Origin of the sequence: Rhizobium album, assembly GCF_003122325.1 — a bacterium.
Taxonomy (GTDB): domain Bacteria; phylum Pseudomonadota; class Alphaproteobacteria; order Rhizobiales; family Rhizobiaceae; genus Metarhizobium; species Metarhizobium album.
In genome coordinates this window covers 57,672-147,847 of sequence record NZ_QFBC01000019.1, presented here as the reverse complement: position 1 = coordinate 147,847, position 90,176 = coordinate 57,672, and the positions used below count along the sequence as shown (strand labels likewise).

The 90,176-nt window shown below is 58.5% G+C and carries 96 protein-coding genes and 1 pseudogene (1 of these 97 only partly in view); 41 read left to right on the top strand and 56 right to left on the bottom strand.

Going from position 1 to position 90,176, the window contains the following annotated elements; all coding sequences use genetic code 11:
- Positions 1 to 801 (top strand): ArdC family protein (locus DEM27_RS28525; protein ID WP_245446189.1); only part of this gene is annotated, 801 nt, incomplete at its 5' end.
- 3 nt (positions 802 to 804) lie between these two features.
- On the opposite strand, the gene DEM27_RS28520 is transcribed toward DEM27_RS28525, so the two are convergent.
- Positions 805 to 993, bottom strand: a complete 189-nt coding sequence (locus DEM27_RS28520) for a hypothetical protein (protein ID WP_109461639.1) — start codon at positions 991 to 993, stop codon at positions 805 to 807.
- A gap of 459 nt (positions 994 to 1,452) precedes the next feature.
- Here DEM27_RS28520 and DEM27_RS28515 point away from each other — a divergent pair, with 459 nt between their 5' ends.
- The 3 genes from DEM27_RS28515 (at position 1,453) to DEM27_RS34215 (ending at position 2,690) form a co-directional block, all read left to right on the top strand.
- On the top strand, positions 1,453 to 1,761 hold the full coding sequence (locus tag DEM27_RS28515) for a DUF736 domain-containing protein (RefSeq protein WP_109461638.1): 309 nt from the start codon (positions 1,453 to 1,455) through the stop codon (positions 1,759 to 1,761).
- Positions 1,762 to 2,081: 320 nt separating this feature from the next.
- Positions 2,082 to 2,252, top strand: a complete 171-nt coding sequence (locus DEM27_RS34220) for a hypothetical protein (RefSeq protein WP_165823658.1) — start codon at positions 2,082 to 2,084, stop codon at positions 2,250 to 2,252.
- A 264-nt stretch (positions 2,253 to 2,516) separates the two neighbouring features.
- Complete coding sequence (locus DEM27_RS34215) at positions 2,517 to 2,690, top strand: hypothetical protein (RefSeq protein WP_165823656.1); 174 nt, start codon at positions 2,517 to 2,519, stop codon at positions 2,688 to 2,690.
- Positions 2,691 to 2,730: 40 nt separating this feature from the next.
- On the opposite strand, the gene DEM27_RS28505 is transcribed toward DEM27_RS34215, so the two are convergent.
- Both DEM27_RS28505 and DEM27_RS28500 read right to left on the bottom strand, forming a co-directional pair.
- On the bottom strand, positions 2,731 to 3,153 hold the full coding sequence (locus tag DEM27_RS28505) for a thermonuclease family protein (RefSeq protein ID WP_337250487.1): 423 nt from the start codon (positions 3,151 to 3,153) through the stop codon (positions 2,731 to 2,733).
- A 97-nt stretch (positions 3,154 to 3,250) separates the two neighbouring features.
- Positions 3,251 to 3,517, bottom strand: a complete 267-nt coding sequence (locus tag DEM27_RS28500) for a WGR domain-containing protein (protein ID WP_109461637.1) — start codon at positions 3,515 to 3,517, stop codon at positions 3,251 to 3,253.
- Positions 3,518 to 3,723: 206 nt separating this feature from the next.
- Between DEM27_RS28500 and DEM27_RS28495 the strand changes: the two genes are divergently transcribed.
- A complete protein-coding gene (locus DEM27_RS28495; protein WP_109461654.1) occupies positions 3,724 to 3,945 on the top strand; it encodes a hypothetical protein in 222 nt (73 codons plus the stop codon).
- Positions 3,946 to 4,114: 169 nt separating this feature from the next.
- On the opposite strand, the gene traG is transcribed toward DEM27_RS28495, so the two are convergent.
- From traG to traC, 3 genes are read right to left on the bottom strand one after another with little or no spacing between them, the layout of a single operon-like run.
- Positions 4,115 to 6,049 (bottom strand): Ti-type conjugative transfer system protein TraG, encoded by a 1,935-nt coding sequence (traG, locus tag DEM27_RS28490; protein WP_109461636.1) that lies wholly within the window; start codon positions 6,047 to 6,049, stop codon positions 4,115 to 4,117.
- A complete protein-coding gene (traD, locus tag DEM27_RS28485; RefSeq protein ID WP_109461635.1) occupies positions 6,036 to 6,251 on the bottom strand; it encodes a type IV conjugative transfer system coupling protein TraD in 216 nt (71 codons plus the stop codon). The genes traG and traD overlap by 14 nt, the downstream gene beginning before the upstream one ends.
- Positions 6,252 to 6,255: 4 nt before the next feature.
- Positions 6,256 to 6,552, bottom strand: a complete 297-nt coding sequence (gene traC / locus DEM27_RS28480; protein WP_109461634.1) for a conjugal transfer protein TraC — start codon at positions 6,550 to 6,552, stop codon at positions 6,256 to 6,258.
- Positions 6,553 to 6,807: 255 nt separating this feature from the next.
- Here traC and traA point away from each other — a divergent pair, with 255 nt between their 5' ends.
- From traA to DEM27_RS28460, 4 genes are read left to right on the top strand one after another with little or no spacing between them, the layout of a single operon-like run.
- Positions 6,808 to 10,389, top strand: coding sequence for a Ti-type conjugative transfer relaxase TraA (traA, locus tag DEM27_RS28475; protein ID WP_109461633.1), 3,582 nt, complete (start codon positions 6,808 to 6,810; stop codon positions 10,387 to 10,389).
- Positions 10,386 to 10,952: a conjugative transfer signal peptidase TraF gene (gene traF / locus DEM27_RS28470; protein WP_109461632.1), complete on the top strand. Its 567-nt coding sequence runs from the start codon at positions 10,386 to 10,388 to the stop codon at positions 10,950 to 10,952. Before traA ends, traF begins: the two co-directional genes overlap by 4 nt.
- Positions 10,942 to 12,102 carry a conjugal transfer protein TraB gene (locus DEM27_RS28465; protein ID WP_109461631.1) on the top strand — a complete coding sequence of 387 codons (1,161 nt, stop codon included), beginning with the start codon at positions 10,942 to 10,944 and terminating at the stop codon, positions 12,100 to 12,102. Before traF ends, DEM27_RS28465 begins: the two co-directional genes overlap by 11 nt.
- Before the next feature lie 14 nt (positions 12,103 to 12,116).
- Positions 12,117 to 12,725: a TraH family protein gene (locus DEM27_RS28460; protein ID WP_109461630.1), complete on the top strand. Its 609-nt coding sequence runs from the start codon at positions 12,117 to 12,119 to the stop codon at positions 12,723 to 12,725.
- Positions 12,726 to 12,777: 52 nt separating this feature from the next.
- Here the strand turns inward: DEM27_RS28460 and DEM27_RS28455 are convergent, their stop codons facing one another.
- From DEM27_RS28455 to DEM27_RS28445, 3 genes are all read right to left on the bottom strand, one after another.
- Positions 12,778 to 13,614 carry a hypothetical protein gene (locus tag DEM27_RS28455; protein ID WP_128755583.1) on the bottom strand — a complete coding sequence of 279 codons (837 nt, stop codon included), beginning with the start codon at positions 13,612 to 13,614 and terminating at the stop codon, positions 12,778 to 12,780.
- Between the two features lie 189 nt (positions 13,615 to 13,803).
- Positions 13,804 to 14,409 carry a DUF433 domain-containing protein gene (locus DEM27_RS28450; protein WP_109461628.1) on the bottom strand — a complete coding sequence of 202 codons (606 nt, stop codon included), beginning with the start codon at positions 14,407 to 14,409 and terminating at the stop codon, positions 13,804 to 13,806.
- A gap of 120 nt (positions 14,410 to 14,529) precedes the next feature.
- A complete protein-coding gene (locus DEM27_RS28445) occupies positions 14,530 to 14,748 on the bottom strand; it encodes a helix-turn-helix domain-containing protein (protein ID WP_109461627.1) in 219 nt (72 codons plus the stop codon).
- A gap of 139 nt (positions 14,749 to 14,887) precedes the next feature.
- On the opposite strand from DEM27_RS28445, the gene DEM27_RS28440 reads away from it, so the two are divergent.
- Positions 14,888 to 15,208, top strand: coding sequence for a transcriptional repressor TraM (locus DEM27_RS28440; RefSeq protein WP_165823654.1), 321 nt, complete (start codon positions 14,888 to 14,890; stop codon positions 15,206 to 15,208).
- A gap of 1 nt (position 15,209) precedes the next feature.
- On the opposite strand, the gene DEM27_RS28435 is transcribed toward DEM27_RS28440, so the two are convergent.
- The 13 genes from DEM27_RS28435 to traI form a co-directional block, all read right to left on the bottom strand.
- Complete coding sequence (locus DEM27_RS28435; protein WP_245446185.1) at positions 15,210 to 15,911, bottom strand: autoinducer binding domain-containing protein; 702 nt, start codon at positions 15,909 to 15,911, stop codon at positions 15,210 to 15,212.
- Between the two features lie 221 nt (positions 15,912 to 16,132).
- The gene (trbI, locus tag DEM27_RS28430) at positions 16,133 to 17,431 is read right to left on the bottom strand and encodes an IncP-type conjugal transfer protein TrbI (RefSeq protein ID WP_109461625.1); all 1,299 of its coding nucleotides are present in this window, start codon (positions 17,429 to 17,431) and stop codon (positions 16,133 to 16,135) included.
- A gap of 14 nt (positions 17,432 to 17,445) precedes the next feature.
- The gene (gene trbH, locus DEM27_RS28425) at positions 17,446 to 17,883 is read right to left on the bottom strand and encodes a conjugal transfer protein TrbH (protein ID WP_109461624.1); all 438 of its coding nucleotides are present in this window, start codon (positions 17,881 to 17,883) and stop codon (positions 17,446 to 17,448) included.
- A gap of 3 nt (positions 17,884 to 17,886) precedes the next feature.
- Positions 17,887 to 18,699 carry a P-type conjugative transfer protein TrbG gene (gene trbG / locus DEM27_RS28420; RefSeq protein ID WP_109461623.1) on the bottom strand — a complete coding sequence of 271 codons (813 nt, stop codon included), beginning with the start codon at positions 18,697 to 18,699 and terminating at the stop codon, positions 17,887 to 17,889.
- A 16-nt stretch (positions 18,700 to 18,715) separates the two neighbouring features.
- A complete protein-coding gene (locus tag DEM27_RS28415; RefSeq protein ID WP_109461622.1) occupies positions 18,716 to 19,378 on the bottom strand; it encodes a conjugal transfer protein TrbF in 663 nt (220 codons plus the stop codon).
- A gap of 21 nt (positions 19,379 to 19,399) precedes the next feature.
- Entirely contained in the window at positions 19,400 to 20,578 is a 1,179-nt protein-coding gene (gene trbL, locus DEM27_RS28410) for a P-type conjugative transfer protein TrbL (RefSeq protein WP_109461621.1), read from the bottom strand.
- On the bottom strand, positions 20,572 to 20,772 hold the full coding sequence (gene trbK / locus DEM27_RS28405; RefSeq protein ID WP_109461620.1) for an entry exclusion protein TrbK: 201 nt from the start codon (positions 20,770 to 20,772) through the stop codon (positions 20,572 to 20,574). The genes trbL and trbK overlap by 7 nt, the downstream gene beginning before the upstream one ends.
- Positions 20,769 to 21,572, bottom strand: coding sequence for a P-type conjugative transfer protein TrbJ (gene trbJ, locus DEM27_RS28400; protein WP_109461619.1), 804 nt, complete (start codon positions 21,570 to 21,572; stop codon positions 20,769 to 20,771). Before trbJ ends, trbK begins: the two co-directional genes overlap by 4 nt.
- Positions 21,544 to 24,000 carry a conjugal transfer protein TrbE gene (locus DEM27_RS28395; protein ID WP_109461618.1) on the bottom strand — a complete coding sequence of 819 codons (2,457 nt, stop codon included), beginning with the start codon at positions 23,998 to 24,000 and terminating at the stop codon, positions 21,544 to 21,546. The genes trbJ and DEM27_RS28395 overlap by 29 nt, the downstream gene beginning before the upstream one ends.
- 10 nt (positions 24,001 to 24,010) lie before the next feature.
- The gene (locus DEM27_RS28390; protein ID WP_064334281.1) at positions 24,011 to 24,295 is read right to left on the bottom strand and encodes a conjugal transfer protein TrbD; all 285 of its coding nucleotides are present in this window, start codon (positions 24,293 to 24,295) and stop codon (positions 24,011 to 24,013) included.
- Positions 24,292 to 24,669 (bottom strand): TrbC/VirB2 family protein, encoded by a 378-nt coding sequence (locus DEM27_RS28385; RefSeq protein ID WP_109461617.1) that lies wholly within the window; start codon positions 24,667 to 24,669, stop codon positions 24,292 to 24,294. Before DEM27_RS28385 ends, DEM27_RS28390 begins: the two co-directional genes overlap by 4 nt.
- The gene (trbB, locus tag DEM27_RS28380) at positions 24,659 to 25,630 is read right to left on the bottom strand and encodes a P-type conjugative transfer ATPase TrbB (protein WP_109461616.1); all 972 of its coding nucleotides are present in this window, start codon (positions 25,628 to 25,630) and stop codon (positions 24,659 to 24,661) included. Before trbB ends, DEM27_RS28385 begins: the two co-directional genes overlap by 11 nt.
- A 2-nt stretch (positions 25,631 to 25,632) precedes the next feature.
- Positions 25,633 to 26,259, bottom strand: coding sequence for an acyl-homoserine-lactone synthase (gene traI, locus DEM27_RS28375; RefSeq protein ID WP_109461615.1), 627 nt, complete (start codon positions 26,257 to 26,259; stop codon positions 25,633 to 25,635).
- 371 nt (positions 26,260 to 26,630) lie between these two features.
- Here traI and repA point away from each other — a divergent pair, with 371 nt between their 5' ends.
- From repA to DEM27_RS28355, 4 genes are all read left to right on the top strand, one after another.
- Positions 26,631 to 27,839, top strand: a complete 1,209-nt coding sequence (gene repA / locus DEM27_RS28370; protein WP_165823652.1) for a plasmid partitioning protein RepA — start codon at positions 26,631 to 26,633, stop codon at positions 27,837 to 27,839.
- Between the two features lie 94 nt (positions 27,840 to 27,933).
- Positions 27,934 to 28,941 (top strand): plasmid partitioning protein RepB, encoded by a 1,008-nt coding sequence (gene repB / locus DEM27_RS28365; protein WP_109461614.1) that lies wholly within the window; start codon positions 27,934 to 27,936, stop codon positions 28,939 to 28,941.
- 167 nt (positions 28,942 to 29,108) lie between these two features.
- Entirely contained in the window at positions 29,109 to 30,320 is a 1,212-nt protein-coding gene (gene repC / locus DEM27_RS28360) for a plasmid replication protein RepC (RefSeq protein ID WP_109461613.1), read from the top strand.
- A 153-nt stretch (positions 30,321 to 30,473) separates the two neighbouring features.
- Positions 30,474 to 31,208 (top strand): hypothetical protein, encoded by a 735-nt coding sequence (locus tag DEM27_RS28355; protein ID WP_128755582.1) that lies wholly within the window; start codon positions 30,474 to 30,476, stop codon positions 31,206 to 31,208.
- Between the two features lie 29 nt (positions 31,209 to 31,237).
- On the opposite strand, the gene DEM27_RS28350 is transcribed toward DEM27_RS28355, so the two are convergent.
- Genes DEM27_RS28350 through DEM27_RS28340 form a run of 3 tightly spaced genes read right to left on the bottom strand, consistent with a single transcriptional unit; the run spans position 31,238 to position 33,630 of the window.
- The gene (locus DEM27_RS28350; protein WP_109461611.1) at positions 31,238 to 32,158 is read right to left on the bottom strand and encodes a hypothetical protein; all 921 of its coding nucleotides are present in this window, start codon (positions 32,156 to 32,158) and stop codon (positions 31,238 to 31,240) included.
- A 30-nt stretch (positions 32,159 to 32,188) separates the two neighbouring features.
- Positions 32,189 to 33,343 (bottom strand): site-specific integrase, encoded by a 1,155-nt coding sequence (locus DEM27_RS28345; protein ID WP_109461610.1) that lies wholly within the window; start codon positions 33,341 to 33,343, stop codon positions 32,189 to 32,191.
- Positions 33,343 to 33,630 (bottom strand): DUF7673 family protein, encoded by a 288-nt coding sequence (locus DEM27_RS28340; RefSeq protein WP_109461609.1) that lies wholly within the window; start codon positions 33,628 to 33,630, stop codon positions 33,343 to 33,345. Before DEM27_RS28340 ends, DEM27_RS28345 begins: the two co-directional genes overlap by 1 nt.
- 169 nt (positions 33,631 to 33,799) lie before the next feature.
- On the opposite strand from DEM27_RS28340, the gene DEM27_RS28335 reads away from it, so the two are divergent.
- Positions 33,800 to 34,945, top strand: a complete 1,146-nt coding sequence (locus DEM27_RS28335) for an RHE_PE00001 family protein (protein WP_165823650.1) — start codon at positions 33,800 to 33,802, stop codon at positions 34,943 to 34,945.
- 75 nt (positions 34,946 to 35,020) lie between these two features.
- On the opposite strand, the gene DEM27_RS28330 is transcribed toward DEM27_RS28335, so the two are convergent.
- From DEM27_RS28330 to DEM27_RS28285, 11 genes are all read right to left on the bottom strand, one after another.
- Entirely contained in the window at positions 35,021 to 35,713 is a 693-nt protein-coding gene (locus DEM27_RS28330; RefSeq protein ID WP_109461607.1) for a hypothetical protein, read from the bottom strand.
- The gene (locus tag DEM27_RS28325; protein ID WP_109461606.1) at positions 35,710 to 39,024 is read right to left on the bottom strand and encodes an HsdM family class I SAM-dependent methyltransferase; all 3,315 of its coding nucleotides are present in this window, start codon (positions 39,022 to 39,024) and stop codon (positions 35,710 to 35,712) included. Before DEM27_RS28325 ends, DEM27_RS28330 begins: the two co-directional genes overlap by 4 nt.
- Positions 39,025 to 39,245: 221 nt before the next feature.
- Positions 39,246 to 40,184 (bottom strand): FAD-dependent thymidylate synthase, encoded by a 939-nt coding sequence (gene thyX / locus DEM27_RS28320; RefSeq protein ID WP_109461605.1) that lies wholly within the window; start codon positions 40,182 to 40,184, stop codon positions 39,246 to 39,248.
- A gap of 70 nt (positions 40,185 to 40,254) precedes the next feature.
- Positions 40,255 to 41,280, bottom strand: a complete 1,026-nt coding sequence (locus tag DEM27_RS28315; RefSeq protein WP_109461604.1) for a hypothetical protein — start codon at positions 41,278 to 41,280, stop codon at positions 40,255 to 40,257.
- Positions 41,273 to 43,372: an ORC-CDC6 family AAA ATPase gene (locus tag DEM27_RS28310; RefSeq protein WP_109461603.1), complete on the bottom strand. Its 2,100-nt coding sequence runs from the start codon at positions 43,370 to 43,372 to the stop codon at positions 41,273 to 41,275. The genes DEM27_RS28315 and DEM27_RS28310 overlap by 8 nt, the downstream gene beginning before the upstream one ends.
- Positions 43,373 to 44,671, bottom strand: coding sequence for a metallophosphoesterase family protein (locus DEM27_RS28305; RefSeq protein ID WP_109461602.1), 1,299 nt, complete (start codon positions 44,669 to 44,671; stop codon positions 43,373 to 43,375).
- Between the two features lie 625 nt (positions 44,672 to 45,296).
- Positions 45,297 to 45,488 carry a hypothetical protein gene (locus tag DEM27_RS33700; RefSeq protein WP_128755581.1) on the bottom strand — a complete coding sequence of 64 codons (192 nt, stop codon included), beginning with the start codon at positions 45,486 to 45,488 and terminating at the stop codon, positions 45,297 to 45,299.
- Positions 45,485 to 46,123 carry a hypothetical protein gene (locus tag DEM27_RS28300; protein WP_205908976.1) on the bottom strand — a complete coding sequence of 213 codons (639 nt, stop codon included), beginning with the start codon at positions 46,121 to 46,123 and terminating at the stop codon, positions 45,485 to 45,487. The genes DEM27_RS33700 and DEM27_RS28300 overlap by 4 nt, the downstream gene beginning before the upstream one ends.
- A gap of 366 nt (positions 46,124 to 46,489) precedes the next feature.
- On the bottom strand, positions 46,490 to 47,380 hold the full coding sequence (locus tag DEM27_RS28295) for an HNH endonuclease (protein WP_128755580.1): 891 nt from the start codon (positions 47,378 to 47,380) through the stop codon (positions 46,490 to 46,492).
- On the bottom strand, positions 47,377 to 49,038 hold the full coding sequence (locus tag DEM27_RS28290; RefSeq protein ID WP_165823648.1) for an AAA family ATPase: 1,662 nt from the start codon (positions 49,036 to 49,038) through the stop codon (positions 47,377 to 47,379). The genes DEM27_RS28295 and DEM27_RS28290 overlap by 4 nt, the downstream gene beginning before the upstream one ends.
- Before the next feature lie 463 nt (positions 49,039 to 49,501).
- Complete coding sequence (locus DEM27_RS28285; protein ID WP_165823659.1) at positions 49,502 to 49,933, bottom strand: winged helix-turn-helix transcriptional regulator; 432 nt, start codon at positions 49,931 to 49,933, stop codon at positions 49,502 to 49,504.
- A gap of 45 nt (positions 49,934 to 49,978) precedes the next feature.
- On the opposite strand from DEM27_RS28285, the gene DEM27_RS28280 reads away from it, so the two are divergent.
- Together DEM27_RS28280 and DEM27_RS28275 are read left to right on the top strand one after the other, a co-directional pair.
- A complete protein-coding gene (locus DEM27_RS28280) occupies positions 49,979 to 50,785 on the top strand; it encodes an SDR family NAD(P)-dependent oxidoreductase (RefSeq protein WP_109461598.1) in 807 nt (268 codons plus the stop codon).
- Between the two features lie 44 nt (positions 50,786 to 50,829).
- The gene (locus DEM27_RS28275) at positions 50,830 to 51,213 is read left to right on the top strand and encodes a VOC family protein (protein WP_109461597.1); all 384 of its coding nucleotides are present in this window, start codon (positions 50,830 to 50,832) and stop codon (positions 51,211 to 51,213) included.
- A 375-nt stretch (positions 51,214 to 51,588) separates the two neighbouring features.
- Here the strand turns inward: DEM27_RS28275 and DEM27_RS28265 are convergent, their stop codons facing one another.
- The gene (locus tag DEM27_RS28265; RefSeq protein ID WP_109461595.1) at positions 51,589 to 52,221 is read right to left on the bottom strand and encodes a TetR/AcrR family transcriptional regulator; all 633 of its coding nucleotides are present in this window, start codon (positions 52,219 to 52,221) and stop codon (positions 51,589 to 51,591) included.
- Between the two features lie 91 nt (positions 52,222 to 52,312).
- On the opposite strand from DEM27_RS28265, the gene DEM27_RS28260 reads away from it, so the two are divergent.
- The 4 genes from DEM27_RS28260 to DEM27_RS28245 all read left to right on the top strand — a co-directional run bounded on the left by DEM27_RS28260 (position 52,313) and on the right by DEM27_RS28245 (position 55,560).
- Positions 52,313 to 52,966 (top strand): O-methyltransferase, encoded by a 654-nt coding sequence (locus tag DEM27_RS28260; RefSeq protein WP_109461594.1) that lies wholly within the window; start codon positions 52,313 to 52,315, stop codon positions 52,964 to 52,966.
- A 57-nt stretch (positions 52,967 to 53,023) separates the two neighbouring features.
- A complete protein-coding gene (locus DEM27_RS28255) occupies positions 53,024 to 53,905 on the top strand; it encodes an NAD(P)H-binding protein (RefSeq protein ID WP_109461593.1) in 882 nt (293 codons plus the stop codon).
- A gap of 9 nt (positions 53,906 to 53,914) precedes the next feature.
- Positions 53,915 to 54,298 (top strand): darcynin family protein, encoded by a 384-nt coding sequence (locus DEM27_RS28250; RefSeq protein ID WP_245446183.1) that lies wholly within the window; start codon positions 53,915 to 53,917, stop codon positions 54,296 to 54,298.
- 89 nt (positions 54,299 to 54,387) lie between these two features.
- On the top strand, positions 54,388 to 55,560 hold the full coding sequence (locus tag DEM27_RS28245) for an arabinose transporter (RefSeq protein ID WP_109461591.1): 1,173 nt from the start codon (positions 54,388 to 54,390) through the stop codon (positions 55,558 to 55,560).
- A 245-nt stretch (positions 55,561 to 55,805) separates the two neighbouring features.
- On the opposite strand, the gene DEM27_RS28240 is transcribed toward DEM27_RS28245, so the two are convergent.
- Positions 55,806 to 56,747, bottom strand: a complete 942-nt coding sequence (locus DEM27_RS28240) for an AraC family transcriptional regulator (RefSeq protein ID WP_109461590.1) — start codon at positions 56,745 to 56,747, stop codon at positions 55,806 to 55,808.
- A gap of 91 nt (positions 56,748 to 56,838) precedes the next feature.
- Between DEM27_RS28240 and DEM27_RS28235 the strand changes: the two genes are divergently transcribed.
- Positions 56,839 to 57,816 (top strand): oxidoreductase, encoded by a 978-nt coding sequence (locus tag DEM27_RS28235; RefSeq protein WP_109461589.1) that lies wholly within the window; start codon positions 56,839 to 56,841, stop codon positions 57,814 to 57,816.
- A gap of 269 nt (positions 57,817 to 58,085) precedes the next feature.
- Here the strand turns inward: DEM27_RS28235 and DEM27_RS28230 are convergent, their stop codons facing one another.
- The 4 genes from DEM27_RS28230 to DEM27_RS28215 form a co-directional block, all read right to left on the bottom strand.
- A complete protein-coding gene (locus DEM27_RS28230; protein ID WP_109461588.1) occupies positions 58,086 to 58,532 on the bottom strand; it encodes a carboxymuconolactone decarboxylase family protein in 447 nt (148 codons plus the stop codon).
- Positions 58,533 to 58,624: 92 nt separating this feature from the next.
- Positions 58,625 to 59,062, bottom strand: coding sequence for a cupin domain-containing protein (locus tag DEM27_RS28225; RefSeq protein ID WP_109461587.1), 438 nt, complete (start codon positions 59,060 to 59,062; stop codon positions 58,625 to 58,627).
- Between the two features lie 15 nt (positions 59,063 to 59,077).
- Positions 59,078 to 59,830: an SDR family oxidoreductase gene (locus tag DEM27_RS28220; protein ID WP_109461586.1), complete on the bottom strand. Its 753-nt coding sequence runs from the start codon at positions 59,828 to 59,830 to the stop codon at positions 59,078 to 59,080.
- 11 nt (positions 59,831 to 59,841) lie between these two features.
- Entirely contained in the window at positions 59,842 to 60,354 is a 513-nt protein-coding gene (locus DEM27_RS28215) for an RrF2 family transcriptional regulator (RefSeq protein ID WP_109461585.1), read from the bottom strand.
- Positions 60,355 to 60,607: 253 nt separating this feature from the next.
- Between DEM27_RS28215 and DEM27_RS28210 the strand changes: the two genes are divergently transcribed.
- Both DEM27_RS28210 and DEM27_RS28205 read left to right on the top strand, forming a co-directional pair.
- Positions 60,608 to 61,189, top strand: coding sequence for a TetR/AcrR family transcriptional regulator (locus DEM27_RS28210; protein WP_109461584.1), 582 nt, complete (start codon positions 60,608 to 60,610; stop codon positions 61,187 to 61,189).
- 70 nt (positions 61,190 to 61,259) lie between these two features.
- A complete protein-coding gene (locus tag DEM27_RS28205) occupies positions 61,260 to 61,991 on the top strand; it encodes an SDR family NAD(P)-dependent oxidoreductase (RefSeq protein ID WP_109461583.1) in 732 nt (243 codons plus the stop codon).
- A gap of 168 nt (positions 61,992 to 62,159) precedes the next feature.
- Here DEM27_RS28205 and DEM27_RS34790 read toward each other — a convergent pair.
- Together DEM27_RS34790 and DEM27_RS28195 are read right to left on the bottom strand one after the other, a co-directional pair.
- Positions 62,160 to 62,389, bottom strand: a pseudogene (locus tag DEM27_RS34790) (LysR family transcriptional regulator); the annotation flags it as partial.
- Positions 62,390 to 62,480: 91 nt separating this feature from the next.
- The gene (locus DEM27_RS28195; protein ID WP_205908975.1) at positions 62,481 to 63,422 is read right to left on the bottom strand and encodes a GlxA family transcriptional regulator; all 942 of its coding nucleotides are present in this window, start codon (positions 63,420 to 63,422) and stop codon (positions 62,481 to 62,483) included.
- 125 nt (positions 63,423 to 63,547) lie between these two features.
- Between DEM27_RS28195 and DEM27_RS28190 the strand changes: the two genes are divergently transcribed.
- A complete protein-coding gene (locus DEM27_RS28190) occupies positions 63,548 to 64,342 on the top strand; it encodes an SDR family NAD(P)-dependent oxidoreductase (protein ID WP_109461581.1) in 795 nt (264 codons plus the stop codon).
- Positions 64,343 to 64,573: 231 nt separating this feature from the next.
- On the opposite strand, the gene DEM27_RS28185 is transcribed toward DEM27_RS28190, so the two are convergent.
- The gene (locus DEM27_RS28185; protein ID WP_109461580.1) at positions 64,574 to 65,554 is read right to left on the bottom strand and encodes a L,D-transpeptidase family protein; all 981 of its coding nucleotides are present in this window, start codon (positions 65,552 to 65,554) and stop codon (positions 64,574 to 64,576) included.
- 103 nt (positions 65,555 to 65,657) lie between these two features.
- Positions 65,658 to 66,569 (bottom strand): PhnA-like protein, encoded by a 912-nt coding sequence (locus DEM27_RS28180; RefSeq protein ID WP_109461579.1) that lies wholly within the window; start codon positions 66,567 to 66,569, stop codon positions 65,658 to 65,660.
- Positions 66,570 to 67,039: 470 nt separating this feature from the next.
- Here DEM27_RS28180 and DEM27_RS28175 point away from each other — a divergent pair, with 470 nt between their 5' ends.
- Genes DEM27_RS28175 through DEM27_RS28165 form a run of 3 tightly spaced genes read left to right on the top strand, consistent with a single transcriptional unit; the run spans position 67,040 to position 70,496 of the window.
- Positions 67,040 to 68,836, top strand: a complete 1,797-nt coding sequence (locus tag DEM27_RS28175; RefSeq protein ID WP_109461578.1) for a YbhB/YbcL family Raf kinase inhibitor-like protein — start codon at positions 67,040 to 67,042, stop codon at positions 68,834 to 68,836.
- Positions 68,837 to 68,879: 43 nt separating this feature from the next.
- Complete coding sequence (locus DEM27_RS28170; RefSeq protein ID WP_205908974.1) at positions 68,880 to 69,929, top strand: alpha/beta hydrolase; 1,050 nt, start codon at positions 68,880 to 68,882, stop codon at positions 69,927 to 69,929.
- A gap of 21 nt (positions 69,930 to 69,950) precedes the next feature.
- Entirely contained in the window at positions 69,951 to 70,496 is a 546-nt protein-coding gene (locus DEM27_RS28165; RefSeq protein WP_109461577.1) for a DUF4142 domain-containing protein, read from the top strand.
- A gap of 72 nt (positions 70,497 to 70,568) precedes the next feature.
- Here the strand turns inward: DEM27_RS28165 and DEM27_RS28160 are convergent, their stop codons facing one another.
- The 5 genes from DEM27_RS28160 to DEM27_RS28140 form a co-directional block, all read right to left on the bottom strand.
- Complete coding sequence (locus DEM27_RS28160) at positions 70,569 to 71,051, bottom strand: cupin (RefSeq protein WP_109461649.1); 483 nt, start codon at positions 71,049 to 71,051, stop codon at positions 70,569 to 70,571.
- 14 nt (positions 71,052 to 71,065) lie between these two features.
- A complete protein-coding gene (locus tag DEM27_RS28155; protein WP_109461576.1) occupies positions 71,066 to 71,296 on the bottom strand; it encodes a hypothetical protein in 231 nt (76 codons plus the stop codon).
- Positions 71,297 to 71,670: 374 nt separating this feature from the next.
- Entirely contained in the window at positions 71,671 to 71,928 is a 258-nt protein-coding gene (locus DEM27_RS28150) for a SemiSWEET family sugar transporter (protein WP_109461575.1), read from the bottom strand.
- 32 nt (positions 71,929 to 71,960) lie between these two features.
- Positions 71,961 to 72,938 (bottom strand): TIGR03885 family FMN-dependent LLM class oxidoreductase, encoded by a 978-nt coding sequence (locus tag DEM27_RS28145; protein ID WP_337250486.1) that lies wholly within the window; start codon positions 72,936 to 72,938, stop codon positions 71,961 to 71,963.
- Positions 72,939 to 72,953: 15 nt separating this feature from the next.
- A complete protein-coding gene (locus DEM27_RS28140) occupies positions 72,954 to 73,250 on the bottom strand; it encodes a hypothetical protein (RefSeq protein WP_109461574.1) in 297 nt (98 codons plus the stop codon).
- 140 nt (positions 73,251 to 73,390) lie between these two features.
- On the opposite strand from DEM27_RS28140, the gene DEM27_RS28135 reads away from it, so the two are divergent.
- From DEM27_RS28135 to DEM27_RS28075, 13 genes are all read left to right on the top strand, one after another.
- The gene (locus DEM27_RS28135; protein WP_109461573.1) at positions 73,391 to 75,427 is read left to right on the top strand and encodes an NAD(+) synthase; all 2,037 of its coding nucleotides are present in this window, start codon (positions 73,391 to 73,393) and stop codon (positions 75,425 to 75,427) included.
- A gap of 51 nt (positions 75,428 to 75,478) precedes the next feature.
- A complete protein-coding gene (locus DEM27_RS28130; protein WP_109461647.1) occupies positions 75,479 to 76,066 on the top strand; it encodes a cysteine hydrolase family protein in 588 nt (195 codons plus the stop codon).
- A gap of 86 nt (positions 76,067 to 76,152) precedes the next feature.
- The gene (locus DEM27_RS28125) at positions 76,153 to 76,770 is read left to right on the top strand and encodes a flavodoxin family protein (protein WP_109461572.1); all 618 of its coding nucleotides are present in this window, start codon (positions 76,153 to 76,155) and stop codon (positions 76,768 to 76,770) included.
- Between the two features lie 85 nt (positions 76,771 to 76,855).
- Complete coding sequence (locus DEM27_RS28120) at positions 76,856 to 77,365, top strand: NUDIX hydrolase (protein ID WP_109461571.1); 510 nt, start codon at positions 76,856 to 76,858, stop codon at positions 77,363 to 77,365.
- A gap of 126 nt (positions 77,366 to 77,491) precedes the next feature.
- Positions 77,492 to 77,974 carry a pyridoxamine 5'-phosphate oxidase family protein gene (locus DEM27_RS28115; RefSeq protein WP_109461570.1) on the top strand — a complete coding sequence of 161 codons (483 nt, stop codon included), beginning with the start codon at positions 77,492 to 77,494 and terminating at the stop codon, positions 77,972 to 77,974.
- A gap of 13 nt (positions 77,975 to 77,987) precedes the next feature.
- Entirely contained in the window at positions 77,988 to 78,647 is a 660-nt protein-coding gene (locus tag DEM27_RS28110) for a DedA family protein (protein ID WP_245446179.1), read from the top strand.
- Positions 78,644 to 79,114: an MgtC/SapB family protein gene (locus DEM27_RS28105; protein ID WP_109461569.1), complete on the top strand. Its 471-nt coding sequence runs from the start codon at positions 78,644 to 78,646 to the stop codon at positions 79,112 to 79,114. Before DEM27_RS28110 ends, DEM27_RS28105 begins: the two co-directional genes overlap by 4 nt.
- Positions 79,115 to 79,347: 233 nt before the next feature.
- Positions 79,348 to 79,707 (top strand): hypothetical protein, encoded by a 360-nt coding sequence (locus DEM27_RS33695; protein ID WP_128755579.1) that lies wholly within the window; start codon positions 79,348 to 79,350, stop codon positions 79,705 to 79,707.
- Positions 79,708 to 79,745: 38 nt separating this feature from the next.
- The gene (locus DEM27_RS28095) at positions 79,746 to 80,645 is read left to right on the top strand and encodes an SDR family oxidoreductase (protein WP_109461567.1); all 900 of its coding nucleotides are present in this window, start codon (positions 79,746 to 79,748) and stop codon (positions 80,643 to 80,645) included.
- On the top strand, positions 80,645 to 82,426 hold the full coding sequence (locus DEM27_RS28090; protein WP_109461566.1) for a glycoside hydrolase family 15 protein: 1,782 nt from the start codon (positions 80,645 to 80,647) through the stop codon (positions 82,424 to 82,426). Before DEM27_RS28095 ends, DEM27_RS28090 begins: the two co-directional genes overlap by 1 nt.
- Positions 82,423 to 83,259, top strand: coding sequence for an SMP-30/gluconolactonase/LRE family protein (locus tag DEM27_RS28085; protein ID WP_109461565.1), 837 nt, complete (start codon positions 82,423 to 82,425; stop codon positions 83,257 to 83,259). The genes DEM27_RS28090 and DEM27_RS28085 overlap by 4 nt, the downstream gene beginning before the upstream one ends.
- 21 nt (positions 83,260 to 83,280) lie before the next feature.
- Entirely contained in the window at positions 83,281 to 83,793 is a 513-nt protein-coding gene (locus DEM27_RS28080) for a hypothetical protein (RefSeq protein WP_109461564.1), read from the top strand.
- Between the two features lie 7 nt (positions 83,794 to 83,800).
- Positions 83,801 to 84,247 carry a DUF421 domain-containing protein gene (locus DEM27_RS28075; protein ID WP_109461563.1) on the top strand — a complete coding sequence of 149 codons (447 nt, stop codon included), beginning with the start codon at positions 83,801 to 83,803 and terminating at the stop codon, positions 84,245 to 84,247.
- Between the two features lie 78 nt (positions 84,248 to 84,325).
- Here DEM27_RS28075 and katE read toward each other — a convergent pair whose 3' ends face one another.
- The 5 genes from katE to DEM27_RS28050 form a co-directional block, all read right to left on the bottom strand.
- Positions 84,326 to 86,476 (bottom strand): catalase, encoded by a 2,151-nt coding sequence (gene katE, locus DEM27_RS28070; RefSeq protein ID WP_109461562.1) that lies wholly within the window; start codon positions 86,474 to 86,476, stop codon positions 84,326 to 84,328.
- 77 nt (positions 86,477 to 86,553) lie between these two features.
- Positions 86,554 to 87,057 (bottom strand): YciE/YciF ferroxidase family protein, encoded by a 504-nt coding sequence (locus tag DEM27_RS28065; protein WP_109461561.1) that lies wholly within the window; start codon positions 87,055 to 87,057, stop codon positions 86,554 to 86,556.
- Positions 87,058 to 87,136: 79 nt separating this feature from the next.
- A complete protein-coding gene (locus DEM27_RS28060; RefSeq protein WP_109461560.1) occupies positions 87,137 to 88,057 on the bottom strand; it encodes an SDR family NAD(P)-dependent oxidoreductase in 921 nt (306 codons plus the stop codon).
- A gap of 90 nt (positions 88,058 to 88,147) precedes the next feature.
- A complete protein-coding gene (locus DEM27_RS28055) occupies positions 88,148 to 89,644 on the bottom strand; it encodes an HWE histidine kinase domain-containing protein (protein ID WP_109461559.1) in 1,497 nt (498 codons plus the stop codon).
- A gap of 124 nt (positions 89,645 to 89,768) precedes the next feature.
- Positions 89,769 to 90,176: the 3' end of a sensor histidine kinase gene (locus DEM27_RS28050; RefSeq protein ID WP_109461558.1), read on the bottom strand. The gene runs 786 nt beyond the window's last position; only the last 408 of its 1,194 coding nucleotides appear in the window; the start codon falls outside the window, past its right edge; it ends in the stop codon at positions 89,769 to 89,771.

Here is a 90,176-nt window from a genome sequence, read left to right as displayed (position 1 = left end):
TCCAGGCTCTCGCTGCGGAGAGGAGTGTACGGGATCGCAAGCGGTTTGCTTGAGCCGTGTGCGGGGAAACTCGCAAGCACGGTTCTGAGGGGGCGGGGCAGCGGCGACGCTGCCCCGCTACCCGACCTCGAACTGGGCGGAGCCGTGCGAAAGGGCGAAACAGGCTCGACGGTGGTCTTCGCCAGCCGCTTCACCAAGTCCGTGGCCGACGGGAGCGGCAACGATGTCGATCGGGAAATCCCGTTCCTGAAGGCCTATTCAGTGTTCAACATCGAGCAGATCGATGGTTTGCCTGACACCTATTATGCCCCGCCGGCCAAGGTGCGGGATCCCGTCGAGCGCATCGAGAGCGCTGATCGGTTCTTCAGAGCGACGGGCGCAGTCATCCGGCACGGCGGCAACCAGGCCTACTACTCACCCGTCATGGACTATATCCAGATGCCGCCCTTCGAGGCCTTTCGCGATGCGGCCGGGTACGCGGCCGTTCTCAGCCATGAGGCGACGCACTGGACGGCGGCGGAACATCGCGTCGGCCGTGACCTGTCGCGATACGCGAAGGACAGGACGGAACGTGCACGCGAAGAGCTCATCGCTGAGCTCGGCAGTTGCTTCCTTTGCGCCGATCTCGGCATCGCGCCCGAACTCGAGCCACGGCCCGATCATGCGTCCTACCTGCAGTCCTGGTTATCGATCCTCGCCAACGACAAGCGGGCCATCTTCCAGGCGGCGGCGCATGCTCAGCGCGCGGTGAATTTTCTGCATTCCTTGCAGCCGGAAACGGAGATGAAGGCTGCGGCTTGACAGTCAGACGCGGTCGGCACCACCGGTGGCGGCCGCATGATCGGCATCATGCTGATCACCGTTCCGCTGATCCTTGAGACCTTGTGCAATGTCGGCATCCAGCCTTCCCCAGATCGACGGTTTTGCAGCGTCGGGTTTCGGTTTGCGGGATGGTTTGCGTTCGATGATGAACGGCTTGGTCTGCTGACGCATTGATCCTCCAGGCTGCGATTCCCGAGCGCAACGATATCGCACCGGGCATAGCAGGCAAGCCGGACCACGGCCGACCGTGACCCACTCCGAACTCGAAGCTGGCTCCGACGACGGGACAAGTGGAGCATGAGCCAGGTTGCCATTCTTCCCATGGGCAAATGCGGTGAGAGCCATTGCCATATCCCTTTACGACAAAGTTTCCGGCAACCCATCTGCGGGCTCGATGGGGCATGTCTGACCGGAGACCGGCTGCGCCTCGATCGTCTTCCCGCAACGACAATGTTCAGATTTCTTGCCCCGGACCCCTCAGGGCTCCTCCTCTCCCGCCAACAAATCTGCACCTTGCCGCCCTCCATTTCATTGCGGCCTTATCAGGTGCGGTCCGATCGTCACCGGTCTTGTCGACATCCATCGAGGTCGCGATGGGCGCGGCCCGAACACGAGAAAAGGAATACGACAATGGCCACCATCGGCACCTTCACTTCCGAAAAGAACGGCTTCACCGGGTCCATTCGCACGCTCGCCCTCAACGTCAAGGCACGCATCGCCCGGGTTGAGAACCCCTCCGACAAGGGCCCCCAGTTCCGTGTCTATGCCGGAAGCGTCGAACTCGGCGCCGCCTGGCAGAAGACCTCCGAGCAGGGCCGCGACTACCTCTCGGTCAAGCTCGACGATCCGAGCTTCCCTGCCCCGATCTACGCAACGCTCGCCGAGGTCGAAGGCGAGGAAGGCCTCCAGCTCATCTGGTCCCGCTCGAACCGCGATTGATCGGGATGACAAGGCTCCGCCACCGGCGGAGCCCGCCTTCCTGCTGAGAGATCAAAGCCGGATCTGGCATCGAGCCAGGTCCGGCTTGTTTGTTGGCATACGGTGAGCGGGAAGCTGCTCAGAATGCTCGATTGTGCCAAGCGCCAATGCCGGCCTCAAGGATGAGCGGTTCCCCCAATTTGCTCCACCTGCCCTCAAGAGCAGCTTCCGCAAATCGGCTCCCCCACTCCCCGGCTCTGCCGGTCGCTGGCGCGATCCCTGACCCCGCCATCACCTCTCGGACCCGCCGGTCATCTTTCACAAACGTCAAGGAGACGCAGATGACCTACGAACTCGAAATCCAGATTGAAGAATTGCGGGCCGAGCTGCGCAACGCTGTCGATGGCGCCGAGCGTCGCCAGATCCAAACCGAGCTCGACATCGCCCAGGCGGAGCTGATCGTCGCGGCTGCCGAGCTGGACGGCCTTGCTGAGGCAGAGCCACCGTTCTGAGGTGGCTTCCATCGCCTGTGGTTCTCAGACCGGAGCTGCTGCAATTCTCCGGTCGATCCCATTTCATCGACATTGGGAATGATGCGGATCGTGCGTCCTGCCGCAACCTGACGCCGGCAGAATTTTCCCCGCTTTTGGCTCCTCGCGCCTCAAAATTCAGCCGTCCTCAGGTCCTCCGCTCACGCTTCGGCCGTCCCGGTGCAGCCTTCCTTCCCGATCCGCATTCCATCCCCGCGACGAAACGCAATCGACAGGAGAAACCAAATGCAACAGCTCGCCAAGTTCCTCAAAGCCACCGGCCGCCGCCTTCGCAACCTCGCCAAGGTGATCTGTCACCTCTTCCGCAAGGGCAAGCTCGGCATGAAGATCGCGATCAAAATCCCGTTCCTCGTCGAAGTCGAGGTCAACTTCGAGACCGACTGGAACCGGCGGACCTAACCGCCACATCGGCCCGGTTCGCCGGGCCGACCTCCAAGCCTCAGCACCATGGCACTCGTCGGCCGCTCCAGGTCCGGGCGAGACCTTCCGAGACCAGAAAATCGCCCAAGCTTCGACCGTCACGGATCAGCACACGAAGCTTGCGACCATATCGGTCGGCATCGCGGCCAGGCCAAGCTTTGAGTTCAAACGGACCCTCGTTGATCAGCTCGAGCATTCTGGCCGTGGCGCGGTTGCCGAGGGCGAGTTCCGACGAGCACTTCGGTTCATTCACCTCCGGTGTGTCGATATCGGCGACACGGATCTTCTGGCCGCTAAGCCAGATCGTGTCCCCGTCAACGACGCATGCCTTACGCGAGCCAGTAGCACACATTTGGAATGGCAGGCTCACTTTGGATCCGGCTTCGCTCGCGTAGGCTTTTGTGCCGATCAAGGGGTGGGCAGCTGGAGCAATGACGAACATCGCCACTTGGATCATTCTGATGAAGCGCCACATCTGCCGACGAGCGACACCTTCTGATCTGCTGTTCATGCGTATTCCTTGCATTGGGCACCGTTTATCAGCTGTCGTTGCGCGAATGTCGAATGGCCGCTGCGTAACCGCGCCGCTTCTTCTGTCGGAGGAGATCGAGAAAGAGGACCACAGCCTCTCGCTCCGTTTCGAAATGGTGGCTCATTATCTGGCCGGTGGTTCCGATACGTCCCCAACACCGTGTCAGGCAAGCCTCTCCAAACAGATTGGGATGGATGGACATCGCATAAAAGCGGGCCATGTTTTTCGTGGGGTCCGATCTTTCGATGTAGAGATGGTAGGGCTGGGTGATCATGCCGGCATGATCGTCTCCCAGCTATTTTCCGTCCAACGAGAGTTTTGAATCGCTCCGGCGCAATCGATTCATTTCTGTGATGTCTCGGAGGGCAACAGCAAGCCTTTGTTCGCTTAGGTGGTGACCTCATGCACATGAGTGCCTCGTGCTTGTCATTGCGGAATGCCTATGGAAAGAAGCTGCCGAACTAATTGCAGGAGGGGAAGATGGAAGACGCTATTCAAATCGACAACCGCGGAGACTTTGGTCTCTGGGCGATTGAAGTGGCAAAGCAGATTGTCGCGGATCAGGGATTTGAACTTGCCCGGGCTGCTCGCGACGGTTCTGAAGACGACGTCCGCGTGGCAGGCAACGCTCTTGGCCAGGCCATCACCAACGCAATGATGGAGGTTTTCGACGGACTGACCGAAGGGGTTTCCGACCAATAGCCCGATGTCATAAGCGGTATGCTTCGGTCGGGGCCAGTCGGTTCCGGCTTCCGCTGACGCGGCGCTATGCTAAGCCTCCTGCGGCTGCCCGCTTCCCGATCGAAGCATGACGAGAATTCCCGAAATCACGCCCTGGCGGTCGTCGCTATGCTGATTTCTCCGATACGCTTCATTGTTGGTCGGCAGGCGCTTCGCGCCGCAAAAACCTGCTCTGCTCAACGCAGGCGGTCATATCTTTACGCCGAAACCAGATGGCGCGGCCGCATCGCAGCGGTGCGTTTCCGGCCGTGAAGACGATCTGCTCGTCCGCCCTCATGCGCAGCACTTCATGCGGCTGGATGAGTGGCCGGGCGGCGAGCTGCTTCGACCGTGTCCGCGATGACCCGCGCGATTGAAAGCTACGGCTAACCTGATCGATCTCGACCGTCGTCATGCCGCAGCGACGCGAGATGTAATCGGCGGTTTCCGGATCATTGATGGCTGCGAAACTGATCCAGCTCGCGCTTTCGAACCACTTGCTGGACGCGTCTCGCCCGCCATAGGTTTCGCGCAGCTGGCCGATCGACTGATAGATCATCGTCAGCGTGATACCGTACTTCCGACCCGCGTCTCGCGCGGTCTCCAAGATACGCATATAGCCAAGGCGGGCGACCTCATCGAGCAGGAAGAGCGCTCGCCCATCCATCGCGCCGTCACGATTGTAGATCGCGTTCAGAAACGAGCCGATCACGACGCGCGCCAATCCGCTATGGGTCTCCAACGTTTTGAGATCGATGTTGATGAACACATCCGTTTTGCCCGAGGCGATATCCTCAGTCCGGAATGTCGATCCCGAAACCAGCGCGGCGTAGTTCTGGTACGAAAGCCAGTGCGTCTCCTTGATCGCATTGGCATAAACACCGGAGAAGGTTTCCGGCGTCATGTTGACGAAGGCGGCGACGTTTTCCTTCACGAAGTCCGACTCCGAATTGTCGTAGATGTCCTGCAGGCGCTGTCGAAGCTTGGGCTCGGGTTCCGACAGATTGCTGCGCACTTGTCTCAGCGTTTGCTGTTCCTTCGGCGTATGACCGGAGAGGCAGACATCGGCGATGATTGCTGTCAGGAGTTGCAGGCCTGAGGCGCGGAAGAAGTCGTCCCGGACACCGCTTGCGCGACCGCTATCGCTCATGATCCATGATGCGACCGAGGCAATGTCTTCCTCCTTCGTGCCGCCGTACTGGCCGACCCAGTCGAGTGCGTTGAAGCCGGTCGCGGGTTTACGCGGATCGAGGATCCGCACACGCCGCCCCGCCTCTTCGCGATGTTTCGAGACCATGGGCGCGACCTCGTTCGAGGGATCGAGGACGATGAGCGAGCCACCCCACTTCAGCGCTGTCGGGATCGTCACTGAGGTTGTTTTGAAACCGCCCGATCCGGTAAAGACGATGCCGTGCGAGGAGCCGAACGAGCCGTCGAAGCAGAGAAGCGGAGACTTGCCGCCGGCGCACCAAGTCTCGCTGGTGTCGGCACGGAACGAAACGCCGGCAGCACTGCCTCGATCGACGCGATATCGCTCTCCGATCACGATGCCACCAGTCCCTGGGAACAGCTTTTCCGCTTCGGCAAGTTTCATCCAGTCGGCCTCACCGTGCAGGGCACGCTTGCCGATGATGCGTTTCGGCGCAGCCCGTGCGAAGGCGGCGTTGCCGACCATAGCCACGCGCATTGCAAAGCAACCGGACATCAGTGCTGCGGCCGCGCCGATCATGGTCGATGGATCCAGATAGGATAGCGCGGATCGACCCGCTGGCACCTGGGAGGATAGCGCTGCAAGGCGCAAGCCTTCTCGCACGCAAGCCGTCAGGATGATCGCGACGTTGCCGATTCCAGCACCAACGCCTGCGGCGCGAATGCTTGCCGATCCTGCGGTTGCGAACAGCAAAATCAGGCCGAGCGCAGCCGCCGCCATGTACGGTATTGCGACCCCTGCCCGTCCCAACGCCAGCCTTGCCGCCTCTGTCTTTCCGAACCCGGCAAGCCATGTCTCGATGCCGGTCATGACGAACACCGTCGCGCTCATCATGGCCACGGGCAGAATGACGAGAACGAGCTTATTCGCCTTCATTGCCGAATGCCTCCGACCCGATCGCTGTCAACCTTGCGCGCTCGCTATCGTCGGACTTCAGGCGCTGCTGTAGGTCGATCAGCGCGCCGAGCAGAAGCGCCCGCTTCTCGAAGCGAAGGCCAGCTTTGACGATCAGGCCGCCAAGCTCGATCTTGTCGCGCGTGTCCTTCTTCCGGGCATCGGACGTTGCGTTCCTGCTCATTCGTTCAAGCCTCAGCAGGGCTGCCCGAAGCCGCGCCAGACGCGTCTTCCTCGGACTGCCCGCTACCCGTGCTGCTTTCGCCTGCCCCTTTCCGTTCGCTCGTACCGGGCTTACCTCCGCGAAAGCGTTTCGCCAGTTCCTCGAATGCCGCCTGAAGCTCCGTCTCCTCGATTTCGATCTCGCCAAGGCCTGCCCGAAGCGCGACGCGGCCAATGCGCTCGGCTTCTCTCGTTTCCGCATGCTTGAGCTGTTCCTGGAGCTTGGCAATTTCTTCGCGGATTCTGGAGGATGGTTTCTTCATCTCTGGATTGTCCTCTGTTGCTGCATGTCGTGGTTCACGCAGTCAGAGTCGTTCAGATCGGCGTGCCGATCTACTAACAGAAATGCGAGTAGGCGGAGCCTACGCTTTTGAGCATCATCCCGACCGTTCGCAAGGACGGATCCGAAGGGCGCAATTATACGTCGCTGATGCGACGCTTTGCTTTTGGCCCCTGGCGGGGCCTTCCGCTCCTGACGAACACGTTGATTTCGTTCGATCGAAGGAGCTGTTTAGACGATGGCCGTGCCGCATTTCTCAGTCAGCATCGTCGCCCGCGGCTCCGGCCGCAGCGCCGTGCTGTCGGCGGCCTACCGGCATTGCGCCAGGATGGACTATGAGCGGGAAGCCCGCACGATCGACTACACCCGCAAGCAGGGCCTGCTGCATGAGGAGTTCGTCATTCCTGCCGACGCGCCGGAATGGCTGCAATCGATGATTGCCGATCGGTCCGTCTCCGGCGCATCGGAAGCTTTCTGGAACAAGGTCGAGGAGTTCGAGAAACGGTCCGATGCGCAGCTCGCCAAGGATGTCACCATCGCCCTGCCGATAGAGCTTTCAACCGAGCAGAACATCGAACTCGTCCAGGAATTCGTTGCCAGGCACATCACAGCCCAAGGCATGGTAGCCGACTGGGTCTTCCACGACGCGCCGGGCAATCCGCATGTCCATCTGATGACGACGTTGCGACCGCTGGCCGAGGACGGGTTTGGGCCGAAGAAAGTCGCTGTGACCGGACCAGATGGCCAACCGCTTCGCAACGATAGCGGCAAGATCGTCTACGAGCTTTGGGCCGGTGGCCTCGAAAACTTCAATGCGTTTCGTAACGGCTGGTTCGATTGCCAGAACCGGCACCTGGCGTTAGCGGGCCTCGATATCCGGGTCGATGGCCGGTCATTCGAGAAGCAGGGCATCGAGCTGACGCCGACCATCCATCTTGGCGTTGGCACGAAGGCGATCGAGAGGAAAACAGAGACTGCGGAGGGGAAGGCTGCGCTCGAACGGCTGGGGTTGCAGGAAGAGCGGCGAGCTGAAAATGCCCGCCGGATCCAGCGCAACCCGGAGATCGTGCTTGATCTGATCACGCGGGAAAAAAGCGTCTTCGACGAGCGCGATGTCGCCAAAATCCTCCATCGCTATATCGATGATGCCGGCCTTTTCCAAAGCTTGATGGCGCGCATCCTGCAGAGCCCGGAGACCCTCCGTTTGGATCGCGAGCGGGTGGACTTTGGGACAGGGACCCGGTCATCGGCAAAGTACACGACGCGCGAGCTGATCCGGCTTGAAGCCGAGATGGCCAATCGATCAATCTGGCTCTCGCACCGGTCTTCACACGGCGTCCGCAAGGCGGTCCTCGAGGCGACGTTTGCCCGGCACGATCGCCTGTCCGACGAGCAGAAGACGGCGATCGAACATGTCGCTGGCGACGCCGGGATCGCCGCTGTCATCGGCCGTGCTGGCGCTGGCAAGACCACGATGATGAAGGCCGCCCGGGAGGTCTGGGAAGCGGCCGGCTATCGGGTCGTCGGTGGTGCGTTGGCTGGCAAGGCCGCGGAGGGTCTGGAGAAGGAAGCCGGCATCGTCTCGCGCACGCTTTCATCCTGGGAGCTCCGCTGGGAGAAGGAGCGTGACCACCTCGACGACAAGACGATCTTCGTCATCGACGAGGCCGGCATGGTGTCCTCGCGCCAGCTTGCATTGTTCGTGGACGCTGTGGCGAAGGCCGGCGCCAAGCTTGTCCTGATCGGCGATCCCGATCAACTACAGCCGATCGAGGCCGGCGCCGCATTTCGAGCCATCACGGATCGGGTCGGCTATGCGGAGCTGGAGACGATCTACCGCCAGAAAGATCAGTGGATGCGGGATGCTTCACTTGATCTGGCCCGTGGAAACGTGGCGAGCGCGCTGAACGCCTATGAGCAGGCTGGTTTGGTACAGACCGGCTGGACGAGGCAGGACGCGATTGAAGGACTGATCGAGAGCTGGAACCGGGATTTCGATCCCGACAAGACCACGCTCATCCTCGCACACCGTCGTCGTGACGTGCGCGAACTGAACGAGTTGGCGCGTGCCAGGCTCGTCGAGCGCGGCATTGTCGGCGAAGGTTTTGCGTTCAATACCCAGGACGGCCTACGTCGTTTTGCCGCCGGCGACCAGATCGTCTTCCTGAAGAACGAGGGCAGCCTCGGCGTCAAGAATGGCATGCTGGCCAAGGTCGTGAATGCAGCACCCGGTCGCATCGTGGCCGAAATCGGCGACGGGGAAAGCCGCACACAGGTCTTCGTCGAACAGCGGTTCTACGCCAATGTCGATCACGGCTACGCGACCACGATCCACAAGTCCCAAGGCGCAACCGTCGACCGTGTCAAAGTCCTCGCATCCAGCACGCTCGACCGTCACCTGACCTATGTCGCGATGACGCGCCATCGCGAGGCAGCCGAGCTCCATGTCGGCATGGAAGAGTTCACCAGCCGCCGCGGTGGCATCCTGGTCGAGCACGGTGTCGCGCCCTACGAACACAAGCCTGGGAACCGCGACAGCTATTTCGTGACGCTCGAAGACAGTGACGGACAGTACCGCACGATTTGGGGTGTCGATCTCAAGCGTGCCATTGAGGAGGCGCGGCCTGAGATCGGTGATCGGATCGGTCTCAAGCACGATGGATCGGAGACGGTCACATTGCCGGATGACACCACGGCCGAGCGCAACACCTGGAAAGTCATTCATGTCGCGGAACTGGCGATAGAGCAGCTCAAGCAGCGGCTGGCCCGCGATGGATCGAAGGAAACGACCCTCGATTATGAGGGCGCATCGTCCTATCGCGCCGCGCTGCGATTTGCGGAGGCGCGTGGCCTGCATCTGATGAATGTTGCGCGCACGATTTCGAAGGACCGGCTCGTCTGGACTATCCGCCAGAAGCAGCGGCTCATCGATCTCGCTACAAAGCTCGCGGCCCTCGGCGCGAGGCTCGGCCTTGCCCGTGGCAACAGCAATATCTCCATCCCGAACACAGCCAAGGAGGAAAAGCCGATGGTATCAGGCATCACGACCTTCCCCAAAACAATCGACCAGGCGGTCGAAGACAGGATCGCCGCCGACCCTGCTTTGAAGAAGCAGTGGGAGGAAGTGTCCATGCGCTTCCACCATGTCTTTGCCAACCCGGAAGCGGCGTTCAAGGCGGTGAATGTCGACGCGATGCTGCACGATCAGGCGGCCGCGGCGAAGACAATTTCCAGGATCACTGCTGAGCCTGAAACCTTCGGCGCCCTCAAGGGCAAAACCGGTCTTCTCGCCAGCCGTGCCGACAAACTGGACAGAGATCGAGCGCTCAAGAATACAGAGCCGCTCGCCGACAGCATCAGCGATTATCTCCGCCAGCGGGGCTATGCCGAGCGGCGAAATCACGCCGAGGAGCTTGCTGTCCGCAGGCAGGTCGCGCTGGAGATCCCTGCCCTCTCGTCTAATGCGAAAAGCGTGCTCGAGCGGGTGCGTGACGCCATCGACCGAAACGACCTGCCCTCGGGTCTCGAATATGCGCTCGCCGACAAGATGGTGAAGGCTGAACTCGAAGGTTTCGCGAAGGCGGTTACCGAACGTTTCGGAGAGAGAACCTTCCTGCCCCTGGCTGCGAAGGATGCCAACGGCGAGGCTTTCCAGCGCGTCACGTCAGGCATGAATGCCGTCCAAAAGAACGAAGTGCAACAGGCGTGGAATACGATGCGGACGGTCCAGCAACTGAACGCCCATGAGCGCACTGTGACGGCACTCAAGCAGGCTGAGACACTGCGTCAGACGAAATCTGAGGGGCTTAGCCTCAAATGAAGATGCGCCATCGACATAAAGTGCTCCGGCGCATGAAGCGGCTCGTCTGGTTCTATCGGATCAGCAGCGTCAGCCTGGTTACACTTGGTCTCATCGTGCTGCTCGGAGGTCAGGGCTTCAGGGTCAATCTCACACCCAGCGAGCCGCTGGGCCTGTGGCGGATCGTCAAACCCGATCGTCCTATCGTGGTCGGCGATCTGGTCTTCATTTGCCCACCGAACACCGACGCGATGCGCGAGGCGCGTGCGCGTGGATATCTGCGTTTCGGCCTCTGCGCCGGCCACTTGGCGCCTCTGATCAAAACGGTCGTGGCGACATCCGGGCAGGCGATCGAGATAGCCGATGACGTGCGTGTCGATGGTCGGCCGCTGCCTCACTCTCATGTTGCACGGGTTGACGGTCAGGGTCGTGAGATGGTGCCATACGAAGGGGGTGTCGTTCCGCCCGGCGCGGTCTTCCTGCATTCCGAGTTTCCGGGTTCGTTCGATAGCCGGTACTTCGGTCCTTCGCCAATGGAGGGAATCCTCGGACTGGCGCGAGAGGTGTGGACCTATGCGCCGTGAACTCTTCCGATCGGGTGTCCTCATCGCGCTATCGACGAGCGCCGGAGGAATTGGTTGGAGCGGTGATGTGGCTCTCTTGCCCCTCGCAGCCACGTTCCCCATGCTCTGGTCGTTGGCGCGGACGCGCCTGCAAGCAACGGCGATCTCTGCTGCCTACTTCCTCGCGGCATCGCGTGGACTGCCGCAGGGCGTGGCGAACTTTTATTCTTCGGATATCTGGCCCGGTCTCGTACTCTGGCTGGTCGCTTCCTCAGCCTTCGTAGCCGTCCATTCGGTGCTCTGGACCGATCACAAGGGATGGCAGAAGCCGCTTCGCTACCTGGCCGCTTTCGTCGCAATGGCGGTCCCGCCTTTCGGCATTCTGGGATGGGCGCATCCGATCACCGCCGCAGGCGTTCTGTTTCCCGGCTGGGGATGGTGGGGTCTGGGCGCGATGGCAGCCGGCCTGATCGTCATGACGACGCGATATCGGCCGGCTGCAGCCATGACCATGACAGGCTTCTGGCTCTGGTCCGCCGCTGTGTGGACGCCGCCGACCCTACCTGCGTCGTGGATAGGTGTCGATCTTGAAATGGGCGCATCTCTCGGGCGTGAAACTGGCCTGTGGCGTCAAAGTGAACTGATCGCCATTGTTCGCCAGCACTCCCCGGGTACCACGACTGTGCTGCCGGAAAGTGCCCTCGGTTTCTGGACGCCAACGGTCGGCCGCGTCTGGCAGCGATCTCTTACCGGAACAGGCATTACTATCATTGCGGGAGCAGCAGTCGTCGACAGCCAAGGCTATGACAATGTGCTCGTAAAACTCACCACCGATGAGAGCCAAGTTCTGTATCGAGAGCGGATGCCGGTGCCCGGGTCTATGTGGCAACCGTGGAGCGCCTGGATCGGCGGTCAAGGCGGCGCACGGGCACATTTCTTCGCCAATCCCGTCGTCGATGTCGGCAACCAAAGTGTGGCGCCGCTGATCTGCTACGAGCAGCTTCTCGTCTGGCCGGTTCTACAATCGGCCTTCCATCGGCCCGATGCCATCGTCGCAGTCGGAAACGGCTGGTGGACCGCAGGTACCGCCATCATCGACATTCAACGGGCCAGCAGCGAGGCGTGGGCCCGTCTGTTCGGCCTGCCGCTCGTCATCTCGGTCAACACTTAAGGTTTGGAGCTCGCATGCTGGACGCTGCGCTTATCAAGGAATGTGCCGACCCGTCGTTGAAACCGGCGATCGTCGAACAGTTCGTCCAGGCAGTAGGGTCTGATGATCCACTCGCCATCATGGTCAAATCTGGCGGTCGACTGATCCTCGTTCCCAAACCGAGAACGCCCGAGGAAGCGATCGAGATCGTCCGCGAGAACATCGGTGGCTCTATCGTGCGCGTCGGCCTCACGCAGATCCCGGCGGGCATAGGGGTGAAGGACGCATCGGAGCTGAAGGTCGATCTCGTCGACCCCTGCGTCAATCTGCGGATGGGCACAGCGATGTTCGCCAAGATCCTCCGCATCGTTGCGAAGTGGTATGGAAATCCGACGAGCGAAGAGGTTTTCCCGCAGCTCTTCGACGATGCCGTCCATGCCTGGAGGACCGGAAAGTTCGAGGGCGAGAGCGTGTTCCAGGCGGAGGACCCAGGTGGCACGGTCGTGCAGCGGTCAGCGGTCGAGAGTGACGACGCTACGGAGGTTGCAGACGACGGAAGTGCTGAGACGCCGGATGAAGCTCCAATGAAACCCGATGACGCCGGTATCCGGATCGACCTGACGAGGATCGGCGGACAGAAATGATAATCATCTGCCTTATTGCGCAAGTTGCAGGATACTCGCCGTTCTGCTTGGACTATCGGGCCGGTATGACATGTCGAGCTTGGCGCACGACGGCTGACGGTACACGCACGTATGTTGCAGCACCAAGGTCAGCGTCGTAGTCGCCGAGATGGAACTGCAAACCGTTTAGAATCCTCTCGCACGCTTCAACGATCTTCTTGCGGTCTTTGATCGGGTTGCTGTGAAACAACTCGTTGCGCGTCTCCTTTATCACTCGCATCGTGTCGATGAACATGGTCTTGGTGAATGTGAAGCCAAGAACGGCGTCAGGGGCGAACATGTCGCGGATCAGAACCCAATCGGCCTCCATGATCCTCCAAAGTTCCCCAAGTGTAAGGCAATAGTAGAACTCATCGGACTTGTTGTTGCCGGTCACATCCTTGACGTGCTGGGGGTTGACCATGTTGTCGAACACTCGCCAAACAGCTTTCACGAAGGCAGGATTGACCGGTGTGCCTAGGATGTTCGGGAAGGCGGTGTATGCCTGTCCATTTTGCCGGGCATTGCGGATCAATACCCACCAATCCATCCGGCCAAAGCGCTCTTCCAGATAGTCAGCCAACACCGAGCGCAAGCCGTTCTCGACGGCGAACACGAATGGATAGATTGAGGAGAACTCCTTGACCTTGCGGGTGTAGATCCGGTGAATGACCATTCGCTGCTCATGCACGGGTATCTGCTGCAGGGCCTGGACCTTCACGCCTTCACGTATGCTGTCACGTAGCAGGGTCGGGTTCAAAGTACGCATGTCGACCTTGAAGTGGTCGACCTGTTGCGGAGTGGGTACGAAGGTGAGATACTCCCCGAGCAACTGGGACGTCGGCACATGCCGCTTGGTAACGCTAGACACTTGTCCCCCTTGCAATTCCCGAGTCGGATCTCTATAACATAGTCACTCGCTGAGTGGTGGCACAATGGTGCTGCGAGCCCGTGGCCTTACCACGGCACTTGGAGAGTCTAAACGGAATTATGGCTAGGCGTGGTCTAATAGACCGCGCCTTTAGTCTTTTGGGGCTTTTTAACTTCCCAAACACTCTACTCAGTCAGCTTTTGGCCGCGACAGACGCTTTGACGATTTCACGGTCACACCAAGGTCGGAAAGCTTGCGAGGTCGACCCCGTGCCGGGTGAGCGGCAGTCCAGATCTCCGCGAGTTCGACCATGCGCATAGTGAGCGAAGGATATCCCTGGACAATCTCCTCGGTAGTCGCGCCCTGCGCCTTCATGGCGGCGACGGCCCTGACTGGAACGCGGGTCTTGTTAAAGACCGGCTCGCCGCCGAGGACACCCTTCACGGATCCGATTACCCGTTCCGCTTCCCGAAGCGCCTCCGCTCGCGCAGCAAGCTGCTCGCGCGCTCGGGCAACATCGACGATTAGGTAATCGTCCGCTCGTACGGTATCGGCGTCCGGATTTTGGTCAATCGTGTCGAACAGCCGCTGGCGGCGCTCGGCCGACAGAATCGAGCCGACCCCATACCAGAGCTTGAGGCGCAGCAGGTCGTCGTCCGAGAGGGCACGTCCCTCGTCTTCCGAAAGACGACGTGCGATGATCCGTTTGTCGATTGCGTTGTGCACCGATTTCACGGCTATTTCGCTGACGGCAGCCGCCTCTGCAGGCGTATATGCACGCGCCATCTGAACCATAATCATTCTCCTTGTGGAGAATATATAGCAATTCCGCTGCACCTTGTGAAGTGTGACCTCGGTTCCCGGTAGGATTAGCGAAAATTCCAGTCATACTGACCGGTCGAGAACCTCGCCTACTCAGTCTGACTGGTCCGGCGTGATCAGCTCTACATGGCTGACGCCGAGGGCCTGTGCGATCTCATAAAGTGTGACGATGGAGGGGTTTCGCTTTCCTCTTTCGAGTCCGCTTAGATACTGTTGGCTGAAGCCGGAGCGCGCTTCTATATCCTCCTGTGTCAGGCCTTTTTCCCGACGGAGGCGGGCAAAGTTTCGACCGACCAGCTTGCGCATATCCATGCGCGGAAGATCGACGTTTACATACTTTAAGGTTATCAACTATAGTATGTAATTCAGATTTAAACCGATTTGCCTTTACGGATGTCTCGTCCCAAAGATGGTTTACAGTGATGGCATAGGGACGGTAATTGGACCGATAATGTTCAAAGCAAGTGCAGACGGCGCCGTGTCTGATACCAAACTCATATTGCGCCCACTCATCGGATTGATGAGTGATCAGCCGCCCGAAGAGATCGAGCGCCACGTCGTGCGCGAGATCGAAAAGCACCGTCGCCTGCGCGACAACGCGGTGATGCTCGAGGCAAAATTGGACGGTGCGTCTGAGCCAGAAGCGGCTCGAGAGGCCAGTCAGGACTACATCGCCGCTATGATCGCCGTCCACGCGCAGCAGACGGTCGTGTCAACGCTTCTCGACATTCTGGGCTATATTCCCGACATGCCGAAATCGAAGGGGCACTGACCTAGATCAGTCCGAATTCCTTCGCCATTGCGGTCGCCTGGGGCAAGCTCGTCGCGCCCAAGGCCGATTTGGCGTTGCGGAGGAAGAATGCGACGTTGGCGTATGTCGTGTTCTCGATGATGGCGATGGCCTTCATGGACTTGCCTTCCGCAGACCAGCGCAGGCACGTCAGTTCATCAGATTTCATGCGGATTGGAGTGTGATGGGTCGGCTTGGCGCCAAGGCCGTCGAGCCTCGAGTGTAATTGCGCAACCGCGGCAGCCGCAAGCACAGGGTTTAGCGCTTGCCCGATCGCGAAATCGGCCTCTTCCGAAGCAAGCGTAAGCATTGCCATCCGCCCAAATCCAGTCTTGATCGGAATTGTAATTCCGGAGCGTATTCCGAACTCACCGGCCTCGCCGTAGAAATTCCGACGCTCCTTGCTCATTCTGAGCGACGCTTCGTTGGACCACGCGAAGGCTTCCAACTGATCGCGCGCGTTTCGCACAACGGGATCAATGAGAGCGTAGGACTTCTCGAAATATCGCTGCTGCCATTCGACGTCATAGTTTGAGATCGCCGTTTGCGTTTCCGCTTGCAGATTAAGATAGGCATATGCCCCAAAACCTGCTTCCCGGCTTAGCTTCTCCAGTGTCGCCTTCACCGTGGCTTCGTCATGCGCCAGGGCGACCTGTTCGGTCAAACGCTCAAACCATTGGTTCAATTCATGGCCTCCTATGCGTGAGGGTATGAACGCAACAAGGTTGCAGTCATAATTGGCAGTACCCTTTGTCGAGGGCTCGGTCGCTCCGAAACGGAGGCGAAGCGCATGATCGCGCCCGCCTAAACTTGACTAGTAAGAGAAAGATTTTAGCTACGCAAGATTGTATTATGTCATCGCGATTCAATTACATGGACGCTGACCAGTTTGCGCCGAACTCTATTCTATTGCCGATACGAATTCGGGAAAATAATATCCTGATCAACCAGCACGTTGAATTTGTAGCCCGGCCTGATCCTGATGGTTGGCTGCACATTCAGATTTTTCGAGATCGTCTGTTCCGCCACACGGCCGAACGATTCGGCAAAATTCCGCCGCGCTGCATCTGAAGCCGTATCCTGCGTGGCCAGTGTCGAACTTTCCGGCATCGACATGTCGATCCCCGTGCCGATGATGGCAACGAGCGCGGCAGAGCCGAATGTGCGCCAGAGGTGACGATCGACCTTATCCTTGAAGCCGCCGTACCCCTCGGCATCCGTGCCGGACATGCCGCCGATCTGAAGGGTCGACCCGTTGGGGAAGATCAGGTCGGTCCAAACGACGAGTACGCGCTCCTGGCCGAATGATACCTTGGAGTCATAGCGACCAAATAGCTTCGCTCCCTGGGGGATGAGCAGCCGGTAGCCGGTGGCGCTGTCATAGACATTCTGGCTGACCTGAGCTGAAATCCTGCCCGGAAGATCGGAGTTCAAGCCCGTGATCATTGTGGCCGGGATCACTGATCCGCGCTTCAACTCGTAGGGCGAGAGCTGCGGGACCACTAGGTTCGGCAGGTAGCCAAGATCCTTGATGTCCTGATTGAAGAAGTCCTCCTTCGAGGTCTGCCCGTTTTGATCGACGTTCTGACCGAGCAGTCCGGACTTCATTGCCGCACTGTAGACATCGGATGCACTGTTTGTCGTGGCATCGAGCGGTTGACGGGCGTCAGTCCTGCTTTCGGAAGCGCTCTTCTGCACTTCGGAAACATCGACCTTGAGCGGAGAATCGAGGGCCGTTGCCCGTGCCTGGAGGCTTGCCATCCTCTGACGCTGCGCTTCGCGGAGGATCTGCTCGTCCTGTTCCCGCTTCAGCCGCGCCTTCCATTCGGCTTCCGGCTCGAGTTGCGATCGCCGTTCCGTCCGGACCTCATTCTGCCGCTCCACGACGGCTTCCCTCACCGGCTCGCGTTCGACGACGACGGGCGTCGGCTGGAACACTTCGCGTTGCTCCGGTTCGCCTATGATCCCGTCCGTCACGCCTCGTTTCAGTTGATCGCCAAACGTGGTCGCCGGTGACGCGGAGGTGGTGTCGAGTTCGTTTCCACGGTTGAATGAGAGACCGCGCCACGACAGGCCGACGATCACGACGCCGAAGAACAGAACAATGATGACGATGGCGACGATGATCGGCAGCCGATTGAGGCGTCGCATACTCTGTTGATCGTCAGTATTACCCGCCGTGCCGAGCTGGAGCGATTGAACCATGGTTTCCCCTCCCCTCAGTTTCGTTGCATGATCGAAAGCGAACTTGCCGGCGTGGCGCCGGCTGCCGTCGCCGTGTAGGCGCGCCCTAGCGCGATGGCCGGCGTGCTGACCCGCGCCAGGACCTGTCCGTCGAAGCTGTCGATCGACCATGCAACCTCCACAAGCTTCTGATCCTTGCCGACCTTGCCGTCGGCGATGACCGTGTATCCCCAGCCCCTCAGCGCGGCTTCGAGCGCGGCGGCGTATTCCGAGGTATCCTTGTCAATCTTGAGCGTCGTGGTGCCGGCAGGCCCGACCTGTTCGGCAAGGCGGCTTGCCATGTCACCAGCGATTGCGCTGGCGGTGGCGCCAGTAACTGCAATCGGTGTGGAACTGGTGGTCAGCGTTCCATCCGCAGTCTGGCAACCGGAAAGGATGGCGGTGATGATGATGGCGGCGATGGTCTTGTTCATCGGTCAACCTCCCCGCCGGATTGTGATCTTCTGCTGGCGCCAGCCAACCCCGGAGACAAGCACGGCTTTGTCGACGGCGTAGTCGACGATCATCATGTCGTTCTTCATGCGATAGTTGACGATGCGGTTCTGGCCGCCGCTGACGACGAACAGCACCGGCGCGTCCTGCCCGGAGATCGACCGTGGGAACTGGATGTAGGTCTTGGTTCCGTCGGAATAAACGCGCTTCGGTCGCCATGACGCGCCGCCACTGACCGAATAGGAGAAGTTCAGCTTGTCCGGAGCGGTTCCCGGAATGCCGCCGGTCTCGAGCCGGGCATTGATGTCGGCCAGCTTGGTCGACACATCCTCCGGGTACTCGAAGCCGATGCGGGCCATGTACTGACTTGGATGGGATTTGAGCTGGATATGGTAGGTTCGTCGCGACGTCGTGACGACCATCGATGTGACGAGGCCAGCCTCAGACGGCTTCACGATCAGGTGGATCGCCTGCCCTCCCGTTGCGCCTGATGTCGCCGGCTCGACCTTCCAGCGGACAGTGTCACCGACAAGCACATCGCGGACGATCTCGCCGCCCTGCAGCTCAATGTCGCAGACTTGAAGCGGCGAGCACACCACAGAGGGCTGGGTCTCACCGAACAGGAAGATGACTTTCCCGTCCGGCCCGGTCGTCACAAGACCCGGCGTTCCCCGCCACTTTCGCGAGATGTTAGTCCCCTTCACCTCGTTCGACGTCATGCTTTGTGCGACTGCGCAATCCGCGAGGACGAGTCCTGCCATGCAGCCGACGGCCGCGATCAATCCTGTTCTGTGCATGTGAATTCCCCTGCCCTTAAAGCTGTGCGGTCCAGTCGAAATCCTGGACATAAAGACCAATCGGGTTGAGGCGGATGATCGCCTCGTCCTGTGGCGCCGTCAGCGCGACGGTCGCGATGCCGCGAAACCGGCGCGTGCCGGTTTCCTTGCCCTTGCGGTCGCGTTCGTATTCGGTCCAGTCGATCTGATAGGTCTGGTTGGAGAGCGCCACGATGTTGTTGACCTCGATCGCGACAGTGGAGGTCTTGGCCTTTTCGAACGGCGAGTTGCCGCGAAACCAAGCATTGATCTTCTGGGTAGAGGGATCCGACGTCCTGAGCAGCGCATAGGTCCGGTCGATGTATTGCTTCTGCACCACCGCGTCGGGCGTGATCGACTTCAGGCTGGTGATGAAGTTGCCGAGTGTCGCGCGGACCACGCGAGCATCGGCATACTCGATCTGCTGAGGGAAGCCTGCCGTTACCGATGTGCCGAGCTTGTCGACCTCGACGATGTAGGGCACGAGCTTGACCTGTGTGCTGAGATACATGGCATAGCTAAAGCCGACCACGGCCATCGAAAGTCCGAGAATGCCAACGATCCGCCAGGCGCGTGCGGCCTGGACATAGGATCCATATCGTTCGGTCCATTCCTGCCGCGCGGCAAGGTAAGGACTGTCGGGCGGCCGGTTTGCTGCCATCGCGTTCTGCCTTTCTGTTGATTATTTGTCGTTGCGTTCGGGCGGCGTTCTGGGTCCGCTTTGTCCCGTGCGGCTCTGGTCGAGCTTGGCGTTGGCGAGCCCCATGATCGAACCGGCATAGGCTCCGGGCGAACCGATGGCCTTTTCTTTGGCGGCCGAGCCGGCGGCCTTTCCAGCCGACCCTATCCCGGCACCCATGCCGCGAAGTGCTGCGCCAGCAACAGAGGATCCGGCCGCTCGCGCGGATTGTGCTGCCGCGGCGCCAGCACCGACGGCACCCGCTGCGAGCGACGCTGCGCCAAGCGCGAATGAAGCGGCCTGCCCACCATGACGGATAGCTTCCATGCCGCCAGAGACAGACGCGCCTTGAACGACCCCCTGGATAATCGTGGGCACGTACATGGAGATGATAAACACGACCACCGATATGCCGGCGATCGCCAATGTGGTGATGAATTGATCAGATTCAGCCGTTGGCGCTTGCGCCAGGCCCAGAAGGACCTCGGATCCGATTTTCGCGATCATGACCAGCGCCATGAGCTTCATGCCGACGCCGAAGGCATAAACGAGATAGCGGACGGCGAAGTCCTTGGTGAAGGACGAGCCTCCCAAACCGAGCATGATCATGCCGGCCAGCAGCCCCACATACATCTCCACCATGACCGCGACGAAAATTGCCGCGACCAAGGAGAAGCATATGACGACGACGCCCATTGCCAGGACTGCGGCAATCGCAAGCGCATTGTCCTCGAACACCCCGAACTTTGCCTGCTCGGACATCTGCGATGCCACCCGGATACCGGCATCGAACACCTCGGCCGGAGAGGCGGATCCGCCGCCCGCGCCAATCTGGTAAAGACTGTTGACGACGTCCCTCGCGAGCGTTGGTCCCTGGGTAAGAACGAAAGCGAAAAAGCCGATGAACATGATCCGTCGGACGAGTTCTGCGAACCAGCTTTCAAGGGATGCGGCCTGTATAGCGAGCCAGACGGCGGCGATGCCAACCTCGATCCCGGCGAGGATCCAGAACAGTGACCTTGCCGCGTCCATGATGGTGGTCTCCCATCCCTTGGCGGCAGCAGAGACCTGGTTCTCGAGCTCTGTCAGAACCTGTCCCTGCTGTGCAAATGCTGGAGTGGCCAGGATCAGGCATGCTACTCCTCCGAATACGAAAGCCCGCTCAAGATTTCGCTTCACCATCTCGGCCGCATCTCCTGACCTTTTTCGATCGGGGGCAGCTCCTTGGCTGTGCCGAAGAATTTCTCGCGGGTGGCGCGTTGCTCTTCGCTCATTCCTGTTGCTGGGGCATTGGCTTGGACGAAATAAAACGTGGCGCCGGAAGCCGCCGCAGCGACCATGACCAGCACCATGGCGATCAGGACCGGACGGCTCACCAGCGTGGCTCCATCTTCTGACCGCTCGGGATCGTGGTAACGTCGGCATTAAAGAATTTCTCTCGCCGGGCCTGCGCGAGATCCTTGTCCGTCTGTTCGGTCTGCAGCCAGGTCCCCATCATCGTCATCTGCTGGGAAACCAAGCCGCGCAGCTTCTGCATCTGGGAAACCTGCTGGGCAGCTATCTGGTGTCCGACCTGAAGCGCCTTCATCTGGCCGTCGGCCGACTCCGACATCGATCGCAGCGAACTCATCGTGCCCTCCTCGGTATCGAACTGATCCGCTGTCAGGCTGGCTGCCTTCAGAGTGCTGCCGATCGTGTCCCGGTTCGTGTCCGACCAGGACTGGTAGGTGTTCGAGAAAGACTCGGCGTTCGGCAGGTTGGTTTTCAAGTCCGCATAGCTCTTGAACCGCTGCTGAAGGACGTCGTCGGCATTGCCCATCGAGAACGAAATGCTTTGCCCTTGGTCGACAATGCTGCGTAGACGGTTGAGATCGCTCTCGACCTGACCCCAGATGTGGTCAGGGAGCTGCGCCGTATTCTGCAGCATATTCTCGTAGATCTTCAGTTGGTTTTGAATCTGTTCCGCGAGCTGCGTGATCTGGGTCAGCTGATTGTCGACCTGCAGACCTGAGCTTTTGAGGAGGTCGATGAGCTGGGCATTGTTGGCAAGCTGCGTCCATTCGGTGGCAGCGCCCGTCGCAGATCCCGCATGGGCTGACGCAATCGGTGAGAGCGCGATTGCCGCGGTTATTGTTGCGACGATCCAGTTACTGGACGTTGAGGTGTGACGTGGCATCGTAAACTCCTCTCGATTCAAGCCAATGGGTAGGCCAGTCCTGGCCGTGTTCCGCCTTCAGCGCGCGGATCCGCTTCAGGTCTTCCTTTCCGGATGCGCCGACGAAGCTCAGCGCTACCGGTCCGAGCGACATGTCGAAAAGCCGCCGTCCGTCTGGTGTGGCGACGTAATATTCGCGCTTGGGGATGGCGCCCGAGACGATCTCGATCTGGCGCTCGTTGAACCCGATCCGCTCGTAAAACTCGCGCGTGCCCGGCTCGCGTGCAGCGCCATTCGGTAGGCAGATCTTTGTCGGGCAGGATTCTTTCAGCACGTCGATGATGCCCGAACGCTCGGCGTCGGAGATCGATTGGGTCGCGAGTACGACAGCGCAATTGGCCTTACGGAGCACCTTCAGCCATTCCCTGATCTTGTCGCGAAACACCGGGTGACCGAGCATCAGCCAGGCTTCGTCGAGGAGGATGAGGCTCGGGGACCCATCTAGCCGCTTCTCGATCCGGTGGAAGAGATAGGTGAGGACCGGCACAAGATTGCGCTCGCCCATGTTCATCAACTGCTCGATCTCGAAGCACTGGAACGCTCGAAGCGTCAGGCCGTCCTCTTCCGCGTCGAGAAGCTGACCCATGGGACCATCGACGGTATAATGATGGAGCGCGTCCTTGATTTCGCGCATCTGCACGCCGCTGACAAAGTCCGAGAGCGACTTTCCGGGCGCTGTCGCCATCAGCCCGATCTGGCGCGAGATCGCATTACGATGGTCGGGCGTGATGGTGACGCCCTGCAAGGCAACGAGCATTTCGATCCACTCAGTCGCCCAGGCCCGATCGCCATCTGTCGAAAGATCGAACAGCGGGCAGAATGCGAGCGCCCTCCCCTCCCCGTTCTGGTCATTGCCGATCTCGTAAAGATCGCCGGCGGCGGCAAGCGTCAGCGGGAGGAGTGAGTTGCCTTTATCGAAGGCGAAGATCTGCGCAAACTCGTACCGACGGAATTGTGCAGCGATCAGCGCGAGCAGCGTCGACTTGCCCGAGCCGGTCGGTCCGAAGATCAGGGTGTGGCCGACATCATCGACATGTAGGTTCAGGCGAAACGGCGTCGACCCCGACGCAACCTGCATCAACGGCGGCGAGTTCGGGGGATAGAATGGGCACGGCGCCACCGGATTGCCCGACCAGACCGAGTTCAGCGGAACGAGGTCCGCCAGATTGCTCGTATTGATCAGTGGCTCACGGATATTGGCGTACCAGTTTCCCGGCAGGCTGCCGAGAAACGCATCCGTCGCGTTCAAGGTCTCGACGCGTGCTCCAAACCCCTCTGCTTGGACCAGCCGACGGATGGCCTCCGCCTTCTCCTGCAGGGCGTCGCGGTCCTCATCGAACAGGACGACGACCGGGGTGTAATAGCCGTAGGCAACAAGTTGGGAGGACGCCTGGGCGATGGCGTCCTCGGTCTCGGCGACCATCGTCATGGCATCCTGATCGACCGATCGGCTTTGCGTCTGGAAGAGCTGATCGAAAAAGGGGCGGACCTTCTGCTGCCATTTCTTTCGTGTGCGTTCGAGCTTCTGGCGCGCCTCTTCCGCATCGAGGAAAATGAAGCGGGACGACCAACGATAAGTCAGTGGCATCAGGTCGAGATTGTTGAGGATGCCGGGCCAGCTCTCTGCCGGCAGCCCGTCGATAGCCACGACAGCGAGAAAGCGGCTCTCGACCTTTGGCGTCAGACCATGCTCCAGCTCCGCGGTCGCCAGCCAGTCGAGATACATCGGGACCTCGGGCAGCCGGACCGGATGGCTCTCCCCCGTAATGCAAAATCGCACGAACTGCAGGAGGTCGTCATAGCGCGCGACCCGCTCCCCTCCTCTTTCGCGGACCTCGCGGGTCTGCATGCGGGCAATCGACAGGGTGTTGGCAAGGTATTGTTCGATTTCCCGGATCGCATTGCGGAACACGAACAGGACAGTGTCTGCATAGGATTTCTTACGGCTCTCCTCGTCCGAATAGATGTACTTGCTGAGCGCCGTCTTCTTCGACTCGAGTGGCCGGTATGTCAGAATGATCGCATGCTTGCTCTCGAAATGCCCCTGCTCGCGCCCGAAATGGGCCCGGCGCTCCGCATCGATCGCGCGGGTGACAGGGTCCGGAAAATAGCACTGGTCCGGTGTGGGATACTCGACCGTTGGCACCCGGATCGCCTCGACTTGGATCATCCACCCCGTCCCCAGTCGTGACAGAATGGAATTGATCTGCCGGGACAGTTCGTTGCGCTCAAGATCGGTGGCGCTTTCGGAGTCTGGACCCGCGAAATACCAGCCGGCCATCAGGCTGCCGTCCTTCAGGAGCAGAACACCGTTGTCGACCAGGCCAGCATAGGGAACGAGATCAGCGAATGAGGGACCGGTCGCGCGGAAACGTTTGAGGGCGGCCATTTTGACTCCTCTAGTATCTTCGCCACGGTGCGGCCGTTGGCCGGTAGTGGGGCTTGTAGGAAATGTGACGGGCATAGACTTGCCGCATCAGCGGGTCGGACTTGGCCATCATGCGAAGCAGGCCAACGATGACGATCCAGACAGCCACACCGAAGAGCGCCGAATAGATCGTCAGCACGACGAAGATAAGGATCACGGCGGCAAGCCCGGTGATCAGCACCAGTTCGCGGTCGGCGCCCATCAGTAGGTTCGGACGCGACAGCGCCCGATGGATGCGATTGCGGTGGAGGCTCATGACGCCCCCCGCCCTTCCGCGTTCGTATCGATCCGTGTGAACTGCTCTGCCGGCACGCCGATCGATGCACCGGTTGCGCCAAAGAGGCCGACGATTGTCGTCGCACCCAGCAGAATGCCGGCGACAAGTACGACATACATTAGCCTGCGGGCGAAATCGTTGAGCTCGCCGCCGAAGATCAGCATACCGCCGGCGATTGCGACGGCTGCCAGCGCGATGTAGCCAGCGACAGGACCAGTGATGGATTCCTGGATCTGCTCGAGCGGCCCTTCCCATGGAAGACTGCCGCCGGAGCTGGCGAAAGCTGGCGATGCAGCGGCGATAATCGAGAAAGCCATCACGGCAAGGGCCAGTAGTGATCTCTTATGCTGCATCTCGGCTCTCCTCTGCATAGGGTTCCGTCTGGTACTGGCCGCCTGCAAAGCGGGTGACGTGAAGGATTTCGCTGATGCGCCGGCCCTTGGCCGTTCGTTCGATCGAGATGATCAGATCGACCGCATCGCCGATCACCGCCTGCATCGGCTGGTGACTGGCCTCGGCGGTCAGCTGCTCAAGGCGCTGAAGTGCGGAGCGGGCGCTGTTTGAGTGGATCGTTGCGACGCCACCGGGGTGTCCGGTGTTCCAGGCCTTGAGCATGGTGAGCGCTGCACCATCGCGGACCTCGCCGACGATGATACGATCAGGGCGAAGGCGCATCGTGCTCTTCAGGAGACGCGACATGTCGACGGCATCGCTTGTGTGCAGGCTGACTGCGTTGTCCGCTGCGCATTGAATCTCGGCTGTGTCTTCCAGGATGACGAGGCGATCGTCGGGAGAGCTCGATACGATCTCCGCAAGGATTGCGTTGGTGAGGGTCGTCTTGCCCGATCCCGTACCACCGGCAACGAGAATGTTGAGTTTTGAGGCGATAGCGCTGCGGATGATCTCGGCATGCTTTGCGGTCATCACCTTGCTCGACACGTAGTCATCCAGGGGGATGAGGCGTGTTGCTCGACGACGGATAGTGAAGGATGGTCCAGAAACTACCGGTGGCAGCAGTCCCTCAAAACGATGCCCGCCGATAGGCAGTTCTCCTGAAACGATCGGCCGATCGTCATCGACTTCCGAGTTCAGAACATGGGCGACGCTTCCGATCACTGTTTCAGCGGCGGAGCGGGTCATCTCTCCAGCTGCGGCCATGCCGTGGCCGAGTCGCTCTATGAACAGACGACCATCCGGATTGAGCATGATCTCGACGACGCTCGGGTCTTCGAGCGCGACGCACAAATGATCTCCCAATGCGTTTTGCAGCTTGCTGACGAGACGTGGGAGTGAGCGGTTTTGGGTACTGAGCATGATCAGGCCGCTTCCTTGTGATGGAGTGAGAAACTTGAGGAATAGGTGCTGGGGCGAAGTCGATCAAAGCTCAGCCAGTCTGCCGGGAGCAGGCCGGCGACGCTCTTCGTCTCGTTGATCTGGGAAGGTGAGCCGAGCCGGCTCAGGGGCCAGCCCGCCCGACGAAGGATGCGCTCAAGTCTGACATCTGTGGCCGTGACGATTTCCCGATAGCCATTGACGACGCTCCACTCGACGATACCGGCGAACATCGCGAGCGTGGCCGAATGCAGGCCTGCCTGCTCCCGCTCGCCGACCGCGTTTGTATCGACGCAGAACCGGGAGCTTTCGATCATCCTATGATGCGTATGGAGCTGTCCCGTTTCCAAGAGTTGGGGGAATACCTTCTCCAGCATTGTCCCGCCAGACGCCGGCAATAGCCGCGCGCATCCGATCACTGCGTCCGAATGGTCAATGCAAAGGACGTATGTCGGGCTTAGCTTGTCGAAGCCGTCCATCTCCAGGCCGGAGGTGCAACGAACTGTCCATGCCAGGCGACCGCGGAAAATGCGGGCGCGGAGCCGGTGCATTTCGTGGATGAGGCGGTGCTCAGTTTCGCTCTTTGGGTTCTTGATGGCGACGACGCGCATCGAGCAAATCTCCCTTGCGTTGGTGACGCAAGGAGGTTTGACGGGGCTAAGGAGTTCGATCTACTGCCAAAAGTGTTAGCGGGTGATTCTAGCTGAGCCTCGACTTTCTTGTGCGCCAGATGCCGCTCAAGCCACGGCATTAACTAGCAAAAGTGTTAGTTGGCCAAATGGCCCGATAGAGCGAGATGAGCCGCAAGAATCTGATATTGTTCGATAAAATGTTGAATGTGAGCGGGAGCAGTATCCTCAGCTTGTGCATGTTAAGGTCTTGTTAACCCTATTTCTCTTGCGGCATGGTTAGAATCGTGGCTTAGCTTGAGACGGTAATAGCGCGTCTGACGCCAATAAACCGTCTGAGAACAGAGGCTAATGTGAACGTGATCGACCGGCACATCCTAAAGGCATCGACTTCTGCCCATATCACACAGCGGGCCGAAGCGCTGTCTGCCCGCTTGCGTGCAGTTGGCGAACGCGCATTCCCGCCGACCGCGCAGAAAACACTTCGGTCGTTCTCGTCAGGCGAAGTCGCGGAGATCGTCGGCGTTTCGGACGGCTACCTGCGCCAACTATCAATCGACGGTCTAGGTCCGACGCCGGATCTTGGAAATGGCGGACGGCGATCCTATTCGCTCGAGCAAATTAACGAGCTGCGGCAGTATCTAGCGAGCGCTCGCCCTAAGGAAGCGACAAGGTTTTTTCCACGTCGGCGTGATGGTGAAAAGCTGCAGGTCATTACGGTTGCCAATTTCAAAGGCGGATCCGCAAAAACCACCACCTCGCTTTATCTAGCTCAAGGGCTTGCGCTGCAGGGTTATCGCGTTTTGGCGATCGATCTCGATCCGCAGGCTTCGCTCTCGGCCATGTTCGGTTATCAGCCCGAGTTCGATGTCGCCGAAAACACCACCCTCTATGGCGCCATTCGTTATGACGATCAGCGCGTCACAATGAAGGACGTTATCCGCCCGACATATTTTACAGGGATCAGCATCGTTCCCGGTAATCTCGAGCTCATGGAGTTTGAGCATCAAACCCCGCGCTTCATGCTGCAAAATCGTGGTCGGCCGGAGGATCTGTTCTTCAGAAGGGTCGCCGGCGCAATCGCCCAGGTCGAAGACGACTTCGACGTTGTCGTCGTAGATTGCCCACCCCAATTGGGCTTTCTAACCATGGGCGCTCTGAACGCCGCGACGGGCATGATCGTCACCGTCCACCCACAAATGGTCGACGTTGCATCAATGAGCCAGTTCCTTCTGATGACCTCGGACCTCGTATCCGTCATCGAGGAGGCCGGTGGCCGTCTTGATTACGACTTCCTGCGTTTTCTCGTGACCCGGCACGATCCTCGCGATGTTCCGGAGCAAGAGATCGTCGGATTGATGCGCGATGTGTTCGGATCGGATGTAATGGCTGCGACCGCTTGGAAATCGACTGCAATCGCCAATGCAGGACTGACCAAGCAATCTCTTTACGAGCTGACGAGAGGTGCCGTTGGCCGGTCCACATACGATCGCGCGATGGAATCGATCAATGCCGTCAACCAGGAGGTTGTCGCGCTTCTAAACGAGGTCTGGCAGCGATGATCTCAACCTCTATCGATAAAATTCAGACACTTAACATGTGGTCAGCTGACTACATCTCGGTTCATGAGACCGGCCGTGATGGGGAGGTCCCTGCGTGAGCAAGCGAACACAATCAATCCGCTCTCTTTTTGCCGGCGGTACCGAAGACGCGCCGGCCGATGAAGCGCGGCAACCCATACAGCGTGTTGCTTCAGGTGCGGTCCGGTCGCTCAAGGACACCTTTTCCGAAGTTGAACGTGATTACGAGGAACTGAAGCAGCAAGTCGCAAGTGGCGCCCTGCCCGTTGAACTCGATCCCGGCTTGCTCGACCCCTCCCCCTTTGCTGACCGCTTCGTCGATCAGGATCTGGCGGCAGTCGAAGCGCTGAAGACTTCGCTGAGCGAACATGGACAAGAAATCCCTATCCTTGTGCGGGTTCATCCCTCTGCGCCTGGCCGCTATCAGATTGCCTATGGTCACCGGCGGGTGCGTGCAGCGTCCGAACTCGGCATTGCGGTCAAAGCCTACGTCCGCGAGCTGGATGACGATCGTCTCGTCGTTGCCCAGGGTGTGGAGAATTCGGCGCGCGAAGACCTGACTTTCATCGAGCGGGCAATGTTTGCCTTGAAGCTCGAGGACGGCGGCATCCAGCGATCGCTGATCCAGACCGCTCTGTCTGTTGACCGCCAAGAAGCCCAGAAGCTCCTGAGTGTCGCTCGCGGTGTGCCTCGTTCGCTGATTGATGCAATCGGGCGTGCGCCAAAGATCGGACGGCCGAGGTGGCTCGATCTTGTCGAGAGCCTCAAGATCGCCGGCGCTGCAAAAAAGGCGCATAAGGCAACGGAAGACAATTCCTTCGCTCACAAGGATTCCGACGATCGCTTTTCGGTCGTGCTGAGGGCTGCGAAGACGGGCGATGTCGGTAACTCGGCAAAGCCGAAAGCCCCGGCTGTCGCAAGATCATCTGATGGCAAGGAAATCGCGACCCTATCGTTGACGGGAAAGCTCTGCAAAATTCAGATTAATCGAGAGCAGGATGAAGCCTTTGCATCATACTTGATGGAAAAGCTTCCTGAACTCTACGCCAAATTTCGGAGCAATGCTCCGTCAACAGAGGACTAAATCGGAAGGCAGTAGCAAAAGAAAAAGGCCCCCAAACGTTGCCGTCATGGAAGCCTCTCTCAAAGGTGTAAGCAACCTGAGAATCGCATTTCCGTGAATCGCAGTCAAGAGTCTTTGGCACCGTTTTGGTGAGCGAATTTCTTTTGCCTTTTGAAAGGTGAAGGAAAATGCAGGTTGGAAATGTCACGACGCCCTTTGGGCGGCGGCCGATGACGCTTGCCTTGGTCAGATCGCAAATGCGAGCTTCGCAGATCGAACCGGGGAAGCAGATAGACAAGTGGAAAATCTTCAGGGACGCTTGCGATGCACGTTCGCTGCTGGGCCTACGTGACCGAGCGCTCGCTGTTCTCAATGCGCTTTTGACTTTTTACCCAGAGGCGTCGTTGAGTGACGAGAGCAATCTGATTGTCTTTCCCTCGAATGCCCAGCTAACGGCTCGGGCAAACGGGATCGCTGGTTCAACCTTGCGAGAAAACCTCGCGCATCTCGTTGAGGCAGGCCTTATCCAGCGCTGTGATAGCCCCAATGGGAAGCGCTATGCCCGGAAAGGAACTGACGGCGCCATTGAGACAGCATACGGCTTTAGTCTTTCGCCGCTTCTCGCACGCTCTGAGGAGCTCGCCCTACTGGCCCAGCAAGTCGCGGCGACCCAGCGGCATCTGAAGTTTGTGAAAGAGCGCATAACGATCGCGAGACGAGACGTCCGTAAGCTGCTTTCGGCGGCGATCGAGGACGGGGTGTCGGGCAACTGGGAGACGGTCGAATCGCTTTACGTCGCCCTCATGGCCCGTCTGCGGGCGGCAAAGACCACCGAAGCCTTCGAAGGATTGCTGGAGGAACTCGAGCTGTTACGAGAAGAAGTAATCAACCAGTTGGAAACCCTGATAATTACAGAAAAAACCGACACCAATGATGCCGATATCCGGCAGCACATACAGAATTCAAATACCGAATCTATCATTGAACTTGAACCTAGCTCCAGAAACGAGCTGGGCGAGAAGCCGAGGCCGGATATTGAACGTAAGATCGAGCCGATAAAGGCTTTCCCATTGGGCATGGTTCTTCGTGCATGCCCGGAGATCGCGATGTATGGCCCGGGAGGCAATATCGAGAGCTGGCGCGATCTGATGTTCGCCGCCGTGGTGGTGCGATCTATGCTCGGGGTGAGCCCGTCAGCCTACCAGGACGCTTGCGAGGTCATGGGGCCTGAGAATGCCGCCGCCACGATGGCAGCAATCCTTGAGAGGGTGGGCCATATTTCATCTCCTGGCGGCTATCTGAGGGATCTGACGGGGAAGGCGCGCCGCGGCGAATTCTCGCTAGGTCCCGTTCTGATGGCGTTGCTTCGCGCAAGCGGGCAGGAGGCGAAGCGGGCTTGAAGGGCGGGTGTAACTTCGCTTGAACGTTTGTCTATTTCGGAGTGTGTAGTCAGCTGACTACGGGTTAAGTGATTGAGTTTCCTTACGTGTCGCCTTAGCCAGTGTGGTGCCAAGCGATATGTCCAGTTACTGCAGGGAAGGAGCTATGATTTGATGCGAGAAACGATGGATATCCAGTTGGAGGATCTACCGAACTTGGCTGATCGCCTCGAACGTGTCCGTGGTATGGCGTTGGAGGTCGAGCGACTCCCTGACGAGACTTACGCTCCAATTGGAAGCTTTCTTGCCCCCGTAGAATGGTTCTCTCTCGCGGCCGTTGTGAAAACCACCTCAAACGCGCATGCTTTTGGGCTCCTGGTAGAGAGCCGGAACACGATTGCGGCATCAGCTCTGATAAGGATGCAGATCGAAACGGCCATGCGAATGTTCGGTTTGACGCTTGTCGAGGACGTGGAAGAGGCCGGAGCCATGCTGATGAACGGTGAAAAGTACTCGGCACTGCGGATGCGAGACGGTCGCACGAGGCTGGTAGACAAGCTCCTGCACCAAGAGCTCGCGAAGCTCTATGCCTGGGTATCCGAGGCTTATGAAGATGCTTCGGCTTTTGTGCATTTGGATCGAGTAAACATCGGGTTCAAAGTTACATGGCTCGACAGTGGTGGCTATTACAACCTCAACGGCATCGATCGTAATCGGCCGGATGAGCAGTACCACCATCTCGTCGATACTTTTTACATCGCACTACGAATGACGCGAGATTTACTCCGCGATTTTCTCCAAACTCGCCCACAGCCGGCAGAGCGTCAAGCCGCGTTGGAAAAGTTCAGAGCCGAGGGGCGGACTTTGGGCGGTGGCCAGGTAACGTCGGTCAGGCCTACGATCGGCTGATCTGACGATACCAGAAACAAAAATCTCTCTCAGATCTCTTCAAGTTTGCCATCCAACAGGATGATATTGAGCCTCCTGACGCAGCTCGCGCGCATGTACTCTAGGTCTTCAACCAACTGTGGGTCGCGAATTTCTAGGTAGTTCGAATGCTGAACAATCAATTTCTCCTTAATTGCCTCCATCATTTTGATCTTGAGCGTTTGCAAATCGCTCTCAAGGCCCTTGAGTTCTGCCTTCCAAGCTGAGTTGGAGAGGCTGCGCCAACCGCCTATTGCTTTCTGGATGACGTGCTTGCTTTTGCGATCGACGAGTTCCCCAGTTCGCAACGCCATATGGGTGTCCTTGATCGCCTGTAGGAGGTCGTCGGCATTCTCGCTATACAAAGGGTCACTGAATGCGGGTCTGTGAAATGCAGTCGCGATCAAGCTTAGAATGAGCTCGTCTTGTTCGGACGAGCTGCGAATGTGTATCACCTTGTCATAATACCACCGCTGAAGATCGGGAAAGAGGTTAAGCCAAGAGACGTAGTCGTCCCAAAACCACGCTTGGACCCGAACTCCGACGCCGCGTTTCTCAAAAGCCTCGGTCAGGTTGCGAGCACTCTTTTGAATTCTAGCGTCTCGCTTTGCGGTTGTTGCAAGAACCCACGTATTGAGCGTAGGCCTGAAATTCAGCGCTATTTCGGCCTCTTCCTTAAGCATCGCAGGTGAGATTACCGCGTTTGCGAGGAGATTGTTGTTATCATCCCGGATAGAGAGTCGTTTGCATTGAACGCCGAGGTGGCCCACGGCTTGTGTCCTTGCATAGATGTCAACACCGTCTTGGGCTTGACCCGAGCGGCCTATCATCGACGATTGAGTGTTGTAGAGTTGATCCACCAATCCCCGTGTGAGCTCTTCAAATTGCTGCCAATCCAAAGGCGGCTGAAAAAACTGACTTAACTGCCCCAACCTGCGTCCCTCAAAATGCGGCTCGCCGCCCTAAAGCAGGCGGGCTGCGCGCCCACTCCGCCGTGCGGCACTATTGTAGTAGCTGGAGGCCTGTTGAACAGACCGGTGACGCGACTGCTCCATCGCCTCGGGGAGGGGGATACCGCGGTTGGCAGCCTCAGTCAGATATCCCGACCGCAACCCGTGCGCCGAAAACTCCCCAGCCACCAACCCCGCCATTTCCACCCGCTGTTTCAAGATCGCATTGACCGACTGCGGATCCAGCGAGCGCTTCGAGACCGTGCCCCAACGCCCGATCCCCCGAAACACGCTGCCGCTCTCGATCTTGGCCGCGGCGATCCAGTCGTTCAGCGCATCCACCGGTCGCCCGGTCAGATAGACGACATCATCCTGTTCGCCGTTGGTCGTCTTGGTCCGGCCGAGATGGATGGCGAGAGAGGGGAGGGGAGGGCCGTCGGCCACCTCGATCGGCGGCTCTGCCGTCAGTTGCTCGACGCGCAATCCGGCGATCTCGCTGCGCCGGCGGCCGCCGGAGGCAAAGGCCACCATCAGGAGCGCCCGATCCCGCAGATCGCGGAGACTGTCGGTCGAGCACGTCGCCAGCAATTTGGCCAACACATCGCCGGTGACCGCCTTGGCGCTCTTCCGGTGACGCTTCCGCGGCGTGGCGCGCACGGCGAGCCGAATGGCGGATTTGAGAGGAGGGGAGGCGAAGGCGCCATCGAGCCCACGCCATTTCGTCAGTGTCGACCAGTTGGCCAGCCGCCGTCGCACGGTGGCTGGCGCATGCGGACCGGTCGATTTGAGGAAACCTTGGGCGCGCAGATTGTCATCGACCTCGGCCGGCATGCCGTGATCGGGATCGCTGATGCGTTTCTGTGGATCCCACAGATGCTGTGCGACGAATTTTAACAGCAGCGCCTCGGGCGCCGGCCAGGGCAGGGACCGCTTTGTCGCCGCCAGCGCCCAGGCTTCGAGATAGGCGAGGTCGGAGGTGATGGCGCGTAAAGTGTTGGCGCCCATGCCCTCGTTGACGAGATGGCGCAGCGTTTCGATATCGTGATCGGTGAGCAGCTCGGCCAGCTCATCGCGGCGGTCGATCGGCAGCACCGATGCAATCGTGTCGAGCTCGACGGCGCGGCGCTCGATTCCGGAAAGGCTGGCAGCTTTTCTGGCGGAAACCATCAGGCGGTCTCTGCCTGTGGCCGCCAGCGCGCGATAATCTGCTCGATCTCGCCGCGATAGTCATGGGGGTAGTGAAGGTCCTCCTCGCGGGCCAGCCAGGTGAAGACGGTCGCCATATCCTCGGCGACCTCACTATCGACATTGGCGAGATCCGTGAGATCGAAGCCGCCATGCTCGCCGGCGTTCCACCAGGCGAGAATGAAGTTGGCGACGCGCCGGCCCTGGCCGGTGTCACCGTTAGCGACGTTGAGGAGCTTTTCGAGGGCGAAGCGGACGCGATCTTCCATGGGATTGACCCTTTGCGGACGGTGGATTGCGCGACGATAGAGTGATTTGCGACTCCTGTCGATCTACCATCGATAAGGGTTACTTATCGATGGTTATAACCCAACTCAAGACCGTACCATGTGAGGAACATTAATATTAGACTAGAGTTCCTTTAGTAAGTCATTTACCATGATTTCAATGGCTTACGATCTCTCGAAAATAAGCATTTCAGCCCTGATGCGGCCGGCGTTCGACGCCGGCATCGCGCTCACTCGTCTCGACGAGCGGATTGCACGCTCGCCGGTCGGCGCGGGCTTTCTCGAACGCCAGAATTTCGCCGACGCCTGCGCATCGCTGTGGATCGACGGCGAACTGGTCCATCTCGAGGACCTCGTCCTCCACGACGCCTTTCGCGATACCCGCACGCCCACCCACGAACTCACCATCGCTCGCGACGTTCTTCGCACGCGCCGGCGTATTGCCGCGCAGTCGCCGGACTGGGCGTTGTCGGCCGAAGGCATTCGGGCGTTGCGAAAAACAGCGGACGTCACTCCAGTCGGCGTTGATGCGGTTGGGTCCGCTGGCGCCATCCGGCCCGCAGTCGCGGCAGATGCGGAAGGGGAGGGGTGGGACATCGACGAAGCCGACGGGCTTCCCGGCGTCGACTATGACGCCATCGATGCGCTGCTCGCGCGATCGGACGCTGCGATCGAACAAGCCAGGAAGCCCGGACGGGCTTCGGCGGATGCTCGGGAACGAGACCCTCTCGTCTATGATCTCGACTGGGACGAGGATGCCCGGCTCGACGAATGGCGCGGCGCGATGCGTCAGTCCGAAAATTTGCCGGCAGCGCTGCAGGCGATCGTCGCCCTCGATGCCTGGAACGAGCTGGCCGTCCTTCAGCACGCGCCCTGGCTTGGCAGATTGTTCGCCGCCTCGATTTTGCGGGAGGCCGGCATTACGTCAGGCGCGCATTTGGCGGCCTTCAACCTCGGCCTGAAAACCATTCCCGTCGATCGACGCCGTCATCGTGATCGGGAAACCCGGTTGCTCGCCATTGTTCATGGTCTGATCGCGACCACCGAGATCGGGATGAAAGAACATGACAGGCTGATGCTGGCGAAGACGATGATGGACCGAAAGTTGGAAGGACGGCGGACGTCGTCAAAACTGCCGGAGCTGGTTGAGCTGGTCATGGCGAAACCACTGGTGTCGGCCGGGATGGTGGCGAAGATGCTGGACGTCACTCCGCAGGCGGCGCGGCGGATCGTTTTGGAACTTGGCCTCAGGGAGATGACGGGCAGGGGGAGGTTTCGGGCATGGGGTATCCTGTAAGGTCAACGCCAGTCGCGCTGGCTACATCAGCTCCGGGCGCAAGGCCAATGCCATGGTGACGGGGCAGCGATTACATTACTGCGGCTCTGGCGCCGTACGCATGTCTATCCAGAAATGGGTGAGCTGATAGGGCGATACTCCCTGTGTTCTGGCCAGCGTATGCCTGATTTCGGACAGGTCCCCAACTTGCCAACCCGCAGCTGGGGTAGGAACCGCGGCGATCGAATTCACCACTACAGCAGCATCAACCTCGTCATGAATTTCCGGCAACTCCATGGACAAAACATAACCTATCATGGCACCTCCGACCGCGTCCTTGCCATACAGATGACTTGGATCGACGAAACGCCGGACTCCATGTTCAGCGTAGTTTGAATTGAAGTTCCAGTCGGCCCTGGTCGGTGTACCAAGTTTTTTGCATTCAATGACATAGGTGCAAACGGACCTCTCAGGGTCGGCAGCCTCATGGTCGATGTAGTTCCACTGGAAGTCTGGAATTTTCTTCGTTCTCGGATCCCGTTCGTCATCGTCGCGCGAGGGCGTGTTCTGTGCTTCCGGAACAGGAGGCATCGAGAATGCTTGTTCTGGCGTAACGCGGTAGATTTCCTTGTTCGCACGCAGGATGCGAAAATAGAGTTCTCGGTTCAGATAGGTTTCATTCCCGCTCAGCCCGTCGTCGCGAAGTTGTCGCAGCGCGATGCGAAGGATCGCTTCAACCTTTGCGACATGCGAGGTCCAAGCTGCAGCGCTATCAATGTGAATATTCATTGTAGATTTTGCCCGGCACGGAGAAAGCTCACGTTTACTGCCTCCGCGTCTTCGCGCGCGCGTGTGGCGGTCCAATTTCGTTGCTTGTTTGATTTCACGATCATGAACCCGCTATTGTCCGAGATTCTTATTGGCCGATTGTCGAAGAATGACCGGTGATCGTCCTGCGCTTGTTTCGGGCGCATCCTCTCTAAGACGCTTTCCCAAGCAGGATCGCTTTGAAGGCCTTGTGGATGCTTTTGGGTAGCGCCTGTGACATTGAACCGGATTCCGACGATATCAAAAGTCTCCGGTCCCGTGATCGACCAAGACAGTCTGATAGGTTTGCTCAAACGCTGGGAAAGCTCCTCAGCGAAAGCGGAAATGTAGCGCGAGAAAGCGCCTGCTCCCGAGTCAGGACCGATCGTCGTCGACGACCCAATCTCAGGTCTCTCTAGCCCCAAGAGCGCGGTTGAGTCAGGACCTTTCCAGAAGAAATCGTGTTCGTTCTTCCAGAAGTCGTCAATAAGGTTGCGCTCCGGCTCACTGAGCTCGAAGAGATCATAGACCGCCCTGTCGAGCTCTTGGCGCACTTCAGTGAGCATCTCCAATTGCTCTTCCGCGCTTGGAACGCTCGGATCTGTTAACTCGTTGTTCTTGAGCTCGAACTCTTGGAGGAAGGTAACTGATTTTGCGATTGTTTCTGCGGCTGCTTCGAATTCCGCCTTCGGCATTCCCCACGAGGCTTCGAGTCGAAGGGGCATGCTCAAGATATCCTCCCCAGTTACCTTGTCGAACCAGCCGCCCCAAGATCCCGCCGTCATGAAGAGACGGTAGCGACCGAGCGACGACCAGAACACGCCGATTGCGATCTTTCCGTCTCTCTCTTTCCACCCGTCGAGAGGAACGCAGTAGACCGTGTGGCGGAACGAAAACGGTGCGGTCTCAAGGCGGCTGACTGTACCTTGCGGCTCAGAAATACCGGTCTTCGTCAACAATCGCATACCACGATAGAGTCGTTCGTCAGGCTGGCGGCCAACACCTTTCGGCGGATCACCGAACCAATTCTCCTTCGATGGACCAAACGGTTCTATCGCTCTGCTCGAGAGCTCTCGTAGAGTCGCGAGATCTCCTCGCGCGGGCTTAGATCCCTTCTGCCAGCCATAGCCGGGCAGGCACCCATCCTTGTTGAGGAAATCGGATAGCGGCCTCTCCATACCAAGGCGGCCGATGAGAGCAGCATCGCGATGATTTCCCCACCAATAAGTCTTCCAGAGATAATCAAAGGCCTCAAGGTCTGTCTGTCTTACGAAGTGGCGCTCCATCTGCATCAGTCCGATGGTCCGCGTCTTTTCGACGAGGCTTGTCCGGCGCGCGCTCCAATAGGATACCATGCCGCTTCGAGACGTTTCCTCACGTGCACTGTAGTGCAGGAACATGAAGGGCGCCGTTGCCTCCGCAAAAAGCAGCCGCCTGACATGCGTATAGTTTACGACTTCATGAACATTTACTTGTCCGAGAAATTGACGGCGAAACGCCCGGCTTGTGTCGCGCGCGTTCCATAGAACCTTCGCGCTCACGAGGAGCCCACATCGACCTTTGGGCTTCAGCAATGACAGGCAGCGATAGAGGAAGAGCTGCGAATAGCTCTTGTCTCCGATAAGGTAGCCATATCGCTGGGCCCAAAGCAGAGCCACTCTGGCGGCCCCCCCCTTCTTCCGAAGGGCTTCCTTGCCGTCTTCGATGACATAGTCGGCTGCCTCCTGCCACGGCGGGTTGCCGACGATGACGTCGAACGAATTAGGTCGAAGATCTAAAGTCCCGGCCGCGAGGAGTTCGACAACATCTGCCTTGCCGGCATACCGCTTCCGCAGATTGTTGAACGCATCGATCTCTTCTCGCTCGTGCGCCATTAGATCGAATGCGTTCGCCACCAGAACCGTTCCGAAATGAAGATCATCGCGGACGGCGCCACCAATCAGGTGAGGCATCGGTCCGGCAGCCAGAATGTCGGACGGGTCCTGACTATCTAGCAAGGCCAAGTATAAGCTGAAGGCTGCGACGCGCGCTGCTTCCTGCCGCAGTTCGACCCCACAGATCTGATTCTGCAATATCAAGCGTAGCTCGCTTGAGGTGAGCTTCCGCTGCCGGCTGGAGACCTCGAAGCGGACCATGCGCTTGAAAGCTTCGACCAGAAAAATTCCGGAACCGCAAGCCGGATCGAGGATCCTCGGCCGCGTCTCAAGCACCGACACAGGCAAAAGGCGATCTAGAACGTCCTGAACGAGTGTGATCGGAGTAAAATGGGTGTTGTCGTCAAGCGCGCCTGCCGTCTGTTCTTCGAGCGGCACCGCATGGTAAAATTCTTCATAGATGCTGCTGATCAGCGAAAGCGGGACGATTTCGAAATCATAGGCCCAGAAAAACAGCTCCGGCTGCTCCTTATCGGTATCGCCAAGCAGAAATTTTCGCATTTCCAGCAAATGTTCGGTTTTGAAGGAATTTCCTTTTTCGCCGATCGCGAAAAGATCGCCGTTGAAATCCTTTGCCAGACGATCGAAGAAAGCCAGCGTAAATTTAGCATCAAGCAGTACGCGGTCAAAAAGACGATCACGGGCAGTGGCGCCGAAAACCGGCCTCTCAGGCGGCGTCGACAGAAGCCTCAACCACTCGGAATTTTCGCCAGCAACCTGACGGAAATATTTTCCGCCAATAATTTGCCGATCCTCGAGATAGCGAATGAGAATGCTGCGCCCGATCAATGAATGTGCCGCCGACGCCGCCATCCCCGACGAAATCAGGGCTTGCCGCACCCGTTTCAGGTCATTGACCAGACGAATGTCGGCCCGCCCGGTTTGCGAACGCTCGGCGCCGGCTGCTAGCTTCTCGATTATTCCGGCGGGGGAAAGACCACCGAGGGCCTCATCAACCTGATCAAGCCGTTCAAAGATTATTAGGGGATCAAGTGCGGCTATTTCGGACTGTAATGGCGGCGTCGTTAGAGCGTAGACGTGGAGAGCGTTCGGAAGTGCCAGAAAGAGGCAGAACGGCCCTGACATACACCATGCACGACGGTAGGCCTCGTAGATAAGATCATCGTCTAGCGGACCTGCAATCGACGAGAAGATGAAAACAGGATCATTCTGGACGAAGAGCAACATTTCTGCGCCCAGACGAGAAGCCAAGGTCGTCCATTCGCCGATATCCGTCCATCTGCCGGGCTCGTCGCCAGGCATGGGGACGGAGGTTGCCGGAATTAGGCCGTTGGCTGCGCCACCGAAAAGCGAATAGACCTTGTCCAGAAGTTGCCGACCCGAGATCTGTATGCTCACGGTTCTAGCTCGCCAAGACTAGGGCGCAACCACATGCATGTCGAAGGTATAAAACTCCGGCCAAATCGCGCTCCTGTCCATGCGAATCATCCCCTCGGGAAGATATCAAACATCCGCTTAACACTAAACCGAGTGTGCAACACTAATGGTTGGCGTTGGGTATGACATGTAAGCACGGATTGCGGGTTAACCGCGCCGTGCCGAAGCGAGCTGCTGCGATGCTACGAGATTTGCAATGTCCTGACGAATTCGTCCCACTCGCGCTTCGACATTTTGGTATCAGCGTGCTCGACGCGCTCGCCGGCCAGCATCCGGCGCAGGGCCTTGATCGCTTCTCCGGAAAAAATGGCCGATTCCAGCCGATGTTCGCGAAATGCTTCATAGGTGTGCGGAACCCATTTTTTGAGGATGTCCAGCATTACCTGGGCATAGGCCCTGATCTCGTACTGCGCATGTGGATCAGCGCGCAGGCGAAGAAAATTCATAAGATTGTGGAGGTCCGTTTTCCAATACCACTGGGTATAGAAATTGAGCGACAGGTTCATGCGCGCGAGCTCGCGCGCAAGTCCGCGTTCCTCGTCGCGAATTTGCCGGCCGGTATCGTCTTGATTCAACAGATCGAGGTAGTGATCGTAGCTCTGTTGCGAGTCATCGCGGAGGACCCGCAACACCCGCTCCGCCTCCTCGGTCCCAACGACCTCGCCGCGCCCCTGGCGATTCTGGACCGACTGCGCCGCCAGATTTTCGGGGGAGGGAATGTAGAATTCGCGGTCGAGGATAGAATAGCGCGCCGAATACTCATTGACGTTGGCCATACGGTGGCGGATCCACTGCCGGGCTACGAATATCGGCAGCTTTACATGGAGCTTAATCTCCGCCATTTCGAATGGCGTCGTGTGCCAATGTCGAAGCAGATAGTGGATGAGCCCTCTATCTTCGGAGACCTTTTTAGTGCCCCGGCCGTAAGAAACGCGAGCGGCCTGCACAACGGCCCCATCATCGCCCATGTAATCGATGACCCGAATGAATCCATGATCGAGAACCGGGATTGCCTCGTATAGGATGTCTTCAAGACCCTTGGATACCGTGCGCCGCGTCGGTTGCACCGCCTCGCGGGCGGCCTTGATATCGAGCGACTGTTGATCTGTGAGGTTGGTCATTTTGGAACTCCTGCAAGCTGCAGCCACCTTATCCACATCTAACGGTGAGGGAAGTCGTCACGCGTTTGCCTCACTCACTCCAGAACGAAGCAGGATCGAAGCGATCCTTGATGCGATAGAAATAGGTCCTTCCGGAAGCCTTCACCTCGTTGACAACATAAGTGGTCGGAGTGCGGCAAACGACCTGAATTTGATCGTCCGCGAGTGCGGCAATAGCGAACGCCACAGCATGGGTCTTTGGCCCGATAGCAAAACACGTCGTTCCGGCGGAACGGTTCCGAAGAACGCTGAGCGCGACGGCAGCGACCTCGTGTAGCTCGAATTGTTCCTGCCGGACGCCAGGGAACGCAGCCAGTTGTTGAAGGGCCGGCCGTTCCCTGTCAATCACCGATGAAGGCAGTCGACGATGCCCCTCGGTGATGTGGTACAGTACGAGGCCGTTCGGCTCGAAACGGTCGACGATCGGACTTGCTTGGGTGATTTCGGCCCCAACCGAGATATAGAGGTTCCGTCGATCGGGCACGTAGTCCTCTGACTCCAGGTATGGAATTTGAGACGTCGTCCACTCGCCCTCGGAGATCAGACCGAGCGGCCGGGCGGCGTCGATGGACGCAACGCCCATCTCGTATCGTTCGGCCTCCGCGTAAAGAAGATCTATTGAGGTGAAGAGTTCGCGGCGAAATCCCAGTCCTAGCAAAAAAAGCAGATAGCGCTTTGGAATGCAGGTCATGTCCATCAGCACACGCAGCGCGCGGCCTTTCATCCGCGCGACCCGGAAAATCTCCTGCTCCAACTTTTCGGCGTTTTCGGTGAATTCCGCCGACCGCTGCAGGTCAAGAAACCGGCAATTAGCAATTGTCCCGGCGATCGTTGCGCGGTGACCGGTCTTTCGGTTCTCCATCTCGGTATCGGAAGACGCGAAATGGATAATCAGTACTTCATCGCTTCGTCCCGAAAGTAGTGCGCTGACAGCATGGCAGCGGCTTTCCCAGCTGACGGCAGCGACGACGAGATCGTACCGTTCGCTTAGAGTACCGTGATCCTCAAGGATATTCTGCGATATGCTCAATGTCCCGATAGGGGTCTCGTCAGTCATCCGAAAGCGGAGCCTCGTGCATGAGGGGAAGCGTGAGCTGGGAACTCGAGGCCGGTCGCCGTGCATACTGCTTGGCCCAGTCATCTGCATTGATGTCGGGCGAACCGATGCAGACCTGGTAAAGGATATCTTCTGTCAGTTTGACCGGCTCGTATGCGCCTCGGTAGGAGAACATGAATCGGGGCGCAAAGCGCCGGTGCAGGCGAAAGCCGGAGATCTTCGGAGCCTCATTGTCCTCTCCAACATTTGCGCCCCGTTTCGATGTCGTGGCACGCAGATACCCTGACAGTTCGGCGCGATGGACGATCTGATTGACCAACTCAATCTGGAGAGCATTGGCCGGATAGCTGCGGGCCGGATCGATGAAGAAAAGGCCGCGCTCTGCCGTTGCAAGCGACGAAGGGTCTTCGAAATTGGCCTGGAGATGGTGGGTGAGACGTCCAAGAACCGTGATGAAGCGCATTACCGCTTCGGCATTAGAATCCGTCAGGATGCCGATACCGTCGTAGAACGCCTCGCTCGACGCATAGATGCCGTCGGTTTGCGTCTTGGCTGCGATCTTTGTCCTCGACAGGGCAAATTTCTCTAGGACTTCATCGGGGGTGAGAGTGCCGCGGTCTTTTGCGAAACGGTCGAAGATCTCCGCCATGATCTCCAGGAAGTCGCGGATCGAGCCGTCGGCAAGGGAAGTGACCACGCTCACGCCGGACATAGGCAGTCTGCGGAACCCGAGCCTGTTTGCGATATGTAGCATGGCGCCGACGCTCTTGCGCCGCATCCAGGCCTGTTGGCTCTTAGCCCTCATCGCTTTCGCGTTCTTCTCAATCCTGCCAAAGTCCTCCGGGCGAGAAACCGGCGAGAAATTCTCCTTTTGGCCCGTCCAGTGCCAGAGAACGTAAGCCTGGTAATAGGGCAGGGCCCCGTTCGGCGTCAGGTCAAGACCGTAATGGCCGAGATTGAGACCGTGAAGGAACTGCGCCGCTTCGCGCAGCTGCCGCGCAAGCGGGCTCGTTGAGCGCGAAATCATTGTTTCGATGATGTCGTTGACCACAACTGTGCCGAGTCTGGTTTTAAGCGAAAAATAACGTTCGACCTCCGGACCGGTCACAGCCGGACGGCGATCCTGATCCAACGAAAAATATACCCGCAAGCTCGCGACAGCTTCGCACAGAGCCTGAAATTCCGGCCGATCTCTGTCGTCGAGAGACACGACGCGCCTATCAGCGTCGGTTAGCGGCTGCTGATCGATAAACGTCTCTCCGGCCTCGATCGCCTCTCCAACGGAACAAATGACCCAGGAGACCGGAAACCGGCTCTTGCGCACCAGCGTGTTGACCGATTTTCTCTGGAGCGGACTCATCACCTCGCAGTCGTCGAGGCAAAACTTGAAGCCTAGCCTCTGGTCATTGGCAAGCTTGCCGTGCGCGATAGATCGCGAAAGCCGTTCGATCACGAAGGACAGGAACTCATGCGGCTCGCATGCAGGAAGTTTGTCGACGAGACTCTTGACGTAGCCGCGACCACAAGCCTCGTTCATGCGTCTGACCATGCTGCGAAGGGCTCGGGACAGATCGACGAACGTCTTGGGCGACTGTTCGGTAAAAAACAATATCTCCGGAAATTCGGCCAGGGTGCTCGCAACGATCGAGATTTCGCTGCTCGCCGACAATGTCACCACACCCTCAATCCGCAAAGTGTGAGCAGCCGAAAGCGCCTTCTCGACGGCGATCAGTTCGAGTGCCAGGGAATAGAAGCGGAAGAATTCGTGGTCCGGTCGCTGCGAATCCGGGAAGATCTCGGACCAGCGCATGTAGCCCATGGACCCCGAAACGTGGTCCGGCAGACGTATGTAAACGCCGATATGATTGAAGTCGGTTATTCTCTTCTGGATTTGAAGGGAGGGATTGGACAATAGGTCCTCCCAGCAAATGCTCCTTAACAGCGTGGTCTTGCCGCTGCCCCTGCTGCCGTAAACGAACACCGACTTGTCTGCCGCCAGAAGCGTGGCCGTCGGGGTGAACCAGATCAGCGGCGAGCCCGAACTATCATGTTCCCACCGCGTTGGCCGGAATGGATTGACAACGGCCACCATCTACTTCTCCGCCCTCAAAATCCAATGTGCCGGCGACAGATCATAATTATCGATCGTAATGCTGCCTTCGGCTTGCAACTGTTCGACGATGATCGTCAGACGCTCTTCATCCATTCCGTGGGCCTCGTCGAGGAACTGCCTGGTCAATTCTGGCCAATAGACTTGGCCGGCCTCAAGGACCTTTCCATAAAGGATACCGGTGTTGCGGTCGGAACTGCGTTTGCGTCCGTTGTTTAGGGCAATCGATATCGTTGGCTCTCGCTTCAGGATTCCTGACTTGTCGACCCTGTAAGGAATTATGTGACAGGCAAGTGGGACCGCGTTTTCTCCGAAGAGTATGTCGACCAGGTTGAAGCCCTTTGGAATATCTGGGGAGCTAATCGAGACCACGGGGAACCCTCCAGGAAGCTGCAGGACTTCAACGGGATCCTCGTGGATGTGACCATGCAGGTAGATCACTGGCCGTCCGAGCTCGCCGAGCGCGCCGCGCAATGCGCCGCCGTTGACGAGCTCGGTATAGGGTGCAAGCCGCGGCCGTCGCTGCGGCAGCAGATTGTGGTGGGCGACGAGCACCGGCATAGAAGCACCGGACAGGGATTCCATTTTCGTAACAACGCTCTCGATCGTTTCCTCCGAGATCGCCGGCGTGTCGAGTTGGCGATCGTAATAGGCGCGGATGGCCGTGTCGGAATCCGGCCCGCTCATAACGGCTTCAATCGCCGCGGCGATCTGGCCACGGAACTCGGGGGGAATGTAGCTTTCTTCACCGCAGCCCCAGCAGCTGTTGAGAAGAAAGAGCTCGATCCGCGCATTGTTTTTCACAACCGAGCGGTGCATCGCCTTGCTGATCGGCAGGGCCGGAAGTCCCGCATTGGTCAAGGCCTCCGCCAGGGGGGTGAACTTCGTGCTGATGCCGGGCTTGCGGGCCAAGTCGCGGTTGATGTCATGGTTGCCGGGAACGATGCCGACAGGGATGTCGCGGTAAAGGCCCTTCGAGCCTATCTGCAGCGCGCTTGCAATGTAGTTCGAACAGGCCGCATAGCCGTCGAGCTTGCCGTAGTCGGTGAGGTCGCCCATGAACAGGACCGCGTCGATATTCTGTTCATTGATGATCTCGAAGATGCGACGAAAAACGGTCTTAATCGGGCTTCGCGAGATGATGTTCTTCAGATTCAGCGGAAACGTAGTGTCCTTGTCGTCCACGAAGGCCTTGTTGCCAGCGTTCGACACAAGATGAACGTCGCCAATCTGCAGCAGCCGGATTTTTGGTAGCACTTTGCCCTCTCCCAAGGACTGCATATCGTCTCCGTGGAAAGGTTGCAACGCCAAGTCGTGCCGCTCGAATTTTTCGGTGCACCATCCGCGAGATGAGAAAGGTATGCTTCCTCGGTTCGACGGACATGCCGATAAATCGGCAGGGCGCGTGGCCGTGCTCGAATGGCCGCGGAAACGTCGCGGGTAATGAATCGCGACGAACGATCGCGGGGGCTAATCCCACAGGCGTTGCCAAGCGGCAGTGACATCGATCGATGTTGTTTCCCACATTGTCGAGAGGTGACGTCGTCTCGATTTAAATGCTTGGTGTTTGGTATAGCGACGGCCGAGTTGAATTATTCCTGAATGTCTTTACCATGGATACGTTGAAGCCACCGCCCGCTCACAATCATCGCGCTCGTTTGCTACATTGCCAGACGCAGATGTAGGGCCTGATTGGTGCAGTTTTCACGAACAGTGGTTTGCGGAGGAAGCAGTTGCAGCTCAGGTTGAACTTTCAGCTAATCGGAAGCTGGTCGTTCTCGCGAATCGGGAAACTGAGCCAAATCTAGCTACCCTTAGTCGGCAACAACTAGTTCAGGTCGATTTCGCAACCGAGGCCGCTCCGACCGACAGGTTTCCCGTCGAAATCGACATTCGTTTAATAGGCTCAAGGCTGGACCCGATTGATTGCGATCGCCTTTACAGATGAGCTGACAACCGGCTTATCAAAGCGAAGCCCGATCGCATCGATCTCCAGACGATAGCCGTATACCGCGGCGATCCAAATCGCGGCCACAATTGCGATGGGCATTGCGACGGGGAGAACCGGCATTCGCGAAAGAACAGAAAACCAACTCATTCTGCCGGTTCCTTGTTTGCCGAAGGAGGAGGGGGAACCGGTACTGCGGCCGCCGCACTTGCAGCGGCCGCTGCAGCCTGCCTCGCCATTTCCTCCGCCTTCCAAACTTCCCGAACTGCTTCAATCTCACCGTAGGCACCGACTTCCATCATTCGATCTACAAATCTCGAATAAAGCAGGTCCTGAACGCGGTTTTGGGTTCGCAGCCATTCGACAGTGGCATTCGGGTTGATCAACAGGACATAGTGAAACTCTCCGGTGGCGCCTGGCTTAGTCCGAATGAACCAAAGGTCCCTGAGTTGGCGCATACGTTTGCGCCATGTGTCTACAGCACGCTCACCAATGAAACCTGCTTCTGCCGCAAATGTGGCGGGATTTTCGATGGTGATAACAGGGTGGTCAGGCGATCGTGCCCACAAACAAAAGAGTGTGTGTCCTGCGGGTTGGCCCTTTGTCTGCGCATCGATGATCTGCATCACGATCGGGAGCGTTCGCGGGACAGTGAAGAAGCCGTCGTTTGTTTTCCGCGTCCAGATCCATGCCGGATTAAATCCGGGGAAATGAACTTCCATCTGCTGCTGTGCCCGGTCCGCCATCTTGAGGCGCTTCGCACTCGCCTGCCTGCCATTCGCCATGCCTATCTCCTTTTCGATAGCGCCGACAGTGATCCAGCCTGGCGTCGAAGACAAGGATACGATACGCCCAGCTCCGCGCGATACAATATGGCGAAGCCGGCGATTAGGCAATCTCTATACGCCTGATTTAGCGCTCAGGAAACATCTATATTGCGCGAAACCGCGCAGAAATCCTAAAGTTCGCACTTTATTTCAATGGCTTAAATTCTTTTCGGTGTGCTCCGAGTAATCCGGTGCTGGCCGTACTCCGCTGTGCTCGACGTGCTTCTGGGGTTTTAAAGGGGACAGGGGTGGGGCCCCTGGATTAAAATCTGAAGAAAGGCAGGCGGGAAGCCGAAGGATATCCCGGCAAGCCAAGTGTCCTTCCTAGACGAAAGCGATTGCAAGCGCTCCGTGCAGTTCGGGCGGGAGCGGTAACACTTGTTGAAATGCCCCATTGCAAAAGTCGGCATGGTTCGCCAGCGCCCTAAGCGTCGCCACCCTCCAGTCGTTTCGGTGGTGGTTTGCCGTTTCCGTTATGATTTGCCGATCAAGGAAAAGGCGCACACCAGTCTCACCCTTCACCTGCCAAAGGAGGTGAAGGCTTTGAGTGTGGCTCGAAAGGTAATTGTTGATTTCGCGCGTAAACCGCTCGGGCAATCTCAACTTTCCAAGCTGATATCGAAGTTTGCCAAGCAATATCGCGTCAACCTGATCGTCGTCTGTGACTTGAAACTCAATAGTGAGAGCGTCGCCAGCAATCGTCGCGGTCGCATTTATCAGGTCGAGATCCGGAAGCGCATCGAAATATGCGTGCACGAAGTTTGCCGCATCATCGTCGCCGGTTCGATCGGACTTGATATTGTTGCAATCGTGACAGAGTGGGATCAGGTTTCTTCGATAGATTGATAGCGGATTGTATTTCGAGCGCGGAAGAAAATGATCTAATTCCCACGCAGGGGAGATCCCGCAGATGGGGCAGCGGTCAACATTATGCTTCAGCGCTTTGCGAATGTAAGCAAGCCGACGCCGGTCGGTTAGCTGATCAAAAGCGTTGTAAGTGGCTGCGCGCAAGTCTTCACCTAGCGTCAACCCCTCTAGGGTAGACGAGGGGGCGCCTAGGGCCACATCGTAGATGTCGTAAATTGCCATTAACCCATCGATCTCGGCCGCTGTTGCTTGATAGCCCCTTGTTTGATTGCGATATTGGTAGTTGGAAAGTGCCTTTTCGAGATCAGCTCGTACCTCTGCACGAGACGGCAACTGCAGATTTTTCACGCCGGCTTGTCCTTTGATGCGAGCTTCGCCAAAACATAGGCACGCGCTTGACTGCTCAGACCGTTTGTAAAGAGCGCCTCTATCTCGGAAAATTCCTCGCCGCTTCGGACCAAAAGATCCAAGGTTTCATGGAAATCGGTCGCGGCGGCCGTCAGGCCAAAGGCGTCGTAGGAGAGCAGACCAACGTTCTCGCCGAAAGTCTCTCTTGTCGGTTCGGACACGCTAATCTCGTCGTCCGTGCGTTCGATGAACCTAACGTGTCGAGCGAGAGTCTCCTGCAGTACAACCGGAGAATGAGTCGCAACAATGCAAAACGCGTTTGTCTCCATCAGCACAATACGGACAGCATGCATCAACGCAGCTGTAAGCGGAGGATGGAGATGCATTTCCGGTTCGTCGAATAGGACGAGAGCATTACGCGAGACGTGCGTGACGAGGGAAAGGATTACGTGAAGCGCAATCTTGTGCCCGGTGCTCCATCTCAAAAACAACTCACGCCCGGTTGTTGTCCCAAGTGCTTCGTCGAGATCCAAGCCTGCGAAAGACGGATCAGCGGCGAGCGGCTGCATTGCAGCATCGAGCAAAGTCCGTTTTTCGGGCGACGCATTGACGCTTGCCAATAACCGCTCGTACTCGTCGGCCAGTTGATCGACCGACTTTAGGGCGGTCGTGTGTCGACGCGCCGGGTCCTTGATCGGGCCAATCTGCTCATCATCGTGTTCCCGAGCTTCTAGGTCATGCTTGGCTTCGGCGGCGATATCTCGGAGCCCGCAATAGACGAACCGACCTTCCCCTTTCGTCACGTCATTGGCGATTTGTACGAAATCAGCGTCTGACACTCCAGGAAGCGTGAAGCTGTCAAAGGCGCTGTAGGAAATTGTTATTACACGCAAAAAGCCGATACCGTTCGGGTCAAGCTGCCCTTTCTGCCGAACGCTTTTCCGCAAACGTTGCTCGGGCGTTGCGAAAGCCACGTGAGCGATATCCGCGAGGAGAGTGCTTTTCCCCGCGCCATTGCGGCCGATCAAAACCATAATTCGATCTGGCAGCACAGAGCGTTGCCGCTTAGGCCCAATTCTGCGGTAGGGTCCGGAGTAATACTCTGGAAGAGGAGCACTTAGCTCGAACCTGATTTCATCTCTGCTATTGCGTGGAAAAAAGGAGAAAACCGTATCGACGTCTGATAGAGTATCGAAGTTCCCCTTATAAAGAGCTGTCGCATCAGCGAGAAACGTCTGCCACTCTCTGTTGCCCCTGAAGAGCGAAGTGGTCCATCCTTCTTCAGCAGAGAAAGTATCGATCAATGCGGGGTTAGCCGCGACATCCCTCAGCGTTGCGAGCAGGTCATCACGCTCATCTCTCGACAGGGTATTTAACCGCTCGTAGTAGTCCAGGGAATCCCCGACCGAACAATAGTTGTCTCCAAGCGGCTCAGTGATGTCGGATGAAATCTGAAGCCCGTCTGCAGCAGTTTGACCGCGTCGCAGTATTTTGACGGTGCCAACAAAAAAAGGCTCCTCCTTGTAGGCAGAGCTTTCGCGGTAGAGTTGGTAGCGCGTCTGAAATCCGTAGTCGTTGAAGGTGTCTTTCTTTAGGACAAAAGTGGTGGGAAATGAACGCGGCGGCGCTTTCCGAGGTTCAACGACTGTGATTTGCATTTTGTGACGATATATCATCCATACTAACTATTGGCGCTTCAGTTTTACACCAAAAACGTGAGAGGCCAAGAGCCGTCGGCAACGATCGAAAGTACGCGGAATATCTCACACGAACTCCCGAAGCACCCCTAAAAATAACAGCTTTCAAAGGTTTAGGGGTTGCGCAAAAAAAGACAATCGACGGGTCGATGGTTCAGATCCCTTCAAGAGCGAGGCTATGACCGCTTTGTGCCCTCATTTCGATTGGCGGTGGTTCATTACCCGGTGTAAAGAGCGACCGTTCGTTGCGAGTCAAATGAAGGTCTGAAAATGGCGGAAGCCGGATCCTCGCCGCCGTGACAATCCGATTACCTAACAAAGATGAAGCCGCCATTCAGGCGACCAAGATTGGGTTTTTTCTGCGCTGCCGAACCCCGCTCCAAAGCCCAACCGGACATAGTCAGGTGGCCGTTCGCAAAGCACGTCATCCACGGGGTCTAAACGACCCGTGAGCCCGCAAGCGGTCCCCAGCGCGATCAGACGCTTGATCGTGATCCTCCGAGAATTGGCGTGCGGCAAGCAGCACCGGCATCAGTGCTTCGCCGCGGTCAGTCAGGCGGTACTCTACCCGAGGAGGAGTCTCACCGAAATCTATCCGCCGGATCAGCCGGTCGGCCTCGAGTTCGCGTAGATGCTGGGTCAGCATCTTCTGCGAAACGTCGGAGATGTCGCGCAAGAGCAGAGAGCTGCGCTGCATCCCATCGGCATAAAGTCGGAACAGGATTGGCAGTTTCCATCTTCCGCTGATCATCTTTAGGCACCGTGTGACATGCATTACCGCGCCATCCGGTCCGAGGCAGGCGCTGCGGTCGAGGTCGGTCACAGGCACTTTTTGGTGCGTTCTTGCGGGGTCCATCATGTCGCTCCTACATCACGTCTTCACCATAAAAGGAGCCCGACCATGAATCTACATCTCGACGGCAAGATTGCTCTGGTGACCGGGAGCAGCAAGGGCATCGGCGCCGGTATTGCTCGTGGACTGGCACGCGAAGGCGCAGCGGTGATGGTTCACGGGCGCGACCGGGGGCAAGCCAACGCCGTGGCGCGGCAAATCGGGCAGGAAGGTCGGACGGCGCATGTCGTGACAGGGGATCTGACAGACGAGGCGGAGGTCGATGCGCTGCTAGCCGAGGTGCGCGTCCTTGGAGACATTGACATCCTCGTCAACAACGCGGGCGGCTCGGCCGGTAACTCGGATTGGAGCACGACGGAGGTCGGTGCATGGGCATCGACCTATGATGCCAACGTACTGGCGGCAATGCGAATGGCGAAGGCGGTCCTGCCGCAGATGCGCCAAGCCGGGTGGGGACGGATCATCAACATTTCCAGCCTCGCCGCGCTGATGCCTCCCGCTGGCAACCCCGACTATTCGGCGGCTAAGGCCGCGATGCTGGCGATGTCTGCCTCCATGGCCAAAGCCGTTGCGGCCGATGGAGTGACCGTAAGTACGGTTTCGCCCGGCACCATCCGCAGCGAGAAGCTCGAGCGCAAGTTCCGCGAGGTCGCGCAGCAGCGCGGTATTGCGCCGGATGCCCCGTGGGAAGAGGTAGAAGCGGAAGTTCTTCCACTTTTCGCGAGCGTCCCCATGGGACGGGTTGGCACAGTAGAAGAGATCGCGGACGCCGTCGCCTTCCTCGCCAGTCCGCGCGCCGCTTACATCACCGGCTCAAACCTTCGCCTGGACGGAGGAATGCTGCCGACCATCTGACGGGGCCTGCGGACAATCAAGGCAATAAATGAAAGGAAACCCGAATGAGCATTTTCGATCATGTCAGCCTCAAGACGACCCGTCTGGAAGAAACGCAGGGGTTCTACGAAGCGGCCCTCGCGGCCTTGGGCATAAACAAGAGGTTCTATGTGGAGCGTGAAGAGGGTGGTGTTGCCGGCTTTGGACGCGAGCGCGTCGAGCTTTTCATCGGCGGGGTGCAGGGACCAGAGCCGACTCCAGTTCACGTGGCCTTTCGTGCCAAGAACCGCGAAGAGGTGGAGGAATTTCATGCCGCTGCCCTGACGGCCGGCGGAACGGACAACGGCGCACCGGGCATACGCCCGAAGTATCATGAAAATTATTATGCGGCCTTCGTCATAGACCCAGCCGGAAACAACGTTGAAGCGGTGTTTCAGGGCCCTGCATGAGGGCCTTCAGCAGCTGGAAGCAGGATCTTGGAGTGACGGTCCGCCTTGTGCTCGGTGCTGAACTTCTACCTCTCCGGGTCTGGCATCCGCAGCGAACGGCAGCTTCGAATGGCCACGCTGCAGCATGCTGACCTGGTGCTGAAGGCCGCCGCAGTGCCCAAAGAGCCATTGCATTTAGAGACAACCGACGTCAGCTGAACCCAACGGGATCGCGAACCCAGGCGAGGATCATGATGACTAGGTCGCTGGTACATTTCCACTGCCTTGCAAGATCGTGCGATGCGCGATCGCCCGTTGTTGCCCGGCAAGGCCCTGACTGCTCGAGAAGATTCGCCAGCACAGCCGGAAAGGTATGCAGATCGCCCTGACCCTCAGTCAAACCGATTGTACCTTTTCCAAATAAGCGATGAACATGTCTGACATGGCATCTGCATAAGCATCAATCTCTGAGCTTTCGCGCGGCGTCTCTGTCAGTTCCTTTCCAACCGCAGTCATCGTCATCACGATTAGATCGCCTGCGCGTTGTCGCTTTGTGTCCTGAACCTCTGGCAGCGCCTCGGCCATGAATGCCTCGATGATGCGGTCGCCTTCAGCGTGAATTTCTCGGGCCTCGACGGCGTCACGATAGAGTGGCGCGGCATCATCAAGCGCCAGACGGACTTCGGCTTCTTCGACCTCGGAACGCAAGAACGAATGCACTAGCTGTCGCAAGCGGTCAGTGGGTGGCCGCGCCTGATCCGTCAGAATGATGCGCCATTGTTCAGTCGTCTGTCTCCATTCGTCGCGCTGCAAGCGGTAGAGGATCGATGCCTTGTTTGGAAAGTACTGATACAGCGAACCAACACTGACCCCGGCCCTCTCCGCGACGCGTGCGGTTGTAAATCGTTGCGCTCCTTCCTCCGCCAGAACGCGAATAGCGGCTTCGAGGATTGCCGCAACCAGCCCTTCTGAACGCGCTTGCCTGGGCTGTTTTCTCGAAGAAATTCGGGGACTTGCGCGTTTGGGCATCAAGTGTCTTTCAGAACGCGAATTGCGAAATGTGACGGATTAGTCGCATTATAGCTCATCCAAAACACGACCTCAACTTGATTGGAAGACGATGACTACCTTACAGAATTCGCGCGTTGCGCCGCTTTTGGATCGGCTCTTCACTGAAGCTGACACCGCAACCAGCCCGATCTTTCGCAGTCTATCGGGAAGCGAACGGGCGCGTCTCTTGGATAGCAAAACAGAATATCTTCAGCTCTACTCGCTGATGAAGGACCTTTGGCTTCCGGTCTCGCCGGAAACGGGAAGGCTCCTCTACATGCTGGCGCGCAGCATCGGGGCAAAGACCGTTATCGAATTCGGGACGTCATTTGGAATCTCAACGCTGTTTCTGGCGTCAGCGCTGCGCGACAATGGCGGTGGACGCCTCATCACTACCGAGTTCGAGGTTTCCAAGGTCGCAAAAGCCCGCGAGCACCTTACGGAAGGCGGCCTGATTGATCTTGTCGAAATCCGGGAAGGGGATGCCCTTCAGACGTTGAGCGTCGGCCTGCCGGACCAGGTCGATCTCGTGCTGCTCGATGGCGCAAAGCCGCTCTACGCGGACGTCCTGCGCCTGGTGGAAAACAGCCTCCGGCCCGGTGCTCTGATCATCGCGGATAACGCAGATCTGTGCCCCGATTACCTTGAGCACATGCGCACGGCACACGGCAATTATCTGTCGGTAGCGGTTGCCGACGACATCGAACTTTCGATCCGCCTGTGAACCGAAGAACTGCTGCCTGCGACCACCAATCCCTCAACAGAATGAAAGAAGCTCATCATGATTGTTATCACTGCCCCAACCAGCCAAATTGGCAGACAGGTTGTCAACACGCTCATCGAAGCAGACGCTCCGCTTCGTCTGATCGTCCGCGATGCTGACAAGCTGCCCGAACATGTTCGCGATCGAGCGGAAATCGTCCTCGGATCCCACGGTGACGCCTCCGTTGTCGACCGCGCTTTCGAAGGTGCCGACGCCGTGTTCTGGTTGGCACCGCCCCCATGGGCGCAGTCCCTGGAGGATGCCTACCTCGCTTTCACCAGACCGGCGGCCGAGGCGATCCGCCGCCATTCCGTCCCGCGCCTCCTGTCGATCACCGCGATCGGCCGGGGAACGGACTGGCAGGATCGGGCAGGGCCGGTCACGGCCTCGATCCGGATGGACGACCTTTTGATGGAGACGGGCGCAGCATTCCGTGCACTGGCCATGCCCTCGTTCATGGAAAACACGGCCCGTCAGGTCGGTGTCATGAAGGAGAAGGGCATGTTCTTCGGTCCGATTGCTTCCGACCGGAAGCTGCCGTTTACGGCAACGCGGGACATGGCTGCGGCGGCGGCCCGTCTGCTTGCTGCTCATGGCTGGAGCGGGCAGCAAGAGGTGCCGGTGTTGGGCCCCGAAGATCTGTCGTTCGACGACCAGGCGGCGATCATTTCCGACGTGACTGGCCATACTGTGCGTTACCAGCAGATTTCCTATGACCAGTTCAAGCAGCAGTTCCTGGCCCGAGGCACAAGCGAATCCGTCGCTCAGGGTTATGTCGATATGTACCGGGCGAAGGAACAGGGCATCGACAATACTGCGGCCCGCACACCTGAAACAACTGGCCACACCAGCTTCCGGGCATTCTGCGAAGAAAACCTGAAGCCCGTGTTTGCCTTATAACGGAGAGTTATGATGGACACCGCTGGATCACAGTACGACCTTGCGACCAACCCGTTGACCATATTTTGGCTCATCAAAACAACGCCCGAATGGCTACAACTCCCGCCGCAGGGGGAAGGAGGTCGGTTTGCGTTCGGCAAGACCGTGCTCAACCCGATCCTGGCCCGTTACCCAGGCGCCAGAATGGCATTCTTTGACAGCGAGGCATTCACCGCCGATTGCACCGACATCATGGTCTGGACCGTAACCGATCTCGAGCACTACAACGGCGTGGTCAATGATCTTCGTGAGACCAAGTTCTGGAGCAGCTACTTCACGATCGAGAAGATCATTCCCGCGATCGAGAACGAATACGCCAAACACTACAAGACCGAAGCCCTCGGAGCGGCCTGACCAAGTTCCTTCCATGTTCTGCTGATCGCTGGAACCGTAAGCGTTGACGTCAACCAACGCACCCAAAATCACCAAAAAGAGTGCGTTACATGACTGATATCACTGAAGCCACGCCTGGCTATCCGCGTGTGGTCGTCCTGACTGTCGCCCTGTTTCTCTCCTATCTCACCGTTGCCATGGCTCTGCCGGCCATACCGGTTCATGTTGTCGAAGGTCTCGGCCTCGACAATACATGGGGCGGCCTTGCGGTCGGCATCGCCTTCCTCTCCACGATCCTCACACGGGGGCATGCCGGTGCATGGAGCGACCGGGTCGGCGGAAAGCTCGCGATGCAATACGGCTTGCTCATCTACGGTGCTGCCGGCCTCGTTTGCGCCCTGGCTGCCTGGCCTGACCTCTCGGTTAAACAAAGCTACATGCTGCTCCTCGTCGGCAGACTCGTGCTCGGCCTGGGCGAGAGCCTTGCCTTGGTGGGCATGATGGGCTGGGCGATCGGCCTCACGGGACAGGCACGGTCGGGACGTGTCATCTCCCTTGTCGGCATGGGCATGTATGGCGCGTTTGCCGCTGGTGGCCCGCTAGGGTTGACCTTGCTTGACCGGATCGGTTTTGTGGGTTTGATGGGTGTATGCAGTGTCCTGCCAATGGTGGGACTAATCATCATCCGATCGGTCCCGGCCGTAGAACCTCATGCTGGTCCACCCGAGTCCATCTGGCGCATGGTCGGACGGATCTGGCTCCCCGGTGCGGCAGTGGGTTTGCAAGGGGTCGGCTTTGCCGCGCTCGGCGCCTTCTTCCCGCTCTACTTCCTAAGCAAGGGCTGGCATCAGGCCGGACTTGGCCTCACGTTCTTCGGCACTGGCTTTGTCGCGATGCGGCTGCTCTGCGGGCATTTGCCGGACCGGATGGGAGGCGCACGCGTTGCGGCCGTCTCTCTCGTGGTGGAAGCTTTTGGCCAATATCTCATCTGGCTTGCGCCTGGGCCGTATGCGGCTCTTGCGGGCGCTCTTTTGACCGGTATTGGTTGCTCTATGGTCTTCCCATCGATGGGATCCGTCGTGATCAAGCAGGTGCCGCCTCAGCTTCGGGGAACAGCAATCGGTGGCTTCGCGGCCTTTCAGGATCTGGCATACGGTGCAACCGCGCCCGTTGTCGGAGTACTTGCCGACTACGCGGGATATTCCTCGGTTTTCTTGATCGGAGGATTTGCTGCAACCCTGGGTCTCTGCGCTGCAATGGCAGCCGGTCGCCACAATGGTTGAAGTACAAGCTGCGGGCGGGAGCAATTTCCGAGTGTGCTCCTCCGGAGGGCTCCAGACGTCATAAAGCACATTCTCATGTACTTCAGCAGGCTGACATCGATCACATTGTGGGCCGCAAGTTCGAATCCCATCATGAGCGATGATGCGGCTAAGAGGAGAAGACTGGAAGCGGTGAAAGATCATGGTGACTTGTTTTGCCGTGGCGTGCCCCGACACCCGCGACGGGCCAATCGACAGGTAAGCTTTCATGCGTTGACCAACTCACGCTGTTTATCGTCGCGATGTAAGGCACGATAACGCGCAGGCGATTGGCCGAGCGTACGGCGGAAGCTCGCCGCAAAAGCACTGTCGGACGCGTAGCCGAGAGATTGAGCGATCTTTGGCAGTGGCTCGTTTCCACGCCTCAGCCGGGCGGCCGCAAGCCGCATCCGCCAGCCCAAAAGATAGTCTATCGGTGACGTTCCGACGGTGGCGCGAAATCTATCGGCAAATCCGGAGCGGGACTGGCCGGCAAGAGACGCCAGCGCCTCTACCGTCCAGCGGCGCGATGGATCGGCGTGGATGGCCCGCAGTGCCGGCCCCAGACGGGCATCCGCGAGGCCGGCGAGCCAGCCGGGATGCTGGGCTGTCTGGCGTGCCATGTAAGCACGTAGTACATGGATAAACACCAGCCGCAGCAGGTCGTTGCAGGCGATGCGAGCGCCCGGTGCTGCGCTGTTCCACTCCAGGTCCAACTGTTCGAGCAGCCATCCAATCGGTCCGGCCTCTTCGTGCTCAATCACTACAACAGGCGGCAGGGCCTCGGTGAGGAGTGAGCCATCGACGGTATCGAGGTTGACGCTGCCGCCGAGGAGCACGAAATCCCGACCATCGCCCACTGAGACATCGAGATTTCCTCCGGCGAATACCTCTGCCGCCGCGATCGGCTTCACGTTGGGATCGCTGCAAAGCGTAAAGGCCTTGCCGCTGACCACCAGACAATCGCCGGCCTCAATGCGCAACGGCGCCTCTCCCTCCGAGATAAGCCAGGCACCGCCTTCGCGGATCGCATTGAACTTCAGGTAGCCCGGTGGTGGAAAAGCAACAGACCACGCGCCTCCGGCTGCAAAACGCACGGAGAACAGCGCCCGCGCATTGATGGCACTAAGCACGTCGGACAGGGGATCCTGGATGTTTTGGACGATCACGACAGAAATCCGGATCCTGCAGGCTGGGGACTCCGAGAAACTACCCGATATAGGGGACGGACACCAGAGTCACAAATGAAGGAGTAACAACATGTCCGAACAGAAACCTATTGGATCTCGTTTCAGCGCATCCAGCACGGCACGCGAGGTCACCGAGGGTATCGCTCTTTCCGGCAAGACGGCGATTGTCACCGGCGGCTATTCCGGTCTCGGCGTCGAGACGACGCGGGCGCTAGCAGGTGCTGGTGCTCGTGTCATCGTACCGGCCCGCAATCGCGAAAAGGCCGAACGCACACTTGCCGGTATCGACAATGTTGTTATCGAAGCGATGGATCTTGCGGATCCCGCATCGGTTGCCGCCTTTGTTGACAGGATCGTTGCGGCGGGCATGCCGATCTCAATCCTGGTCAACAGCGCCGGCATCATGGCGACGCCGCTTGCCCGTGATGAGGCTGGGCACGAGAGCCAGTTTGCCACCAATCATCTCGGCCATTTCCGGCTGGTTGCAGGTCTGTGGCCTGTACTGGTCAAAGCGGGCAACGCACGGGTGATCTCTGTATCGTCGCGTGGCCATCAAATTGGTCCAGTCGATTTCGACGATATCGATTTCCGGACGCGCCCCTATGACAAGTGGCAGGCCTATGGCCAGGCAAAGACGGCAAATGCTCTGTTCGCGCTTGAACTTGATCGGCTTGGAGCCGCGCTTGGCGTGCGGGCATTTTCGTTGCACCCCGGCGTCATCCTGACCGATCTCGCCCGCCATCTCAGCGAAGACGAGATCAATTCTTTCGATGTCTATGACGAGAATGGCAATCGTCGGGTCGACCCCGCACGTGACCTCAAGACGCCGGAACAAGGCGCAGCAACAAGCGTCTGGGCAGCAACGCGGCCCGAACTCGACGGTATCGGCGGCGTCTACTGCGAAGATTGCGAAGTCGCCCTGCCGCAGACGGAGACGGATGGGACTAGAGGTGTGGCGCCTTGGGCCATGGATCCACAGGCTGCTGAACGGCTGTGGCTGCTTTCGGAACAGTTGACCGGCTTGTCAGTAGGTGATCGTCGAGGCTGAGCACATATCGGCACAGGAGCGTTTTGCGGTTGCCAGGGCGAGGAATTCGGGCTGTCGAAGACCGGCTACGTCCTGGTCGGTCGGTATCACGCAGAGGTAAAACAGCGGCCTACCTTCAAAAACCTAATGACGTGGTCGATCCGGATAATGCCTTGTCGCCTCTAGGAGATGGCGACGCGGATGGTCGCATCGCCACTGCAGGCCGAAATACCCTGTCGGACCTCGACGGCCCGGCAGGGAGGTGTCTATGCGTTGCGCAGCTAGCGCGATCAGGCCTTGGCCGCCACCGGAAGCCGGAACGGGGCGCCGAGCCGGTTGAAGGCGTTCATCGCGGCGATGGTGATCGTCAGATCGACGAGATCCTTCGGTTCGAATACGCCGGCGGCGGCGGCATAGGCCTTGTCGGAGGCGTGGGTCTGGCTGACATTCGTGACTTCTTCAGCCCAGGCCAGCGCTGCTCGTTCCTGCTCGCTGAACAGGTGAGGCACCTCGTCCCAGACCGGCAGCAGAGTGATCTTGTCTACGGACATCGTCTTGCGCAGATCGCGACTATGCATGTCGATGCAATGGGCGCAGCCGTTGATCTGCGACACGCGCAGGAAGACGAGATGAATCAGCTCTTCAGGTAGGTTCGTTTTCTTGGTGACGTATTGATGGACGCCGAAGAGCGCCTTGGCACCCTCGGGGGCGACTTCGGACCAGTTCATGCGGGACATATTGTTCCTTTCTTGTGGACGCGGTTCTCCGTTCGCCGGTGAAACCATCGTTGCTTGTGCGGTAGGTGAGGGGGTGGATCTGGTAGGTAGCGCTACGGCTTGCGCGGCGTCGTCAGGACGGCGTCGTCGGTATCGACGACGAAGACGGCGAGCAGCTTCGCCGGCTCGGTCTTGCTTGCATTGGCGCTGACGTCATGGCGGTCGCCTGGCAGCTCGGTGAAGTTCTGACCGGCGGTAAAGGTCTTCGTCTCGCCACCATTCACGGCGCTCTGGATCGCGCCTTCTAGGACCGTGGCATAGATCAGCGCAGACTTCGCATGCGTGTGGGCGGAGCTGTAGCCGCCGGGGCCGTACTCGACGAGGACGCCCTTGACGCTCTTGCCAGGGACATCGGGCAGGGGATGCTCGTAGACGAGCGTCACCTTGGCGTCCTTCGTATCGTGGGCGAGTCCTGGCTTAGCGACATCGTGAGCGGACGCGGTGGCAAGGGTGGCCGCGAGTGCCGCAGCCGCATATGCAATGATCTTCATGATCGTGCGCTCTTTCTATGCCTTGAGCCATTCGGCGACCGTGATCGCGCCCTTGATGTAGTCTCCGCCGGGAACCAGTGAGCCGGCGACAACCGGAGCGCCGAAGTATTCGACGGCCGCGTCAGCGTTGACCGGACGAACGTCGCTCTTGGCATCGAGATAGGTCCGGATGAAGGATCCGAACGGTCCCCGTTCGGGCCCGGCAAGATCGACGAATCCGTTCTTCGGCTCGCCGAGCGCGGCTTCCACCAAAGCAGCGGCGACGTCATTGGCCGCGATCGGTTGGAAGTCGATATCCGGCACTTTCACGGCGCCGTCGGCCGAGTACGCGTCCACCAGCGTCTCCGTGAATTCATGGAATTGTGTGGCCCGAACGATCGTGAAGGCCTGGCCCGAGGTAGCGACGGCCTCCTCCTGCGCCAGCTTACCTGCCATGTAAGGATTGGCCGAGAGCTGATCGGCATTGACGATCGAGAGGACGACGTGATGGCGCACGCCTGCGGCCCGTTCGGCGCTCGTCAAGTTCCGGCTCGACGTTCCAAAGAAGTCGGCGATCACGGCCTTGTCGAACGACATCATGTTTGAAACGTCGATGACGGCGTCGGCGCCCGCTAGCGCATCGGCCAGTCCTTCTCCCGTATAGGCATTGATGCCGTTGCTGGAGCTTGCGGCGACGGCCTCGTGGCCTGCGTCCTGAAGCAGTTTCACTGCCTTTGAGCCAATCAGGCCCGTGCCGCCGATGACGACGACCTTCTTCATCTTGGTCATGGTGCTTTCTCCTATGACGAGGCGCGATTGCCCGTCTTGCGTTCGTGGAGTTCAAGGAAGGCGCATCCTCGTGCGGCGATACCGCCGTCGTCGGCTGCGCCGAGATCCGCCAGAAGATCCGCGACAGACACCTTGGCGAGTTCTGCGCGATAGGCCTTCTCGGCCTTCAGCATCGCGGCGTTGATCTGGCAGGGTTTGGTGAAGTAGCGCTGCGGCAATGGGTTCGGCCCCCGCTGGCGGATCTCCGCGCAGCGGAAGGCGGGCGCCGGTCCTTCGACCGCGAGGACGATGTCGAGGAGGCTGATGTCCTTTGGCGCTTTCGCCAGCCGATAGCCGCCCTTCGGACCCGGCGTCGTTGAGACGATCCCGGCGCCGGACAGCGCCTGCAGGTGCTTCAGCAGATAGCTCGTCGACACGCCGTGGAGTTCGGCCAGGGCTGCCGCCGACAGTACGCCGTCTTCCGACAGACCCGCCAGGAATGCCGTGCAGTGGATGGCCTGCTCTACGCCTTCGCTCAGTTTCATGTTGCATCTCCTAATCGTGGACAATAAATATCTATGATTAGGAGCAAGTCAATCCCTGTTCGTGAGGTCGGTCCGAAATTTTGGATCTCGGATCAGACACAGGAGTTAGCCAGCCGGGCGCCTCGTCATGGGCAGGAAGTTCGGGGACTACTTGTTAACGCCGGAGGATGTTGTGCCAGCGCCCCCGACGCATCTCTGCTGCAAGGGGAATTTTATTATTGACTGATCTGTCCATAATTGTTACGTCGTTTGTATGGCCAGACCGAGAGAATTCGACCGAGACGCAGCGTTAGAGAAAGCACTTAGGGTGTTCTGGGCGAAGGGATTTGCGGCGACCTCCACCGATGATCTGCGTGAGGCGATGGGCATTGGCAGACAAAGCCTCTACAGCGCCTTCGGCGATAAGCGTACACTTTACCTGGAGGCGCTGGATACCTATCAGCAACGGACGAACACTGGCCACGTCAAGAGGCTAAGCGCCCCGGCATCGCCTATACGGGGCATCGAGGATCTGCTTGTCGGTCTTGTGTCGGAAGACGATTGCGAGCGGACACTTGGATGCATGGGGGTGGGATCCGTCGGCGAGTTTGGTGTGACCGACCCTGAAATCAATGCGCGCCGCGGCGCTGCAAGTGCTGCGCTCGGTCGACGTATATTTGAGAGAGTGTTGGACGGCCAACGTTCAGGAGAAATCAATCCGGCTCTTGACGCTGAAGAAACTGCTTCATTCATTCAGATGACGATGACCGGCCTGCAAGTGGCTGCGCGCGGCGGCGCAAACGCTTCTGATCTGAAGGCGATGGCACGTTTTGCAACGCAGCGCCTAAAGCCTTAACGCGGCCTCCACAGATGGGGGCATTTTATTTGCCTAATTATGGACAGGTCTGTCAAGAAAGGAAATTCCAATGACGATCGAAGAATGCAAGACCGCCCTCGTGTTTGGAGGTGCCCGTGGCATCGGCGCCGCTGCAGTCGAAAGACTTGCAAAAGAGGGGTACGATGTTGCCTTCACATATGTTTCGCGACCGGACAGCGCACAGGCGCTCGTTGCCGAGATCGAGAAGAGCGGGCGCCGCGCCCTAGCCATCCAAGCCGACAGCGCAGATGCTAACGCCCTTCGTGGGGCGGTGGCCAAGACGGTAGATGTCTTTGGGCCGCTCGACGCTGTCGTCGTCAATGCAGGGATTTTGCGCCTCAACACAGTGGATGCGGTTAGTCTCGAAGAACTGGATCTGATGATCGACATCAATATTCGAGGCGTTTTCCTGTCCATCCAGTCCGCAGTGCCCCACATGAAGGATGGCGGCCGCATTATCACAATCGGGTCGAACACGGCAGAACGGACAGGAATGCCGGGAGCAAGCGTCTACCAGTTCTCCAAGGCTGCGGTCGCAGCGATGGTGAAAGGCTTGGCACTTGATCTCGCTCCACGGCGCATCACCGTCAACAACATCCAGCCAGGTCCGACGGACACTGACATGAACGCCGGTGCCATTGAGATGTTGTCTGACCGCAGCCCGTTGAAGCGCGTTGCCGATCCCAAGGAGATTGCCGGGATGGTGTCCTATCTCACAGGTCCCGACACGTCCTTCATGACCGGATCGAGCCTTACAATCGACGGGGGCTGGACGCTATAAAGTCAACGCTCCAGGGCTAGGGCCGCTCGCAGCGGCCCTGTCCACTACTCCCGCATTTTCCTCCTGCAAGATTCTGCTCGGCAAAACTTACCGGCAGGCAATCTTTGGTTTGTCGCGATGCAATTCGCCAGTTCCACATACTCCAGGAGGGCATCGATCATCTGTCCCTCATCCCAGGCTTCCGGCGAAGCGTTCTGCATAATTTTCCCGCTGAAACACCTCGGCGACAAAGTCGATGAAGACGCGTGTCTTTGAGGGGAGCAGGGCTCAGTTTGCATCATAGATCGAGATGGGACCGGCATCGACCCACCAGCCGGCAGGAGCCGGATAAGTTCCCCCCGTTCCAGATAGGGCCGGGCATCCGGCTTGGCGATCATCGTGACGCCAAGTCCGAGTATGTTGAACGCTTGGTCGATGTTTTAGATAGTTATGCATTTAGATCTCTCGGGCCGCCGGTTCACATCCCTTCAAGAGCTTAGCGTCCAACTATCAAGCAACTCGCGCGAGCCGCCGGATTGTCTGCGGGGGCTGCCCATATTGCCGCATGAACGCTTCGCGCATGCGGCGAAGGTCGGTAAAGCCAGTCTCCTGCGCAATTCGGTCCATCGGATGGCGTGTCTCTTCCAACATCAATCGAGCAGCTTCAAGACGCATCTGTTCAACAGCCTTGGCCGGCGTTTGGCCGGTTTCCGAACGAAATGCACGGCTGAACTGACGTGGCGATAGCGCCGCGACTTCTGCCAGTTCGTCAACAGTGAGCGTGTTGGAGAGATGAGATTTAGCATGGATCAGCGCCTTCTGGATACGATCGCTGCTCGGCGCAAGCTGCAGTAATTCCGAATGCTGGGACTGGCCCCCGCCGCGGCGATGGTGCATGACCAGCCGACGTGCGATTGCGCCTGCCACATTCCGCCCGAGGTCTTTCTCAATCAAGGCCACGGCAAGATCCAGCCCGGCAGTAAGACCCGCTGATGTCCAGACTGGCCCCTCATTGATGAAGATGCGGTCATCCTCCACGCGTACGTTTGGAAACGCCTTGCGCATCTCGTGTGCATAAGACCAGTGCGTGGTTGCGCGGCGTCCATCGAGCAAGCCCATCTGGCCAAGAAGGAACGAACCGGTGCACAGGCCCGCAACCCTCCGGGATTGCTTCGCCAGATCCCGCAGGATCGCCAATGTTTCCTCTGCTTGCTGCGGAGGCGGCACAAGGCCAGCCAACAGCAGCAGCGTGTCGACGGGACCGACCTCTCCCAACTTGACTGTCGGAACAGCAAAGCCGCTGGAGGAAATGATTGGGCCGCCTTCGACGGAAGAAATCGACAGCGTATAAAAATCTTCCCCTTTCAATCCATTCGCCAACTCGAAGGCTGCCTGCACGCCCAGCGCTAGGAATTGGAAGCCCTGTGTCAAAACCATGGAAACATGAGGCATGTCGCCCTCCACAACGCGATGACCGAAAAACGTAGTTTATACGTCATATCGGACAACGGTCATTCGGTCCATAACATCCTTATCGAGAGCGACGACGCTCTCATCATCAAGGAAGGAACCGACCAATGACGACCAAGGGAACTGCCCTCATCACAGGTGCTTCAACGGGGATCGGTGCAATCTACGCCGACCGGCTTGCCACACGCGGCTACGACCTTATCCTCGTTGCCCGCAACAAGGATAAGCTCCAGTCACTCGCCTCATCGATTTCGGACCGGACGGGGCGGGCGGTCGAAGTTTTGGCCGCAGACCTCGGCAATGCGACTGATCTTGCCGCAGTCGAAAAGGTGCTGCGCGAGGACGCAAGCATCACTGCGCTGGTGAACAACGCCGGGATCGGCACGCATACTTCCCTGCTGGAAAGCGATGTGGAGCGGATGGAGGCGATGATCCGCCTCAATGTCACTGCATTGATGCGCTTGACCTATGCCGCTGTCCCCGGCTTTGTCGTCCGTGGCGGCGGTACCATTATCAATATTGCATCCATTGTCGCTGTTGCGCCGGAGTTGCTCAACGGCGTCTACGGCGGGACAAAGGCCTTCGTTCAGGCCTTCACCACGTCGCTGAACCATGAACTGGCAGATAAAGGCATTCGCGCACAAGCAGTTCTGCCGGGCGCCACCCGGACAGATTTCTGGGCACTTGGTGGCCTGCCGGTTGAACATCTCCCGACCGAGATCGTCATGCAGGCAGAGGACATGGTCGACGCCGCCCTTGCTGGGTTCGATCAGGGCGAAACCAATACGATACCAGCGCTTAAGGACATCGAATTGTGGGATGCGTTCGAGGCCGCCCGCCGTGCACTCGGCCCGCAGCTTTCCGCAACCCATTCGGCTCCCCGCTTCAAGGTCGTCGCTTGAGACCAAAAAGGTCTCCCAAGCACTGCAGAGGCATCGAGAGCCTAGGGTAAGTGAAATCCGCTTTGGTGGAAGGGGATGGTGCTTATGGCATCATCCCCAAGAAACAGCGTCACTGTCAGTGATAATGTCAAAGTTCGATATGTGTCCGAGCAGCTCGAACGCGGCGTGTGTAGGGGCGGAGTGAGGGACCAAGACTTGTGCGCGATCCTAGACAGCGGTTTCCAGCACGGGTCACTCGACAAAGTCCGCCACAACGCCCGGCTTGACCATTCCGCTCAGTTCCTCGACATCCCAATTCGACAGCCGCACGCACCCATGCGAACCGACTTTGCCGATCAGCTCCGGTTCTGGTGTGCCGTGGATGCCGTAGGTCGGCTCGGTCAGGTCGATCCACACGGTGCCTACAGGACCGTTCGGCCCGCTCGGCAGTTCAAGGATTTTCTTATTATTGCCCTGCTGGAAATTGATCTTCGGATTGTAGGTGTATGTCGGCATACGCGATACGCCCTTGACCTTATGCGTCCCGGTCGGGGAAGGAGAATCCTCACTCCCGATCGTCGCTGGGTAAACCGCAAGCAGCGACCCGTCCTCGGCGAAGGCGAAGACCTGCGCCGCCTTGCGGTGAACCTCGATCCGCTTGACCAAGCCAGTCCTGCTGGCACCGGGGATGGCGACAGCGATCGTCTCGCCCGGCTTGAAGGCCGCCGTCGGGTTGAGTGCCTTGATCAGCGCGATATGCATGTGGAAACGTTCAGCCAGTTTTTCTGCCGTGCTGGTATAGCCGAGATGATCCATCTTGGCCTGCTCGGCATAGTCCTTTGGAATGCTCTCGACGAGATCCTTCCCGTCTTCCTCGGTGATGGCATAGGCCTGGATAGCCGGAGCATCATCGGCCAGACGACCAAGTATGTCGGGATCGAGCTTCCCGTCCACCGGCAGGCGCTGAAGCGCCTCAAAACCGGCGATCGCTTTCGACAGGTTGTCGCCAAAATATCCGTCGATGACACCGGGAGATGATCCGGCGCGGTCGAGCAGGACCTGCAGGTGCACGATGGCTGGATTGGGCTCCGTCTGTTTTTCAGCTGGCGCCTCGATCGGAAGGGAAGCAATGGCGGAGGTATTGACGGCTTGTGCGTCGATCGGTGCTGCCAAGGCCTGAGAACAGAGCGTCAGGGCGGCGGCCAGTGTAAGGTACCGAAGGGCATTCTTCATGGAGGCTACCGGTTGCTGAAAGCCTCTCCACATGGCGGCGGAGAGGCCTCTGAATAAAGATCATGTCTCGGGAGAAAGGCCGCAGGTCCCGGCGGCCTTGATTTTAGAGGGTGCGGCGCGTCGTGGTCTCTGCCAGGAGCAGAGCCTTCTTCGTACCGAAGGAGCCACCGAACCAGGCAGCGACAGCCCCGAGCAGAAGAGCGATGAAGCCGAGGATCGCGCCGGCGGAGACAGCTTTGGTGGCCGTCTGGGCAGCATCGATCGCCTGCTGCTTGGCAGCAGCAATGTTATCGCGGTACGTCTTCTCGTATTGCTCCACCTGAGCGCGGGCCTGATCGACCGGAATGTTCTGAGCCCTGGCGATCGCGTCAGCTGCACGATTGCGGGCATCTGCAGCTGTTGCCTGGTCACCGGTCACGGCAGCTTGAACGGCCGACACTGCGGCATCACGCAAGGCTGCCGGGTCGTTACCGCCAGATGCATCACGGATCTGCTGCTCGATACCGGCCATCGGGTCTGCAGAGGTCGCAAGGGCAGGGGCTGCAGCCGTGGTCGCAGTCGCGGCCGTCTGGCCAACTCCGCCGACAATGCTGGACAGACCGCTGAATGCGCCGCCGATGAGAGCACCGACCGACGTGGTCAGCAGATAAAGGATCACCAAGGTTGTGACGGCCCATGTGGTCACGCCCTGGTACCCGCCGGTCGATTTGCTTGGACGGCCGGAAAGGCGACTTGCGGCATAACCGCCAACGAACGAAGCAATGATGCCGGCCACAACGAACCATGCGCCGCCGGCGATTGAGAAGGTGCTCGCGTTCGGGTTGTCATAGGTCGCTGGATCAATGACAGCAGCACCGATGCCTACGCCCAGGAGATTGAGTAGGAACTGAACGGCGAGTGCAAGAACGACCCCAGCGAAAATCGCGCCCCATGACACCTTATGCAAAGTGGCTGTAAGCGAGGGGTCCACATAAGCTGCATCGCGGGAAACGTGGAGGGAGACAGGTTCGGTCATAGTGCATCCTTTCGATCACGGGAGCGTGATTGCCACGGTAACGCCGCAATTGCTGATGTGTTCCGACGTGGTCAAAGAGAAGGGATTGCAGGTCCGGGATGACCCAACGCACAAATTTTACCCGGGCGTCGGCATTAAGCCTCCTCTGAGGAAGCGGAGCAGGTATCGTCTCCGGAAAGGCTGCGCCGAAGCTTCGCTCGTCCCCCACATCTGGCGGGCAAGCAGATGGAAACTTGCTACCTACCCAAGAGAACCACATTCAGCCGTAGTGATTCATAGCACCGCGCAACCGGTGCACCGGAATGAGCAAGTTTGACGTTCAACATAAGGACACGGAGAGCTGCTGCTGGAGTTACGGATCGGCGCTGAAGCGCCTTCTTCCCTGACCCTGGCTCTGCACCTTTGTTTTGCATCTTCGGAACAAACAACATCCCCGGAGGTTTGCAGTCGAACTAACGGGAGAGCTTCTGATGAAATCTGGACTGACACGCGCTGCGCTATTCGCGGGCGCTCTTATCCTGCCGGCCAATATCGTCAATGCGCAGCAGGGCGACGGGACCGACGTCCAGATTACCACGAACATCTTCAAGCCGAACAAGGTGGCCGCAACAAGCGATCGCATCGGGCAATTGAAAGTTCCTGAAGGCTTTACTGTGCAGCCATTCGCTCAGGGTCTCGGCAACAGCCGGATCATCGCTGTTTCGGACCAAGGCTATGTTTATGTCAGTCGGCGCGAGGAAGGCGATGTTCTGCTGCTGAAGGACGAGGATGGCGACGGCAAGGTCGACAGAGCACCGGTGCAGGTCGCGGCCCGAGCGCAGGCTCACGGTCTGGCCATCAAAGACAACAAGCTCTACCTCGTCACCGTCAAAGAAGTTTTCGTCGCTGATATCAAGCAGGACGGGACGCTGGGGCCACTCACACTGATCATTGGCGATCTTCCGGATTCCGGCCAGCATCCGAACCGGGTGATGGCCTTCGGCCCCGATGGCATGCTGTATATCAGCGTCGGTTCGACCTGCAACGCATGTAACGAGAGCAACGCCGAAAATGCGACGGTACTGCGTGCGACGCCCGACGGGAAAAGCCGCACGATCTTCGCCTCAGGCCTGCGCAATACGATCGGCTTTGACTGGAACCGTGAAACAGGCGAGCTATGGGGGGTCGATCACGGGATTGATTTGCTAGGTGACGAGGTCCAGCCCGAGGAACTCAATCGGCTTGAACAAGGCAAGCAGTACGGTTGGCCGCACGTCTTTGGCGAGGGCGACCTGTACCCGCAATCGACGCCGGTCGGCGGGGTAACGAAGGAGCAATGGCGCGACCAAAGCGAGGCCATGGTGATCGGTTACACCGCGCACGCCGCACCGATGCAGATGAAATTCTACAGTGGCACAGCCTTTCCGGCGGAATACGCGGGAGACGCTTTCGCTACTATGCGCGGTTCCTGGAACCGTAACCCGGCGTCGGGCTATGAAATCGTTCGGATCCATTTCGAGAACGGCGAGCCGAAGTCGATCGAACCCTTTCTAACAGGTTTTTTGACCGATGGCGGCAAAACCCACTTCGCTCGTCCGGTCGGCTTGGCCGTCGCGAAGGACGGATCTCTGCTGATGGCCGATGACACCAATGGCGTGATCTACCGCATCGCTTACATCGGCGATGCCCAAAAGATTGCTGACACGAAGTCTGTGCCCGCCGAGGCGATGAAAGCCCAGGCCGAAAAAGGTGTTGGCGTGCCACTCGCCAAGGACCGGCCAGAGACGGATGCAAAGGCAGCACTCGAGGTTTCCTCTGACGCCTTCGCCTCAAACGGTTCCATCCCGCAAGAACACAGCGAATATGCCGATGGCGTTTCGCCCGCGCTAAAGTGGAAAAGCGTACCCGGTGCAGCTTCCTATGCAATCGTCATGGAAGATCCGGACTCTGATCCGATCAAGCCTTTTGTGCATTGGGTGGCGTGGAACATCCCCGGATCAGTCACGAGCTTACCGGAGGGACTCCAGGAGCAGCTGAGGCTGGTAGAGCCGGAAGGCGTGCTGCAGGGCCGAAACAGCTCGGGAACGCATGGGTATTTCGGGCCGAAGCCGCCCGTTGGCGACGCGGCTCATCATTATCACTTCCAGGTCCTGGCGCTGGACACGATGCTCGATATCCCAGCCACATCCGACCGTGACGCTTTCCTTGCCGCTATTTCGGTTCACGTACTGGCGAAGGGTGAACTCGTTGGTCTTTATCAACAGAAGATCGAACCGCCGAAACAATGACCTCAGCTCATAGCGTCCGATTGCTCTCAATTCAGGAATAGTCATGTTCGTTCTTTTCAAGACCGTAAGAGTCGCCGGTCTCGCGCTCGTCATCAGCTCGACAGCGATGGTTGCGCAGGCCCAACAAGCGCAGACGGATCCCCAGATGCAGGCGGTGCTCGACGCTCTTAAGAGCCTTGATGCCAAGCCACTCCATACGTTAAGCGTCCCAGATGCTCGCACGCAGGCCAGTGCTGCCGACGCGGCGCGAACCGTCCAGCGTGACCAGAAAATCTCTGCTTTGCCGGAGGCGAAGGTCGCAACCAGGGATATAGCCATTCCGACGGCCGCCGGCGCTCTGCCTGCACGCGTCTACATCCCGGAAGGACAGGGGCCGTTTCCCGTCGTGCTCTATTTTCATGGCGGCGGATGGGTGGTTGCCGACATCAACACCTATGATGCGACACCGAGGGCTTTGGCTCTTGGCGCCAAGGCCATTGTCGTGTCGGCAGATTATCACCACGCGCCGGAGAGCAAGTTTCCGGCGCAACACGACGATGCATGGGCAGCCTATACCTGGACCGTCGAAAACGTCCACACACTCAACGGTGATGCAAGCCGGATAGCGGTTGCCGGCGAAAGTGCCGGGGCGAATCTCGCAGCGAATGTCGCTCTGATGGCAAAGGCGAAAAAGACCACCATGCCAGTCCACCAGCTGCTGGTTTATCCGATCGCGGGCAACGATATGAACACGCCGTCCTACCAGGAGAACGCAAATGCCTCTCCGCTTGGCAAGGCGGACATGGAATGGTTCATCAGCCATGTGTTTAAATCCAAAGACCAAACGGCGGACCCGCGCATCAATCTCGTTGGCCGCAATGATCTGAATGGCCTTCCGTCGGCGACAGTTATCACGGCGCAGATCGATCCGCTCCGTTCAGAGGGCCAGTCCTATGCTGAAAAGATGAAGGCTGCGGGCGTCGCGGTGAACCTCATTAATTACGAGGGCGTCACGCACGAATTTTTCGGGATGGCCAAGGTCGTTGACAAGGCGAAAGCTGCCGTAGATGCCGCCAACGCCGATCTCACCAAAGCTTTTGCGAAGAACAAGTAACCGCTGCCAGGGAGCACCTCGATGAAAATTTCAAAAACGCACATGGTTGCTGTTTCGGCACTGCTCTTCGCGCAGCCGATTGTAGCTCAAGAGCTCAAGCCGAAGCCTGCCGGGGATGCCGCGCCGATGATGGTGGTTGATCGACCAACATTCGTCAAAGTGGTTTCCAGCTCGAACGAGTTCGAGATCCGCTCCAGCGAGTTGGCAAAACAAAATGCCGGGACTGACCGCATTAAAAAAATGGCGGAGATGATCATTGCCGATCACACCAAGGCTGGCGAAAAGTTGAAGGCGACGCTTGCCGCAAGAAACGCTTCAGCGGCTGAGCCGGTCAAACTGGCCCCCAAGCACCAGAAAATGCTGGAGCAACTGGAAGGGGCAAAGGGTAAGGATTTCGACGCGCTCTATATCGACATGCAGGCGCAAGCGCATATGGAAGCAGTTGCCCTGTTTCGAACCTATGCTGGCTCAGGCGATGACCAGTCGCTCGTCGGCTTTGCAAAGGAAACCTTGCCGCGCCTTGAGACACATCTCTCTCATGTGAAGATGTTGATCTCAGCGCAATGAGCACGCGCGCACTCGAAACGAACGTAGCGCAGGCGCACGAGCACACTTTCGGTCGTGCGTACCGAACGAGCATCAGCGCCACTCCTTGACCAGAGGCCCGGCTTCACCGAGAACCGGGTCAGTGCGGGGCAAAGGCAGGGATGCGATCGTCGACAGCATTTCTGCGTCCGCAGCCGACGTCTGGATGTCAGCGTGCTGACCAGGGGGATAGGCACCAACAACCGCGAAATCGTTCGAGCTACCGAGGTTTTTGTGTCCGGTACCAGCAGGAAGGATCAGGCAACAGCCCTTCACAACCCTGAACTCCTGCCCCCCCGGCCCGCCTATAAGCAAGGTCGCAGACCCACTTTTGACGCCCAGGACCTCATGAGCGCCGGTGTGGTAGTGGTGATAATCGAAGACGCCGTCCGTCCAGATGCCGGACCAGCCATTCTTCGCAAATAGCGTCTCGAAACTCTCTCCTTCTGAAAGATCAACATTGTAGCGCAACACGGGCAGACGATGATTATTGGGGATCCAGTCACTTGGTTCGAAGAACGTCGTATCGACATCCATTGTCGCCATCCCCTCTAGTGTGAAGCCGGCTCGTCGCTCTCGTCGTTCAACGAGGGGAGGAAAGTCTCCACATCACGTCGCTCCCGGTCGGGTAGAACGGCAATGTGTTCACTCCAAAATCGGGCAGCTTCCGGCGGGTCGCCGTCCCAATCGCGCGATGAACCGAGATTGTCGTCGATGACAGCGACACGGCGACCGCCGAGGCGCCGATACTCGTCCGCGAGCTCCTTTGAAGCATTTTCCATTGCAGTCTCCTTTGTCTCAGCGGGAGGAACTGTTGGGCGCCGCCATCGTTCCGGAATTGACCCTCAGATCGACGATCGCTCTGAACATATCGGAGGGCATTCACCCGGTCATGCTCCGTTGCATCGTTGAGACGAGCAGCCAACGAATCCAGTTTTTCGATGGGCAAGTCATGATCTGATTGATGCTTGGAGGTCACCGCGAAAGCCATTCGGACCATAGAGATGCCAAATCGCGCGGCGAGCAGTGATGCCGCACTGCCGCCGATCGATGGTTCGGCGCGTCCGACCGAAGACAGCAATTCTTCCAGAGGCATCTTTTACAACGTCATGGTCAGTATCTCGCCATTTTCGCTCCGGATTAGATCCTGTCGATTCTACGCGTTGGCTCGCAGCTTCCGTATCAGGATATAGCCGGAAAGGCAGAAGCAGATCGAGTTGGTAAGGATGATGGGCCATTCGGTCTTCAGAATGCCAAAGGCGGACCAAAGGGCAAAGCCGATGACCGTGAACGTGTACATTCGACCCGAGATCGCGGCTGTATCGCCGGTCCTAACGACTTTCCAGACTTGCGGCACGAAACTGGTTACCGAGCAGAGGGACGCGAGGTAGCCTACCAGCAGCGCAATATCCATGAGCTGTCCTTTTTTTCATTGAACGCGCGGCGTCATGATGTCCTGTCGATCGCTGGCATGACCTCTGAAGCCATGAAGTCCAGAAATGCCGACTGGTCTCGCGACACGTTGTGAATGTAGATCTCATCAACCCGGCAGGACTTCATGTCCTCGATAAGATCGAGAACCTCCTGGCCCGTAGTCACCAGAGGAATGACGTCGTCCATTTCCTCCGGCGAGACCGCCTCGGTCTCACGGTCGAATTCGTGTGCAGTCTCCAAATTTGCCAGGCGGTCAGGAGAGGCTGCCACGACGCGCCACTGATCCCACGCCGCGTTTCGAGCCTCTTCTTTACTCCGACCCCAGCTCAACTGAAGTTGGACCGCCACAGGCTTACCGTCGCCACCGCCCGCCCGGAAACGGTCGATCATTTTCGTGAGTTCTCCCCTCGGCTTGCGGACTGTCAGAAGTCCGTCCGTCCAGCCACCCATCCAATCGGCGGTGTCGTCGGAAAGTGCTGCACCAAAGATCACGGGCGGCATCTGCGGGCGCGACCAAAGCTGGGCACGATCAACGGCGAACCATGTATCGTCGGTGGTGAGCATTTCGCCCCTTATCAGGGCATGCATGATATCGCAGCCCGCGCGCAGGCGCTGATTGCGCTCTGCTTTATCCGGCCAGCCTTCGCCGACGATGTGTTCATTCATTGCCTCGCCGCTCCCCGCAGCGATCCAGCGCAGACGATCAGGAAACATCTCCGAAACCGTCGCGATCATGTGGGCAAGGACAATCGGGTGGTATCTCCACCCGCCCGGAATTGCGAGGCTACCGAACGGCAGCGAGGTGTTCGACATGGCAGCTCCCAGCCAGGCCCAGTTGTTACCTGAGTTTCCTTGCCTTTTACTCCACGGTGTAATGTGATCCGAGGTCATGATGGCGTGAAAACCGGCGGCTTCCGCCTGCCTGACGTAAAGCAGGAGCTGGCTTGGCGAGAACTGCTCATGAGACGCGTGATAGCCAATAACCAACAACAGGGAAAATCCTTCTTACAATCGGTCGATCTGTGTTGCGCGAATGACAATCTCGTCCTGCGCGAGTTGACGTTCAAGTCGCTCACGATAGTCGCGCCACCAATCGCGATCGAGGCCTTCGGTCATAACTTCGGCAATCACGATGCGATCGAGTTCGAGCGTGCCGTTGTCGGCCCAGGCGCCCTCGGCGGGGGCATTGATATGCAGCGTCGCGCCACCGAAGCGAGCGGTCAATTCATTCCGAATATCCTCAAGCGCCTGCTGCATCGGTGCGTCGGACAAGGGTAGGAGGATTTCAACGAGATGCGCCATGGGCGGGCTCCGACTTGCGTTGCCGTCCTTAACTGGCGGGCAGGACATCAGTTCCTGGAACTGTGTGGGAGATCAGGTGTTTCGTTCCCGAATAAGCACCAGCCGTTTGACTGACGCATCGAATAAGAAGGGGCGTCTTCATGGAGTTTCATTCCCCGTACAGTCATGGCTTTGTCCGATGCGCCACCTGTACACCGGCGTGTGAGGTCGCCGATCCAGATTTCAACGCCCAGGCCGTTATCGACCTTGCTCGCGACGGACACGATCAGGATGTGGCACTGATGGTTTTTCCGGAGCTCTGCATCTCTGGCTATGCGATCGACGACCTACTCGGCCAGGACGCCCTTCTTGATGCGGTTGAGGCGTCGATCGCAACGATCGTCTCCGCCAGCGAGAAGCTCACTCCGGTGCTGTTGATCGGCGCTCCTTTGCGACATGAAGGCCGTCTCTTTAATTGTGCCTTAGCCATTCATTCAGGAAAAATCCTTGGCATTGTCCCCAAAACCCATCTGCCGAACTACCGGGAATTTTACGAGAAGCGATGGTTCGCATCCGGTCGTAGCGTGCGAAACGCCGAGATCTCGGTTGGGGGGCATATCGCGCCGTTCGGTATCGATCTGCTGTTTGCAGCACGAGAGGTCCCTGACTTCGTCTTCCACGTCGAGATCTGTGAGGATCTGTGGGCGCCGGCGCCGCCCAGCGATTTCGGCGCTCTCGCCGGTGCTCTTATTCTGGCCAACCTCTCGGCAAGCAATATTACTGTCGGCAAGGCCGTCGTCCGCAAACTGCTTTGCTCCGCTCAATCGGCAAGAACCTGGTCAGCTTACCTCTATTCCGCAGCCGGTCCCGGTGAATCGACCACTGATCTCGCGTGGGACGGCCAGGCATGCATCTACGAGCTCGGCGAGTTGCTTGCCGAGACCGCGCGGTTTCCCACGGGTTCACAGATGTGCATTGCCGACATCGATCTTCAGCGCCTGAGGCTCGAGCGTATGCGCACTGGAACCTTCAACGATGCGGCAACTCTCAATCTCGGCGACAAGCCGTTCCGGCGAATAGATTTTGATTTCAATGCTCCGAGTGTGCGTGCAGACCTCATCCGGCCCGTTGCCCGCTACCCGTTCGTTCCGGCCGATCCGAGGCGGCTCGACCAGGACTGCTACGAGACATTCAATATCCAGGTGCAGGGCCTGATGAAGCGGTTGAAGACAACCGGGATAAAGCGGTTGTGCATCGGTGTTTCCGGTGGGCTCGACTCCACTCATGCTCTTCTGATAGCCGCCAGGGCTTTCGACCAATTGGCCTGGCCGCGGTCAGACATTCTTGGTTTCACGATGCCGGGTTTTGCCACAGGTGACGCAACCAAAACGAACGCTTGGGCGCTGATGCGAAACCTTGGCGTTTCTGCTGAAGAAATTGACATCAGGCCGCTTGCCAGCCAGTTGCTGAAGGACTTGAAGCATCCTTTCGCCGCAGGCGAGCCCGTCTACGATGTCACATTCGAGAACGTTCAGGCTGGACTTCGCACCGATTTTCTGTTCCGCGCGGCTAACCAGCGTGGTGCGCTGGTGCTTGGAACAGGCGATCTTTCGGAGATTGCCTTGGGCTGGTCGACGTATGGCGTCGGCGATCAGATGAGCCACTATAACGTCAACGCTTCAGTATCGAAGACGCTGATCCAGCATCTCGTCCGCTGGGTGATCAAGTCCGAGCTTTTCGATGATCAGACCGATGAGACCCTCGAAAACATTCTCGACACGGTGATATCGCCAGAACTTGTACCGGCCGACGACCAGGGCAATATCCAGAGCACGGAAGACAAGATCGGCCCCTATGATTTGCACGACTTCTTTTTGTTCTACATCACACGGTTTGGTCTGAAGCCTTCAAAGGTGGCTTACCTGGCACACGCCGCCTGGAGCTCCCGCGAGAGCGGGCTATGGCCGAGCCACTTCCCTGAGACGAAGAAGCGGGAGTTCGACCTGCCTGCCATCAAACACTGGCTTGAACACTTTCTGTATCGCTTCTTCACCACCAGTCAGTTCAAGCGATCCGCATCACCGAACGGGCCGAAGGTGACCTCGGGAGGATCGCTTTCGCCTCGAGGAGACTGGCGTGCTCCCTCCGACGGCAATGCGAGGGTATGGCTCAAGGAGTTGAAGGACAATGATGACTAAGGAGGAACTTCCGATCTTCCCGCAGGTTTTTCGTTTTGAAGGGAGGGTATGATGAGGGATATCGGAAACTGGCGCCATATCTGCGTGGATGCGCAGCGAATGTTTGCCGAAGATACCCCTTGGCACGTGCCCTGGATGGCGCGCGTCCTGCCCCAGCTTGAAGAAGTCTCACGTCGGCACGCGGAGCGGACGATATTTACCCGTTTCATCACGCCGGTCCAAGCTGACGACGCGGTCGGCGGTTGGAAGGATTACTACCGCAAGTGGTGGATGATGACTGGCGAACATCTCCCGAAAGAGCTGTTCGGTTTGGCGCCATCTTTGCAAGCCGTTGTTCCCCCGGCTCGCATATTCGACAAGTTGACCTATTCGCCGTGGGTAGACGGCAGACTGGCGTCTCACCTTAGGAGCGTCGCGGTTCAGACCGTGGTCGTCACCGGGGGTGAGACTGACGTCTGCGTGCTTGCCACCGTGCTTGGCGCCATCGATCATGGATTTCACGTCATCATGCTGAGCGACGCCGTCTGCAGCGGCGCTGACGAAACACACGATGCCGCGGTCGATCTGCTTGGGGACCGCTTTTCTGTCCAGCTCGACCTTATGACCACTGAGAACTTCCTTTCGGAGGTACAGGGCTAAGGATCGTTGCACATCCCAAAGCCGATTGAGATCGACTGAATTATCATGACTGGCACTGATTCACTCATTAACAAAAGGAAAATGTTATGCCGCTGAAAGCCCTTGCCTTTAACAGCACCCTGAAATCCTCGACAGCATCGGAAGCCTCGTCGACGGGAAAGTTGCTGGAGCTCATCGCAGAAGAGTTCAAGAACCATGACGTTGAGTTCGAGACCATCCGCCTGGCTGACCACAATATCAAGCCCGGTGTGACGTCAGACGAAGGCGAGGGCGATGCCTGGCCGGAAATTCGTGAAAAGGTTCTGCAGGCGGACATCCTCCTGATCGGGACCCCGATATGGCTCGGCCAGCCATCGAGCGTGTGCAAGCGAGCCCTTGAGCGTATGGATGCGTTTCTCGAGGAGACGGACGACGAAGGGCGCATGGTTTCTTACGGGAAGGTGGCGGCCGTGGCCGTTGTCGGCAATGAAGATGGTGCACATCATGTCTCGGCTGAAGTCTATCAAGCCCTGAACGATGTCGGCTTTACCATCCCGGCCAACGCGGTCGCATACTGGGTGGGCGAGGCGATGGGCTCGACGAACTTCGTCGATCTCAAGAAAACGCCGGAGGCGGTTCAGACGATGATCTCAATGCTCGCGCGCAACACAGCGCATCTGGCAACTCTTTTAAGAAACTCGCAGTACCCCGGCGAGAAAGGCTAAAACAATCATGTCTGGCCCACCATTCTAGACCGTCGCAGTCAGGCAGATTGCCTCACCCGGCGAAACCTGCAAACTAACGGTATGAATGAAAAAAAAACGGTGGCGCGAGTCACGCAAGCCAGCCACCATCCTCAAGCAGCTCGCTCAAACGCCCCGGACACTCGCCGCTCGCAGGTTCCGTCATCAATATGGTGCGATATGTTTTCGCTTCGTCCCAGAGACTGAGGCCGTTGACGTCCTGGTGATAACCTCGCGTGATACGGGACGGTGGGTCATTCCGAAGGGCTGGCCGATGAAGGGAAAGAAGCCCTGGCAAGCGGCAGCGATAGAAGCGCTGGAGGAAGCAGGGGTCCGCGGGGTCGTCGGTCGCAAACCTGTGGGGCGCTACACCTATCTCAAATCCCTCGATGACGGCGAGGTCGTTCCCTGTATGGTCGAGCTTTACCAGTTGGAAGCGACGAGCGTTGAGCTAGACTTCAAGGAGAAAGGGCAGCGCCGAGCAGCCTGGGTCTCGACCGATGAGGCGGCTCGACGCGTGAGAGAGATCGAGCTGAAATCTCTCCTTGTCAATTTCCGGCCAAAGATAAAGCGGTGATCGGCCATGACCTGGTCGTCGAGCATGCTGCACAGTTTAACCGAACAGCCGCCCTCTCATCCGCTTTCTAGGCTGGAACTTCATCAGGTGGTCACCGTTTTCTCCGATCGATAAAGGAGAACACACATGGCTCATGCCGAAGAAGATCATGAAAAGGTTTGGAAACTCGCAGACTCGATCGGGTTTTGCATGCTCACCACCCAATCGGGCACAGAGTTGAAAGCCCGCCCGATGTCCGCCCATGCGGAGCGCGACGAGAATGCCTTTTACTTTCTGACCGATGTCGCCAGCCACAAAGATGAAGAGGTGTCGCGGCATCCGAATGTCTGTCTGGCCTTCGCCGACTCGAAAGGCCAGAAATACGTTTCGATCTCAGGCGTGGCCGAGGTTCAGAATGACCGCGAGAAGATCCGCGATCTTTGGGCAACGCCGGCAAAAGCCTGGTGGGATAGCGCAGAGGATCCATCGATCCGCATCCTCAAGGTGACGCCGTCCTCAGCCGAATATTGGGATAGTCCCGGCACAGTGATCAGCTATATCAAGATGGCGGCCGCTGCGGTGACAAGTGCGAAGCCAGACTTGGGCGAAAACGCCAAGGTTCAGATGTAACGAAGAGGCGGGCTTGAAAGCCCGCCGTTTTCTGCTGCCCCTACTCGTAGATTTCAAAGTGCAGTCCCAGATGGAAGCTTTCGTAGAATCGATGATGCAGAAGCTCGGCCCTGTCGGGATCGGGCTCCTGATGTTTCTGGAAAATGTGTTTCCGCCCATCCCCTCCGAACTGATCATGCCTCTCGCCGGGTATCTGGCCACGCGCGGTGATATGAACATCGCCATCGTAGTCATAGCCGGAACGCTCGGCTCACTTGTTGGAACCCTGCCGTGGTATTATCTCGGCAAACGTCTCGGCCATGATGGCGTTCGCAGGTTCGCCTCCCGCCATGGCCGCTGGCTTACGATGCATCCATCGGACGTTGATGCCGCTTCGGAGAGGTTCAAACGACATGGCGATGCATCTGTCCTCGTTGGCCGGCTCATTCCGACCGTCAGAACTTTGATCTCCGTCCCGGCCGGCGTTGCCAATATGCCGTTGGGCCGGTTCCTTCTCTTTTCTACCGTTGGGACGTTTGTGTGGACGACGGCGTTGGCGATGGCGGGCTACCTGCTCGGGCAGGCCTACGAAACGGTGTCTGACTATATCGATCCGATTTCCACAGCAGTTCTCGTGGGGCTCGTCGGTGTCTACGTTTATCGCGTCGCGACCTTTAAGGAGGAGCGTACGTGACCGAATGGCTTGCTTCTCTTGGGGTGGAATTGAACATCATTCCCCATCTCGTCGCGCTGCTGATCGCATACGTTCTGGCGCTGCCGATAGGCTGGGACCGCGAGCGCAATGAACGAAGCGCCGGGCTGCGGACATTCCCGCTCGTCGCGATCGCCTCCTGTGGGTTCATCCAGGCTGCGGAAACGATCACATTGGGAAATGCCGAGGCAACCGCACGGGTCGTCGAAGGGCTAATCAATGGCGTGGGTTTTATCGGCGGCGGCGCCATCCTTGTTGGCAAGGTTGGCACACGAGGAACAGCGACGGCCGCGAGCATCTGGGCGACGGGGGCCATCGGCGTCGCCGTTGGCCTTGGGTCATATGACACGGCGATCGTCCTCTCGATCGTCACCTTTGCCACGCTCAAGTGGATGACCAACTTCAAATCTGAGAAGAATGAGAATCTCACGCAGAAAAGCGACCTTTAGCAGCCTTGCGATCGGTCCGGCGCAACGCTGGAAAACAGTCTCAAATCGTTCGCCGCACGATCGGAAGCCATGGAACCTCTTCTGCATGAAGCGGTTTCATTTTTCGTCGCAAGCGGACTGTAAGGACCGCGACCGAGGTCGGTCGTTGTTCACATCCTCGCTGCTGCTCACGGGCGACCCGCCAGTTTACTGGCGCCTGTGCCACGGCCTGAACATTATTTCACGAGGTAGTTATGACAAACATCAAGGCGAGAGGCTTCGACACTACGGCTCAGCTTCAAGAGCATCTGGCAGAACTTGAAGGTGAAGGGACGGAAGAAGAAGCCGGTTTCCAAATGGGCGAGGAGCATCCTCATGATGAGCTTGCCGCAATCCGAAGAGAGATTGCCGAACTGCGTCAACAGCTTGCAGCTATTCGCAGTCATACGGAGCGTATCCCGGAGCCAACTATCGCGGATCGACCCTGGCTCCGCATCGCCGTTACGGTCGGTGCCACCTTCGTTCTCGGCAGGCTTGTGCAAAAGCTGAGGCTCGGAACGCCGGGCGCGGCAGCCGTGCCGCTTATTGCAACCCAAGTCGGTAGCCGTTTCTAGGCCTATCGTAACACTGCAAAAATCAAGGAAATAACAGCATGGCTTCTGCCAACCAGTTCGACATTCAAAACCCATTGACCCAGTATCCCCAGCCTGAATTTCCGAAGCAGCCACAGCCGGTCCCCGGTCTGGCGAGCAAAATGCAGCCCGTACCGGATCACGGTGAAAAGAGCTACAAGGGTTTCGGCCGCCTGAAGGGTCGCAAGGCGCTGGTGACAGGTGGCGACTCAGGCATCGGCAGGGCCGCGGCAATCGCGTTTGCGCGGGAAGGCGCCGACGTTGCGATCAACTACCTTCCGGAAGAGCAGTCCGACGCTGATGAAGTGATCAAGCTCATCGAAGCCGAAGGGCGCAAGGCCGTCGCCATTCCCGGCGACCTGAAAAGCGAAGAATTTTGCAAGGATCTTGTCGAGAGGGCGCATAGTGAACTCGGCGGTCTCGATCTGGTTGCAAACGTTGCCGGCCGCCAGAAGGCGGTCGAAAGCATTGCCGACCTGACCACGGAACAGTTCGACGAGACTTTCAAGACCAATGTGTATGCCCTGTTCTGGATCTGCAAGGCGGCACTTCCGCTCTTGCCGGAGGGGGCGACCATTATCAACACCGCCTCCATCCAGGCCTACGAACCATCGGCAAGCCTGCTCGACTATGCGCCGACCAAGTCGTCGATTGTGGCGTTCAGCAAGGCGCTTTCGAAGCAGGTTATCGAGCAAGGTGTGCGGGTCAACGTCGTCGCACCGGGCCCGGTCTGGACGCCGCTACAGACCTCGGGCGGCCAACCACAGGAGGCAATCGTCAAATTCGGCAGTCAGGTTCCCATGAAACGGCCTGGACAGCCGGCGGAATGCGCGCCCCTCTACGTGTTCCTGGCGTCTCAGGAGTCCAGTTACATCACCGGTGAGGTGTTTGGTGTCACCGGCGGCAATACGCTGCCCTGATGCTGGAAGCGCTACAGCCACAGCGCTCGGGCGGCTTTCTACCGCTCGAGCATTACGCCGCGATAGGAGAGGGGCGGTCCGTTGCGCTGGTCGGCGCCGACGGCTCCATCGACTGGTGGTGCGCACCGGACATGGATAGTCCGCCCCTGTTCAACGGCCTGCATGACCCTGACGGCGGCCGTTTTTCCCTGACGCCAACCCAGCCGTTTTCGATCGAGCGGCGGTATCGCCCTAACAGTAACGTGCTCGAGACTGTCTTCGTCACTGAGACGGGGAAGGCTCGTGTGACGGAATCGATCAACAGCGGCGCCGGCGGCCGCTTACCCTGGTGTGAACTGGCCCGGCGTATCGAGGGGCTGTCGAGGCAGGTGGAATTCGAGATCGTCATCCGCCCGATTTGTGCTCAAGGCAAGGTCCGTCGCGTCAACCACCCGAATGCGGCCATCCGCTATATCGGAGATCTGACGACCACGTTCTGCCATCCTGATGAAGTCTCGATTGTCGAGGACTCCGATCACCAAACGACAGCTCGGTATGCCGCAGATGCGGGTTCACGTATCTGCATCGGCTATCTTGTCGCTGACAAGGCACCATTGGCGATCCCTGAACTGCCGGAGATCGACAGCCGAATAGATTTCAGCGATGACGAATGGCGCCGTTGGGCGGAAAATCTCTCTTACGATGGACCTTTCAAACCTGATCTGGTCCGTTGCGCGCTGTCTCTCAAATTTCTGCTCTATTCGAAAACCGGCGCCATCGCTGCGGCAGCTACATCAGGCCTTCCCGAACGGATCGGCGGCGACAAGAACTATGATTATCGGTATGCCTGGATCCGTGATGCGGCCTATACAATCAAGGCGTTTCTCCGCGCCGGCGCCTTATCAGAGGCAATAGCGGCATTCGGTTGGTTGATCCGAACGATTGACGAGGATGGGCCGACACCATCAATCGTCTACACCCTGAACGGCGGCGAGGTCCCTGATGAACGGGTTATCGAGGTTCCCGGCTACAGGGGATCGTCCCCAGTGCGCACCGGAAATCGCGCCAAGTCACAGGTCCAACTCAGTTGCTATGGCGACTTGCTGGAGACGGCCTCCCTGTTTGCGGATATGGGGCATGTCCTCGATCCCTCGACCGCCCGACTGATTGCACGAATGGCTGATCAGGTCGTTGATCGCTGGCAAGAGAAGGATTCCGGGCTCTGGGAGCTCGAAAATTTGCAGCACTACACCTTCTCCAAGATCGGTTGCTGGCTTGCCCTCGACCGAGCGTCGCGTCTCGCGCGGCATGGACACATTGAGGGAGACGCGGATCGATGGTTATCGGAAAGCCTTAAGGTTCGCGATTGGGTCGATACCCACTGCTGGTCGGAGGCGAAGAACGCTTACACATTCTATGCGGGCACCGAGAAGCTGGATGCTGCTCTCCTGCTAACGACCCGGTTTGGTTTTGAGCATGGAGGCCGGCTTAGGACGACCCGCGATGCTATCCAGCGTGAACTCGCCATCGGCCCGCTCGTTTATCGGTACAGCGGCGCCGCCGACGAGGAAGGGACCTTCGTCGCCTGCTCCTGCTGGCTTGTTGAAGCATTCGCTTTCCTCGGCGAGGTTGTGCAGGCCGAGCTGATGCTGAAGGATTTGCTCGTGCCGCTTGGAAACAACTTCGGCATTCTCTGTGAACAGATCGATCCCCGAACTGGTGCGGGCCTCGGTAACCTGCCTCAAGGCCTTAGCCATCTCACCCTTCTCCACGCAATCTTTTCGCTACAGGAAAACCGATGAGCAAAGCTGTTCTGCTCGACACCAATATCCCGGCCTCGCAGCTCGACGAGGGCATCTACTGGGACGACCAGACCTCATTACTGTGGTGGGTGGATATCGCCGGGAGACAGATCCACCGTTATGATCCCGAGAGGAAAGAGCACCGATCGTGGCTGACGTCAAAGGAAGTCAGCTTTGTGTTTCCGCAAGCTGATGGGCTTTTGCTGATCGGCCTCAGCAATGGGGTCTACCTCTTCGATTGCGAGACGGGTGAGGAGCGAGCGGTGGCTTTGCTCGACCTGCCCGCCGAGCATCGCCTTAACGACGGAAAGCGGGACCCCGCCGGGTGTCTTTGGGCCGGGACGATCAATACCGCCGCCGAGCCATCGGAAACAGCTGCGCTTTATCAGCTACAGGAGGGGCATCTGGTTGAAATCGAAGGCGGCTACACGAACGCAAACGGTAAGGCCTGGAGTGCGGACGGCGGCTTGATGTTCCATGCGGATACGGGTCGCAACACTGTCTGGGTGTACGACTACAATCCAACAGGTGAAATTTCGAACAAGCGGGTATTCGCCAAAATCGAAGATGGGAGCCCGGATGGTCTTGAAGCCGACAGCCTGGGCAACCTTTATGCCGCGATTTACGGCGGCTCTCGAGTCGGTATTCTCTCGATGCGCGGCGACGTCATAACCCAGATCGACCTGCCGGTGCCAAACGTGACGAGTTGCTGCGTTGGTGGCCCAGGGCAGAAAACGCTGTTTATCACGACAGCTTTTGACGGGATGAGCGACGAGGAGCGCAGTTCCGCGCCCCTGTCGGGGCACGTGTTCAAGGTCGAGCTAGATGGATAAACTCGCTACAGGAGCCCGGCCATGAGTTCACTCGAAAAACCAGCTGTCCGCAAGGACGGCCTGCAGCTGGAGGAACATCGGAGGTTTCAGGAGCGGTTCTGGACAATCGAGCGGTTCTCGTGGGGCGTCTTCGCGGTTATTATCTTCGCCGCGTTGCTCGGAGCGTTTGGTTCTGGCGGTCCGCTCGCCACGAAGGTCTCCGAGCTGGAACGGGCGGTCGTGGAGCATCCGCGCATCGGTCGCTGGGAAGGCACCGACGAGATGGCTATCCGTTTCAAACCGGACCCGGCCTCAAGTGAGCGATCGCTTTTGCTCTCGAATGCCTTCGCTGAGGTGTTCCAAGTTGAAGATATCCAGCCTTTGCCAGTGCGAACGACCATTGAAGCCAATGGACAGCGCCTGTTCTTCGACAGTCCTGCCAGAAGCGGCGGCGTCGTGACACTGCATCTGAGGGCGCAAGCTGCTGGACCGGCAAACTTCGATGTCATGGTCGATGACGAGTTGGTGTCGCTGTTCAGCTTCATCTTTCCGTGAGGGTCTTATGGAATCTGTTATCCGCGGCGCTGCGATCTATTTTGTTCTTCTGATAGCACTGCGGCTGTCTGGCCGGCGCACGGTCGCTCAGATGACACCGTTTGACCTGGTACTTCTGCTCATCATCGCCGAAACCACGCAGCAAGCGTTGCTTGGCGACGATTTTTCCCTCATCAATGCAGCGCTTTTGATCATCGTGCTGTTTAGCCTCGACATCGGCCTTTCCTACGTGAAGCAGTGGGCGCCGAGGATTGGAAGGATAATCGACGGTACGCCAACCGTGCTGATCTCCGATGGGAAACCGGATCTCAGAGCATTCGCCCGAGCACGCGTGAGCCTGGAGGATGTGCTAACCACTGCAAGGGTCGAGCAGGGCCTGGAGCGCCTGGATCAAATCAAGTCTGCTGTACTCGAAGCGGATGGTGCCGTTAGCATAATTCCGCGGGAAACGTGACCGCTCCTGATAGACGAGGCGCATGAGACGCGTTTCCAGTAAGTGTCCGGGCGCGCCGAGAGACGCGCCCGTATCGGTTCATTTGACTGGCGGTGAAGCCTTGCCGAGCTTAAGGGCGGGTTCACGTCCCCAGACACGGAGCTTCCCGAGCTCGGATACAAACGCGGCAAGTCCATCCTCACCCGGAAGAGGCATCGTGCCCTCGTCGAGATCGTCGGCGATCCCGGCCTTTGCAAGGAGCGGGAAGGCGCTCTCGTCATAGCCGATGAACTTGCAGTGCTGGAATGCGTCCGCCACAAAATCCCTCGCGGTGGCCTCCTTCACCAGATCGTCGATTGCCGCCGGAGAGGCGAGAACGGCGACGGCGTCGAACAGCACCGACGGCCCGCCGTCGATCATGTGCTGCGCCTCGATCCATGATCCGTCCGATGCGGTCACCCCACCGACCTTGGGCGCTATGAGCTCGACCAGAGCCTTCTCCTTCTCGATGGCCGTCTTCAGCCCCTTCAAGAGCTTCGCATCGACACCGTCCGCGACAAGCACGCCGAGCTTGCGACCCTCGAACCGCTTCGGTCCACGCTCAACGATGCTGAGGGCCGGAGAGGGCTCGAGATCCTGACGCGTCGGCATGGCGGCGTCCGCTGCCTTCGGCATGTTCTGGATGCCGAGCTTCTGCCCGACTGTGGTGGCGAGCGTCTCATCAATGTTGAGAAGGTGCGAGATCATCCGTTCCCGAATGGCGACCGTCTCGACCTTGCTCAGTTCGAAGGTTAGCGCCATCGCAATGTGCCGCTGCTCCGGTGGCGTCTGGCTGAGGAAGAACTGGCGGGCCTGGCTGTAGTGGTCGGCGAAGCTCTCCGGGCGCAGCCGGACCTTCTGGCCGTTCTCCTCGGAGGGGAAGTGGCGATAACCTCGCGACGGGGACTCTTGTGGGCCTTCCCCAAAGGAGTTCGGCTGGTAGTTCACCCGGCCGACCGGGTTGCGCATCGCCATGTGCCCGTCCTGCTGAAAATTGTGGAAGGGACACTTCGGTGCGTTGATCGGCAGGTGCGTGAAGTTCGGGCCGCCAAGGCGCTTGAGCTGGGTATCGAGGTAGGAAAAGTTCCGGCCCTGCAGCAGCGGATCGTTGCTGAAGTCGATTCCAGGCGGCACGTTCTGCGTCATGAACGCGACCTGCTCGGTCTCTGCGAAGAAGTTGTCCGGCATCCGGTCGAGTACCAGTCGACCGATCGGCCTGACAGGCAAGACCTCCTCCGGAATGATCTTCGTCGGGTCGAGGATATCGAAATCGAAGCTGTCGGCGAACTCCTGGTCGAAAAGCTGTACGCAGAGCTCCCATTCCGGAAAATTGCCGGACTGGATAGACTGCCAGAGATCGCGCCGGTGAAAGTCGGGGTCGGCGCCATTGATCTTGACGGCCTCGTTCCACGCGACCGACTGCAAGCCGAGCTTCGGCTTCCAGTGGAACTTCACGAATGTGGATTCGTCCTTCTCGTTGACGAAACGGAAGGTGTGGACGCCGAAGCCCTCCATGAAGCGGAAGGAGCGGGGGATCGTCCTGTCGGACATGATCCACATGACCATGTGCATGCTTTCGGGCGTCAGGCTGATGAAGTCCCAGAAGTTATCGTGGGCCGTCTGAGCCTGCGGGAAGGCCCTGTCCGGCTCCTGCTTGGCAGCATGCACCATGTCGGGAAACTTGATCGCATCCTGGATGAAGAAAACCGGAATGTTATTTCCGACGAGGTCCCAATTGCCTTCCTGCGTGTAGAACTTCACAGCAAAGCCGCGGACGTCGCGCGCGAGATCGGCCGATCCCTTGTTTCCGGCTACGGTCGAAAAACGGACGAACACTGGCGTCTTCTCGCCCGGCCGTTGAAAGATGTCGGCGCGGGTCACGTCCGACAGGGATTCATACGTTTCGAAGAAGCCATGCGCGCCGTAACCGCGTGCATGCACGACGCGCTCCGGAATGCGTTCGTGGTCGAAGTGGAAGATTTTCTCTCGGAAATGGAAGTCGTCGACCAGCAGCGGACCGCGAGCGCCGACGCGAAGGGAGTTCTGATCGTCCGCGACTGGCCCGCCCTGGGCGGTGGTCAGTACGTCGGCGCCGTCCTCGGCGATCTGATGCAGCTCGCCGCCTGCGCCGCGGTGAAGCTGCTGGTCATGGATGGTGACTGTATCATTGGATGAGGTCGAGCTAGACGCCCGTGTCGTACGCGTTGCCATGGTTGTCCCCGATGATGGTGGCCGGATGTCAAAAAGGCCGCCCTATTATGGACGGCCTCTCGAGAGTTCACGTGGCTTTAGGCAGCCTTGCTTTTGCCCTTGGCATTTGCAGACGCCTTGGCGAGCTGCGTGAGCTTCTTGTCCGTCGCTTCTTCTTCGGCAAGGTTCGCCTGCAGCAGCGGCACGGCGTCCTTCAGGCCGAGCTGGTTCGCCCACTCGATGAGCGTGCCATAACGGGCGATTTCGTAGTGCTCGACCGCCTGGGCCGACGAGATCAGACCTGCATCGAGGGCCAGCGACTCCTTGAACTCCTCGATGATCTCTTCGCCTTCGGCGATGATGCCCTGGATGGCTTCGCAGGTCTTGCCGCGCGCGGGCTTACCCAGCAGTTCGAAGACCTGTTCCAGTCGTTCGATCTGGCCCTGGGTTTCGTCGCGATGCTGAAGGAAGCCGGCCTTGCCCTCTTCCGACTGAGCGGCACGGGCCATCTTCGGGAGAGCTTTCAGGATTTGCTTCTCTGCGAAATAGATGTCCTTGAGCGTGTCGAGGAAAAGATCGTCCAATGTCTTGGTTGCTGCCACGGGGGGGTCCTCCTGAGTGTGGTTTCGAGCGACTCAACTCAGGCCAACGTGGAAGGTTCCAGCCTCGATAACAAAAGCGTTACCGACCATCTTCCTTGCGCATGCGTGCGCGGATACCGCCATCCACCCCCAAGCCGTCCTGGACCGGCTGGTGGATCGCTCCCTGGTTCGGTGCACGGGGCGATGCCTTGTCAGACTCTTTTTTCGCGATATCGGCCGACAGTCTCTCTGTCAGATCAGGCATGAGGTGATGCGAGATATCGGAGGTCTTTGCCTTCCATCCAACTGGCTGCTCTTCTTTTGGATGAAGGCAAGCCGTAACGATCGCGTCGACGACAATCTCCGGATCGTCCATCATTGCCATGCGCGGCTCGTGGCCTGTGTAGTTGGCCGCATGCGTCCACCACGGCGTATCGACCGCCCACGGCATGATGGTGCCAACCTTAATGTCATCCTCACCCGCCAGCCTCAACTCTTCATTCAAGGAGCGGCTTAAACTCAGGACGCCCGCTTTTGTCGCTGCATACGTATTTTGAAGTGCGAGCGGCACTTCGCTGTCGATCGATCCGACATTGACGAGTGTGCCATAACCCTGAGTGCGGAACTGCCGTAAAGCGGCGTGCGCACCGTAGATCAGACCCTTGAGGTTGACATCGACTACCCGGGCGTGATCCTCGAGGGGAATGTCCCAGAAGAATCCGATCGCTCCGACACCGACGCTGTTGACCCAGACATCGATACGGTTGAACGTCCCGACGGCAGCGTTATGGATCTCTGCCACTTGGTTGACGTCGCTAACATCAGCCTCGACCGAGATTGCCGTTCCGCCGGACGCCACGATTTCCTGAACAATCTCGTCGAGAACGTTCTTGCGTCGAGCAGCGAGGACTACTTTCGCGCCGTGAGCTGCGAGTTTAACCGCGGCCCCTCTCCCAAAGCCGCTCGAGGCCCCGGCAACAACTACGACAAGATTTTGCAAAGTATCGGGACGAGCAGTCATGATCTTCTCCAGTACGAGGCGCTTACGATAAGTGCCCGCGTGCAGGAATGTTCCCGTTGGTCGCGCCAACAAAGAGATCTCGTGTGAAAGTTACGATAATTCGCGGCTCAATTGGCCCTTGAGGCTAAAGCGGATGCCCGACGGATGATATTCGACGTTCGCCGCTCCTTTGAAGTACGGCGCGACCATTCGATTGATCAATTGCGAACCGAAGCCGGTCCGGGTCGGAGGAAACACCGGAGGGCCGCCGCTTTCTGCCCACTGGAATGCGAATGTCCCGTCGTCATGGACGGTCCAGTCGATCTCCACCTTACCCTGCTCTCCCGATAGCGCCCCGTACTTTGCAGCGTTCGTTGCCAACTCGTGCAAAGCAAGGGACAGCCCAAGCGCCTGACGCGGATCCAGGTTTCTCGACGGGCCTTGCATATAAAATCGACCAAGCCCGGAATCGTGTGGTGCAAGCGCACTGGAAACGACGTCAACGATATCTGCGATAGCACCTTCGGCTGTCGTGAGGATGTCTTGCGCTTTGGCCAGTGCCATCACTCGCTTCGAGATGACATCCTTGGCCTCCTCGATGTTTCCGGCATTTCGCAGTGACTGAGACACGATAGCCTGCACGATCGAAAGCGTATTCTTGATGCGGTGCGCAGCTTCCGCCATCATGCCGGTACGTCGGGCATCTTCTGCCTTCAGCTCGGTCATGTCCTTCGTCACCACTCCGTATCCGACCGTCTCGCCATCTTCATCGCGCATCGGAAACATCGTGTAGAGCGCCGGCACGATTTCGCCGGTGCGAAAGTGGGTCAGCCTGATCTGCTGTTCGCAGCTCTCTCCAGACTTTACTGCCGGTACCACACGCTCCTTGAAAACCTGGTGATCTGCTTCGGCTACATAATCCAGCACGTCAGGCGGCAATGGCTCATCGTGTTCAAGACCGACCAGCTCACGAGCCGCGTCGTTGAGAAAGATGACCTTGCCGTGCCGATCGGCAATCCCGATAAAATCGGAGGCCTGCCGAACGACCCGCTCAAAATTCGCTTTGGCGCGCTCGGCTGCCCGAGTTCTCGCCAGCAGCTGCCGTTGGGACGTAACGGTCCGACGCAGTTCAAGCTGGGTCATGGCCTGCCGAGCCAGGAACCTCAGCATTTCCACCTGGTCGTCGCTAAAATCCCGAACGGCATAATCGAGCACGCAGACGGTTCCGATCGGCAAGCCGTCTTCGGTTTTCAACAATGCGCCCGCGTAGGATCGGATGTGGGGCTCGCCAGTCACCAGTGGATTGCATTCGAGCCGATGGTCCCTGGTCGCGTCCGGAATGACAAGAACGTCGTCTTCCAGTAGAGCATGCCGACAGAAAGCGGTTTCGAGCGGCGTGGACCTCACCCCGAGACCGACCTCGGCCTTGAAGAATTGCCGCCTCGTGTCGACGAGATTGACAACGGCGATTGGCGCGCCGCAAACCCGCGCTGCCACTTTGGCGATGTCGTCGAAATCCTGTTCCGGAGGCGTATCTAGCACGTTGTAGGAATGCAGCGCTCCCGAGCGTGCTGTTTCATCCCATGCGGATGAGGAAATTTCTTCCATCGTACCGATCACAAGCCTCGATCTCTTATCAATGTGCCGATTACAGCTATAACAGCTCTAAAGTGCTTGCCACGAAAATAGTGCCCGTGCACCGGTATTGCCAGTGTTACGCTGAGCTTCGCCGCTATTGCGGCTTAACGGGAACAAAGTCGAGTGCGAAACGGGTCCCGGGATCGAGCGTTTCCCATGCCGGCACTCCACCGAGCTGTTTGCTAAGAGACCTTATGAGCTTCACGCCCAGACCGTTTTTTCCGTTCGGATCGAACGTCTCGGGGAGCCCTGCGCCGTTGTCCTGCACCGAGAGCCTGAGGTGACCGTCTTTCGTCGAAGCGACCTGCACGTTCACCTCGCCAGCGTGGTCAGCAAAAGCGTATTTGATGGCGTTGGTCACCAGCTCATTGACAAGCAGTCCGATCGTGACAGCCTGGTCAGTATTGATTTTGACCGTTTCGCCCCGACAGTGAATGGCCGCACCCGTGCCAGCGGCGCCCAACTGATCGCACAGTTCGGATAGGAAACTGCTGAGGTCGAC

Excerpts from the sequence above, each read along its gene's own strand:
- DEM27_RS28520 (WP_109461639.1), bottom strand. The coding sequence starts at position 993 with ATGCGTCAGCAGACCAAGCCGTTCATCATCGAACGCAAACCATCCCGC.
- DEM27_RS28515 (WP_109461638.1), top strand. The coding sequence starts at position 1,453 with ATGGCCACCATCGGCACCTTCACTTCCGAAAAGAACGGCTTCACCGGG.
- DEM27_RS34220 (WP_165823658.1), top strand. The coding sequence starts at position 2,082 with ATGACCTACGAACTCGAAATCCAGATTGAAGAATTGCGGGCCGAGCTG.
- DEM27_RS34215 (WP_165823656.1), top strand. The coding sequence starts at position 2,517 with ATGCAACAGCTCGCCAAGTTCCTCAAAGCCACCGGCCGCCGCCTTCGC.
- DEM27_RS28505 (WP_337250487.1), bottom strand. The coding sequence starts at position 3,153 with ATGTTCGTCATTGCTCCAGCTGCCCACCCCTTGATCGGCACAAAAGCC.
- DEM27_RS28500 (WP_109461637.1), bottom strand. The coding sequence starts at position 3,517 with ATGATCACCCAGCCCTACCATCTCTACATCGAAAGATCGGACCCCACG.
- DEM27_RS28495 (WP_109461654.1), top strand. The coding sequence starts at position 3,724 with ATGGAAGACGCTATTCAAATCGACAACCGCGGAGACTTTGGTCTCTGG.
- traG (WP_109461636.1), bottom strand. The coding sequence starts at position 6,049 with ATGAAGGCGAATAAGCTCGTTCTCGTCATTCTGCCCGTGGCCATGATG.
- traD (WP_109461635.1), bottom strand. The coding sequence starts at position 6,251 with ATGAGCAGGAACGCAACGTCCGATGCCCGGAAGAAGGACACGCGCGAC.
- traC (WP_109461634.1), bottom strand. The coding sequence starts at position 6,552 with ATGAAGAAACCATCCTCCAGAATCCGCGAAGAAATTGCCAAGCTCCAG.
- traA (WP_109461633.1), top strand. The coding sequence starts at position 6,808 with ATGGCCGTGCCGCATTTCTCAGTCAGCATCGTCGCCCGCGGCTCCGGC.
- traF (WP_109461632.1), top strand. The coding sequence starts at position 10,386 with ATGAAGATGCGCCATCGACATAAAGTGCTCCGGCGCATGAAGCGGCTC.
- DEM27_RS28465 (WP_109461631.1), top strand. The coding sequence starts at position 10,942 with ATGCGCCGTGAACTCTTCCGATCGGGTGTCCTCATCGCGCTATCGACG.
- DEM27_RS28460 (WP_109461630.1), top strand. The coding sequence starts at position 12,117 with ATGCTGGACGCTGCGCTTATCAAGGAATGTGCCGACCCGTCGTTGAAA.
- DEM27_RS28450 (WP_109461628.1), bottom strand. The coding sequence starts at position 14,409 with ATGGTTCAGATGGCGCGTGCATATACGCCTGCAGAGGCGGCTGCCGTC.
- DEM27_RS28445 (WP_109461627.1), bottom strand. The coding sequence starts at position 14,748 with ATGGATATGCGCAAGCTGGTCGGTCGAAACTTTGCCCGCCTCCGTCGG.
- DEM27_RS28440 (WP_165823654.1), top strand. The coding sequence starts at position 14,888 with ATGTTCAAAGCAAGTGCAGACGGCGCCGTGTCTGATACCAAACTCATA.
- trbI (WP_109461625.1), bottom strand. The coding sequence starts at position 17,431 with ATGGTTCAATCGCTCCAGCTCGGCACGGCGGGTAATACTGACGATCAA.
- trbH (WP_109461624.1), bottom strand. The coding sequence starts at position 17,883 with ATGAACAAGACCATCGCCGCCATCATCATCACCGCCATCCTTTCCGGT.
- trbG (WP_109461623.1), bottom strand. The coding sequence starts at position 18,699 with ATGCACAGAACAGGATTGATCGCGGCCGTCGGCTGCATGGCAGGACTC.
- DEM27_RS28415 (WP_109461622.1), bottom strand. The coding sequence starts at position 19,378 with ATGGCAGCAAACCGGCCGCCCGACAGTCCTTACCTTGCCGCGCGGCAG.
- trbL (WP_109461621.1), bottom strand. The coding sequence starts at position 20,578 with ATGGTGAAGCGAAATCTTGAGCGGGCTTTCGTATTCGGAGGAGTAGCA.
- trbJ (WP_109461619.1), bottom strand. The coding sequence starts at position 21,572 with ATGCCACGTCACACCTCAACGTCCAGTAACTGGATCGTCGCAACAATA.
- DEM27_RS28395 (WP_109461618.1), bottom strand. The coding sequence starts at position 24,000 with ATGGCCGCCCTCAAACGTTTCCGCGCGACCGGTCCCTCATTCGCTGAT.
- DEM27_RS28390 (WP_064334281.1), bottom strand. The coding sequence starts at position 24,295 with ATGAGCCTCCACCGCAATCGCATCCATCGGGCGCTGTCGCGTCCGAAC.
- DEM27_RS28385 (WP_109461617.1), bottom strand. The coding sequence starts at position 24,669 with ATGCAGCATAAGAGATCACTACTGGCCCTTGCCGTGATGGCTTTCTCG.
- trbB (WP_109461616.1), bottom strand. The coding sequence starts at position 25,630 with ATGCTCAGTACCCAAAACCGCTCACTCCCACGTCTCGTCAGCAAGCTG.
- traI (WP_109461615.1), bottom strand. The coding sequence starts at position 26,259 with ATGCGCGTCGTCGCCATCAAGAACCCAAAGAGCGAAACTGAGCACCGC.
- repC (WP_109461613.1), top strand. The coding sequence starts at position 29,109 with ATGCAGGTTGGAAATGTCACGACGCCCTTTGGGCGGCGGCCGATGACG.
- DEM27_RS28355 (WP_128755582.1), top strand. The coding sequence starts at position 30,474 with ATGCGAGAAACGATGGATATCCAGTTGGAGGATCTACCGAACTTGGCT.
- DEM27_RS28345 (WP_109461610.1), bottom strand. The coding sequence starts at position 33,343 with ATGGTTTCCGCCAGAAAAGCTGCCAGCCTTTCCGGAATCGAGCGCCGC.
- DEM27_RS28340 (WP_109461609.1), bottom strand. The coding sequence starts at position 33,630 with ATGGAAGATCGCGTCCGCTTCGCCCTCGAAAAGCTCCTCAACGTCGCT.
- DEM27_RS28335 (WP_165823650.1), top strand. The coding sequence starts at position 33,800 with ATGATTTCAATGGCTTACGATCTCTCGAAAATAAGCATTTCAGCCCTG.
- DEM27_RS28330 (WP_109461607.1), bottom strand. The coding sequence starts at position 35,713 with ATGAATATTCACATTGATAGCGCTGCAGCTTGGACCTCGCATGTCGCA.
- thyX (WP_109461605.1), bottom strand. The coding sequence starts at position 40,184 with ATGACCAACCTCACAGATCAACAGTCGCTCGATATCAAGGCCGCCCGC.
- DEM27_RS28315 (WP_109461604.1), bottom strand. The coding sequence starts at position 41,280 with ATGACTGACGAGACCCCTATCGGGACATTGAGCATATCGCAGAATATC.
- DEM27_RS28310 (WP_109461603.1), bottom strand. The coding sequence starts at position 43,372 with ATGGTGGCCGTTGTCAATCCATTCCGGCCAACGCGGTGGGAACATGAT.
- DEM27_RS28305 (WP_109461602.1), bottom strand. The coding sequence starts at position 44,671 with ATGCAGTCCTTGGGAGAGGGCAAAGTGCTACCAAAAATCCGGCTGCTG.
- DEM27_RS33700 (WP_128755581.1), bottom strand. The coding sequence starts at position 45,488 with ATGAGTTGGTTTTCTGTTCTTTCGCGAATGCCGGTTCTCCCCGTCGCA.
- DEM27_RS28300 (WP_205908976.1), bottom strand. The coding sequence starts at position 46,123 with ATGGCGAATGGCAGGCAGGCGAGTGCGAAGCGCCTCAAGATGGCGGAC.
- DEM27_RS28290 (WP_165823648.1), bottom strand. The coding sequence starts at position 49,038 with ATGCAAATCACAGTCGTTGAACCTCGGAAAGCGCCGCCGCGTTCATTT.
- DEM27_RS28285 (WP_165823659.1), bottom strand. The coding sequence starts at position 49,933 with ATGGACCCCGCAAGAACGCACCAAAAAGTGCCTGTGACCGACCTCGAC.
- DEM27_RS28280 (WP_109461598.1), top strand. The coding sequence starts at position 49,979 with ATGAATCTACATCTCGACGGCAAGATTGCTCTGGTGACCGGGAGCAGC.
- DEM27_RS28275 (WP_109461597.1), top strand. The coding sequence starts at position 50,830 with ATGAGCATTTTCGATCATGTCAGCCTCAAGACGACCCGTCTGGAAGAA.
- DEM27_RS28265 (WP_109461595.1), bottom strand. The coding sequence starts at position 52,221 with ATGCCCAAACGCGCAAGTCCCCGAATTTCTTCGAGAAAACAGCCCAGG.
- DEM27_RS28260 (WP_109461594.1), top strand. The coding sequence starts at position 52,313 with ATGACTACCTTACAGAATTCGCGCGTTGCGCCGCTTTTGGATCGGCTC.
- DEM27_RS28255 (WP_109461593.1), top strand. The coding sequence starts at position 53,024 with ATGATTGTTATCACTGCCCCAACCAGCCAAATTGGCAGACAGGTTGTC.
- DEM27_RS28250 (WP_245446183.1), top strand. The coding sequence starts at position 53,915 with ATGATGGACACCGCTGGATCACAGTACGACCTTGCGACCAACCCGTTG.
- DEM27_RS28245 (WP_109461591.1), top strand. The coding sequence starts at position 54,388 with ATGACTGATATCACTGAAGCCACGCCTGGCTATCCGCGTGTGGTCGTC.
- DEM27_RS28235 (WP_109461589.1), top strand. The coding sequence starts at position 56,839 with ATGTCCGAACAGAAACCTATTGGATCTCGTTTCAGCGCATCCAGCACG.
- DEM27_RS28230 (WP_109461588.1), bottom strand. The coding sequence starts at position 58,532 with ATGTCCCGCATGAACTGGTCCGAAGTCGCCCCCGAGGGTGCCAAGGCG.
- DEM27_RS28225 (WP_109461587.1), bottom strand. The coding sequence starts at position 59,062 with ATGAAGATCATTGCATATGCGGCTGCGGCACTCGCGGCCACCCTTGCC.
- DEM27_RS28220 (WP_109461586.1), bottom strand. The coding sequence starts at position 59,830 with ATGACCAAGATGAAGAAGGTCGTCGTCATCGGCGGCACGGGCCTGATT.
- DEM27_RS28215 (WP_109461585.1), bottom strand. The coding sequence starts at position 60,354 with ATGAAACTGAGCGAAGGCGTAGAGCAGGCCATCCACTGCACGGCATTC.
- DEM27_RS28210 (WP_109461584.1), top strand. The coding sequence starts at position 60,608 with ATGGCCAGACCGAGAGAATTCGACCGAGACGCAGCGTTAGAGAAAGCA.
- DEM27_RS28205 (WP_109461583.1), top strand. The coding sequence starts at position 61,260 with ATGACGATCGAAGAATGCAAGACCGCCCTCGTGTTTGGAGGTGCCCGT.
- DEM27_RS28195 (WP_205908975.1), bottom strand. The coding sequence starts at position 63,422 with ATGCCTCATGTTTCCATGGTTTTGACACAGGGCTTCCAATTCCTAGCG.
- DEM27_RS28190 (WP_109461581.1), top strand. The coding sequence starts at position 63,548 with ATGACGACCAAGGGAACTGCCCTCATCACAGGTGCTTCAACGGGGATC.
- DEM27_RS28185 (WP_109461580.1), bottom strand. The coding sequence starts at position 65,554 with ATGAAGAATGCCCTTCGGTACCTTACACTGGCCGCCGCCCTGACGCTC.
- DEM27_RS28180 (WP_109461579.1), bottom strand. The coding sequence starts at position 66,569 with ATGACCGAACCTGTCTCCCTCCACGTTTCCCGCGATGCAGCTTATGTG.
- DEM27_RS28175 (WP_109461578.1), top strand. The coding sequence starts at position 67,040 with ATGAAATCTGGACTGACACGCGCTGCGCTATTCGCGGGCGCTCTTATC.
- DEM27_RS28170 (WP_205908974.1), top strand. The coding sequence starts at position 68,880 with ATGTTCGTTCTTTTCAAGACCGTAAGAGTCGCCGGTCTCGCGCTCGTC.
- DEM27_RS28165 (WP_109461577.1), top strand. The coding sequence starts at position 69,951 with ATGAAAATTTCAAAAACGCACATGGTTGCTGTTTCGGCACTGCTCTTC.
- DEM27_RS28160 (WP_109461649.1), bottom strand. The coding sequence starts at position 71,051 with ATGGATGTCGATACGACGTTCTTCGAACCAAGTGACTGGATCCCCAAT.
- DEM27_RS28155 (WP_109461576.1), bottom strand. The coding sequence starts at position 71,296 with ATGGAAAATGCTTCAAAGGAGCTCGCGGACGAGTATCGGCGCCTCGGC.
- DEM27_RS28150 (WP_109461575.1), bottom strand. The coding sequence starts at position 71,928 with ATGGATATTGCGCTGCTGGTAGGCTACCTCGCGTCCCTCTGCTCGGTA.
- DEM27_RS28140 (WP_109461574.1), bottom strand. The coding sequence starts at position 73,250 with ATGGCGCATCTCGTTGAAATCCTCCTACCCTTGTCCGACGCACCGATG.
- DEM27_RS28135 (WP_109461573.1), top strand. The coding sequence starts at position 73,391 with ATGGAGTTTCATTCCCCGTACAGTCATGGCTTTGTCCGATGCGCCACC.
- DEM27_RS28130 (WP_109461647.1), top strand. The coding sequence starts at position 75,479 with ATGAGGGATATCGGAAACTGGCGCCATATCTGCGTGGATGCGCAGCGA.
- DEM27_RS28125 (WP_109461572.1), top strand. The coding sequence starts at position 76,153 with ATGCCGCTGAAAGCCCTTGCCTTTAACAGCACCCTGAAATCCTCGACA.
- DEM27_RS28120 (WP_109461571.1), top strand. The coding sequence starts at position 76,856 with ATGAAAAAAAAACGGTGGCGCGAGTCACGCAAGCCAGCCACCATCCTC.
- DEM27_RS28115 (WP_109461570.1), top strand. The coding sequence starts at position 77,492 with ATGGCTCATGCCGAAGAAGATCATGAAAAGGTTTGGAAACTCGCAGAC.
- DEM27_RS33695 (WP_128755579.1), top strand. The coding sequence starts at position 79,348 with ATGACAAACATCAAGGCGAGAGGCTTCGACACTACGGCTCAGCTTCAA.
- DEM27_RS28095 (WP_109461567.1), top strand. The coding sequence starts at position 79,746 with ATGGCTTCTGCCAACCAGTTCGACATTCAAAACCCATTGACCCAGTAT.
- DEM27_RS28090 (WP_109461566.1), top strand. The coding sequence starts at position 80,645 with ATGCTGGAAGCGCTACAGCCACAGCGCTCGGGCGGCTTTCTACCGCTC.
- DEM27_RS28085 (WP_109461565.1), top strand. The coding sequence starts at position 82,423 with ATGAGCAAAGCTGTTCTGCTCGACACCAATATCCCGGCCTCGCAGCTC.
- DEM27_RS28080 (WP_109461564.1), top strand. The coding sequence starts at position 83,281 with ATGAGTTCACTCGAAAAACCAGCTGTCCGCAAGGACGGCCTGCAGCTG.
- DEM27_RS28075 (WP_109461563.1), top strand. The coding sequence starts at position 83,801 with ATGGAATCTGTTATCCGCGGCGCTGCGATCTATTTTGTTCTTCTGATA.
- katE (WP_109461562.1), bottom strand. The coding sequence starts at position 86,476 with ATGGCAACGCGTACGACACGGGCGTCTAGCTCGACCTCATCCAATGAT.
- DEM27_RS28060 (WP_109461560.1), bottom strand. The coding sequence starts at position 88,057 with ATGACTGCTCGTCCCGATACTTTGCAAAATCTTGTCGTAGTTGTTGCC.
- DEM27_RS28055 (WP_109461559.1), bottom strand. The coding sequence starts at position 89,644 with ATGGAAGAAATTTCCTCATCCGCATGGGATGAAACAGCACGCTCGGGA.